Source organism: Solibacillus sp. FSL R5-0449 (assembly GCF_037975215.1).
Taxonomy (GTDB): Bacteria; Bacillota; Bacilli; order Bacillales_A; family Planococcaceae; genus Solibacillus.
Genome location: NZ_CP150239.1, coordinates 2,831,142 through 2,946,484, shown reverse-complemented (window position 1 = coordinate 2,946,484; position 115,343 = coordinate 2,831,142). Strand labels below are relative to the sequence as shown.

Genomic DNA, 115,343 nt, shown 5'->3' with positions numbered 1-115,343 from the left:
TTGATGCAATGGTAGATGCTATCAATAAAAAATTAGCGAAATAGTAGAGAGTGATGATGAGGGTGACTTTAAAAAGGAACAAGGTTGTTATCGTTGGCGGTGGCATCACTGGTTTAACGACGGCATACTATTTACAGCAAAAAACGAAGGCGCATAATTTACCGATAGATATCGTGCTGATCGAAGCGTCACTACGTTTAGGTGGTAAGATCCATACTGTAAGACAAAATGGATATATTATCGAACGTGGGCCTGAATCGTTTTTTGATACAGGTAGCAGTGTCCGAAAGTTGGCACGTGATTTAAATATCGAACATGAGATGATTCAAAATAATTATGGTCGAACATTCATCGCAGTTGGCAGCAAGTTACACCAAATTCCGAGCAATATTCTGCTCGGGGGGTCACCTAAAATCTTACCGTTCATGACATCGAATGTTCTATCTTTAATGGGGAAATTTCGCGCAGCAGGGGATTTATTATTACCGAAATTACCGCATGCGGCTGACGAACCGATCAGTGAGTTTTTCAATCGGCGTTTTGGCAGAGAAGTTGTCGAAAATTTAGTTGAGCCGGTATTGGCAGGTACTTTTGCAGGCGATGTCGACCATCTTAGTATGCAATCGATGTTCCCGCAATTTTACCAGTTGGAAAAAGACTACCGCAGTTTACTGCTCGGTATGAAAAAAACTGGTAAAGGTATTTACGCGCTCGTGGATACACCAGGTGAACTACATTATGAATCATTTGAAAATGGGCTGGAATCATTGATTGAAACATTGGAAAATGCTTTAACCGATGTTACGATTTTAAAAGGGTTGAAAGTGAATTCCATCGAAAATAATATGGATGATACTCACCTTATTGAATTGAATGATGGGACGTCTATACAGGCGGACAAAGTCGTTGTAACGACACCATTTAATGTAACGAAAAGAATCTTCCCGGACTCTGTAACTATGCAGCAAGTTCCGGATATGAATTATGCTACAATTGCCACGGTGACGATGGCATTCGAAAAAGGATCAATGCAAAAATATGAAGATGCGCTGAACTTCTTCGTTTCACGCAATAGTCATTTTGCTATTACAAGCTGTACGTGGAGTCACCGTAAATGGGATAATGTCTCCCCGGATGGCCATGAACTGTTGAGGGTTTATATTGGCCGTGTAGGCGACGAATCGATTGTGGAGCTGCCCGACAGTGAAATTGAAAAAATCGTATTGCAGGATCTGGAACGGGCGGTAGGTTTGAATGCCTCGCCATTGTTGACAACAGTTGCCCGCTGGAAGGAAGCAATGCCTCAATATACAATTGGTCATGAGTCGCGCATGTCTACTATGAAAGAGCAGTTCTATCAAGAGTTTCCGAATGTCTATTTAACAGGAAGCTCCTATGAGGGAATTAGTATTCCGGACTGTGTCTTCCAAGGAAGAACGACTGCCGAGCAATTACTCAACCAATTGTCCGAAGCTAAATTGGCAATATAACATCAATAGAATGATTGAATGAAATGCTGTATTAAAAGTGAGTCGCTTTTAATGCAGTGTTTTTATTTTGGATAATTTTTCAATGGTTCACAAATTTATCTTAAATTTAGTATGCATCGGTAAGGTTTTTTTAGTACGCTAATAACGATAGGATGCATTACATAATTGTTCGTAAGGATGGGAGATTTAACGATGAGAAAATGGCTTTACAGTTTAGTTGCAGTACCTTTTTTACTGGTAGGGTGTGGGGATGAGCCGGAAGTGGAAACGCTTGATACTGCCGAGGTACCGTCAATTATCGATGTACATATTCAAACAGCTGAACAATTGAATACAGGGGAAACGATTCAGCTTGCGGCACGTGTGACTCAGGATGAAGAAGCGGTAAATGATGCGAAAGAAGTGAAGTTTGAAGTATGGGAATCGGGTCTCCGTGATGAAGGGGAGATGCTGGACGCAGAACTGACAGAAGACGGAATCTATGTAGCTGACTATACGTTTGACCATGATGGCGTATACTATATGTTTGCCCATACGACGGCGCGCGGCATGCATGTCATGCCAAAGCAGGAGCTGATTGTCGGCAACCCGGATATGAGCAAAGTGCTGGAAGATACAAGTTCTGATTCGATGGAGCACGACGAAGAACAGGATGAAGAAAAAGAAGAAGAACATAACCATTAAATATTGCAATATAAGAAGAACGGTGTATAATAGTGACTGAATGACCGAAGTGTTCATTTGGTCACTTTTTTGAGGAGGTGGATTTATGGATCGTCGACATGAAATTTTAATAGCTGCTACAAAGTCTTTCACATTATTTGGCTATAAGGCAACAACGATTGAACAAGTTGCTAAAATTGCAAATGTAGGGAAAGGGACTATTTATACGTTTTTTAAAAATAAAGAAGAGCTGTTTCAGGAAGTTGTATTCCACTTAATCGGTGAAATGAAGCGCGAAACAGATCAGCTAATCGATACAAACGCGAGCTTTATGCAAAATGCCCATACAGCATTGATGAAAATGCTGCAGTTCCGTGAGCGTCATTTACTGTTTGCCAAACTAATAGAAGAGGAAACAGCACTGGGCACTCCTGAAGTACAGCAAATGCTGTTAAAAATCGAGTCGGAAATCATTTCATACGTCTCTTCGCGGATTCGTAACGGCATTGCAAAAGATGAGGTCATCGATTGTAATCCTGAACATGTCGCTTTTTTATTGTTTAAATCGTATTTGGCTTTTATTGTAGACTGGCAGTTGACACATAAAGAACCACTAAACGAGCAAGAAATTCTGACATTATTCAGCGAAACCATTTTCCGTGGTTTGGCAAAGAAAAAGTAGTTGTCACTTCCAGGTGAAGTGCTTTCTTTTTACCATAAAATGACCGAATGACGATATCGGTCATTTAGTTTTTGAAGGAGGAAATTAGTGTGATAAAAGCAGAATGGCTGAAGATTTTTAAAACGAAGAAAATGCTTATTTCAGTTATTGCCGTTCTATTTGTTCCTGTTATGTACAGCGGGATGTTCTTATGGGCATTTTGGGATCCATATGCCAATTTAAAGGACTTACCGGTTGCCGTTGTCAATGAAGACACCGGAGCTGTAATGGATGAGGAAACAATAGAGCTCGGCCAAACATTGGTCGATAAGCTGATAGAAAGTGAACAATTCCACTTTGAGGAAGTTGATGCAAAGGAAGCGGACCAAAAATTAAAAGATCAAAAATATTATATTTTAATTAAAATTCCGGAAAACTTCTCAGAGCATGCCACTACATTATTAGATGATGAACCACAGAAATTGGTTATTGATTATATTCCAAATGAAGGTTTCAACTTTTTAGGTGCACAAATTGGTGAAACGGCAATGGATCGCATTAAAGCGGAAGTAAATACGCAAGTTTCAGCAACATATGCGGAAAAATTATTTGATTCCATTACACAGCTTGGTGACGGTTTTAACGAAGCAGCAGATGGAGCAGGGCAACTGGATGAAGGGGCAGCAAAACTGGCTGATGGCGCTGAAGAGCTAAAAGGCTATTTAGAGCAATTGGCATCAAGCTCTGTTCAATTATCCGATGGTACTGACACATTAGTTACTGGTGCTAAAAGTGCTGCAAAAGGTGCTTCCGATCTGGCGGCAGGTGTAGCAAAAATTGCGGATGGCAGCAGCCAATTGGAAGCAGGAGCAAAATCTGCAGCAGATGGTGCAACTACATTGCAACAAGGTATTGAAAGCTATACGAATGGTGTAGCACAAGTCGCGAACGGACAAAGGGATCTTACATCCGGTCAAGCAAGCTTAGCTGAAAACCTGAAATTATTAACACAAGGTACAGCGAATATCGATGACAAAGTAAAAGCGCTGGCAGATGGTTCAGCTAATGTAGCAGGCGGTATGGATCAGTTGGCATCCCAGCTGGAAGCGATCTTACCAATGCTGCCAGAAGAGAATCAAGCAGCATTAAAAAATGCACTAGCTCAGCTTCAAGAAGGCAGTAAACAAGTAAGTGGCGGTTTAAGCCAGCTACACGCAGGAACTAACGGATTGGACGATAAAATTGCGGCAATCAGTGAAGGTGCAAATCAATTAAATGCAGGGCAACAACAAGTAACTGCAGGTGTTTCACAATTACAGCAAAATTCTGCACAGTTGATAGCAGGTGCTAAATCATTGGCACAAGGCAATACGACAATTGCCGGAAAACTAAATGAATTATCAGCAGGCGCATCAAGTGCTGCAACAGGTGCCAACACATTAGCGCAAGGTTTGAACTCATTAGTAGATGGTTCGAATAAATTATATGACGGCACTAGCTTATTGGCTGAAAAATCAGGTGAGTTGGCACAAGGTTCTACTACTTTAGCGGACGGTACGAAAGAGTTGAAGGATGGTACGACAACTTTATCTGAAAAATTAACGGAAGCCGGCGAAAAAGCCGCTGTTAATCCGACTGAAGAGACATACGATATGGTCGGTTCTCCAGTAGAGGTCGAAAAAGAATCTGTCAACCATGTGCCGAATTATGGTACAGGTTTTGCACCATACTTTATTTCATTAGGATTATTCGTTGGGGCACTATTAATTTCGATTGTATTCCCATTTGTTGAACCAGCCGTTATTCCGAAAAACAGTGCAAGCTGGTTTGTAAGTAAAGTAACAGTATTAATCGGTGTCGGATTGGTACAGTCATTTATTACGATTGCCATTGTTGTTTGGGGGCTTGGACTTGAGGTAAATAATATGCCGCAGTTCATTCTGACAACAATTATTACTAGCTTTACATTTTTAGCTATGGTTCAATTGCTTGTATCAGTGTTTGGTGATCCAGGACGATTTATTGCCATCGTCGTGTTGATTCTTCAATTAACAACTAGTGCAGGGACATTCCCGATTGAGCTAGTACCAGAGCAATTGCATTTCTTCAATAAAATTTTACCGATGACGTTCTCTGTACAAGGCTTCAAAGCAGCCATTTCAACTGGTGATACATCATTCCTAATGTTCAACTGGTCGATTTTAGGTGCAGTGATGGTTTCATGCTTAGCAATCACTTTCGGTTACTTTGCATTGCTTTATAAAAAACGTTATTCAAAACAACCTACAGAACAATAAAAAGAAAAAGCATGGATTCGGGTATTTTCCCTTGAATCCATGCTTTTTTTATACAGAAAAAACCACGAGCATTGAGCAAACTCGTGGTTCATGAAAGTTATTATAGGTTCATCTTACTAAGATGAAGTTGTCAGTAATGCGAATTAAACAGTGTAAAAGAATTAAAGAGAGTTACATTTATCACAATTGTTGCTGTAGCACTCGCTTTGTTCTTCGATTTTATCACCGCATTGAACGCAAATTTTATCAGGTAGATTCTTGAAAAATTCCACTACGTTTTCTAACATTGTGCATGCCTCCTTTAAGTTTCTGTTATATTACTTCTGTTTATATATTGTATTGTATTATAACAGTTTTAATTCGTCAACACAAAATGCCTAAATTAAGTTAAAATATAAATGGACGATTTTTGAAGGAGTGAGCCTTTTGTATTTTATCGATAATAAAGGAATTACAGATCCGCGTATTAACTTGGCAATAGAAGAGTATATACTGAAAAACATGGATATCGAAAAGGATGATTTTTTACTGTTCTATATTAATCAGCCTTCGATTATCATCGGAAAAAATCAAAACACGATCGAAGAAATCAATACAGATTACGTTGAAGAAAACGGAATCATTGTAGTACGTCGTCTTTCTGGCGGTGGGGCAGTTTATCATGATTTAAACAATCTGAACTTCAGCTTCCTGACTAAAGATGACGGCAACAGCTTCAGCAACTATAAAAAATTCACACAGCCTGTTGTTGATGCACTTGCAAAATTAGGGGTTAACTCTGAGCTTTCAGGCCGTAACGATATTTTGGCTGAAGGGAAAAAGGTTTCAGGCAATGCCCAATATTCAACGCGTGGCCGCATGTTCAGCCATGGGACACTTATGTTCGACCTGGATATTGATGCTGTCGTAAACTCACTTAAAGTAAAACAGGACAAGATCGAATCAAAAGGAATTAAATCCGTGCGCTCGCGTGTTGCGAATATCATTGATTTCCTTCCAGAAAAAATTACGGTAGAACAGTTCCGTATGGAAATTTTAAAATCGATTTTCGGTGGCGAGGAAAATATTCAATATTACGAGCTAACGGAGCAGGATTGGGAAAACATCCATGAAATTTCAAAAAACCGTTACCAGTTATGGGAATGGAATTACGGAAAATCACCGCGCTTTAACATTCAAAAAACGAAGCGTTTCCCTTCAGGCAGCCTGGATATTCGCCTGGAAGTGAACAAAGGGGTCATTGAAGAGGCAAAAATCTTCGGAGATTTCTTTGGTGTCGGTGATGTGGATGAGGTTGGAGAACTTCTGGTCGGAACGAAATATGACCGTGCCGCAATTGCAGAAAAGCTGAAAGATATTGAAATCCCTGTATACTTTGGCGGGATTACGGAAGAGGATTTTCTTCATTTAATTTACTAGCAGCTTGTCAGTCAACATGAATGTAATAGAGAGTGTAGAAAAGGAGGCTCCTGTTTTCGGGAGCCCCCTTTTTTTGATACAATGGAACAATATGAACAATTAACTTATGTAGGGATATTTTAGTTGAAAACCTATCGAAAAGGAGGTCATTCAGATGGAAAAACATCGAATTTTCATCGTTGAGGATGATCCTAAAATAGCTGCACTATTGGCAGACACATTAAGAAAATACCAGTACGAAGTCGAGACGATTAAAGACTTTGATTCATTAATACAACAATGCTTAGCATTTTCTCCGCATATCATTCTACTCGACATTAATTTACCTTCCTATGACGGGTATTATTGGTGCCGGGAGCTGAGACAGTTTACGAAATGTCCGATTTTATTTATCTCCGCTCGCTCGGGGGAAATGGATCAAATATTCGCACTGGAAAATGGCGGAGATGATTTTATTATGAAGCCGTTTAACTATGAAATTGTGCTCGCTAAAATTCGCAGTCATTTGCGCCGTACATATGGAGAATATTCTGCAAGGCAGGAAGAGCGGAAAATTGTACAAGGACAGCTTACATTGTATTTGGAACGGATGGAACTTCAATTGAAGGATCTCGTCGTTCCGCTTCAAAAGAAGGAAAGTGTTATTTTAGGATTGTTAATGGGACAAGCGCCAAAAGTCGTGTCACGCGAACAGCTGTTGGAGGAATTGTGGGATGATCAGGCATTTGTTGATGAAAACACATTAAATGTGAATATGACGCGTGTTCGGAAGAAGCTGGCTGACTACGGCATTTCATCTGTTATTGAAACAGTGCGCGGAGCAGGGTACCGCTTCTTATTAAGCTCGGAGGAAATGTAATGGCGATCAAACTATTTGTGAAGGAGCATCTTTCCTATGTGATCTTTCAAGTCGTCCTCACATTATTTTTGCTTTCATTATTTTGGCTTGATGGCTTTCGCAGTATCACTACTGCCATTTATGCGATTGCGATCAGCCTTCTTTTAATCCTCTCCTTTTTAGTTGTGCGCTATATGTTGAGACGCCGGTATTTGGCGAAGATTTCCACGTTGCCTCAAACGATGGAGGATGCGCTTCAAAAGAATGCGAAAACAACGGAATATATGGAAACAGAGCGTTACTTGCATGAGCTGTACAAATTGTATCAGCATGAAGTGCAGGCGCTTTATGCGGCCCAGTCCAGACAATATAAATTTATGAACCAGTGGGTACACCAGATGAAAACCCCTGTCTCTGTTTTGGAGCTTTTGCTGCAGCAGGAAGATGAGCTGGATAAAAAAAGTGTGCAGGAAGAGACCGAACGTTTGAAACGCGGCCTTGAAATGGTTTTAGTAAATGCCCGTCTGGAAAACTTTTCGGATGATATGCAAATCGGGAAAGTGCCTTTGAAATCAGCAATCATGGCAAATGTTAATGAACATAAACGTCTGTTTATCGCCAACCGAGTGTTTCCGGAAGTGAACATTGATGACGAGTTAATCGTCATGAGTGATATGAAATGGCTGAACTTCCTTATTGGGCAGTTCATTACAAACGCGGTGAAATATACATTTGAGCCAAATAAAAAATTGTATATTACGGCGGAGCAAAAAGAACAGCATGTCCATTTGTTCATACGTGATGAAGGGGTTGGCATTCCCAAATCCGATTTACCCCGTGTGATGAAGCCGTTCTTTACAGGTGAAAATGGACGGAAAACCGGTGAATCTACCGGCATGGGACTCTATATCGCAAAGGAGATTTGTGATAAGCTCGGACACCAGCTTTTGATTACATCGGAAGTTGGTAAAGGTACACAAATTGAAGTGATTTTTCAGTCATGAGAGATTATTTTTTGATTGAAAGAAACAGACTTGGTTAAAAGGAGTTACTATGTCTATTTTACAAATTCAAGATGCTACGAAAGTTTATGAAGGAAAAGTGACGAAGCGAGCGCTCAACCAGCTTAGTTTTGAAGTCGAAAAGGGTGAGTTTGTCGCAATCATGGGTCCATCAGGCAGCGGGAAAACGACGCTTTTAAATATGGTATCGATGATCGATACGCTGACATCCGGTGAAATTATCTTCAACGGGATGAAGCCGCAAAAGCTCAACAATGAGGAACTGGCCTATTTCAGACGCCGCCAGCTTGGTTTCGTCTTCCAGGACTTTAATCTGCTGCCGACATTGACGGTGGAGGAAAATATCATTTTACCGCTGACTATTGATGAACAGCCGATTGCTGTCATGGAGGAACGGTTGAAATATTTAAGTGAGCTGCTCGATTTAACGCCAATTTTAATGAAGCGACCGAATGAAATATCAGGTGGACAAGCCCAAAGAACAGCGATTGCACGTGCACTGATCCATCAGCCGATGCTTGTTTTAGCGGATGAGCCGACAGGGAATCTGGATTCGAATGCATCGCGGGAAGTGCTGGAGCTTTTGGCAAGAATGAATAAAGAGAACGATACGACGATTTTAATGGTGACACATGATCCGATTGCGGCGAGTTATTGTGATCGTGTAATTTTTATTAAAGACGGCGAATTTTTCAATGAAATTTATACAGATGATCGTCGCCAAACATTTTTCCAAAGGATTTTAAATGTATTAAGTTTATTAGGGGGACATGTAGGTGACTTTTCTTCAATTCGCTTACCGTAACGTTTTCCGTAACTTCCGTAACTATGCAGCTTTTTTCATGGCCAGCTTTTTCAGTGTATTTGTATTCTTTATTTATTCGATGCTTATGTTTCATCCTGAAATCGAACGTGGTTTTTTAGGGGAAGTATCGATCGCCGGAATGGTGTTTGCGGAAGTCGTTCTCGTGCTGTTTTCGTGGTTTTTTATTTTCTACTCGATGCGTGCCTTTTTGGAAGCGCGCTCTAAAGAGTTCGCGATTTTACTGCATCTTGGCATGGACCGGAACCAGCTAGGAAAACTGGTTATTATCGAAACGATGACAATCGGTATTTTCTCCTGTATTTCCGGTATTGTATTCGGGTTCGCATTTTCGAAGTTTTTCTTCATGATTGTCCGTGAAATTTTAAACTTAAATGCATTGCCGCTCTATTTGTCATGGGAGCCGTTTGTGCTCACATTATTCGTTTATTTGAGCGCCTTTATCGTAATCTCGACATTGAGCATTCTGTTTACACCGGACATTAAAATACGGAACTTCATAAGAGGACCGAAGTTTGTGGATGCGGCAGTATCCTATTCAAAGCGTAATGCTATTTTAGGAATCATTCTTATTTTATGTGGATACGGTCTAGCACTCATCACAACGAAGTCATCGATTTTTTCGTATACATTACTGATTCCTGTTTTCGTGACATTGGGAACCTACTATTTCTTTTCCGATACGACACTTTATATTATTGACCGGTTGAAGGGGCATAAGCAGTTTTACTGGAAACGGGCACGCATGCTGGCGATTGCCGAACAAGTGCAGATTTTACGTTTCAATTCACGCATGTTTTTCATTGTGACACTCGTATCGACGCTTGCCTTTTTAACGGTCGGTGTCTTATCGGCGATGTCTTCCTATACATCGCAATATGACAAAATCAATCCAATCGGCCTCATCTATAAAGGGGAAATGGATAATCCATATGAAATTGAACATATTTTATCGGTCATTGATGAGCTGGAGTTTAACGGCATCAGTTATCATATGACGCGCTTTACAGTCATGCGCCAAACTTCATCGTATACGTCGAATCCGGTAGAGGTTTTCCGGGAAACGGATATTAACCATCTGCTGTTTTCGTATAAATATCCGCTCGTGAATTTAAAAAGCGGGGAAGCGATGTTCATTCCTTATTCGGAGGATTCAATTGAAAAGCTGGAGAGAACAGAAGTAAAGACAGTGTTGAAGGAAAACAATGTGGACCTGACGATTAACAGTGTGTACCCGAAAATGTTTTTCCCGACAGCTATTATTAGCAGTAACTCCATCATTATTAGTGATGAAGACTTTGAAAAGCTGACAAATGAGTTCGAGATGGCACCATATGTCGAGCCCGGCTATCATCTATTTACGTTTGATATCCCTAACTGGACTGAAACGAAAAATGTCGGAATTGATATTCAGCAGATGGTCGCTCGCGATTATTTGATCAACAGTGAATATACATTGCCGTTTTACTTTGAAAATGCGGGATTAAATTATTCTTATATATTAGCTACGTATTCTTTATTAACACTTATCGGTATATTAGTAGTAGCTGTGTTTTTACTTGCGTCGGGAAGTTTCGTCTATTTCAAAATTTATGCGAATTTGGACCGGGAGAAAAAACAGTTTGATATGCTCATTAAAATAGGGTTAAGCGGTAAAGAACTGAAGCGTCTCATTACGAGAAATTTAATGATTCAATTTTTCCTGCCGTGGGGATTAGCCTTTGTGCATAGCGCATTTGCGTTCTATGTTGTGCAAACCGTATTGAACGATGTCATGAATTTATCGATCGTAAAAGAAGTTGTATTTTCGTTTACAATGTTTGCACTTATCCAAATCGTCTACTTTTTCCTTATCCGCTGGCGCTATATTTCACATGTGCGCGGATAAATACAAAATAGAGAAAATATGATTTTAGTACAATATTTGTGAATAAACGAGATTTTCGTATTGTTTTATTAATATACTTATTCTATAATGCTAATAGAGTGAAAATTTTTTCATTTTACGCATAGGGGGATGGGTGTATTGAATTTAGTTGAAAAGGTAAGACAACAAGCTTTCGAACAACCAGAAAAAACAGCGTACTACTTTTTAGGTAAAGGCACATCTTACGGTGAATTGGAGCAATCGGTTGCACGCTTTGCAGCTGCTTTGGAAGATTTAGGTGTAAAAAAAGGCGACCATATCGCATTTTTATTAGGGAATACACCGCACTTCATCATCAGTTTATATGCATCAATGCGTATTGGTGCTGTGGCAATTCCGATTAATCCAATCTATACAGCAGATGAAATTTCATACATTATCCAAAATGGTGATGTAAAAGTTGTCATCGCACTTGATTTATTATTACCGCTTGTGGAAGCAGGGGTGCATAGATTCCCACAAGTAGAACAGTATATCATTTGCGAAACGACAGAAGACATCGGCGAAAAGTATGCCGCGCTTTCAGATGGAGCAAAAGAAAAGACGAAGCTGTTCTCACAAGTATTGGCTACAACAGCACGTACAACGGATCCTGTAGAAATCGCGCCGGATGATACGGCGATTATTCTATATACTTCCGGTACGACAGGTCATCCGAAAGGTGCCATGCTGACACATAATAATTTATTCTCGAATGCCAGAGATATTGGCGATTACTTAAAAATGACTTCAGAAGACCGTATCGTGGCAACATTGCCGGTTTTCCACGTCTTTGCATTAACGGTTGTTGTCAATTCACCGTTAACACGCGGAGCAACAATCTTATTGGCGCCGCGCTTTAGTCCGGGAGAAATTTTTGAATTGATTTCGACGTATAAAGCAACGGTATTTGCGGGTGTTCCGACAATGTATAATTTCCTTTATCAATATGACAAAGCGGATGTTGCTGCATTCTCGACAATTCGTTTAGCGATTTCAGGTGGTGCGTCATTACCTGTATCATTGCTGCATAACTTTGAGCAAAAGTTCAATGTACGAATTTCTGAAGGATATGGCTTATCGGAAGCTTCACCGGTTACTTGTTTCAACCCGACAGACCGTGAGCGTAAACCAGGCTCAATCGGACAGTCGATCAGCAATGTTGAAAATAAAGTAGTCGATGAAAATGGCGATGAAGTGGGCGTTGGTGAAGTTGGCGAGCTGATCGTACGCGGACCGAATGTCATGAAAGGCTACTACAATATGCCGGAAGAAACAGCAGTAGCTATTCGCGACGGCTGGTTATATACAGGTGACTTGGCACGAAAAGACGAGGAAGACTACTTCTACATCGTTGACCGCAAAAAGGATATGATTATTGTAGGCGGTTACAATGTGTATCCTCGTGAAGTAGAAGAAGTATTGTTCTCACATGAAGGTATTGTGGAAGCGGCGGTTGTAGGCTTCCCGGATCCGGATTTTGGTGAGTCGGTACATGCTTACGTTGTGTTAAAAGATCCGACTTTAACAATTGAAGCGATTCGCGAGTTTTGTGCAGACCGTATTGTGAAATACAAAGTGCCGACTGTTATTGAAATTTTGGACGAGCTGCCAAAAAACACAACAGGCAAAATTCTGCGCCGTTCTTTAAAAGAAATCGCAAGAACATAACATTTCAACACCTGCCATTTTGGCGGGTGTTTTTTAAAATGGTAATAAGGTGCCGGTGTTTCTATCGTTGCTTTATTGGGAGGCGCTGTGCCTTCGCAAGGCGCCTTGCGTACTTATCGGGTTCAGTCTTCTTATTAGGGTTCTTATAAGGTTCGGGTGTTTATTGGCGGGCAAGCACAAAAGTCACCAAGCCATGTTGCACATGTCTTTGCGACTTTTCTTCGTGCTTTGTGAAAGGCCCGCCAATCATAAAGTGCCGGTGTTTACATCGTTGCTTATATAGGGAGGCGCTGTGCTTACGCAAGGCGCCTTGCGTACTTATAGGGATCAGCCTTCTTATTAGGGTTCTTATAAGGTTCGGGTGTTTATTGGCGGGCAAGCACAAAAGTCACCAAGCCATGTTGCACATGTCTTTGCGACTTTTCTTCGTGCTTTGTGAAAGGCCCGCCAATCATAAAGTGCCGTTGTTTCCATCGTTCCTTATATGGGGAGGCGCTGTGCCTTCGCAAGGCGTCTTGCTTACTTATAGGGATCAGCCTTCTTATAAGGGTTCTTATAAGGTTCCGGTGTATATTGGCGGGCTAAGCACAAAAGTCACCAAGCCATGTTGCACATGTCTTTGCGACTTTTCTTCGTGCTTTGTGTAACGCCTGCCAATCATAAAGTGCCGTTGTTTCCATCGTTGTTTATATTGGGAGGCGCTGTGCCTTCGCAAGGCGCCTACTTTCTCATAAAGTATCACCTTTTTTAGAAAGGAGAAATATTTTTTGTAACAAGGGCTATCATTTTTTATAAAGAAAGATTAACTTTGTGCGTAGAACCGGCGCCTACCACTGTAAGCGCCGACTAAAGGGCGTTACGATTTAGAGCCGGACACTTTTGATTTGGCGGGTGTTCCAAGCCGCAATGCGGGTGCTCCTGTCGCTACGCTTTCGTCGCAAAGCCCAACTCGCATAAAACGTAATGCGAGTTAGGCTTCCCTGCCAAAAAAAACCCGGAACTATATTAGAAGCTCTATGAGGAGAGGGGTTAAACTTTTATTCTACATATTTTTAAAGAATTATATTTTGAAATTTCAAATAAAAGATGGTACATTGTTATTACGGAAATCGAAATAAATGAAGAGGTGTTTTAATGACAAAGTTAATTACAAAAGAAAGCTTGTTCGAAATTCAATCTATTACTAATCCGGTACTTGCGCCAAATGAGCAAGAGGCGGTATTTATTCGAACAGAGATCAATAAAGAAGAAAATAATTACAATGCCCATTTGTTCCATATTGATTTGGAATCAGGGGAAACAACGCAATGGACTTACGGCAATGAACGTGTGACAAATCCGCAGTGGTCTCCGAACGGAAAACAAGTCGCATTTTTAGTGAAGCGCAATGAAAAACAGCAACTATACATATTAAACAGCCGTGGTGGGGAAGCACAGGAAATTACGACACTACCAAATGGCGTCAATTCATTTTTATGGAGTCCTTGTGGTCAGAAAGTTTGGATTACAAGCACAGTGAAAAAAGGGCTGGATATTACGAAAGAGGAAGAAAAGGAAGATTCGAAATTCCCGAAAGCCTATGTCGTGGATAAAATGAAATACAAAGCAGACAGTATTGGTTTATTAAAACAGAACCGCTATACACAAATTGCTTCTGTTGATTTAGCTGCGAAAGAAGTAAGTACTTTTACAGAAGGCGATTATTCACATAGCTTACAGGGCATTTCACATGATGGGAAAACATTGGTGATCGGTGTGAACCGTGAAGAAAATACGGATCAAGTTTTCCGTACACCGCTTTACCTAGTGGATGTAGACACGAAAGAAGAAACAGTTCTAATAGATGAAGATGGATACTTTGGTGGTGCTGAGTTTTCATTTGATGACCGTTATATTGCATTTGGCGGTTCGGATCATTCATTCAGAAATGCTACACATGGCCATGTTTATATTTATGATACGGAAACGAAAACAACCAGGAAGCTGACGGAAATGCTGGACTTGCCTGTTGGCGATTATGCGGTTGCTGACATTCAGCAAGGTGTATCGGCTCCATCTGTAGTGTGGACGGAAAACAATGATTTGTACTTCCAAGTATCGACTGAAGGGGATATCCGCTTATATTATGCAACGTTGGAAGGCGCACTTTATCCTGCTTCACCGGAAAATGAGCATGTATACGGCTATGCAATCTTTAAAAACGGCAACCGTGCACTAATGACGGTATCCAATGGAACTTTCCCTGGAGAGCTGTTTGACTTTGATATTACTACAGGGGATCGTAAGCAGTTAACGACGTTTAACGAAAAGTTTTTACAAGAGACGACGCTGTCTGAACCGGAAGCGATTTCGTACACATCAAAAGACGGTTTAACTGTACATGGCTGGATTATGAAACCGGCACAGTATACAGAAGGTGAAAAGTATCCGTTAATTGTGGAAGTGCACGGTGGTCCGCATACTTTATACGCAAATACGTTTTTCCATGAGATGCAGTTATTGGCGGCGAAAGGGTATGGCGTGCTTTATGTGAACCCACGAGGCAGTCATGGCTATAGCCAGGAGTTTGTTGATGGAGTGCGCGGCAATTATGGTGATGGGGACTATGAAGACATTATGGCTGGTGTTGATTATGCCCTGGAAAACTATGCATGGATCGATGAGTCACGCTTAGGAATTACGGGCGGAAGCTATGGCGGCTTTATGACGAACTGGGTTGTTGGTCATACGAACCGCTTTAAAGCAGCTGTTACCCAACGTTCGATTTCAAACTGGATCAGCTTCTACGGCGTATCGGATATCGGCTATTATTTCTCGGAATGGCAAATGCTCGCTGATATGAATGATGTAGAAAAACTTTGGCACCACTCACCGCTGAAATATGCGGCTAATGTGGAAACACCGCTCCTTATTTTGCATAGTGAACGTGATTTCCGCTGCCCGATCGAGCAGGCAGAGCAACTTTATATTACGCTTAAGAAAATGGGCAAAGAGGTCGGCTTCGTCCGCTTCCCTGAATGTGACCATAACCTGTCACGTACAGGCATCCCGAACTTGCGATTAGAACGACTTGAGCAAATTACAGGATGGTTTGAGAAATACTTGTAAAATATAAAACAGGGCTTCCTACTAGAGGGGCCCTGTTTTCCTTTATTTATATTTATCTACCTTTAAACTGAGGGGTTCTTTTTTCCGCAAAAGCATTCAGTGCCTCAATGCGGTCTTCAGTAGGGATTGTCAGTTCATAGGCTTTTCGTTCAATTTGAAGACCTGTTTGAATATCTGTTTTCATTCCTTGTTTAACAGCAAATTTAGCTTGCTGGATCGCAATCGGTGCATTACGTAAAATAAGTGCGGCAAAGTCGGCCGTCACTTCGTGTAAGCTTTCCACCGGTGCCACTTTCGTTACAACACCATAATCAAGTGCTTCATGGGCAGTCATCCGTTTTGCTGTCAAAATAAGCTCCAATGCTTTTGCTTCTCCGATTAAACGCGGCAGTCGCTGTGTTCCGCCAGCACCAGGAATGATGCCTAAGCCCGTTTCTGTTAAGCCGAGTGAAACCGTTTCAGCCGCAATACGGAAATCGCAGGCAAGTGCAAGCTCAAGCCCGCCACCAAAGGCATAGCCGTTTAATACACAAATCGTCGGTTGCGGCAATTGCTCAATGAGCGTGAATACTTCTCCGAACCGGTTTAAGTTGCGTTTCACTAGTGTATCCGGCAATGTTTTTCGTTCTTTTAAGTCTGCACCAACTGAAAAGGCCTTATCACCGGAACCTGTAATGATGACAAGACGAATATCAGGGTGGATTTGGATTGATTCCATTACATTTCTTAGTTGTTCCAGCATTTCAAAATTAAAAGCGTTTAACATATCGGGGCGATCAAGTGTTACATATGCAATGAAGTCTTTTTGCTCGTATTTTACAGTATTCACATTTACTGCCTCCTTGATTTTTGTTAATCTAATTTTATAGTACATTGGAAAATTGTAAAATAACAGCAAATTCCATAATAAATAGAGAGAAAATATACAAGTATTGGGGAAATTACTAAATGGAAGTTTTTGTTGGGCGGCAACCTATATTTAACAAACATGAAGAAATCGTAGCGTATGAGTTGTTGTATCGAAATAATTACACCAACCAGTTTCCGAATATTGATGCCGATACAGCAACTGTTGAGCTGTTAATCAATTCATTTCTTTCGATCGGCATTAGAGAAGTAGCCAATGGAAAGCCATCCTTCATTAATTTTACGGAAAACCTCCTTATGCAGGAATCCGTTGATTTTATAGAGCATGGACAAATTGTTATTGAAATATTGGAGGATATTCCGATTACAGTGGCATTGGTCGAACGGCTTAAACAATTAAAACATGCGGGAAATAAAATTGCGCTTGATGATTTTGTTATAAATGAAGAAGTATTAATTTATGATGATCTTTTTCAGTACGTTGATTATATAAAAATCGATTTTTTACATACAGATGAGAATGACAGAAAAACAATCGAAAATAAGATTAAATCAAAATTTCCTCATATTAAACTATTAGCAGAAAAGGTAGAGACGCGTGAGCAGTACGAAATCGCGAAAGAATCCGGTTATTTTTTATTCCAGGGCTATTTCTTTGAAAAACCGCAAATACTGACAGCCAGAGACATACCGGCGAACCTGTTTCAATATTTCCAGATCATCTCGTTGCTGCGGGATGATGAGGCTAATATTGATGTATTGGCGGACAATATCGAGCGGGAGATTTCGTTATCCTACCGGTTGCTCAAATTAATCAATGGGTCGTCAAGGCGTCCGAGAACGAAAGTCCGCTCGATTAAGCAGGCTATTTTATTATTAGGGTTAACGGAATTACGGCGGTGGATTTATTTACTGGCGATGCGTGAATCCGATGTAAATCGAAATAGCGATGTATTTCAGGAATTAATGTATGCATCGTTGTTCAGAGCAAAGGCATCTGAAAAAGTCGCCCGTCTGAATTACAAAAGGAACTTTTCTGAGTATTTTTTAGTCGGTCTGTTTTCGTTAATTGATTCCCTTTTAAAGCGGCCGATGAATGCCATCGTGACACAATTGCCGCTATCGGAAACGATTTTGGAAACAATCTCCGGTGAACAGACGGAGATGACGCTGTATTTACAGTTTGCTACAGCTTTAAGTAAATTGGACTGGGATAAAGTCATCCCTCTAGCACGCCAACTAAATATACCGGTTGAAGGGCTTTTGCCGATGTATGAAGAAGTGAAAGTTTGGGTTGATGAGGCATTAATAATCGAATAAAAGCTGAAGAGAAGGCGTCCTATTATGGGGCGCTTTTCCTTTAGTTAGATGAAGTTCTCATTTAATGTAGGATTTGTTATAATTCAATGGAATTTACAAAAGAAGCGAGGATTTGTATGACATATAGCGCACAGAATTCTGTGAAAAACAGTGTAATGGAATATGTATTTGTCATTGTCGGCGCAGCGGTTATTGCGCTCGGCTTTAATGTGTTTTTATTTCCAAACCAGGTCGCATCCGGCGGGGTAAGCGGGATTAGTACAATTCTCCATGGAATGTTCGGGTGGAATGCCGGGATTGTTCAGTACGCGTTTAATATTCCCTTATTTATAGCAGGCGTGCTTGTGCTGGGGAAAAAATTCGGGATAAAGTCCTTTATTGGTACGGTTGCTCTTCCTTTCTTCGTTATCTTAACGGAAAGCTGGGATCCTTGGACGCTGAACCCATTATTGGGGGCTCTCTTTGGCGGTATTGTAGTCGGTTTAGGAATAGGTCTTGTATTTAAAGGGAATGCTTCAACGGGCGGTACGGATTTGCTTGCTCAAATTATTACGAAATATACAGGCTTAACATTAGGGACAAGCGTGCTGGTCATCGATGGCCTGATCGCGGTTAGTGCAGCCATTGTGTTTGATCTTGAAAAAGGGCTGTTTGCGTTAATTGGCTTATTTGTTACGACAAAGACAATTGACATTGTGCAGTTAGGATTCAGCCAATCGAAAATGGTTTACATTATTACACAGAAGGAAACGGATGTACGCGATGCGATTTATAAAGAGATCAATCGCGGGATTACGAGGCTTCCGGCATTTGGCGGTTATACGGGTGAGGAGCGTCCTGTACTCATGGTCGTTGTATATCAAACAGAGTTCACAAGGTTGAAACAAGTGCTGAAAACCGTTGATCCTCAAGCGTTTGTCATTGTTTCCGATGCCTATGAAGTACTGGGCGAAGGTTTCAAAAAAGTATAAGTTTGTTATAATCGGTAGTGGAATAGAAGTTCATTGTTGGAGGGGTTCAGAATGAAAAAGAGTTTACTTACATTAGTTTTTGGATCAGCCATTTTCCTTGCTGCGTGCGGTGGAGATGATTCGGCATCAAACGGCGGCGAAACAGCTGAAATAGACGGGAAAAGTGTTGTTCAGCAATCATGTGCAACATGCCATGGCGGCCAATTACAAGGCGGGAATGCGCCAGCGTTGAATCAATTAGGGGCAAAATATTCGGAAGAAGAGATTTTGGATATTATTTTAAATGGTAAAGACCGTATGCCTCCTGGTATTGTAAAAGGCGAAAAAGCGGAAGCAGCTGCAGAGTATTTATCAACATTAAAGTAAGTTATACATAAAAAAGATGGAGCTTTATTCGCTTCATCTTTTTTTCCCTTTTGAGCGAATGATCCCGTGATATGATTGATAATTTAAAAAACTAAGCACGTTATATATTGGAATCGGGTTAGACATGATAAAATACAGTGGAGATGCTAGAAGATAGGAGCGTACCAAATTTATGATTCAAGTAATTGCGAAAGATGTTATGGAAAAGTTTAATTTGGAGCTAGTCAGTGGAGAAGCCGGGGTTGGACGATACATAACGACGAGTGATATATCCCGTCCAGGTTTGGAAATGGCCGGTTATTTTACACATTATCCAGCTGACCGTGTTCAGCTGTTAGGTAAAACAGAGCTCTCGTTTTTTGAAATGTTGCCTGTAGAGGAAAAAAGAAGCCGGATGAAGCAGCTTTGTTCGGATGAAACACCGGCAATTATTATTTCGCGCGGTTTGGACGTGCCTCAGGAACTGATCGATGCATCGAATGAAAATCATGTCCCGGTACTTGTTACGAAGCTTACGACAACGAGATTTTCGAGCAGACTGACAAACTTTTTGGAGAGTAAGCTTGCTCCGACAACGGCCATTCATGGGGTTCTTGTCGATGTATATGGTATTGGTGTTCTGATTATCGGAAAAAGTGGTGTCGGAAAAAGTGAGACGGCACTTGAGCTTGTAAAAAAAGGACATCGGTTAGTGGCAGATGATAGTGTGGAAATTCGTCAGGAAGGCGAAAACATGCTTGTTGGCTTCCCGCCGCCATTATTGGAGCACCTGCTGGAAATTCGCGGTATTGGCATCATCGATATTATGACACTGTTCGGTGCGAGCGCAATACGTCCCTACAAGCGTATTACATTAATAATAGAGCTTGAAACATGGGATCCGGAAAAGTTTTATGATCGTCTAGGACTGGATGAGGAAAAAATGAAAATTATTGATTCAGAAGTGACAAAGCTGACAATTCCAGTACAGCCAGGACGAAACGTATCGGTAATTATTGAAGTAGCTGCGATGAACTACCGACTGAAGAAGATGGGTGTCAATGCTGCGGAGGAATTTTCACGTCGTCTGGACGATATGCTTGTTCCGAATGATGAAATAGACGATTATTAAGAGGTAGTTGAAGGGAGAAGTTTATGGTTACAAATTTATTAGCAATTAACCCGGTGGCATTCCATTTAGGACCAATACCGGTGAACTGGTACGGAGTCATTATCGGCTTCGGAATTGTCGTTGCCTACTTTCTGGCACAGAAAGAGTCGGTTCGCCGTGGGTTAGATCCGGAATTTTTCGCCGACCTGCTCATTTGGGCAATACCGATTTCAATTTTATCAGCCCGTGTGTATTACGTTGTGATGAAGTGGGACTACTATAGCCAGCATCCGGGCAGTATCATTCAAATTTGGAATGGCGGTATTGCGATTCACGGTGCATTGATCGGGGCGTTTATTACAGCATACATATTTACGAAAAAGCGCAAAGTGAGCTTCTTAAAACTGGCCGATATTGCAGCACCGAGTATTCTCGTTGGTCAAATTATTGGACGATGGGGCAACTTCGTAAACCAGGAAGCTTATGGCGGCCCTGTAACACGTGAGTTTTTGGAAGGTCTGTTTTTACCGAACTGGCTGATCGAACAAATGTATATTCGTGAAGACGGAAACTATGTACACCCGACATTCCTGTATGAATCATTATGGAACGTAGTCGGCTTAGTCATCTTGCTGTTTGCCCGCAAGTTAAACTGGCGACGAGGGGAAATGTTTTTCTTCTATTTAATCTGGTATTCAATCGGACGTTTCTTCATCGAAGGCTTACGTACAGATAGCTTATACTTAGTAGGCGATTTACGCTCAGCCCAAGTCGTTTCAATCATCGGTATTACAGTCGGCATCATTGCCATCGTTTATCGCCGCATGAAAGTAAAACCGGTTATCCACTATTTAGATGACGAAAAACCTGTTGCGACTAAAAATAATAGTAAAAATAAGAAGAGTAAGAAGAAATAATTTTAGTAAGATGTTAAATAAGTAAACGAAATAAATAAAAAAGTTGGTTGATTGGAATGGAGGGGAGTCGAGTGTAGCTGACGGCAAACGCCTTTCGCTACAAACTGCGTTTCCTGCGGGAATAGCGTGAAGCCTGAGACTAGGAACAAAAGCTAAGAACGCCACGTCCTGTGGCAACGCTTTTGTGACCAACATCCTGTTGGCCTCACGCCCGCGGAAAGCGTACTCCTCGGAATGGAAATCAACCTCCTATTATGTAGGGAAATAAATAGTTAACACCGTTTGCATTAGTGCGAGCGGTTTTTTAAAAGGGAGCATTCTTCGGTATGAAAACAAAGGCATTGCTGTTTGATTTTGACGGCACATTATTAAATACAAATGATTTAATCATCCAGACGTTCATGTATATTTTTGACGAAAAATTTCCCGGGCAATATTCGACAGAAGACTGTCTGAGATTCATCGGTCCGTCATTAAAACAGACGTTTGACGAATTAACACCGGGCGAAACCGAAGTAATGATCGGGAAATACAAAGAGTGGAACGCACTGAACCATGACCGTTTAGTAACAAGCTATGATGCAGTAGTCGAAACATTGGAAGAGCTCCACAATTTAGGCATCAAACTGGCGATCGTTTCAACAAAAGCAAGAGAAAGCCTTGCCCGCGGTTTAAAAGTACTTTGTGCGGAACAATTTTTCGATGTCATTGTCGGTTTTGATGATGTGGAACATGTGAAGCCCCATCCGGAACCGGTTCTATTAGCACTCGAAAAGCTGGGTGTCCGTAAAGAAGAAGCGATCATGATTGGCGACAATTCGCATGATATTGAAGGCGGGAAAAATGCAGGGGTCCGAACAGCGGGTGTTGCGTGGTCTGCTAAAGGAGTCGACTATTTAATGTCGTATGAACCGACTTATATGCTTCATCATATGCGTGATTTATTGGATATTGTGAAAGGGGAGTAGGCATGCGCAGAACAGAACGCTACAAAGTTCAAGGTGCGAATTCATTATGGAAAGTTTATAATACGGTTTCTTTTTGGAAAGTGATGAAATGCTTTATCGTTATCCAAATCGGACGGGTTACCCCGGTAATGGCCTGGAAAAACTGGCTGTACCGCTCATTTTTAAAAATGAAAATCGGCAAACAGGCATCTCTGGCATTGATGGTCATGCCGGATTCCATGTTTCCGGAGCGTATTTCAGTCGGAGATAATTCAATCATCGGCTTTAATACGACAATTTTAGCGCATGAGTATTTAATTGAAGAATACCGTCTTGGTGATGTCGAAATTGGCAGCAATGTTATGGTTGGCGCAAACTCGACGATTTTACCGGGTGTGAAAATAGGTGACGGGGCAATCGTTTCTGCGGCGACACTGGTGCATAAAGACGTACCGGCCGGCGCAATGGCAGGCGGCAACCCGATGCGCATTATTTTCACGGCGGAACAAATGGCAGAACGAAAAAAGAATGATACGCCGGTTTGGCAAAATTAAATGTAGCATACCCATCTCCAATTAACGCGGTGATGGGTGTTTTTTTATGTCTTTTCCGTCACATAACTGAATTTGGCAAAAGTTGATGTATAATATGAAAATATATCAGAAAATTAAATCAACTAAATATTTGTGTGAATTCATTGACTACGGTAAAAAGTAGCAGTAAAATACTTTCATACACTAGTGATTTAACACTCTAGTATACTAAAGTGTAGTATACAGAATTTAACCAAGTATAAAAATTAGGATGTGTGAAAATGTCATCGATTAAAATGTTTGAGAAACCACTTGGAATGCGTGATACATTACCGGAAATTTATGAAAAGCTCGAATTAATCCGCTCGACAGGACGAGCAATGCTACGTGAGCGCGGCTATGATTTTATAAAAACACCATCTGTTGAATATTACGATACGGTCGGGAAAGCATCTGCAATTTCCGATGCCCGACTTTTTAAATTGGTTGATAGCCAAGGGAATACCCTTGTACTGCGACCTGATATGACAACACCGATTGCCCGTGTTGCAACATCAAAACTACTGAAAGAGAAAATTCCGCAACGCCTAGCATATTTTGCCAATGTGTTCCGTGCACAGCAGCGTGAAGGTGGGCGCCCCGCTGAATTCGATCAAATGGGAATTGAACTGATCGGTGACAATTCCGTATATGCCGATGCAGAAGTGATCATGACGGCAATCGATTTAGTGAAGGCTTATCAAATTACAGATTTCAAAGTAACGATCGGACATGCAGGCGTATTGAGCTGCATTTTGAAGGACTATACTGAAAGTGATGCACAGGCAGATGATTTAAATGATCTCCTTGTACAACGAAATTTTGTCGGATTTGAAGAAGCGGTACTGGCATTTGATTTGCCGAAAACAAAATCCGATGCACTGTTAGCCTATATTGCGGATGCAATCAGCTTGCCTTCAATTGAAGCAATCGAAAAATATGTGCGCAAAAATGATGCGCTTGAATATATGCGAAACTTGGCAAGAATATTGGATGCTGCCGGTTATGAGGAATACATCGCATTTGATTTCACCTTATCAAGCCATATGAGTTATTACACAGGGATGTTATTTGAAGTGTTTGCTTCAGGTAGCGGATTCCCATTAGGAAATGGCGGACGTTATGACGGCTTAATGCAGCATTTTGGTTCACAGGCCGGTGCAACAGGTTTTGGTTTACGTGTTGACCGTGTATTTGAAGCAATGCCGAAAATCAACGTCGACAAAGATGAAGTGCTTGTATTGTTCACAGCTGAGCGTTTTTCAGAGGCATTACAGGCAGTTCAGCAACTGCGTGAACAAGGAAAGCAAGTAACTTTCCAATCCTATGAAGGCATCGAAAATATCGAAGCATTAAAAGCTCACTTTAAAATCGTTAATGAATACAATAGCAGGGAGGCATAATCAAATGACACAGCTAACAATTGCGATGCCAAAAGGCCGTATTTTTGAAGAAGCTTATGAAATGTTGCTGGAGGCTGGCTTTAACCTTCCTGAAGAAGTGGAAATGTCGCGAAAACTTATGATCGAAATACCGGAGGAAAACATCAGCTTCATTTTAGCGAAACCGATGGACGTGCCGGTTTATGTCGAGCATGGGGTTGCGGATATCGGAATTGCGGGTAAAGATGTATTACTTGAGCAGCGCCGAACAGTCCATGAGCTGCTCGATTTAAAAATCAGCGAATGCTATATCGCTTCAGCAGGATTGCCGAATACAACGATTAATGAAATTGCGCCGCGTATTGCGACGAAGTATCCGAATATTGCGATGAAGTATTACAAAGGAATCGGCGAGCAGGTTGAGATTATTGAGCTGAACGGATCGATTGAGCTGGCACCGATGATTGGCCTGGCTGATCGCATTGTCGATATCGTTTCAACGGGTCGTACATTGAAGGAAAACGGCTTAGTGGAATATGAGCATATTGCCGAAGTTTCATCGCGTTTAATTGCGAATCCTGTAAGCTATCGCATGAAGAGTGACCGCATTCAAGATTTAGTGACACGCTTGAAAAAATGTGTGAAATAAGAGGGGCCAACGAGATGAAAATAACAATTTTGGATAACGATATTTCTTTAAAACGCCAACTCGAGCAAGGCAATGAACAACAGCTGCAAACAGTACGTGAAGTCATTCAGGATGTACGTACTAAAGGTGATGAGGCGATTAAATATTACAGTGAAAAGTGGGACGGTTTTGCACCGGAAAACTTACGCGTAGCCGAAAGTGAAATCGTTGAAGCGGTTAAAAATTTTGATTCGCAATTATACGGTGATTTACAGGAAGCAGCAGATAATATTTATCGCTATCATAAGGAACAAAAACGTACGGGATTCAAGTTGCCATTAGAAGACGGGTCGTATTTAGGGCAACGAATTACACCGCTTGATGCAGTTGGATTGTATGTACCTGGTGGATCGGCAGCCTATCCTTCTTCTGTATTGATGAATGTCATCCCGGCGCAAGTTGCGGGAGTAAAACGCATCGTCATTACATCACCAGCAGGAAATGACGGGAAATTGCCGGAAGCGGTACTCGTTGCAGCACATATTTTAGGTGTGACGGAAATTTACAAAGTAGGCGGTGCACAGGCGATTGCTGCATTAGCATACGGTACGGAAACGATTGCCCCGGTTGATAAAATTACAGGTCCGGGCAATATATTCGTCGCATTGGCGAAGCGTGAAGTATTTGGTGAAGTAGCAATTGATATGATTGCCGGTCCATCTGAAATTTGCATTTTAGCAGATGAAAGTGCTTATGCCGATGAAATTGCTGCTGACCTGCTATCACAGGCAGAGCATGACACTTTAGCATGTGCGGTTCTGATCACAACTAGCGATGACTTGGCGGATGCGGTTGCAGATCAGGTCGAGATTCAATTATCAAAACTGCCGAGACAGTCGATTGCACGAAAATCGATTGAAAATTTCGGTCATATATATGTAGCGGAATCTATGAAGGAAGCGGTACGTGCTGTGAATTCATTGGCACCTGAACATCTGGAAGTGATTACGGAAGATGCCGAAAAGGTTTCGGAAATGATTACACATGCCGGTGCAATTTTTATCGGCCGCTATAGCTCGGAGCCGGTAGGAGATTACTTTGCTGGTACGAACCACGTATTACCGACGAACTCAACAGCGCGTTTTGCTAGTGGCTTAAATGTCGATGATTTTATTAAGCGCACGAGCGTTGTTTATTACAGCGAGAAAACTTGGCAACAAAATGCGCCGAAGATTGCACGCCTTGCTCGACTTGAAGGGTTGGAAGGACATGCAAGAGCGGTAGAATCGCGCGGCTGGGATAAAGGAGAAGAATAATGACACGTTTTGCAAAAATCGATCGCGATACAAATGAAACAAAAATTAAAGTAGAGCTCAATTTAGACGGTACAGGTCAAGCCGACATTAAAACAGGTGTTGGCTTTATGGACCATATGCTCGATCTCTTTATTAAGCACGGACTGTTTGACGGTAAAATACTGGCGGATGGGGATACTTGGATTGATGATCACCATACGACAGAAGATATCGGAATTGTGTTAGGACAAGCTTTCCGTGAAGCATTGGGCGATAAAAAAGGAATCAAACGTTACGGCACGGCATTTGTACCGATGGACGATGCGTTAGCACAAGTTGTCGTTGACTGCTCAAACCGTCCGCATTTGGAATACCGCGTTACACCGGAGCTCAATGCGAAGGTAGGCAACTTTGATACAGAGCTTGTTCATGAGTTTTTATGGAAGTTTGCACTGGAAGCACGCATTAACCTGCATGTCATCGTTCCTTACGGCCATAATACACACCATATTATTGAAGCGATTTTTAAAGCAACGGCACGTGCATTGGATGCAGCGGTAGAAATCGATCCACGTGTAAAAGGTGTGCCATCAACAAAGGGGCTGTTAACGTGAAGATAGGTGTAATTGATTATGGAATGGGCAATCTGTTTAGTGTCGAACAGGCACTAAAACGATTGGATGTACAAGTCATTGTTTCAAGCGAGATTGGACAGTTGGAAGCAGCAGATGCTTATGTGCTGCCGGGTGTAGGCGCATTTCCGGATGCGATGAAGCGCCTGGAGGAAACGGGGCTCATCAATTTCATTCAAACAACGAAAAAGCCGCTGCTTGGCATTTGCCTTGGCATGCAGCTGATGTTTGAAGAAAGCGATGAAGTAGCGCAAACGAAAGGTCTTGGCATTTTCAAAGGACGTATTCAGCGCTTTACGAATGTTACACGTATTCCGCATATGGGCTGGAACGAGCTGAAGTTAAACCAAACACCAGCATGGTTAAGTAATGAAGACTTGCCGCAGGAACGTCATGTCTACTTTGTTCATTCGTACTATGCGAGCGGCATCGATGACATGGAACTGATCGCCTCAGCTGACTATGAACAAGTTCAAGTGCCGGGCATCGTGGCAAAAGATAATTTTACAGGTATGCAGTTCCATCCAGAAAAGTCGGGGCCGTTTGGTGTGTATTTATTGACGGCTTGGACACAGGGAGTGAAAGAGGGCGTATGTTAACAAAACGAATTATTCCATGTCTTGATGTAAAAGAAGGACGTGTTGTAAAAGGGGTACAGTTTGTAGAATTGCGTGATGCAGGCGATCCTGTAGAGTTAGCTAAGTTTTATGATGAGCAAGGCGCCGATGAGCTTGTATTTCTTGATATTTCCGCTTCGCATGAAGGCCGGGAAACGATGGTCGATGTTGTCCGTCAAACTGCTGCAGCATTGGCGATACCGTTTACAGTAGGCGGCGGTATTCGAACAATCGAGGATATGAAGCGCATTTTACGTGCAGGTGCCGATAAAGTATCGGTCAACACTTCAGCTCTGGAACGCCCGCAGCTTATTAAAGAAGGCGCGGATTATTTTGGGGCACAATGTATTGTGTGTGCAATTGATGCGAGGTACAGTGAAGAAGACGGAACATGGATGGTCTACACACATGGCGGCCGCAATAAAACAGCATGGACGGCAGTTGAATGGGCGAAAGAAGCGGTACGGTTAGGTGCCGGAGAAATCCTCCTTACATCGATGAATCAAGACGGAGAGAAATCAGGTTTTGATCTTGCATTAACGAAAGCGGTACGTGATGCGGTAACGGTTCCTGTCATCGCGAGCGGCGGGGCAGGCAATGCCGAACATTTCCGTGAAGTACTGCAGGATGTTGATACAGATGCGGCACTGGCAGCGAGTATTTTCCACTATAAAGAAACGAGCGTAGCAGAAGTGAAAAGCTACTTAAAAGAAAAAGGGGTTCGTGTACGATGAACGTAAAATTTGATGAACAAGGCTTAATTACAGCCGTAGTACAAGATGCACAGTCAAAAGAAGTATTAACAGTAGCTTATATGAACGAAGAATCACTGCAAAAAACGATTGAGACGAATGAAACTTGGTTTTATTCACGTTCTCGCCAGGAGCTTTGGCATAAAGGCGCAACGAGCGGCAACACGCAAAAAGTAGTTTCAATCAAAACAGACTGTGACAAGGATGCACTTGTCATTGAAGTCATCCCAGCTGGTCCGGCCTGTCATAACGGAACAACTTCATGCTTTACTGAAAGCTTGGTAGAAAATGAACGTCCAGGCTCTGTTGCCATTCTTCCGCAGCTTGTCGAAGTGATTAAACAACGTGAAATCGATATGCCTGAAGGGGCGTACACAACGTATTTATTCGATAAAGGGATCGATAAAATCTGTAAAAAAGTCGGCGAAGAGGCGACAGAAGTTGTTATCGGTGCGAAAAACCGTGACGCAGAAGAAGTGAAATGGGAATCAGCCGATTTACTTTATCACTTATTAGTTCTTCTTCAAGAGCAAAAGGTCAATGTTTATGAAGTACTCGATGTACTGCAAAAACGTCATGAAGGAAAGAAACAATAATCAAGAACAAATGCGCTAAAGCGCCCGTTCAACTCCGACAGACATTGGAAGGCCCGACGCAAAAGTAAAAGCACCACCACTTTTGCAGGAGGGACTGAAATGGCCGAGGAGTTGGCGCTTTAGCCTAGACGGGACAGCATTTTATTTCTAGATTATTCAAAATGTCAAGATCTAAAATTTCCTTAACAAAAGAAAAATAACACCGCTTTGTCAGACATGTTTTTAGTACATATGTGCCGGATATGCTATAATAGTAAGAATTGATTAAGGGACCACACCTGTGCGTTCCTTATTTCTTTGTTTACAAACAAATGACCTGCGTATTTGATGATATAGAATGTATTGAACGGAATGACTCGGAGGAATTTTATTGGAAAATAAACGTTTAAAATCAAAAGCTACTAATGTCGTGTCGTTTGTTCCGAATGGTGATTATTATTATAAGAAAGCTTTGAAGGCAATTGAACGAGACGAAATGGATAAAGCATATAAATATATTAAACGCGCGGCGGATTTAAGTCCGGATGACGCGCACGTGTTACTGCAGTACGGAATTCTGGAAATGGAACTGCAAAATTTTGAGCATGCATATGAGTTGATTCACACAGCCTATAGTTTAGAGCCGAATGAATCTGAAATCATTTTCATGCTGGCGGAAGTGTCGGGCTGTATCGGTCATATTGCGGATGCCCAAAAATACGCAGCACAATATTTAGAAATGGAACCGAATGGCGCCTATACGGAAGATGCCTCCGAAATATTGGAGTTTGTCGACTATGTGGGCGAAGAAATGGATGACATGGATGAATTTGATGGGGCGAAGCATGTGGCACAGGAAAAGGCCCGCCGCTATATGGAGCAGGGAGATTTTAAAACGGCAATCGAAATGCTGGAGCAACTTATTGAAGAGTATCCAGACCTTTGGAATGCGTATAATAATCTGGCGTTGGCTTATTTTTATGTCGGAGAAGCGGAACAGGCACGTGCACTTTTATATCGAGTGCTGCGTGAAAACAAAGGCAATCTTCATGCACTTTGCAACTTGGCCGTGTTTGCTTATTATGAAAAGAGCAGTGAAGAGCTGAACGAAATGGTCGGATTACTAAAGAAAATCCAACCGTTCGATTGGGAAAACCGTTACAAGCTCGGCGCGACATTTGCGTTAATCGGGCAATATGAAGAGGCTTACAAATGGCTGCGTTCAATGAGTAAAAAGGGATATGATGGAGAGCCTGGCTTTTATTTCTGGCTTGCCCAGTCTGCCTACTTCTCAGGACACGAAGCCACTGCAAATGAAGCATGGAAAACGCTTATTCAGCTAGATCCGTCAAAAGAAGGAATGGAGCCGTGGGCAAATGGTGAAGGTTCGATTTTACGCAATTCCGCGGAAAATCACCGGGATTTCATCATTCGTCAGCTAACAGATGAGCATCAGTCCAGCCGGTTATTCGGCATGTTTTTATTGAAGCGGTCTGCCCATAAACAAGAAATTGTGGCACATCCTTCACTTTTAAATGTCTCGAATTTCACAGCGATTGAAAAGCTTTGCCTGGCATATGCACTGGACTATGATTTCAGCAAAGGCAGCAAGGAAGAACAGCAATTCCTGCGCTTTATGGAAGTTGCCGAACTGATTACAGAAACGAATGATTCGATTTCATTGGAAGTGGCGCAAGTGTTAAGTACATGGTTTGCGCTTGGGGAAATTGCATTCGAACAAGGCTATGCATTCAAAAATCGCGCGGCGCTTGCTGCTGCTGTTGAATATTCTTTCCATACGGCATTGGAAAACAAAGTGACGAAAAAAGCAGTTGCGGGCAAATATAATATTTCGACTGCCACATTATCGAAGTACAATGATGAGTTATATGAATTTGTACCATCGGACTTTGAATAGGCAGTAAATTTGTATTTACCCAAGCAATCTTATACGATAAAACTATATAAAAGGTATACGCAAGAGGAGGATCTTCATGTCAGAAGAAAAAATTTATGATGTAGTCATTATCGGAGCAGGTCCAGCAGGTATGACTGCTGCGGTATATGCATCACGCGCTAACTTATCAACATTAATGATTGAACGTGGGATTCCCGGCGGACAAATGGCAAATACAGAAGCAGTGGAAAACTACCCTGGTTTCGATACTATTTTAGGGCCTGAGCTATCGACGAAAATGTTTGAGCACGCAAAAAAATTCGGTGCTGAATATGCTTACGGTGATGTAAATGAAATCATCGATGGTGATGAATACAAAATTATCGTTTCAGGTAAAAAACAATATAAAACACGCACAATTATCATTACTACTGGTGCAGAGTACAAAAAACTGGGCATTCCTGGCGAAACAGAGCTTGGCGGCCGCGGTGTAAGTTACTGTGCTGTATGTGATGGCGCATTCTTCAAACAAAAAAACCTGATCGTTATCGGTGGGGGCGACTCTGCTGTTGAAGAAGGTGTTTACTTAACACGCTTTGCGGATAAAGTAACAATCGTACACCGTCGCGATAAGCTTCGTGCACAAAAGATTTTACAAGATCGTGCGTTTGCCAACGAAAAAGTAGACTTCATCTGGAATTCAACTGTGAAAGAAATTCATGAAGTTGACGGTAAAGTAGGCAAAGTGACGTTAGCTTCAACAGTTGACGGTACAGAGTCAGAAATGGAAACAGATGGCGTATTCGTATATGTCGGCATGCTTCCATTAACAGCACCATTTGCTTCACTGAATATTTTAAATGATGCAGGCTATATTGTAACAAATGAAAAAATGGAAACAGCAATTCCTGGTATTTATGCTGCGGGCGATGTTCGCGAAAAAATGCTGCGTCAAATTGTAACAGCTACAGGTGACGGCAGTATTGCAGCTCAATCTGCTCAACATTACGTAGAAGAAATCAAAGAAAAAATAAATCAATAATTCTTTAACATAAATGTAATCATATCGTTACAAAATAAGGGTATACTAAAAGTGGAATTTGTTTTAACCCCCTTATATTTTTATCCTAAGGTTGTTTCAAGCGGTTTACGCTGAAGCAACCTCTTTTTTATGGCTTTCCTGCATAAATGCTGGCATTATAAATGAAACGCTTGCTTTTACTGAATGCATAGGACAAGGTATAATAGAAATAAGCTTTAGAAAAACACAATTCGCTTCACGTATAGCGAAATTGTGTCTTTACTTATGTGGAATTCGTGAAATATTATATATTCACTTATCCATTAAATGAAAAAGTTGAGGTGTTGTGTATGCAACGTATTACAAATTTACTCGCTATTAAAGATGGTCAAGTATTATTGCTGCAAAAGCCGAGAAGAGGCTGGTTTGTGGCACCAGGTGGAAAAATGGAGCCAGGAGAGTCCATCTATGACTCCGCTATACGCGAATTTCAGGAAGAGACGAATTTAACACCAAAAGACGTTCATTTAAAAGGCGTATACACAATGGTTATCAAAAATGGAGATACTGTCGTCGATGAGTGGATGCTGTACACATTTATTGCAACAGATGTTGAAGGAACACCATTTGTCGAAACACGGGAAGGCATTTTAAACTGGTATGAAATTGATCGTTTAAAGGATCTTCCGATGGCAGCAGGTGACCGTACGAATTTATTATTTGCAGCGTTAAATAAAGGTACGCAATATGGTACATTTGAATATACAGAGGATTTTGAGCTGATCAGCGAAAAAATTCAAAACTCGATGGAACAAAACTAGAGGAGATGAAATAAGTGGCAAGTTCGAGCTATACACATGAGTTAGTAATTATTACAGGAATGTCAGGGGCGGGCAAAACGGTAGCCGTTCAAAGTTTTGAGGATTTAGGTTATTACTGTGTAGATAATTTACCTCCGGAGCTTTTAACTACTTTTTTAACGCTAATGAAGGGTTCCGAAAAAAAGATTTCACGTATGGCAGTTGTGATGGATTTACGTGGGAGAGAATTTTTTGGCTCATTGATCGAATCGCTCGACGCACTACTGGATGAAGAAGATATTTTACTCCGTATTTTATTTTTGGAATCCGATGATGCCACATTAGTTCGCCGCTATAAAGAATCACGCCGATCACATCCGCTTGCACCTCAGGGATTACCGCTGGAAGGGATTCAGCTGGAGCGCGAATTGCTCTCTGAAGTAAAAGGGCGCGCCAAATCAATCGTCAATACTTCCAAGTTAAAGCCACGTGAATTACGTGAACGTATCGCCCAGGAGTTCAGCAATATGAGCAGTCCTACGTTTTCATTAAACATTATGTCATTTGGATTTAAGCATGGGCTGCCGATTGATGCTGATTTAGTATTCGATGTTCGTTTTTTAAAAAATCCTTACTATGTTGAAGAGCTGAGACATAAAACAGGGCTACAAACAGAAGTTTCCTCTTACGTATTGGCAACGGAAGAAACACAACAGTTAATTGCCAAACTGACTGACCTGTTCACTTTCATGATTCCCCATTACCGTAATGAAGGCAAATCACAGCTTGTCATCGCTTTCGGCTGTACGGGCGGTCAACATCGCTCTGTTACACTGGCTGAATACTTCGGGAAGCTATTGGCGAAAAATGATCAAGTCATCGTTACACATAGAGATATCAATCATAGGAAGGATTAATGAAATGAAAAAAAAGAGAACAAGAATCGTCGTAATTGGCGGGGGGACAGGCCTTTCTACAATTTTACGCGGTTTGAAGCAGCATCCTTTTGATATAACGGCTATCGTTACGGTTGCTGATGACGGTGGCTCTTCTGGCCGTTTGCGGGATGACTATGATATCCCGCCGCCAGGAGATGTGCGAAATGTAATTGCCGCACTTTCTGACGTAGAGCCGTTAGTCGAGCAAATGTTTCAATACCGCTTTTCCCAATCAAACGATTTAGGCGGTCATTCGCTCGGGAACTTAATGTTGACGGCTTTGACGGAAATTACCGGTGATTTTAACCATGCGATTGCTGAAATGAGCAAAGTACTGAACGTGCACGGAAAGGTCATTCCAGCAGCGAATAAAAAGGTTACGTTACATGCCGAATTGGCGGATGGGTCAGACGTGATAGGCGAGTCGAAAATTCCTTCAGGCCAGGCACCGATTAAACGGGTATACTTGGAGCCAAGTAATCTCAAACCTTTACCTGCTGCAGTTCATGCGATTGAACGGGCAGATTTTATTTTGATTGGACCAGGCAGCCTTTATACGAGCATCATTCCGAATCTATTAGTTAAAGGAATCGGGCAGGCAGTTGTTCGTGCGAAGGGTGAAAAGATTTACATTGCGAATTTAATGACACAGCAAGGTGAAACGAGAAACTTTACTGCGTCGAAACATATTGAGGCGATCCATGAACATGTTGGCGAAGCGTTTATCCAATCGGTACTGATCAATGAAAAGGAGCTGCCTCCTTCGATTTACGAAAATTACCGTGAAGAAAATGCCGAACCTGTAAAGTTTGATATTGAAAGATTGCAAGAAATGGGCATCACTATTATTCCAAAAGAGATTGCCCTTATTGAAAATGGAACAGTACGTCATGATGCGGTAAATCTCGCGGAATGGCTTTGTGAATATACATTACAGAAAAAACAAACAACGCAAGAATAGTAGTATGAAAGAAACACTACATAGTTGCTGGGAAAGGGGGAGCGAATCCATGTCATTTGCATCTGAAACAAAGAAAGAACTGACGCAGGTAGAAGCGGGTGATAGCAGTTTAAAGGCAGAAGTATCTGCCCTGATACGGATGAACGGTTCGTTAAGTTTTGCGAATCGCCAAATAAGCTTGGACGTACAAACAGAAAATGCGGCAATCGCACGTCGGCTTTATACAATTGTGAAGAAGCTTTATCCATATAATGTCGAGTTGCTTGTGCGGAAAAAGATGCGTCTTAAAAAGAACAATGTGTATATATGCCGTGTTCGGGAAGGCGCACGTGAAATTCTTGCGGATTTAGAAATTGTCTCAAATTCATTTGAGTTTAATCATACGATCGCGAAATCTATCATACCGAAAGAGAATGAACGCCGTGCTTATTTACGTGGTGCCTTTTTGGCAGGAGGCTCGGTGAACAATCCGGAAACCTCTTCCTACCATTTGGAGATTTATTCTTTATATAAGGAGCACGGGGAAGCGTTGGCTGAGCTGATGAACCGGTACGACTTAAATGCGAAAACAATCGAACGTAAAAAAGGTTTTGTCACGTATTTAAAAGAAGCCGAAAAAATTTCGGATTTTATGAATTTAGTCGGTGCTGTACAGGCAATGCTAAAGTTTGAGGATGTGCGGATCATTAGAGATATGCGTAACAGTGTAAACCGTATCGTAAACTGTGAAACAGCCAACTTAAACAAAACAATAGGCGCGGCGTTGAGGCAAGTGGAAAATATCCGCTATATTGATAATGCGGTAGGCCTTGATCAGCTGCCGGAAAAACTGCGTGAAATTGCACGCCTTCGTGTGGAATATCAGGACGTGACATTAAAAGAGCTCGGTGAAATGGTTTCAACTGGCGTTGTCAGTAAATCAGGCGTCAATCATCGTCTGCGCAAAATCGATGAAATCGCGGATGCGCTCCGTCGTGGAGAAAGTATTTAACTTCACATAAAGGTGCGGAGCAAGTACATCAAGGTATAAAAGAAAAAATTGGGAACGATTTCATAAAAGATGTTTCCAATTGTTGTTCTTTTCGGACAATTTCGTTAAGATAAACTTAAAGCGATGAACGGTTGTGAAAGGGAGAATTTCAACATGATTGAAAAACAAGTAGAAGTAAAGTTAAAATCGGGCTTACAAGCAAGACAGGCCGCTTTGTTCGTTCAAGAGGCAAATCGTTATAAAGCAGACGTCTTTTTACAAAAGGATACGAAAAAAGTAAATGCAAAGTCGATCATGGGCATTATGAGCCTGGCTGTTGCTAAAGGCACAGTTGTTACATTATGGGCAGACGGCCATGACGAAGAAAAAGCAATCGACGCACTACAACTTCTAATTGAAAAAGCGGATTAAAACAAAAGAGCTAGCATAAAAGTAAAAATTTCATTGGTAAGGAAAAAATCCTTGTTAAGAAACGGATATTTTGGAAAATTGATTGGAATGCAGGGCGACTCCTGCGGGAATAGCGTGACGCCTGAGACTACAGGCTCAGGCCACGCCCGCGGAAAGCGTCCCGGAATGGAAATCAATTTTTACGCACAGCGAAAAAATGCCATTTTTCTCCCAGAGAGAAAAATGGCATTTTTGGATTATGTCTTATATTATTTTTTGAATACAAAAAAGCATACAAGACGAATCTTGTATGCTTGAATGGATCGATTATTTTAATTCGTTACGCTCATAAATTTTGTCGATAAGACCGTACTCTAATGCTTGCTGTGCAGACATGAAGTTGTCACGATCTGTGTCGCGCGCTAACGTTTCGTAATCTTGGCCACTGTTTTCAGCCATGATGCGGTTTAATTTTTCACGTAAGTGTAAAATACGTTTCGCAGCGATTTCGATTTCTGTTGCTTGACCTTGTGCTCCGCCAAGTGGTTGGTGAATCATTACTTCAGCGTTTGGTAATGCAACACGCTTGCCTTTTGCACCAGCAGAAAGCAGGAATGCACCCATTGAAGCAGCCATACCGATACAGATTGTTGAAACATCAGGTTTGATGAAGTTCATCGTATCGTAGATCGCCATACCAGAAGTGATCGAGCCACCTGGTGAGTTGATGTACAGGTAGATGTCTTTATCTGGATCTTCAGCTTCTAAAAATAATAGCTGTGCTACGATAGAGTTTGCAACATTATCGTCAATCCCACTACCTAATAAAATGATGCGGTCTTTAAGTAAACGTGAATAGATGTCATATGCACGTTCGCCGCGGTTTGTTTGTTCAATAACTGTAGGAATTAAGTTCATTGAAAAATCCTCCCTTTGTTAAAGCTTATATTCGATTACTTTTGCTGAAATTGACAAATATTTCAGCTGTAAACCTATCATACACGTATTAGTCAGTTATGGTCAAATATAAACTCTGATTTTTACAGTTGAAAATAAGGGGTTCCATCTGTATAATGAAAAAAGTTGCTCATATACTTATTTATATGTCCTCGTGGTGTAATGGATAACACTTCAGATTCCGGTTCTGAGGCTGGGGGTTCGATTCCCTCCGAGGGCGCTTTCTTTTTTAAAGATTATTGATCAGCATGAAGTAAAAATAATCTTTCTCTTCCATTTTTCTACAGTTTATTTTTGACGCTACACTATAAGTTTCCGAAACCGAACTAATTTAAACGCTCTTCACTTAAAAAAACAAAATTTCTTTATAAAAAAGTACATTTCCTACTTGAATTATATGTAGAAAATTAGTACATTATTAAATGTTGTGTTTTTACAAAACTAGTTAGATAGACCATACTATCATGTCCTTTAGGGGGCACCATTTTACTGTTTTAATATACGTTTCAATATCAATTGTAAAAAAACATCTGAGGTTTTTTTGCAATAGAGAATGAAGTTTTAGTAGGATAGAAGGAATCACTGTACCGGTTCTTTTTATCCTTCATTCGTTCTCTAACTAAATAATAATTTCAAGACTGTATGAGAGGAGCTCCTCTTGTGCGGTCTTTTTTGTTTTAGTAAAAATTCTTTATAGAATTAACATATATTATAAAAAACAGGGAATATATGTAATGGAAAGTGAGGCTTTTTAGAAGGGGGATACAATAATGAAATAGTAAATGATTGAATAAATATTAAATTATATGCAAATAAACCGTCGATTTTGTTATATTAATTCATCATACTGCAATAATAATCAATTTTTTAAAAATTAAATGTTGTATATTAATTGTGGAATTAATATAATTGAACATGTTATTAACAAAAAAACTATTACATCCAGGAGGATATTCATAATGAGTACTAGAAAACTATTTAAATGGGCAGCACCTTTAGCAGCAGCTTCGATGATTTTAACAGCATGTGGAGCAGACGAATCTTCATCAACAGGTGATAAAGAATATAAGAAAATTGTTGCAGGTACGGAAGCTACATATGCACCATTCGAATACTTAGATGATAAAGGCAATGTTGTTGGATTAGATTCAGAGATTTTAGCAGCGATCGGCGAAGAGATGGGCATCGAGACAGAAGTGAAAAATGTAGGCTGGGACTCAATGATGAGCCAAGTAACAAATGGTGAAGTGGATATGGGTGCAGCAGCGATTACAATTACAGATGAGCGTAAACAAACTTATGACTTTACAGATCCTTATTATGAAGCGACGTTATTGATCGTGACAAAAGAAGGTTCGACAGTGGCATCGTTAGAAGATATTAAAGACAAAAAAATCGCGGTGCAAATCAATACGACAGGTCATATCGCAGCTCAGGAACTTCAAGGTGTTGCAAGCTCGAAGATTTTAGCTTATGAAAACTTCTCTGTTGCTCTAACAGAAGTACTGACAGGTGCAGCAGATGCCGCAATCGGTGATAATGCAGTAATTTTAGATTACCTTGAAAACAATCCTGATTCAGGCTTAAAAGCAGTGGAAGATGACTCATTCGAAAAAGATTACTTCGGCTTTATGGTGAAAAAGGGCAACAAAGAGCTATTGGACATTTTAAATGAAGGTCTTCAAAAAATTAAAGACAATGGCAAGCTAGCTGAAATTACAGGTACAGAAATCGAATAAGCTACATTTTAATTTATTGGAGGGTTTCAGATGGATTTTTTTGATTTTTTCCGTTGGGATATAATCTGGAACTACCGTGAACTATATGCAAAAGGACTTTGGGCGACTATTGTTTTAACAGCATGTGGTTATATTGGTGGGATCATATTCGGTCTAGTTTTAGGATTAGGCCAAGTTTCAACAAAAAAGTGGATTTACTGGCCGGCGAAAATCTATGTCGACGTATTCCGTGGTACGCCAATGCTCGTACAATTATTATTAATTCACTTAGCGGTTATTCCGACTATTTTCGGAACATCACAAGGTTGGTGGGTATCGGGTATTGTCGGACTGATTTTAAACAGTGCTGCATATAATGCAGAAATTTTCCGTGCAGGGATCCAGTCGATCGACAAAGGGCAAATGGAAGCTGCAAGGTCTTTAGGATTAACGCAAAGCCAGGCGATGCGCAAAGTTATTTTACCGCAGGCGTTCCGTCGAATGATTCCGCCTTTAGGAAATGAATTTATCGCACTGTTAAAAGATTCTTCACTTGTAACGGTAATCGCCGGAGCCGAAATTTTATACGTAAGTAAAGTAGTAGCCGGAACGTATCAGCGTTTCTGGGAGCCGTATTTATTCGCGGCGTTCCTATACCTTGTATTGACGTATGCTGTAACGAAGCTCATTGCATTTATCGAAAGACGAGTGGATATCAATTACAACCCACGTAAGAAAAAGGAGCGCGCGTAAATGATTAAAGTAGAAAACTTACACAAGCATTTTGGCAAGCTCGAAGTGTTAAAAGGGATCGATTATGAAGTACATGAAAAAGAGGTAGTTTGTGTCATCGGGCCATCTGGTTCTGGGAAATCAACGTTTCTTCGCTGCATGAATTTGCTGGAAGAAGTAACGGATGGGGCAATCTATATAGAAGGTACTAAAATAAATGATCCGAAAACAAATATTAACGAGATCCGTACAGAAGTAGGAATGGTGTTCCAGCAGTTCAACCTATTCCCGCATATGTCGGTCATCGATAATATTACGATGGCGCCAATGCAAATTCGCCAGCTGAACAAGGCGGATGCCGAAAAACTGGCACTGGAGCTATTGGACAAGGTCGGTTTGCGTGAAAAGGCATATAACTATCCGCAGCAGTTATCAGGCGGTCAGCAGCAGCGTGTAGCGATTGCCCGTGCGTTGGCGATGAAGCCGAAAGTGATGCTGTTTGACGAACCGACGTCAGCCCTTGACCCGGAAATGGTGAAAGAGGTTCTGGAAGTAATGAAGAACCTTGCAAAAGAAGGGATGACAATGGTTGTCGTCACACATGAAATGGGCTTCGCACGTGAAGTCGGCGACCGTGTACTGTTTATGGATGGCGGCTATATCGTAGAGCAAGGCCACCCGGATGAAGTATTCGGCAACCCGCAAAACGAACGTACAAAAGCCTTTTTAGGAAAAGTTCTATAAAAGCAGTGGGAACTATCTTCTATTATGATGAATAGTAGAAGGTAGTTTTTTATATTTAGTAGAGAGCACAGATGGTTGGAATGCAGGGGAGGCGACTCCTTGGTGAATCTTTATAACGTAAACTATCAGAAGATTTAGAATTTCGTATTGTGTGGCTTTACTAAAAAATGTATAATCTTAACAAAAATAGAGGGGGTTTTATAATGTTCAAGACGAAGAAATTTTTAATAACAATGCTGCTCATGACATTAACGATCATTTTAGCCGCATGCGGAACATCAGATGATGAAACATCAGGAAGTGCAACAGCCGGAGAAGGTGGCGGTAAAAAGCTGCTAGTCGGAACAGAAGCAACATTTGCACCATTTGAATCAATGAATGACAAAGGTGAGATTGTCGGAATCGATGTGGATATTATGAACGCAATCGGTGAAGAAATCGGTTCGGAAGTCGAATTCCGAAATGTCGGTTGGGAGCCGGTATTCCAACAAATTACGAACGGTGAACTGGACTTAGGTGCATCAGGCATCACAATTACAGAAGAGCGTAAAGAAACGTATGACTTCACAGATCCATATTATGAAGCGTCATTGATGATCGTTGTAAAAGAAGATTCACCAATCGAAACATTGGATGAGTTAAAAGATCAAAAAATCTCGGTTCAAATTAATACAACCGGCCATATTGCCGCACAAAATCTGCAAGGAAAATCAAGCTCAAAAATTTTAGCTTATGAAAACCAGCCAGTTGCATTCCAGGAAGTAATCAATGGTGCAACAGCAGCAGCGATCGGCGATAATGCCGTTGTAATCGAATACTTAAAGAACAATCCGAATTCAGGACTAAAAGCGATCGAATCGGATCAGTTCGAAAAAGAATATTACGGCTTCATGGTGAAAAAAGGGAACAAAGAATTATTAGACCGCTTAAATGAAGGCTTAGCAAAAATTAAAGAAAACGGTAAGTTAGAGGAAATTACAGGTCAGAAGATTGATTAATTAATTGAAAACACAGGCATGAAACCTTTTGAAAAGGAATTCATGCCTGTGTTTTAGTTTATATTAGAAAGTCCTTTAACCGAATTGCTCTAGAAAATAAATTTGCGTCCCTCCCCATTTTCGTTGAGGGGTTTTTGTATTGATTTAAACATTGCTGGAAAATTGCGTCACAATATCGTTTATCATATCCACTTGCATAGCAAGCATCATGGTTCAGACAGCAATTATCTACTTCATTCGTTGGTGCACCAGGTCCAGTGCATCCCGGACCGCAGTAACGGTAACCAGGAAAGCAGAACCCCATTGCAGGACGTCTCATCATCCCACCTCCTTCTAGTAGGTTCCATATATAGTATGTTCACCTAATAAGAAGAGGAGGGCAATTCTATTAATTTCATCATAAAACCATTAGTTTACACTAGCAGACTTTACGGGTGACACCGAAGATTCAGCTACTTTCAATACCGCATTCAGAAGGACATCCGCACCATTTGAACATTCTTCGTAGGAAGTATATTCATCTTCGCGGTGACTATAGCCTTTCGCACTTGGAACGAAAATCATCGTAGAAGGAATGTACTGTGCAATAAATTGTGCATCGTGGCCGGCACCGCTGAACATATGATGGCGTGAGTAGCCTAGTTCATCTGTGCTTGCTGCAACAGCATGAACAACTTCCGGTGCGAAATACACCGTATCACGGCTCCATAGTTTTTCATAGCTCAACTCGCAGTTTTCGATTTCTTTTGGCAGGTCAAAAATAATTTGCTCCACTTGCTGAATGACTGCCGGGTCCTGGTGGCGGGATTCCAGCGAGAAGGTAACACTACTTGGGATGACTGTATGAATATTCGGGTAGGCATTGATGCGCCCGATTGTATAGACAAGATCTTCAGGAAGCTGTTTTAGTTTATTTTGCAGAATTGAAATGATTTGCATCGCAGCAAACATGCTGTCTTTACGCATGGAAATAGGGGTAGTGCCCGCATGGTTCGATTCGCCGGTTAACGTAATATCATAGCATACCATGCCAAGAACGCCTTCCACGACACCGATCTCTTTTTTATAATATTCCAGCACGGGACCTTGTTCAATATGAAGCTCCAAGTAGGCATGTGCCTCTGTCAGACGGTTTGAAACGTCGCCTTCATAGCCGCTTTCTTTCAGGGCTTGTTCAAATGTTACGCCTTTAGGGTCAGTTGAAGCGAGCATCTTTTCCTTTTCGAATTTTCCAGAAAGAACACCTGAAGCCATTAGTGAAGGTTCGAAACGTGCACCTTCTTCATTTGTGAAGTTTACAATCGTGATAGGATGATTCAGTTCGAGTTTTTTATCGATAATCGTTTGGACGGCTTCCAGTGCAGTTAAAACACCTAGCACGCCATCGAAGCGTCCGCCTTTAATCACTGAATCCAAATGTGAGCCGATGACAATCGGTAAATTATCGGAGTTGGAAGGAAGTGTTGCATACATTGTGCCCATATCATCAACCGTTACGGTCATACCGAGCTGTTCGCAAATTTCCTTGAATTTGTTGCGCGCGAGAATATCTTCGGGAGATAGGCTTAAACGTGTGACACCGTTATTTTCTGTTGCCCCAAATTGGCTGAATAAATCAATCATATTTTGAAGTCGTTCGCGATTTGTTTTTAACATAAAAGTCCCCCTTAAATTCAATAATATATAAACATTAGCACTAGCATATAACAAATTAATATATACTTAATGTAAAATGTTACAATAATTGTATGGACGAATTGTTAATGATAGGGGGGCTGCTTATGTTAACCGTAAAAGAAGTTCTAAATCGAAAGTACTTTGAATCAGCGAAGGTCGTTGCAGGTCAAACCGGCTTAAATCATGCGATTAAATGGATTCATATATTGGAAGTAACCGATGTGAAGCAGCTTATTAGAGGAAATGAGCTCATTCTGACGACAGGCGTCACTTTAAAAGATAATGAACAAGGCTTTTTGAATTTTGTGAAGCAACTTAGCGATTTGCATGTAGCCGGGCTTTGTATCGAGCTGGGGATGTATATTCAAACCGTTCCGGAAAGGGTTATGAATCTGGCAGATGAACTGGATTTCCCGCTCATCGTTTTTCAGGAGATTGTCCCGTTTGTCGGCATTACGCAAGATTTGCATACAGCAATCATTCATCAGCAATACGATATTTTAAGGCAGCTCGAAGATTATTCCCAGAAAATTAACAACTATGTTTTGAAAGTAAATGATAAAGTAAAGATTTTGCAGTATATGCAAAAGTATTTGAATGTGGATATTTATTTTGATGTGAAAAGAGGAGCAAGTCTCGCAATCCCGGATAAAAAGATTGAAAATTGCAAAAAGTACATCGACCGTTTAAGTAGTAAACATAAAGCAAGTATTGAAGTGAATTTATTTGATCAGTTGTACGGCACGGTTTATATCTACTCGGAAAAAAGAGAAATGACGGAGTTGGATTTGCTTATTTTGGACCGTACTGTTGTTACGCTTTCGCAATTTATTTTAAGAGATTTATATATTGAAGAAAAATTGGAGAGCGAGAACCGAAAATTTTTCGAGAAGTGGCTTGAAGGTGAAAACAGCGATGACGAGCTGCTTTATTTTATCGAAGAGATCGACCAGAAGTTGAAGCATAATGGCTGGATGGTTATGATTCATCAGCTGAGAAGGAAAAATGCGAAAAAAGATTTAACGAACTATAAAATCAATCTTCGTCAGGCGCTGCAGAAGGAAGGGTTTTACACATTTATTGTCGAGCAGTCCCAATATTTGATTTTCATCGTCAATGACCTGGCGCAGGGAGCTACGTATAAAGAGCGGATGAACCGTGTGATGAATGAGGTGATCCAGCAAAATAAACAGGACATGCTGATCGCTGTTGGGAAATATGTTTCGCATTACAATGAATTGAAGGAAAGCTATCAAACTGCACAGGAAACATTGCAGATTCGGATGAAACATATGGAGCTTTCGTATTTTTACGATGAACTGGTGCTGTACCATATGGTGAAAGTGCTGCAAAACAACAACAGTCTCATGCAGGCGGCGAAGGAAAAAATCGAAAAGCTCAGCCAGTATGACTGCAAGCACAATGCAAATCTGATCCAAACACTCGATGTGTATTTTCAGTGTAACGGACTGAAAAAGGAAACCGCCGAAAAACTGTTCATCGTCCGCCAAACCCTTTATCACCGCCTGGAAAAGGTGGAGCAGATCATCGGCAATGATTTTATGAAGTACGAAAACCGCCTCTGCCTGGAGATTATGCTGCTTATGACGAAGCATAATTATTATGAGGGTGTGAAGGTTTAGGAGGCGTGGTCTAGTAAGCTCTTTGGCCTTAATGTGAAATCGAGTTCAACATCCATTTGACACTATGTATAATGCCCTTATTCTTCCAATAAGCGAAAATAGAAACAGAGTTTAGGAATGTAGGAGGGAAATGCATGAGCCAATATGTAGAGTATAACTGGAAAGCAGATGACGAAAAACATGTATGGCACTCGATGAAGCCTTATAACCCGGAAGCAACATTTATCGTTGAGCGAGCGGAAGGGGCTTGGCTGACAGACATCGATGGCAATAAATATTTAGATGCAATGGCAGGGCTTTGGTGTACAAATATTGGTTATGGTCGTAAGGAGATTGCCGACACAGCTTACGAGCAAATGCTTAAAAATTCTTATACACCGCTAACGAACGGACACACACCGGCGATTTTACTGAGCCAGAAAATCAGTGAGCTGCTTGGTGATGAATATGTTGTCTTCTATTCGAACAGCGGATCGGAAGCAAATGAAGTGGCGTTTAAAGTGGCAAGACAATATCATCAGCAAAAAGGTGATACGAACCGCTATAAAATCATTTCCCGCTACCGTGCTTATCATGGAAGTTCAATGGGCGCATTGGCAGCAACAGGCCAAGCGCAGCGTAAATATAAATACGAGCCGCTTGCACCCGGCTTTTTACATGTAGCACCACCTGATCAGTACCGCAATCCGGAAGAAGCGGTAAATGGTGATGCTATGACATTGCCTAGTGTGAAAAATATCGACCAAGTAATGACTTGGGAAATGTCTGAAACGATCGCCGCGGTCATTATGGAGCCGATCATTACAGGTGGCGGTGTCATCATGCCGAATGAAGATTACTTGAAAGGCGTAAAGGAAGTGTGCGAAAAACACGGAGCGCTGCTGATTGTTGACGAAGTAATCAATGGTTTCGGACGTACAGGTAAAGCGTTCGGATTCCAGAACTACGGCATTAAGCCGGATGTTGTGACGATGGCTAAAGGGTTAACAAGTGCTTACATGCCGTTATCAGCAACTGCGATCCGCCGTGAAATTTACGAGCAGTTTGTCGCAAATGGGGAATATGAATTTTTCCGTCATATTAATACATTTGGCGGTTCACCCGTCGCTTGTGCGGTCGCACTGAAAAACATTGAAATTATGGAGCGCGAAAATTTATTCGAGCAATCCGTTGTACTCGGAGAATCGCTGAAGCGCACATTGAAAGAAAATCTCGAGGATCATCCTTATGTAGGCGATATCCGCGGTAAAGGGTTACTGATCGGGATTGAGCTTGTTGAAAATAAGGAAACGAAAGCACCGCTCGATGTTGAGCGCGTCAATGCAGTGATTGCCTACTGCAAGAAAAAAGGCGTCATTATCGGGAAAAACGGTGTAACGGTTGCAAACTTCAATAACGTATTAACACTGTCACCGCCGCTTTCAATTTCTTTGGAGGAAAAGGACCTGATTGCCAATACAGTGATTGAAGCAGTGAACAGTATTAAATAAGGGGGATCTTCATAATGACAGAAGCAGTTTCGGTAAAAAAATTAACACATTTTATCAATGGGGAATTGGTCGAAGGGAAGAGCAACAACTATTCGAAAGTTTATAACCCGACGACAGGCGAAGTAATTGCCGAAGTTCCGATTGCGACAGCTGAAGAAACACGTGAAGCCATTGCAGCAGCAAAAGCGGCTTTCCCTGCATGGCGTGATTTATCTGTTGCGAAGCGTGCGGAAGTATTGATGCGTTTCCGATTTTTACTGACAGAAAATATGGATCAGCTGTTGGATATTATTTGTACGGAGAGCGGGAAAACGTTGGAGGATGCGCGCGGTGAGGTGACTCGCGCACTGGAATCGGTTGACTTGGCAATCGGTGCGCCTCATTTAGTAAAAGGGGAATATTCGGTAAATGTAGGTGGTCAAATTAATGCCTACTCTGCGAAATATCCTTTAGGTGTCGTGGCGGCAATCTCGCCATTCAACTTCCCGATCATGGTGCCGTTAGCGCAAACTTCGATGGCGGTTGCTGTTGGGAATGCGGTTATTTTAAAGGCATCTGAAAAGGTACCGATGACTTCACTGTTTGTCAGTGAGCTATGGAAAAAAGCAGGACTGCCGGATGGGATTTGGACAGTAGTGAACGGCAGTAAAGAGGCGGTAAATGAGCTATTGGAAAACCCGACTGTTCAGGCGATTTCATTTGTCGGTTCAACACCTGTTGCAAAATATATTTATGAAACAGGCTCAAAATACGGCAAGCGCGTAACGGCTTTAGGCGGCGGGAAAAACAATATGATCGTTATGCCCGATGCGGATTTAGAGCAAGTAGCAAACGCGTTTATCGGTGCGGCATACGGCGCGGCTTCTCAACGCTGCATGGCAATTTCGACAATTATGCCGGTTGGTGAAGAGACGGCTGACCGACTTGTTGCGATTTTGAAAGAGAAAATCAGCAACTTAAAAGTGGGCAGCTATAAAGAAGAAGGCACGGATTTTGGTCCGGTCATTTCAAAAGAGTCGAAAGAGAATATTTTGAAAGCAATTGATCTAGCTGAACGTCAAGGGGCGACGGTTGTAGTGGATGGCCGTGAACTGGATATCGTGAAAAACTCGGAAGGCTTCTTCGTTGGTCCGACATTGCTGGACAATATTACGAAGGAGATGGAAATTTTCGATGAGGAAGTTTTCGGTCCGGCTCGTAATGTCGTGCGCGTAAACTCGCTGGCGGAAGCGATTGATTTCATTAATGGTCAGGATCTGGCGAATGGGGTTACGATTTTCACGAACGATGGTGCGGCAGCGCGCAAGTTTACAATGGAGATCGATGTCGGCATGGTCGGCGTCAATGTACCGATTCCAATCCCTGTCGGCTATCATAACTTTGCCGGCTTCAAAGGTTCGCGCTTTGGTGAAGGGCATATGTTTGGTCCGGATCAGGCCCGATTCTTTACGAAAACGAAAACAGTATCGGAACGCTGGCCAGACACAACAGAAACAACAGCATCGACATTCGCTTTCCCTAGCAATAACTAAAATACGTGCAGAAACAGCTTAATTCCAGGATGTGGGGTTAGGCTGTTTTTTTGTTTAGGGGTGGTGTGCTTGCAGCGGGAGGGAGGTTTTAGTAGAAGATTGGGGTTGGTGGACATAAATTTAAGTTCAGGTATGGGCAGGTTTATATTTTATTAGAACATTTGCGGCGGATATTAGAAGAAGTTGGCCGGTTATTAGAACAGTTCTCGAATTTAGTAGAAGATTGAGTAGTAATAAGGTTAGCGGACCCTGTTTTTGGGGTGGGCGGATGCGGGTTCGCGGTTTTATTAGAACATTGCGGGCGGATATTAGAAGAAACGCCGTGGATATTTGAAGATCGGGAGGGGATATTAGCACATTGCACACACATATTAGAACAATAGACGATTATATTAGAACATCCAAAGTTTATTAGAACAAATAAAAATATATTAGAACATCCTCCTAATATATTAGAAAACTTCACCCACGAACCTCACTTCTAGTAGAAGCCCAAACCAAAACCAATACATTATGTTAGAAAAGTTTACGCAAAAACAGTATATTTCCTAACAACTTTTAACCTTTTGTCTAAAATATTTACGGAAAAAATTACCTTTTGTATATTAAATTTAGTCAAAATATTCAGTAAAGTTATGTATATGAAGGATTCGCAAGGATTTTCGCCAACAGAAAATATTTTTGAAATTTTTTCTGTTAATTAGATATTATGTTACTAATTGTTACATATAATACTATATATTAAATTATATGCTAAAAAACTAGTAAATATTCTCAAATACTAGGATGCACTTTGGTTTTTCATTTTTTCAATAGAAGTTACTAGAAAACTAGGAGGGTTCATATGAAAAAGATTATTACTGGGGGAACAATTGTTACTGCTGCGGATACATTTAAAGGGGATGTGCTGATCGAGGATGGGATCATCACTCAAATTGCAGCGAAAATAGATGATGCAGATGCGGAAATTATTGATGCAACAGGAAAGCTTTTATTCCCGGGTGGTATTGACCCTCATACCCATCTCGATATGCCGTTCAACAACACGGTAACAGATGATGACTGGCAATCTGGAACAATTGCTGCGGCATACGGGGGAACAACGACAATTATCGATTTCTGTATTAGTGCGGGCTCGCCTACATTGATGGATGCGATCGATACATGGCATGGCAAAGCGAAAGATAAAGCCGTAATCGACTATGGCTTCCACTTAATGATCGGTGATTTAAACGAACAGCGCTTGCAGGAATTACCGGAAGCGTTGGAAAGAGGCGGAATCAGCTCGATCAAAGTGTTCCTTGCCTATGCAAAAGAATTCCAGGCGACGGACCGGACATTATTCCAGGCGTTTAAAGTCGGGAAGAAGCTTGGCGCAACGGTAATGGTCCACTGCGAGAACGGATCGGTTATCGATGAGCTAGTAGAAGAAGCGAAAGCGAATGGTCAGACGGAGCCGATTTATCATGCGCTTACTCGTCCGCCTGAAGTAGAAGGGGAAGCGACGAAGCGTGCGATTGAGCTGGCGAACTTGGCTGGAGCGCAATTATATATCGTGCATGTCACGTGTAAAGAAGCGGTCGATGAAATCATTTCGGCACGTAATAAAGGCTACAACGTGTTAGGTGAAACATGCCCACCGTATTTAGTGCTTGACCAGACAGCATTGGAAAAGCCGAACTTTGAAGGTGCGAAATATGTATGGTCTCCGCCGTTACGTCCTGTAGAGCATCAGGAAGTATTGTGGAATGCATTGAAGGCGAAGCAGCTGCAGACGATTGGTTCGGACCAATGTTCATTCAGCTTCAACGGCAAGAAAACATTAGGGAAAAACGACTTCTCGAAAATCCCGAACGGTGGACCGTTTATCGAAGACCGTTTCTCTGTCCTGTATTCAGAAGGGGTTGCAAAAGGACGCATTACGGAAAACGAGTTTGTCGATATGATTTCAACACAGTCTGCGAAGATTTTCGGGCTGTTCCCTAAAAAAGGGACAATCGCGGTTGGTTCGGATGCCGATATCGTATTATTCGATCCGACAGTGAAACGTACGATTTCTGCGGAAACACATCATATGAATGTGGACTACAACGCATTTGAAGGGCTGGAAGTGACGGGTGAGCCACAAAGTGTGCTAGTGCGCGGTGAATTTGTCATTCAAGATAAAAAATTCGTCGGACAGCTTGGAAGCGGCAAGTATATCCGTCGTGAAGTAAAAGGATCCACTAAAGTAACTTCATAACAAGGTCAATTACGTTCTCGTAATTGCGTCCAGATTCGTGGATCAGCCAGCCTTTGTTGCACGACGCAACATTTAAAGGCTGGCATCCATTTCACTAAAAAATCTGTGACATCTGCCGGGGCTTATTTTTATCCAGCAGGTAGTTGGGTATCGGCTGGATAAAGATACAACAGCTAAAAGTAATAACAAATCAAACTGGAGAGGGTTGTTATGAAATGAGCAATAGTTTAGCGAAGAACTTTGAAGAGATATTTGATGGGTTAACAACATACGCGGCAACTGTTGAAGCGAATCGTTGTTTGTATTGCTATGATCCGCCATGTGTAAAGGCGTGTCCAACGAGCATTAATATTCCGAGCTTTATCAAGAAAATTGCTTCGAATAATATGAAAGGTTCTGCTCGTGTCATTATGGAATCAAATCCGGTAGGCGCTAGCTGTGCGCGCGTTTGTCCAACAATCGAGCTTTGTGAGGGGGCTTGTGTGTTGAACAGTGAGGAAAAACCGATTCAGATTGGTCATCTTCAGCGCTATGCAACGGATTGGCTGCGTGAATCGAACGTCAATCTGTTTACACCACAACCGACAAACGGCAAGAAAATCGCGATTATCGGAAGCGGTCCTGCAGGGTTGTCAGCTGCACGTGAACTGGCATTGCTAGGATACGGTGTGACGATTTTCGAAGCGGATGAAAAAGCGGGTGGCCTGAATTACTACGGCATCGTGTCATTCCGTCTGCCGCAAGATGTGGTGGAGTGGGAAGTGCAGCAAGTACAAAACCTTGGCGTTGAAATTAGAACAAGCACGAAGATCGGCGAGGATGTATTGGTTGATGAACTGCTTGAAAACTATGACCGTATCATTGTAGCGGTAGGTATGGGCAAAGTGCCGATGCTTGGCATTGAAGGCGAAGAGTTGGACGGTGTGTATGATGCGATAGATTTCGTAAAGGAATCGAAATCTTCATTTACTGATCGCGTACTGGGCAAAAAAGTGCTCGTTATCGGTGCAGGTAATACGGCGATTGATGCAGCGACATGTTCTGTAAGACTTGGTGCTGAGCAGGTGCAAATCGTTTACCGTCGTACATCGAAAGAAATGACGGCATATGATTTTGAATTTGATTTTGCGAAGCAGGACGGTGTTGAATTCAGATGGCTGACATTACCGAAGCGCATTATCGGCGACGAAAACGGTAAAGTGATCGGAATGGAATGCATCAAAATGAAGCTGACAGATATCGAAGGTGGAAAAGGGACATTAACGGAAATTCCTGGTTCTGAATTTGTGATTGAGGCGGATGCGGTAATTCGGGCGATCGGCCAAACGAAGCAGTATGAACTGATCGAGCATTTAGGCTTGGCGAATACTCGCGGTGTGATTGATGTGGATCACAACAGCCTGAAGACATCCAATCCGAAAATTTATGCTTGCGGTGATGTGATTTACGGCAACGGATACGGTGAGGCGACAGTTGTATCGGCGGCGCAGCAAGGCAAAGATTCGGCTTACGCGATTCATTATGAACTAAACGCAAATTCAGAAATTGCATAGGGGGAATTGAAATGGCAGATTTACGAATAGATTTTGCTGGTATTAAGTCACCTAATCCTTTTTGGTTGGCATCGGCACCACCGACAAACTCTGGCTATCAAGTGCAGCGTGCATTTGAAGCGGGGTGGGGCGGCGCTGTATGGAAAACGTTGGGCGACCCTATTTTAAATGTTTCCTCTCGCTTTGCTGCGGTTAGTTTCAATGGTCAGAAGGTAGCGGGTTTCAATAATATTGAGCTCATTACAGACCGACCGCTTGAAGTGAACTTAAAGGAAATTTATGAAACGAAAAAACGCTTCCCGGATCATACGATCATCGCTTCATTGATGGTCGAGCCGAAAGCCGAAAAGTGGCATGAAATCGTGAAAAGAGTCCAGGATGTTGGGGTAGATGGCTTCGAATTAAACTTCGGCTGCCCACATGGTATGGCGGAACGTGGCATGGGAGCCGCTTCGGGTCAAGTACCTGATCTGGTAGAAAAACAGACATATTGGGCGAAAGAATATGCGGAAGTACCGGTTATCGTCAAACTGACTCCGAACATTACGGATATTACTGTAACGGCGGAAGCAGCAGTGCGCGGCGGTGCGGATGCGATAAGTATGATCAACACGATCAATAGTTTGGCGGGCGTTGATCTGAATTCTTGGAACACGATTCCGCATGTTGGCAATAAAGGGGCACACGGAGGTTATTGTGGACCGGCCGTGAAGCCAATTGCACTGAACATGGTGGGCGAGTGTGCGAGAAGTCCGTATATCAATTTACCGATCTCCGGAATTGGCGGGATTTCGAACTGGCAGGACGCTGCTGAGTTCATCCTGATGGGTTCGACGAGTGTGCAAGTTTGTACAGCGGCAATGCACCATGGCTTCAGCATTGTTGAAGATATGATCGATGGTTTAAGCAATTATTTAGATGATAAAGGCTTAACATCGGTGATGGATTTAGTCGGCAAAACAGTACCGAAATATTCGGACTGGGGAGATTTAGACTTAAATTATAAAGTTGTTGCGGAGATCAATAATGATGTTTGCATCAACTGTAATAAATGCCATATTGCCTGTGAAGATACGTCTCATCAATGTATCGATCTGTATACAGAAGATGGCCGTCCAATGCTGAAAGTGCGTGAGGAAGACTGCGTAGGCTGTAACTTATGTTCGATCGTGTGTCCGGCAGAAGGTGCGATTACGATGAAGGAACTTGTTCCGACACAACCGCCGATGACGTGGAACGAAAGACAAAAGCTAATTGCAGGATTTGCTCCAAGCAGTTCAAGTGTTGCAAGGTAGTTGGCGCAAATTTTTAAAAGGATGCTGTCAGTCTACCCGCGTCGCATGTGCGGCAACGGGTGACTGGCAGAATCCTCTGTAGACCAAAAAATTGAATAAAGAGAGGTGTAGCGATGTCAGACAGAAAAGACGCAAATAGCAACTATTTAAAATCACCAGATTTACTTCCTGTCACACACGAAAACCGAAGTATTAGTATGATGGGCTTTGGGGTTATCTGGGTAGGGATGGCCATCGTACTCGCCGCATTCGCAATCGGTGCGGGAGGAATTATCAATCTTAGTATGCCGATGCTCATCCTGGCGACACTGGTCGGCTCGATTCTAATCGGGATCTTCATGGTCGTCATCGGGGATATCGGTGTTGAACACGGTTTATCGTTTCCTGTTTATATGCGTGCGCCATTCGGAACAATCGGCACGCACTTCCCGTCATTTGCCCGTGCATTTACAGCATCATGCTGGTTCGGGATCAACACATATTTCGGGGCACTGGCGATCAATGGTATTCTGAACATTTTGGTCGGCTTTGACAACTGGTTTATCTGTTTCCTGGTATTCGCGACGTTGCAGTTGTTCAACGTATCGCTGGGAATTAAATCAATTGAACGTTTCGCGGATTTCGCTGCACCGGTCATTATCTTTATTTCGATTTGGATGTATTTGCAATTATCTGCTGAAGCGAAAGAGCAAGGCAAAGCGGTATGGTCATGGGTGGAAGCACCGCAAACAGGTTTCGAACAGTTTACGGCATTCATGGTAGTCGCTACGGCGATCATGGGCTTCTGGGCGACATTGGCTGCAGATATGCCGACACTTTCTCGTCACTTCAAAGCACCGAAAAATGAGCGTAACTGGTTCAAACGAAATAAAACACAGTTACTTGGCTCTTTAGTAGTTCAGCCGATTTTCAATACACTGATGATCGTCATCGGTGCGGTATGTTATATGGCGACTGGTTCAGGTGACCCAATCAACGCACTTCAGCAAGCGGCGGGCGGTTTTGTCCTTGTGATGCTGTTATCGATGATCGTACTGGCACAATGGTCGACAAATACTTCCGCGAACGTTATTCCGGCCGCGACGATTTTCTCGAATATCGGCGGACCGAAAATACCGTTCTGGGTAGGTGTAGTCGTTGCCGGTATTGTCGGGACGGTTGTACAGCCTTGGAGCTTGTTTGATGTTTTAAATAGCGTCCTTCTTGTTGTAGGAGGTATCCTTTCTTCGATTGTCGGTATATTATTTGCTGACTATTACTTGCTTCGTAAGCGACGAGTAAATGTAAAAGACCTTTATGAAGCGGAAGGGCAATTCCGCTATTTAAAAGGTGTCAATGTAGCGGGTATTATCGCTTGGGTAATCGGCGGGCTGATCGCGAATATTTGGCCATCATTCTCTTCGCTAATCGGTTTCTTTGTAGGGGCAGCGCTTTATTATGTGCTGGCGAAATTCTGGTGGTTCAAGAAGTATCCGCAAGCGGAAATTGTCAATCCGAGCGATGACGAATATTTAGGTATTACAGCAGGACGCAGCTGGGAAATTGATGCTGTTCCAGAACCGATTGGTGTAGAGCAAACAGCTTCAACAGATTAAATGTAAACGAGGTGCGGTCATGTCAGAATTTCAGTTTGTAGAAAAAGAAATTCAGCAAATTGATGAACTGCTTGCTGAAAACTATATTATAAAAACGATCGATGAGAATCTGGAAGGAGCTTTCGTTACGTTTATCAATCCGGCAACTCATGATGAGCGTTTACTGCATATTAAAATGGCAGACACAAGAAAATACTTCTCCAGTAAATTAATGGAACAATTAAGCAGTTGAAAATTAGAGGGCCAGGCGCATTTCCTTACGGGATGCGCCTTTTTATTTAAATGGCGCTGAAAAATTTTTAACGAGGGCATATTTCGACATGGAAATACATATTGTGAAGAAGAACAAGTGGATGCACCAGTTGAATCCAGAAAAATTTCTGATCGAAGTGGAGGGTTATTATGGGTGGAGGTAAAGGCACATTTCAGAAATGGAGGAAGAAAGTCAACAAGAAGGTGACAACGCTTAGCAGCAAAACGTCTTTTGCGGTCGACCGGTCCAAACTGCGAAAACAAATCAATGGAATCGAAGAAGAGATCAGAGTGCTGAAACAGCAAATCGGGGAAATCGTCAACTTGAACCGCAACAGCCTGTTTTCAGTCAGCATGGTGAATTATCAGCTCGCGCAAATTGAGGCGAAAGAAAACACGATTGCGCAGCTGGAAAGAGATATTGAAGAATTGAATGAGCTCAGCAAATTAGCGGGTGTCGAAGAGGAGGAAATCAAACCCGACCTGAAAGCAAAGCAAACGATCGACGATATTACGGCGTCCTATATATACAATTGCGCCAACTGTAATGAAGTGTACGATGAACCGAAAAAGTTTTGCGAGGAGTGTGGATATAACATGGATTAGCGCTTATCGTTGAAATTTGCGATAAGCTGAGTAAAACAAAGTTAAAAGGAGGAAGACCAAAATATAGAACGCCCAACTTTCTTTACACTTTAGAAAGTTGGGCGTTTCTTTGTGGAGAAAGCAGATTTCTTTACATCCGCTTTTTCCTGATTACTTACGATGTTCTACAAGGTCAATTGCCCCTAATACAATATGGGCAAGGCCGAAACCGAAAATGGTATTGGCAATCATTTTGTTCGTACCGATTTTTTGTTTCATCGCATACCCCGTTGCAGTGACAGCTGATCCAAGTACAGTCGGAATTAAACCTTCACGAATATTTTTCATAAAAGCCCCTCCTTCATCGTAGTAGGTGAAACGAGCACCGTTCCTATTGTTTGTACTTCTGTGTGAAGTATTTATTGTAAATATTGGATAAATTATTTAGCAATTTTGAAACTATACAATGATTTGTTCGTATAGTTTATTGGGCATACTAGTTAGGCATATTTTTTGCTTGTTCTGCTTGGCCGTACATATTGAGCATTGTGCTCATATCCTGTGGTGACAGTTGTGGTACTTGGTAATAGCCTTTTTTGTTTTGATACAGTGAAAGTTCATAGGCCATTTCGATACAGTTTGGTACTGAATCTTGCAGTACACGACGAACAACAGGGTTTGTGCTTTCTAAAGCAGCAACTGTTTTCCCTGAAGCACCCATTTTATGGACACTTAGCAAGAAGCCTGAAATAATCGCATCATTAATTTCGTTTGCTGAAGTGATCGGTTTTTTCGCTTCACCAGGTTTGATGCCGTAAATTGTATCGTTCCCCATGTTCATATTATAGCTGCGTGTAGGATGTTTTGGATCATGACCTGTTTTAAAGGCTTCCATTGTAATGTTGTACTCATCAAGCATAAATGCGTACTGACGATCCAAAATAGATAAAAGCTCGCTGTCTTGAACTTGATCACGGAGCAGGACGAATTGGTTTAATCCGCCGATCATCGCGCTTAGTACTTCATGAACATCCAGTATTTCATGGGCACCATGATTTGTTGAAAAAGGCATTTGATTGTCTTGAGATTGGGATGATTGGGTAAACATGAATTAGTAACCTCCATAGTAAGATATTTCGAATACTCTTATTGTGGAAACGAACAGTAATTTTATACGCATTTTTAAAAAAGAGAGGATGGGGCAAATGTTTAAAAAAAATGAACGAGGCAGTGCTGTATTAGTCGCCCTTATTGCAATTGTTGCATTAATCGTCATTGCGGCGATGCTTGTCGTGCCAAAATACAACAAACTTGTTACAGGCGAAGAGACAGTGGACGCAGCTTGGGCACAAGTCGAAAACCAGCTGCAGCGCCGATTTGATCTAGTGCCGAACTTGGTAAATACGGTGAAAGGCTATGCCGAACATGAGGAAGAAATTTTCACACAGATTGCAGAAGCCCGTACACAATACGGGAATGCCAATACAGTAGAAGAAACGGCGGACGCAAACAATGAGCTGTCTTCTGCATTATCCCGTTTACTTGTTGTAGTGGAAAACTATCCGAATTTAAAAGCGGATGTACAATTTACTCGTTTAATGGATGAACTGGCAGGAACGGAAAATCGTTTAACGGTAGCGCGTAAAGATTACAATGACACGGTTCAGCAGTTTAATAATGATGTTCGCCGCTTCCCAGGAAACTTAATCGCAGGCATGTTCAGCTTTGAACAAAAAGACTACTTTGAAATTAAAGAAGGTGTGGAAGAAGCACCGGCTGTTGATTTTGGCGATTAATGATTGGGAATAATGAAGCTTGTCGGCAATATGACCGGAGCTTCTGAAAAGGGGGACTGTATGTGAGATTAGTGGTATCACTTCTTATATGGTTAATGCTCGTACCGCTCCAAGCGATGGCAGCCATACCGGAAAAACCGGCCTACAATTCTTACGTGTACGATTATGCGAATGTGCTGTCCGATGATGTGGAGCAGAATTTGATCCAGTCGGCAAAAGCGCTAGAAGGGTCAACGGGAAATGTCATTGTCATGATGACGATAGATACGATCGATGGAATGGACGCGTTTGAGTTCGGTACGGAGACAATGCGCAGCTGGGGTATCGGTGATGAAGCACTCGATAACGGGATGCTGATCTTTGCGACAACCGAGCAAGGTGAAGGTGAAAATGATGTCTGGATTACGGTCGGCGGCGGCCTTGAAGGAGATTATCCGGACGGGAAGCTTGGCAGCATGATCGATACGTATATGTTGCCGTATTTAGCGAATGATGATTATACAAATGCGTTCGCTAGCATCTTCTCCGTTTTTTATGAAGAAATGGGTGGTGAAGCAGGCGGCGCGGATCTAGTACAGCCTGTTGCGTCAAATGAAGATGATGGGATTTCAATCGGCTTTATAATTTTCATCATTATTATTTACTTCATCATTACGAAGTTTGGCGGTGGCGGTGGCCCAGGCGGACGCCGACGCACAGCACGCCGAGTATACCGCAGCGGTGGTTTCGGTGGATTCGGAGGCGGCGGCTTCGGCGGAGGTGGCGGTTCATCGGGCGGCTTTGGCGGCTTCGGTGGCGGCGGCTCATTCGGCGGCGGCGCGGGCAGGAAGTTTTAGATTGAGGTTGGGGAAAGGGAAGCATCTCACTCTTTGGGTGGGGTGCTTTTCTTTGTTGTGGGGATTTTCTAATAAGGTGGAGAGATGTTCTGAAGATGAGAACGAGGTGCCGATTTTCTAATAAGTTGTCGGATTGTTCTAATAAACAACCGCAAACTTCTAATACCGCAACCGAACCTTCTAATAAACCAAAAAATCTTCTAATAAAATCCCGGCGCACACCACCCACTCCACCCAAACTCCGCTATAATAATAAAAAAAGGGAGGAACTGCCAATGATCATCAAATATTATTCGAAACCGGACTGCGGACTTTGCATCGAAGGGCTCCATACATTAAAAATCGTACAGGAAGATATCGACTTTACGATTGAGCACTATAATATAGAAGAAGACGATGAAGCGCATGAAAAATATATGCTGATGATTCCGGTTGTGGAGTATAACGGGGACGTTATTCAATATGGGCAGCTTGATTATGCGACGTTGTACGAGGCGCTGGTGGACTAGTCATCGGTGCCTGTTCGCTATTTTTTGTAATAAATTCGGTCAGATAAGTTGCAAATCCCTCCGAGCCGATCTATAATAAAGACAGAAATTCTTTTTTTACCCTATGTGGGACATAAAATATTTATGTGGGACATATATTGTCCAAAGTAACTAATCAGGTAGGTGGTTTTTTGACGGATATTTCATTTTTTGCAGCTGAGCGTAAACTAATACCTGAAATTGATGCTCTTTTTCAAAAGAGATTTCGAGTTTTACAAGCAATTGCGACATTTAGCCCGATTGGCAGACGTGCTTTAGGTGAACAGCTACAGATGACAGAGCGTGATATCCGGAACGAAACAACGGTCCTGAGCGAACAGCAATTGATCTTGATTCAAAAAAAAGGCATGATTTGCACGCCAAAAGGGTATGAAGTAATAGAGCAGCTTTACGAACTGTATCGTGAGCTTTCCGGTATTGTGGCGATGGAACAGCAGCTTACAAACATCTTTGGCATCGCACGAGTCATCATTGTGCCAGGTGATGCCGAACAGGATGAAACGGTAAAGCAGCAGCTCGGTAAAGTTGCGGCACAAGTATTACAGCAAATCGCACCTGCGAAAGCCAATATTGCGGTAACAGGCGGCAGCAGTGTTGCATCGATGAAGGAATATTTATCGGACGTCCCGGTGCTGAGTGACGCGAAATTTATTGCGGCACGCGGTGGTATGGGGGATGAGATGACATTCCAGGCGAATACCATTGTTTCGAAGTTTTCAAAAAGATGCGGGGCAACATACCGCACATTGTTTTTGCCGGAGCATTTAAGTGAGCAGGCGTATGAAGCGATGAAGGATGAACCGATTATTCGCGAGATGATCACACTTTATGAACAGGTGGACATCGTGATTCACGGAATCGGGGCAGCACAGGAAATGGCGCTTCGTCGTAAAAGTTCACAGCATGAGCAGCAGTTACTTGAAGAAAAGGGCGCGGTTGCCGAAGCGTTCGGCTACTATTTCAATGCAAATGGTGACACGGTTCATCATCTGAGGACAATTGGAATCCAGCGTGATCAAGTAAACAAAGCGAAGCATGTTCTTGCCATTGCGGCAGGCAGAAATAAGGCGGCTGCGATTCAGGCGTATTTTAAAAATGCCGCATCGCAAACGATTTTGATTACAGATGAACAAACCGCAAGTACGATCCTTAAGAATTAAACATGTTTTTAAAAGTATGTTTTTACACATACTATTTTAATAATAAAGTTATTGGAGGAATTACACATGGCATTACAATTAGCAATCAATGGATTTGGACGAATCGGACGTTTAGTATTCCGTGAAGCAATGAAGCACGAGGAATTTGAAGTAGTTGCAGTAAATGATTTAACTGACGCTGGACAGCTTGCACACTTATTAAAATACGACTCAGTACATGGAGTGTATGATGCAGACGTTCAAGCAGAAGAAGATGCATTTATCGTAAACGGCAAACGCATTCAAGTGCTTTCAGAAAAAGATCCTGCGAAATTACCATGGGGTGAACTTGGCGTAGACGTAGTTTTAGAATGTACTGGTAGATGGCGTTCAATGGAAGAAGTATCAAAACATATCGAAGCCGGCGCGAAAAAAGCAATCCTTTCTGCACCAGCAAAAGGCGATATGCCAACATATGTAATGGGTGTTAACCACGAAGATTACGACCCATCACAAGATGTTATTTCAAATGCTTCTTGTACAACAAACTGTTTAGCACCACTTGCAAAAGTATTGGATGAAAAATTCGGCATCAAACGCGGTATGATGACAACTATTCACTCGTATACAAATGACCAACGTATCCTTGACTTCCCGCACTCTGACCCACGTCGTGCACGTGCAGGCGCGGTATCAATGATTCCGACAACTACTGGTGCTGCAATCGCCGTATCAAAAGTATTACCACAATTAAAAGGTAAATTGGACGGTTTCTCAATGCGTGTTCCAACACCAAACGTATCATGTGTTGACTTAGTTGTTGAATTGGATAAAGATGTAACAACAGATTCAATCAATGCTGCATTAAAAGAAGCTTCTGAAGGCGATTTAAAAGGCATTCTTGCTTACAACGAATTACCATTAGTATCAATCGACTACAATGGTAACCCGGCGTCATCTACTATTGATGGTTTATCAACAATGGTAATGGAAGGTCGTATGGCGAAAGTCGTTTCTTGGTATGATAACGAAATCGGCTACTCTACTCGTTTAATGGATTTAGCTTTATATATCGCAAAACAAGGTATTAAAGAATAATAATTCACCTAAATGTGACATACTTTTTCGGAATTAAAGGAAAAGTGTGTCATATTAAAAGGAAACGGGCATAAAAAGTATAGCCTTTAATACATGTAAACCTTATAATAAATAAGGGTAAAAGAGCGGCAGGGACTCACCCGGACCGCTCTTTTTTCGGATATAAGGATAAATATACAAAACAGAGGCGATATCAAGACAGTCTTATCGAATTTTGTTACTATTTTAACTAGCGAGTATACGATCCATAATAATTGACGAACGAGTATGAAGGAGGATTTTCAGTATGTTTTTAAAGAAATCAATGAACGATGTAGATGTAAAAGGAAAACGCGTATTTGTGCGTGTCGATTTTAATGTGCCGATGGATGAGGGCCGCATTACCGACGAAACGCGTATTCGTGCAGCTATTCCAACAATTGAACAACTAGTAAACGCTGGAGCAAAAGTTATTTTAGCTTCACATCTTGGCCGTCCAAAAGGCGAAGTAAACGAGGACATGCGCTTAACAGCAGTCGGCGAGCGTCTTGCGGAATTAATGGACAAGCCGGTTAAAAAATTGGATGAATCAATTGGTTCAGATGTAGAAGCAGCGGTTAACAATATGCAAGAAGGCGAAATTATCCTGCTTGAAAATGTTCGTTTCCATAAAGGCGAAGAGAAAAACGACGAAGCATTGGCAAAAGAGTTTGCAAAATTAGCAGACCTTTACGTAAATGATGCATTCGGCGCAGCTCACCGTGCACATGCTTCAACAGAAGGTATCGCAAAACATGTACCGGCTGTTTCAGGCTTATTAATGGAAAAAGAGCTGGACGTACTAGGAAAAGCATTATCAAATCCAGAGCGCCCGTTCACAGCAATTATTGGTGGAGCGAAAGTTAAAGATAAAATCGGTGTGATTGAAAACTTATTAGATAAAGTGGATCACCTGATTATCGGTGGCGGTTTAGTATTTACATTCGTCAAAGCGATGGGTCACGATATCGGGAAGTCACTTTTGGAAGAAGATAAGATCGAGCTGGCAAAAGGCTTTATCGAGCAAGCAAAAGCAAAAGGCGTTCAACTGCACATGCCGGTTGATGCTGTCGTAGCAAACGAGTTTTCGAAAGATGCTGAAACGCAAGTAGTGGCAATCGATGCTATTCCATCTGACTGGATGGGACTTGATATCGGACCGAAAACTGCTGAAAACTATGCAGAAGTTATTAAACAATCGAAATTGATTATTTGGAACGGACCAATGGGTGTATTCGAAATGGAAAAATTCGCAAACGGTACGAAAACAGTTGCGGATGCAATGGCAACAACAGACGGCTACACAATTATCGGCGGCGGTGACTCGGCTGCAGCGGTAGAAAAATTCGAAGTCGCTTCAAAAATGGACCATATTTCAACAGGCGGCGGTGCTTCATTAGAGTTAATGGAGGGTAAAGAATTACCGGGAATTGTAGCGTTAAACGATAAATAAATCGTTTCGAGGCTGAACTATCTGTTAAAGGTTGGTTGAAGCGGGGTTGGGTGCACGAAAAGCTTTGCCTAGTGGATATCAACCGGACAGAATCTTTTAAAAACGGAGGGTTTTGAATGAGAAAACCGATTATAGCAGGAAACTGGAAAATGTATAAGTCATTTGATGAGGCAGTTGATTTTATCGAAGAAATCCAACAACAGGTTCCTTCTCCGGATAAAGTCGATGCGGTCATCTGTGCACCTGCATTATATTTACCATCACTTGTCGTAGGGGCAGAAGATTCAAGCCTGGCAATTGGTGCACAAAACATGCACTACGAAGATGAAGGCGCATTCACAGGGGAGATCAGCCCGAAAATGCTTTCGAATGTCAATGTCGACTATGTTATTTTAGGTCATTCGGAGCGTCGTGAGCTATTCAATGAAACGGACGAAGCGATCAACTTAAAAGTCCGTGCTGCACTTAATTACGGAATTGTACCGATTATTTGCTGTGGTGAAACATTGGAAGAGCGTGAAGCGGAGCAAACTGAAGCAAAAGTGGCACGCCAAATTACAAAAGCATTAGAAGGCTTTGCTCCAATTGAAGTAGAGCATATGGTCATTGCCTATGAGCCAATCTGGGCAATCGGAACAGGGAAAACAGCTACTGCAGAAGATGCGAACACAGTGTGCTGTGCAATCCGTCTGGCGATTGAAACATTATACGGAAAAGATACAGCTGAAAAAGTGCGCATTCAATACGGCGGCAGTGTGAAGCCTGAAAACATTGAAGAGCTTTTAGCACAAGAGCATATCGATGGCGCATTGGTAGGAGGAGCAAGCCTACAGCCAGCATCATTCATGAAGTTATTGGAGGCGGCAGCAAATGCCTAAACAACCCGTTGCATTAATTATTCTAGATGGCTTTGCCTTTCGCGATGAAGTGAAAGGTAATGCCGTAGCACAAGCAAATAAACCGAACTTTGACCGTTACTGGCATGCCTATCCACATGCGACTTTAACAGCAAGTGGTGAAGCAGTAGGTCTACCAGATGGCCAAATGGGGAACTCTGAAGTTGGACACTTAAATATCGGAGCTGGACGTATTGTGTACCAGTCTTTGACACGTATTCATAAATCCATTAGTGACGGCGATTTCTTCCGTAACGAATCGTTACTGACGGCTGTTGAACATGCAAAAGCACATGGTTCAAAGCTTCATTTGATGGGCCTGCTTTCTGATGGCGGTGTTCATAGCCATTATGAGCATTTGTTTGCATTGTTGAAATTGGCGAAAGCAAATGGTCTTGAGAAAGTATATGTCCACGGTTTCCTTGATGGACGCGATGTCGGTCCAACGACAGCACTTGATTATATCCGTGAAACTGAAAAACAAATGAAAGAAATCGGGATCGGGAAGTTCGCATCGATTCACGGTCGCTATTATGCAATGGACCGTGACCGCCGCTGGGAACGTGTCGGCTTAACGTACAATGCGTTAGTTGACGGGATCGGTCAAACGGCATCTACTGCAACAGCTGGTGTCGAGTCTTCGTATGAACGTGAACTGCATGATGAATTCGTCGTGCCGTTTGTCGTAACAGAAGAAGGCCGACCAGCCGCAACAATCAGCTCAAACGATGCGGTCATCTTCTTCAATTTCCGTCCGGACCGTGCGATTCAGTTATCGTCTTTAATGACGAATGAAAAATTTGACGCGATGCCACGCTCTGAAAATCATCCATCAAATCTGAAATTTGTAACGTTTACACATTACAGTGATGATGTCATTGCGGATGTGGCGTACGAAAAGTACGATTTAGTCAATACAGTCGGTGAGGTTATTTCCAAAGCAGGCAAAACGCAGCTTCGTATCGCGGAAACGGAAAAATATCCGCATGTTACGTTCTTTATGAGTGGTGGCCGTGAAGAGACATTTGCCGGCGAGGAGCGTATTTTAATCGCATCGCCAAAAGTGGCAACTTACGACCTGAAGCCGGAGATGAGTGCGTATGAAGTGACGGATTCTTTACTGGAAGCTATTGCAGCAGATAAGTTCGATGCGATCATTTTAAACTTTGCGAACCCGGACATGGTCGGACATTCAGGAATGCTTGAACCGACGATCAAAGCGATCGAAGCAGTGGACGAATGTTTAGGGAAAGTCGTTGATGCGATTACGGCTAAAGGCGGCTATGCAATCATTACAGCGGACCACGGGAATTCAGATGAAGTCGTGACACTTGATGACAAGCCGATGACGGCACATACGACAAACCCGGTACCGGTGATTGTGACGAAGTCTGGTGTCATGCTTTATGAAGACGGCATTTTAGCCGATCTGGCACCGACAATGCTTGAATTACTTAATATTGCCCAACCTGCAGAGATGACAGGAAAATCGTTAGTTATGCCAAGCGAACAGAATTGATCGCGCGGTTAATTATATAGCTTGTCCTTGTGCAAGCACCTACTAAATTTATCAATAGAGGAGTTTTTTATTATGCCATTCATTACTCAAGTATATGCTCGTGAAGTATTAGATTCTCGCGGTAACCCAACAGTAGAAGTAGAAGTATTCACAGAATCAGGCGCATTCGGCCGTGCTATCGTGCCATCTGGTGCTTCAACTGGTGAATATGAAGCAGTGGAATTACGCGATGGGGACGTAAACCGTTACTTAGGTAAAGGTGTTGAAAAAGCAGTAGAAAACGTCAATACAATTATCGCGGATGAGCTTGAAGGCCAATATTCTGTATTGGACCAAGTGGTAATCGACCAAGCGTTAATCGAACTTGATGGAACAGAAAACAAAGGTAAATTAGGTGCAAACGCAATTTTAGGTGTGTCAATGGCAGTAGCGCATGCAGCAGCTGACTACCTGGACATTCCTTTATACCAATACTTAGGTGGCTTCAACTCGAAGCAACTACCAGTACCAATGATGAACATCTTAAACGGTGGTGCACACGCGGACAACAACGTGGACATCCAAGAATTCATGGTAATGCCAGTAGGTGCTAAGTCATTCAAAGAAGCATTACGTATGGGTACAGAAATCTTCCATAACTTAAAAACAGTATTAAAAGAAAAAGGCCACAACACAGCTGTAGGTGACGAAGGCGGATTCGCTCCAAACTTAGGTTCAAACGAAGAAGCAATCACAGTAATCATCGAAGCAGTTGAAAAAGCCGGCTACAAAATGGGCGAAGAAATCCGTTTAGCGATGGACGTTGCGTCTTCTGAGCTTTACAACAAAGAAACAGGCAAATACGTTTTAGCTGGTGAAGGCGTAGAAAAAACTTCTGAAGAAATGGTTGCTTGGTATGAAGAGTTAACTTCTAAATACCCAATCATCTCAATCGAAGACGGTTTAGATGAAAACGACTGGGCTGGCCACAAGCTATTAACAGAGCGTATTGGCGACCGCGTACAATTAGTTGGTGACGACCTGTTCGTTACAAACACGACGAAATTATCTCGCGGTATCGAAGAAGGCGTTGGCAACTCAATCTTGATCAAAGTAAACCAAATCGGTACATTAACAGAAACATTTGAAGCAATCGAAATGGCGAAACGCGCTGGCTACACAGCTGTTATCTCTCACCGTTCAGGCGAATCAGAAGACAACACAATCGCTGACATCGCTGTTGCAACAAACGCTGGCCAAATCAAAACTGGTGCACCATCACGTACGGACCGCGTTGCGAAGTACAACCAATTACTACGCATCGAAGACCAACTAGGCGCAACAAGCCGTTTTGAAGGGTTAAATTCTTTCTATAATATTAAATAATTGTTTGTGGTAGGAGGGCACTCGCTTTTGGCGGGTGTCTTTTTTTGGGGTGGGGTGGGCGGTTTATTAGAAGAAATGGAGCGTTTATTAGAAGAAGTGTGGGGGATATTAGAAGAACCGGATGAGATATTAGAAGTTCTGTGAATTTGAGGTGGGAGAAAGCTTATTTTCCTGGTGAAAAGCGTGTAGAGAGGGCGTGCCGGGGTTTTATTAGAACATTGGAGAGGTTTATTAGAAGATGGCGGCACGATATTAGAAGAAGCAGACACTTTATTTGAACATCTGAAACACTTATTAGAACAAACCGCATTTATATTAGAAGATCGGCATTTTATTAGAACAAATAAATTTATATTAGAACTTTTCAGGATATATTAGAAAATCCAGAAGAGGTTCAAACAGTGGAAGCTGTAAAAGTGTTCACAATTAGCCTTTTTTAGTGATTAAATATGTGAAAATCTATTGCAAAATAGTTCTTTTTCCTAGCAATGACAATGAAATGAATAGTTAACACTGATATGGCGCGGTTTCTCTAATCGTAGTCAATATTTTTTAAAGAAGAATGGAATCGGTTTCACAAAAATATGTAAAATAATGTCTACAAAACATAGCTCCATAAAAGGGTAATAATGGAATTCCATTGTTCACAATTATAAGAGTCGGTCTAAAAGTTATTACATAAACAATTGAATTTCCAGGAAAAAATTTGATATATTTTAAAACGTGCTTTAAGGAAAATTGGAAGTGAAGCAATTAGAGACGGGTCTTGGAAGTAATTTAGCCGAGACGAAATGGATTTTATAATATAGGAGGAAATAAAAAATGGCAGCACCTTTTTTCGATGTGAAAAGCCCAAAAGGTATGGCGGCTGTTATGATGATCAGCACATTTGTCGGTTTATTTGGTGAAACGGCATTAAACATGGCCTTAACAAATATTATGGATGACTTCGATGTAACGGCACCATCCGCCGCATGGTTAACAACCGGCTACTTATTAGTATTGGCCGTATTAGTTCCACTATCATCATATTTAGTACGCTGGTTTACTACACGCCAATTAGTCGTGACGGCAATTTTGTTGGCTGTAATCGGGTCATTATTAGCAGCATTGGCACCAAACTTTGCAATTTTACTGGTAGGTCGTTTCGTGCAGGCATTTGCAACAGGGATTATTTTACCGCTAATGTTCAGTGTCATCATGATGATTTTTCCGGTACAAAAGCGCGGTGCGGTAATGGGGATAGTAGGGGTCGTCTTAACGGCAGGTCCGGCATTAGGTCCATCAATCGCAGGATTAATCGTAACGTCATTAAGCTGGCGCTATATTTTCTGGATTATGGCGGTCGTTTATATCCTTGTCATCATTTTAGCGTTATCAAAAGTGGACAACGTATCAAATGTAACGCGTCCGAAAATTGATTTATTGTCACTAGTTTGTTCTACATTCGGGTTCGGTGGCGTTGTATTCGCCTTGGCAACACTGGCAGAACAATCGATTACTGAACCAATCGTTTGGGTACCCCTTCTCGTTGGGTTAGTTTTATTAGTCGTATTCGGCGTTCGTCAAACAAAAATGGATGAGCCGATGATTGACTTGTCGGTATTTAAATCACCGATGTTCTCATTAGGGGTCGCATTAATGGTTGCGACGATGTTTATGATTCTTTCAGTGGCAATTCTTGTGCCAATGTTCCTGAAAACAGTTTTAGGTTTCGCAGCATTAACTGCCGGTTTATGCATGTTGCCGGCAAACCTCCTGAATATCATCATGTCACCAATCGTTGGGACAAACTTTGATAAAGTCGGAGCGAAAATCTTCACACGTATCGGCTTTACAATGATTTTAGTTTCAATGATTGTATTTCTGACAACGATTTCAGCAACTACTGCAACGTGGATTATCATTGTAAACTTATGTGTATTCTTCGTCGGGGTATCGATGACAATCATGCCGGCACAGACAAATGCGATGAACTCGCTGGCGCCACAGAAATTTGCTGACGGGTCAGCCGCACTAAACACGTTAACGCAAATCGCCGGTGCTTCAGGTACAGCGATTGCGATTACAATGTACACAATCGGTCAGCAAAACTATATCGATAAATTCAGTAACGCTTTGCCAGCTGAGTTTTTAGCGCACGGTGTTCACTTAGCGTTCATCGTCGTGACAGTCGTTTCGGTATTGGGGTTGGTTGGTTCGTTCTTCGTTAAGAACAGCAAGCCGGTTGGGAATTGAATGAATAGATTTAGATTACAGCATCGGGAGGGGATTCCGGTGCTGTTTTTTTGTGGGGGGGAGGTTTTATTAGAATAGAAGAACTGCGGGGGTCATTAGAAGGTCCGAGAATTTGGGGGCGAGTAGGATGACGGGATTTTATTAGAACAATTGAGTCAGTTATTAGAAGAAATGGAGGACATATTAGAAGAACTAGAATAGATATTAGAAGTTCCGTGAATATGAGGTGGGGGAAAGCTTATTTTCCCGGTGAAAAGCGCATGGAGAGGGCGTGCTAGGATTTTATTAGAACAATCGAGTGGTTTATTAGAAGATGGCGACACGATATTAGAAGAAGTAGATGCTTTATTTGAACATCTGGAACACTTATTAGAATAAACCGCAATTATATTAGAAGATCGGCATTTTATTAGAACAAATAAATTTATATTAGAACTTTTCAGGATTTATTAGAAAATGAAAAGACCCCGCTTACTAAATGAAGGGGGTCTGCACCTTTTGCCTCTCAAACTACCGCTCAATGTCCGAAATTCCTCGAATCGCTTTTCTCAAAATCTCATTTTCTACTTCCAGTGCACGTATTTTCTTTTCGTACGCAGACTTAATTTTTTCTGCTTCGCTTGCGGGGACCAGCGAGTCGCGGTGTTCATTTACCGTTGAAGGACCGACATCATAACGCCCGGCAATATCTGCAACCTGTGTATCTTCTTCTGCAACGGATTTCATAATGCGCTTGCTTTGTTTTTCCTTCATATTCTCCACGTCCTTTTCAATATTGTACATTTACTCAAACTTCTCCGGAATCATATAATACGTTCCTTTATTTACCCCATGCTTTTCCAAACCGGCTTTCCCCAACAGTTTCGAAGCGGTGTGGATACACGAAATATTAAAAAACTCACGGAACTCTTTATTTGTTATACGAGGGCCGACTAAAATTCGGTATTGCAGAAAAGTTTCGAACAACGCGTCTTTACTTTTCACTCCGCAAACAGGACAAGTAAAGTAGCCTTGCCTGTAATGCATTTCATTCGCATAATCGCACTCCTTACAAAGAACACCATTACGTAGCCGGTGCCTTTCAATTGTCCGGCGAGGGGGGAGCTGTTCGTAAAGCTGCTCTAATTGGTTTTGCAGAAAAGTAATATTTGCACGAGGGTTCGGATGCTGCCGATACAGTTTTTCGATAAATCTCGGGATGCCGCTTATATGCATAATCGGAAAATTGGAAAGGGAATGGTCGAGTGTTGCGCGGTGATTGGCAAGCACGACGATGTGGTAAACGGGGATGGAAATTTGCCACGCTTTCAATTGATGCTCCAAAAAAAGCTGGTGGCGGTATGCCTGATCAAACGGGTTCGGGAAGTTTTCAGTGACATTTTCATGGACGCGGGAAAATTCATGGAGAGCGGGTTTGTAAAATAGGGTGCCGGACATTTGTTTCACTTCCATGACGACAACAAAGTGCGACGTAATGAGCAAAGCGTCCATTTGATGGGTAAAACCTTTTGAATTGATGCATTCGAAATTATAAAAAATATGGGAAGCGGATTTGAAATGATAGTCCGAGAGTAACCTTTTCAACTTCTGTTCGCCCGATAAGCCGGCCTCCAACCGGTAAAATTCCTGCTCGATTGCCGGTGCGTCCAAATCATCCATTTTCATGCGGTTCAACAATGTTTTGACAAATAAATAATGCCTTGATTGCTGCAAGATTTTCACCTCCTCCTTTCACTATAGCGAATATAAATCGAGAAGAAAATACAATGCCTGAAAATAACTTTTTGCGGTGAAAATTACAAAAGATGTTTTTCTTTTATAAATCGGGGAAACATAAAGCATACACCAAAGGAGGCTATTTCATTATGAAACTAAAAAAGACACCTACTCTGATGATGACATTGTTACTATCATTATCGCTTGCGGCATGTAATGATGAGGACGATACGAACATCGACAACAATGTCGACGACGGTACTAATGACGGTCTAGTAGATGACAACAATGATGATACGAATGTTGAATTAGATGTTGATGACAACATCGACAACAACGATGACAACGTAGAAGATACTTTAGATGACGATACAGAAGTTGACGGCGCTGTTGATGACAATAAAGATGACAACAGCAACGACTAATTAAAACGAATAAAAAGCATGGCACCCGTAATAAATTGCGGGTACCATGCTTTTTTCAATTAAATTTCCCCGAACGCTAACCAAGGGAAGAATCCGTCCATGAATTTCTCCGTTGCCGGCATGAAATACGAACCGAAGTGGAAGTCCGGATCAAGTGTTGTCACGATCCAAGTGCCTTTTGAACTTACTTTATCGACATACAATAATGAACCGCCGTCCTTCATATCAATCAGTGACTGCATGCCTTCCTGTAAGTGGAATACACCATGCTGATGCCATGTGCAGCCAGCTTCATCCAAGAAACCGTCACGGAATAATGGGTAACCCGGTGCGACCATACGTAAACCGCTGTCGGCATCTTTTTCAAGCCACCACCAGAAGTTCGTCGGGCGCGTTTCCCAGTTTTGGCCAGGAATCCATTGCCACGGCTGAGGTCCAAATGCTACGACAACACCGCCATTATCCGCAAAGCGTCGGATTGCAGGTGCTGCTTCCAACAATAATTTATTGTGCAATTGAGAAGGCACAATCAGTACATCCATTCCTTCCAAATCTTCTTCGACAAAGCGCGGTAAATAGATGATTTTCTCGAAGTACTGCTTGAATTTTGGTGTATTGAATGTCACGTAATGAGGCGCGTGCCCACTATATAATACGGCTATTTTTCTCATGCTTCAGATCCTTCTTTCAAACGTAGTAATTCTTGATCAAGCCAAGCTAAAAATTGTGGTGCGATCAGCTGAGTCGAGTTTTCACCAGTTGCATAAGTCAGGAAATCACGGCATGATGCTGCAACAACCGTTCCTTTTGTTGCCGTGCGATCAATGAAAACAATCGGTGTGCCGTCCGTAAACTGCAGCACGATTTCCGACTCCTTGTTGACTACCGGATGCGAGCCGCGCGCATAAAATCCGGAAACGCCTTTACGGTATGTAAGTTCCATCATGTCAACACCTTCATAAAATGTACCTTCAGCTGCAGGCTCCATTACATAATCCGCGTGTGACTTAATTTCCTTTGGCATGAACAGCCCGGCACCTGGCAGCCAAGGACGGAAAATATGTGTATTGGCAATAATAATTTTCCCTTCATTTAAGAAGTTTTCAATCACTTGTTTGTGCTCATTAAGATGTTCCTGATCGATAAAGTCCGTTACGACCATCACATTGAACCCGGAAAGGTCGGCAGTCGAAATTTCATACTGGTCGATGAATGTGACATGGTCCATTGGTTCATTAGAAACGTTCATAGCACGTCCCTCTAAGCTGAATGCATGACCGCCATCCAGTTTTACAATTTTATATTCAGACATAAAAATCTCCTTTAATCCTGTAAATTTAATTAATTGATACAAATTCTCATTTGTAAACTGAATTATCATTGACAATGAAAATCATTATCAATTATACTCAATCTCGAATGGAAATCAAATAATATTTTATTAAAATAATAAATTTCGTGAAAACGAAAGATTAAGGAGAGGAAACAATGGTAGGACGTAAAGCAATTTTGACAACGCTTGCACTCGCTTCAATGGCGCTAGCAGCATGTTCAGATAATGAGGCAACATCATCAGCTTCAGGTGGAGAGGATGAAACGACGGCAGAAGAGAAAATCGTCATTGATCAGGCGGGGACAGAAGTAACGATTCCTGCTGAAGTGAACTCGATCGTATCAGGCGGGATTTTACCGTACTTCCATACATGGTATGTCGCAACAAATTCGGCAAAAGAAATCGTCGGAATGCACCCGAATTCATACAATGCAGCTGAAAACTCGATCTTATCGAAAATGGCTCCGGAAATTTTGAATGCGGATACATCATTCGTACAAAACGGTGAAATGAACGTTGAGGAATTAATGAAAATTAACCCGGATGTGTTCTTTGAAATTGCAACAGATGAAAAATCAATCGAGCAGGCACGTACTGCAGGCATCAACACGGTAGCGATTAAAGCGATTGATGCAGCGGCAGCAGAGCCACTTGCAACATTCAACAGCTGGTTAAAACTGACGGGTGAAATTGCGAGCACAACAGAACGCGCGGACAATTTTATCGAAATCGGTACAGATGTACAAAACGAAATTTATGAAAAGATCGATAGCTTAAAAGCAGAAGAGAAACCGAATGCGCTTATGTTGTATCAATTATCCGAACAGGCGATTACAGTTGGCGGTAAAAACTTCTTCGGGAATCAATGGCTGAACGCAACAGGGGCGAATGACGTTGCGGAAAATGATGTAACAGGACGAAAAGATGTGAATATGGAGCAAATCTACAACTGGAATCCGGAAATCATCTACATAACGAACTTCACAGAAATCCAGCCGGAAGATTTATATAACAACACAATTCCAGGTCAGGACTGGAGTGAAGTGGAAGCGGTGAAAAACAAGCAGGTGTATAAAATTCCGCTGGGGATTTATCGCTGGTTCCCGCCAAGTGGTGATGCACCGTTAATGCTGAAATGGTTGGCAAACAATAACCAGCCTGAACTATTCGACTATGATATGAACGCTGAAATTAAGAGTTACTATAAAGACTTTTACGGATATGACGTAACGGACGAAGAAGTAGAGCAAATTCTGCACCCATCTTCTGACGCTGCGAAGTATTAGAACGAGGGACTGTTATGAAAAAGTGGAAAAGTATTTTACTGTGGGTATTGCCGCTTGTTCTTGCGATTGTTTCACTTGGCATCGGCCGGTTTGAAGTCGATTTTGTAACGGTGGTGAAAATCCTTAGTTCGCATATTTTTCCGGTAGAAGAAACTTGGACACAAATGGAATATAACGTAGTCATGACTGTTCGGCTCCCGCGTATTATCCTCGCACTATTAATCGGTGCGGGGCTTTCCATTTCAGGAGCCGCATTCCAGGGGATGTTCGCCAATCCATTAGTGAGCGCGGATATTTTAGGTGTCGCCGCGGGTGCCGGTTTTGGTGCTTCTATCGGGATTTTACTGTTTGGCAATGGTTATGTAACACAAGGTTTTGCGCTCGTCTTTGGTTTAGCAGCTATCGTATTTACGTATATGATTGGCGGGTCTGGGCGCAATATGCCGATTTTTATGCTCGTACTGGCAGGGGTTGTGACAAGTGCGTTGTTTAATGCATTGATTTCGTTAACGAAATTTGTGGCAGACCCGGAAGAAAAGCTGCCTGCAATTACGTATTGGCTAATGGGAAGTTTGGGAACAGCTTCGTACCGCGATTTATGGACAGCAGGACCGATTATTTTAGTCGGGATGTTCATTTTACTTGCACTGCGCTGGCGCATTAACTTACTGACATTGCCGGATGATGAGGCGAAGTCGTTAGGGATCAATGTTGTACGCATGAAGTGGCTCGTTATTGCAGGGGCGACACTTTGTACAGCGGCAGCCGTTGCTGTTGCAGGGATTGTCGGCTGGGTCGGTTTAATTATCCCGCATATTGCAAGGATGTTTGTCGGTAGTAATAATGAACGCGTACTGCCGATGTCGATTGCACTGGGCGGGGCGTATTTACTCATTATCGATACATTGGCCCGCTCGGTAACAGCGGCGGAAATTCCGTTGTCGATTTTAACGGCGATTGTCGGGGCACCGTTCTTTGCTTATCTTTTACGTCGTACAGGAGGTAGCTGGTCATGAAAATAGAAGTACGTGAAGGCAACTTCTGCTATGCGAAAAAGAAGGAAGTGAAGCCGTTCATATATGAATCGAACATTAGCTTTACGCTGGAGCCGGGCAAGATTATGGCAATACTCGGTCCGAACGGTGCTGGGAAAACAACACTGTTAAAATGTATTACCGGGTTGCACGACTGGCGGGTTGGTGAAACATTTATAGATGATGTGCCGCTTCAGAAAGTTTCGCAAAAAGAATTATGGAAGAAAATCGGATACGTTCCGCAGGCACATAAAATGGTGTTCGGCTTTACGATTGAGGACTTAGTAGTAATGGGGCGTGCTCCATATATCGGTTCATTGTCTAAGCCACGCAAGGAAGATTACGAAAAAGCACATGAGGCATTGAATGAAGTTGGCATTGTGCATTTGGCGAAAAAGTCATGCAATGAAGTGAGCGGCGGGGAACTGCAGCTGGCGTTAATCGCACGGACACTCGTATCAAATCCGGAAATTTTAATTTTGGATGAACCGGAATCGCATCTGGATGTGCAAAAGCAGGTTGTCATTTTGGAAACATTAAAACGTTTATCGAAAGAGCATAATATTTCATGCATTATAAACACGCACTATCCGAACCACGCTTTTTACTTGGCAGACCAAGTATTGATGATCGCAAAAGAGAAAAAGGCGGTGATCGGTGCTGTTCATGAAGTGATGACCGAATCGCGGATGAAGGAGTACTTCAATATTGAACTGCGCAAACTGATTTTTGAAGAAGCGGATCTGCTGTTTGAAACGATGGTGCCGCTCGCATTGGCGGCGAAGCGAAATATAAGCGAATGCCGTTTCAACAATTTTGAATAAGAATGGATATTGTTGGATAAAATATGATGTTCATTTCCAAGAAATATTGTAATGGCGGCCTCCTTTTGATATACTATTTTGTATTGTGACGTCCATGTCTGGGAGGTGGAGCAAATGCATACGTTATTTACAGTATTACTTATTATCGTAGCGATAGCCTTAATCGTAGTAGTATTATTACAATCAGGTAAAAGCGCAGGTTTATCAGGTGCCATCTCTGGTGGAGCTGAACAACTATTCGGTAAACAGAAAGCTCGTGGAATGGATCTAGTCCTACACCGCACAACAATCGTTCTTTCTGTTGCTTTCTTCGTATTAGCATTAGCGATTACGAAATTCTAATCAGATTGAAATTAAATGCCTAACCAAGCTTAGTTGCTCGGTTAGGCTTTTTTCTTTTGTTTAGTTTTTTACAAAAATGAATTGCAGAGCGTTTGAATTTTCAAACGCACTTCAAATAAGAATTACTTGATTAATCATATTAAAAAGCGACTACATCCTGTTTAAATTGAACCAATCCTGTTTCGTTCGCAAAGAGCGCAACTTGAGTACGATCACCAAGCTCCAATTTTGATAATACTTGGCTTACATGCTTTTTCACCGTGTTTTCCGTTATATAAAGACTGTGGGCTATTTGTTTATTGGAATAGCCCATCCCTAGTTTTTGCATTACTTCTTTTTCCTTAGTCGTGAGGAGCGCAAGACGGCTATCATCTATTGAAGACTCCTTTTGTGTTTGTATAAGCTTATCAATTAAGTCGGGATCATAATATTTCCGTCCCTTTTTAATAATTTGCATGGCATAAATAAGTTCTTCTGGATGTGAATTAAGTGAAATGTATCCAACTACGTCCATTGCCATTGCACGTTGAAACGATTCATAGTCCTTTGAGAAGGTTAGAATCGCGAATTTGCAAGTGCAGCCTAATTTCCGTGCTTCATTGATCAATGTTAATCCACATTCGTCTCCTATTTGAAAATCAATAATAGCCAAATCCGGTGTTTCTTTTTGAAGCAATTCAAGAGCTTCTTGTGTATCGCTGGCTTCTCCGATAATTTCCGATTTATCATCCGACGACAAAATGGAAATTAATCCTCTACGGATGATTGCTTGATCATCTACTAATAAAATTTTCATCAATAAACTGCCTCCTCACTCAAATAAAAAGAGTGCTCTTAACAAATGTTTTCAAATGTTGTGAGGCCGGTTGCACCACTGACTCCATACATCCAAGGTGCCCAATTAAAGGATGTACTTCAAAGTCTCCCATTGTAAAACGGTTTTACTGTAATTAAGTAGTATATCTATTAGAAGGAAAAAAGAAGGAATTTTCAGAATTATGGCTGCGGAATTTACAGTATATAAAATATTTGAAATTAATTTGTTCAAAGTTACTCTGAATTCAAAATAAAAAATGTAAAAAACTATTTCTTATTATACGCAGATATATTGGCATTTTTTGTCATTCTATATTAAAGCTAAACAACTTTTTTTGGAATCATACGGTTTATTTCGTCGTTTACTATCTATTCGTGTAGGAATTGACCAGCAAAAGTTGCAGGGGCGAGCAAGTCATATGAACTATGAGGAAATCCAATAAAAAAATAAAAGAACAATTCGTTAAATTAGCAGTGGATGGAAGAGGTTGAAAGCAATGATTTCTACATAGGGCCATAAAGAAACTTTGGTATATCAAAGTTTGTAAGCGATACATAACCACTTGGTAGTAGATGGACTAACACCAAAGTATACCTTTGGGTAAGTTCGAAAGTAGAATTTGCATTTGCCAAAAATCACCCGATGGAGGGGAGAGGAAATTTTTGGAACGGTCTATACTGAGTTTAGTTCCACTTTCATAGTCGAAAAAGTGAAATACAAAGGAGGATAACATTAGCATTTAATGCACTTTAATCTGAGAAGTGAAATCTCTAATAATGATGGTTACATTCTACTTCTTATATCGCTCACCAGCAGGTTGAACAGGAAATTTGCTAAGAGCGATGGGTCAAAGCTTCTATGTATGGAATGAATGCTTTTTCAGACAAAGGTTGAAAAATGGGGGAGCCTTAAAAAGCTGCAACACTATGAAATTGGCACAAATGTATCAAGTGTAAGAAAACTCACACCCGCGTCGCGGAAGAAAAATAATTTCTTAAAAGAGACAGGGAAGAGCAAAAAAAAACTAAAACTAATTGGAGGAATTTAAAATGAGTATTAAAGCAAAATTAGCAATGGGTATCGCAACTGGAGCACTAGCTGTAAGCATGATTGGTGGAGGAACTTATGCGTATTTCAATGATGTAGAAACAAATGTTAGTAATTTTGCTGCAGGTACGTTAGATATTAATGTGGCAGGTAATGATGCAGCAAACGCTATCATCGATGTAACTAATATTAAACCTGGTGATACAATGCTACGTACATTTAAACTTAATAACACTGGTAGCTTAGATGTTTCGAAAGTGTTATTAACATCAAGTTATACGGTTAATGATACAAATCTAAATAATGCAGGAGCAGACCTAGGCGAGTTTATTAAAGTAAAGTTCTTAATCAATAATGATAAAAGAACAGAAGTAATTCATGAAACGACTTTAAAAGCATTATCTTCAACAGACGTTGTTGATAGAGATATTTTAGGTTGGGTTCTTGGTGGAGAAAATGACGGCCTAAAAGCACGTACAAGTGATACGCTTACTGTCCAATTTGAATTTGTCGACAATGGCGCAGATCAAAATGTCTTCCAGGGCGATTCTTTACAGCTTAACTGGAAATTTGATGCAAAACAAACAGCTGGAACAGCAAAATAATATTATTAGTATGCAGGGAGGAGACCCTTCTCCTCCCTTATTTTATGTAACATCCGTCGGAGCTTTTCCTTATATATATTTCTCAACGTATAAAAAGTTTTTGTGTTTTGAGGAATATATTTAAGGAAATTCCAATCTTAGAAATCAGAAAGGCGGTATCGGTTTGAATCCTAGACCTAGAGGCAGATACAAGAGAAAAAAGCGTGATCTTATCCTCTATTTAAAAATTACACTCATTTGTTATTTAGCTATTTTTGGTGTCGCTTATATGTCGTCCGACACCTCCGCGAATTTCAGTAGCCAGTCTGTACTTACAGGAGCCATTACCGCCGGGATATGGGAAATTCCCGAAGTTCCGGCGATTGCATGTGGTATGGAAGATTCGACTGATAAAGCACCGGGCAATGGATCATTACCAACTCCTGAAGTTAAAGCTACCGAAGTTACAGTAGTTACTGTGATAGATCCGGTAACCGGTGAAGAAGTAGTGATTGATTGCGGAGATTTAAGTGATGCAACTGATGGCGAAGTTGAAACAGGTAAATCTAAAGAAGTGGATTGTAAGAAACCTGAGGCAACTGAATCAACTGAGAAGGTGACAATCGATTGTAAAGAGGAAGAGCAAGAAGAAGCTACAGAAGATGCGGAAGTACCAGCAATTGAAAAAGAGAAAGAAGAAGAAAAGGCAGCAGAGGATATGGAAGTACCAGCTGTTGATGAAGAAAAGGCAGAAAAAGAAGAAGCTGCAGAAGAAGTAAAAGCACCGGTCGCTGAAAAAGAAGAAAAAGCAACTACACCGGAAAATACAGAAACACCGGCTACTGAAAAAGAAAAGGAAGCCAAACCGCAAACCGAATCAATCGCTGAAGAAAAAGAAACGATTAAAGAAGACGAGGTTAAGACAGGTGCGGATGAGAGCAAAGAGAGTGAAGTATCGAAATCGAATACTGAAAGTCCAACTCCACCGAAAAGTAACGATGAGAGCAAATCCGAGGAGAGTTCCCAAATACAGAAATTGTAGAAATTTAAAATAGCGATAGCAAAACTTAAATAAAAAAATCATGAAAAGGGTGGTAGAAGTGAGAAGTAAAAAGAAAAAATCAGGAAATAGCAAAATCATGAAATGGGTAAATAATATTATTACTGCTATTTTAATGACGTTACTAGTTTGCTTGGCTTTCATCGTCGTTGTTTCAAAAGCATCTGGCGGAGAACCTCAATTTTTCGGGTACCAATTAAAAACAGTACTTTCGGGATCCATGGAACCAGGAATTCAAACAGGTTCTATTATCGCGGTTAAAATTGCGGAAGATAAAACGAACTATAAAGAAGGCGATGTCATCACTTTCCAGGAAGCAGAAGATATGTTAATTACTCACCGTATTACGGAAGTAGTTAAAAGTGGCGATTCTGTCCTTTACCGTACAAAAGGTGATAACAACAATGCGGAAGATATGAATCCCGTTATGGCTGAAAATGTGGTCGCACAGTACACTGGCTTTACATTGCCGTACGTAGGGTACTTCAATAACTTTGCTTCTTCGAAAAACGGTGCATTTTTATTGATCATTCCGGGCTTACTTTTACTTTTATACTCAGCATTTACACTTTGGAAAGCTATCTCTTTAATTGAAATCCCTCAAAGAAAACAAGCTGAAGTAATTGCAGAAGATACTGGAAAAAGTACATCTTGAATCGATTGCAAGGATATGGAGGCATTATATGAAAAAACTGTTTCAAATTTTACCACTACTTTTACTGTTTAGTTGGGTATCGTTGTCTCCCGTAACTTCTGTGTCTGCGGAGGGTGAGGGGGATACGGAAGAAAAGGAAATAGACATCAGTCTCACACCGACAGATACATTATTTGAAGTTAGTAATATGAAGCCGGGTGACTGGGCGCCAAGAACCATTACAGTAAAGAATGTCGGGACTAAAGATTTCGACTATCTAATGCAGTTAGAAAATAGTGGGGATGAAAAGCTGTTTAACGAGCTGCTGTTGGAGATCAAAGCTGGTGACGAAGAACTGTTTCAAGACAAATTAGCTAACTTTAAATCATTGCCAATAAGAAAACTGTCAACTGGCAACGAGGAAAATCTGGATCTGACAATTCGTTTTCCGGAACATCTCGGAAATGAATTTCAAGCACTTCAATCTTCATTTGCCATCACTTTTACAGCAGAAGGGGATGAAAGTGAGCCGGTTCAGGAAGAAATTATAGGGCAGATATCCAGCTTAGGAAGCCCAATGTCGGGAGGTCCTGGTTTGCCTGACGGTGCGACAAACCTAATGTATTATATTTTACTCTGTGGGGCTCTTGTAGTAGGCGGAATCTTCACGGTCATCATCATTTATTATAGAAAGATGAGACTTGTCCAATAACTTATATAATTAAATTTTGAAAAGCTGCTAAGGGGTGATATGATTTACCTTAGTGGCTTTTCCGCTTTTTAAAGACGGTAACCTTAAATGTGAAAAGAATAGCTCTTTTTTGTTGTTTTCTGCATGGTACCGCTCGCTATAACGAAATTCCATTCGATTGAAATTAAACGCCTAACCAAGCATTTAATGCTAGGTTGGGCTTTTTCTTTTAGTGTGGGCTTAAACACAGTATAATAGAAGAAAGAAATGGAAAGTTTTCCACGGTTCGAAGGTGTGTTCGAATCGTATTCTTCATATTATTCAACAAGACGGGAGCCACGTGTATGAAATCAGCTTTGTCTTCACCGTTCTTCTTTCAGGCAGGACCGAGAGCGGTTTTATTATTACATGGATTTACTGGTAGTTCGGCCGATGTGCGGATGCTTGGACGCTTTTTGGAAAAGCATGGCTACACATCGCTTGCCCCACATTATAAAGGACATGGTGTTCCGCCAGAAGAACTGATTGTCTCAAATCCCGAAGAATGGTGGCAAGATGTTAAAAACGGGTATACACAATTAAAAGAGGCAGGCTATGAAGAAATCGCCGTTGCGGGGTTATCGCTCGGTGGCGTATTTTCACTCAAGCTTGCGACTAGTCATCCGGTGAAAGGCGTTGTGACGATGTGCTCGCCGATGACGATGCGTACGACAGACATTATGTTTGAAGGCGTACTTGAATATGCAAAACAATATAAAAAACAACAAGGTAAAAGTGAACAGGAAATTGAATTAGAGATTGAAGCGATTAAGCAGCAAGGAATGGCATCACTGCCTGAACTGCAGCAATTGATTTACGATGTACGAGAGACAATCGACTTATTGTATGCGCCGATTTTGGTGATCCAGTCGCGCAACGACAAAGTTATCAACCCCGATTCAGCCAACATTATTTATGACACCGTCGAATCGATCGACAAAAAAATCAGCTGGTATGAGCATTCGGGCCATGTCATCACACTCGACAAAGAAAAAGACCAGCTTCATGAAGAAGTTCTCACGTTTTTAAATTCGTTAGATTGGATAGTCTAATGGTGTGAATAAATTTTTGTTTTTTACGAATGTTTGTGGTTTGGAATTTTTCTAGTGGATTGGAGTGTAGGCGTCGACTTTCTACTGATTGGAAGGCTGCTTCTGCGGTGACCGCAATAAATTGCCGCCGAAACGGAAATCCACGGGTGCTAAACGCAAAGTTCATTCCAAAAGCACAACATCGTAAGAAACTTTATTTTCTGTTCAAAGGAGGGAAATAATACATGACACAACAAAATGAATTACAACAGCGCGTTCTTGATATGATGAAGGACGATGGCTATAAACCGATGACTGTATCGGAAATTGAAGATGTACTTGAATTAGAAGAAGCGGATGAGTTCCGTGAGTTAGTGAAAACACTCGTGAAAATGGAAGCGCAAGGACAAATCGTTCGCTCCCGTTCAAATCGCTACGGTTTACCGGAACGCATGAATTTACTGCGCGGCCGTTTTATCGGGAACGCGAAAGGATTCGGTTTCGTCGCACCGGAAGAACAAGGCATGGACGATATTTTCATCCCCGCACATGAAGTGAATGGTGCACTGAATGAAGATACCGTGCTCGTACGTGTATTAAAGGAACAATCAGGTGACCGCCGTGAAGGAACGATCGTCAAAATCGTTGAACGCAGCAAAACATCATTTGTAGGTACATACCAGGCAAATCGCGGTTTTGGTTTTGTTGTTACAGATGATAAGAAGTTAAATATGGATATCTTTATCGCAAAAGAGGACGCAATGGGTGCGGTCGACGGACATAAAGTCGTTGTAGAAGTAACGCACTGGCCAGATGCGACGAAATCTGCGACAGGGATGATCACAAAAATTTTAGGTCATAAAAATGATCCGGGTGTGGACATTTTATCGATTCTTTATAAATATGATATTCCGCCAGAGTTCCCACAAGAAGTTGTGCAAGCAGCAGTCGATGTACCGGATGAGATTAACGAACAGGATTTAGTCGGACGCCGTGACCTACGTAATGAAGTGATCGTCACAATCGATGGTGCGGACGCGAAAGACTTGGATGATGCCGTAACGGTTGTGAAAAATGACAATGGCACATACAAGCTTGGTGTACACATTGCCGATGTTAGTTATTATGTGACACAAGGCTCTGTACTCGATCAGGAAGCATATGAACGCGCGACATCTGTTTACTTAACAGACCGTGTAATTCCGATGATTCCGCACCGTTTATCGAACGGTATCTGTTCATTGAACCCACAAGTTGACCGTTTAACATTGTCATGCGAAATGACAATCGACCAAGCCGGCCAAGTGGTGAAGCATGAAATTTTCCAAAGTGTCATTAAAACGACGGAGCGTATGACGTATTCGGACGTTTATAACATTTTAGAAAATCCGGATGAAAACCCGGAATTAATGGAGCGCTATGAAAGTTTAGTGCCGATGTTCAGAGACATGGCCGATTTAGCGCAAATTCTGCGCAATAAACGTATGTCGCGCGGTGCGATTGACTTTGATTTCAAAGAATCAAAAGTACTTGTGAATGAAGACGGCTGGCCGACTGATATCGTGTTACGCGAACGTACTGTTGCAGAGCGTCTGATCGAGGAGTTCATGCTTGCAGCGAACGAAACGATTGCCGAGCATTTCCACTGGATGGAGCTTCCGTTCTTATACCGTATTCACGAAGATCCGAAGCCGGAAAAACTGCAACGTTTCTTTGAGTTTGTGACAAATTTTGGTATTATGATAAAAGGTACGGGGAACTCGGTACACCCGAAAGCATTACAGGAAGTCATTCGTTCAATTGAAGGCTTGCCGGAAGAGCCGGTAATTTCAACGATGCTGCTGCGTTCGATGCAGCAGGCAAAATATTATGCCGAGTCATTAGGCCACTTCGGTTTATCGACAGAGTTCTATACGCATTTCACATCACCGATTCGTCGTTACCCGGATTTAATCGTCCATCGTTTAATCCGTACGTATTTGATTAATGGCGATACATCGAAGGAAACGGTTGTGCAATGGAGCGCGGTAATGGATGAAATTGCGGACCATACATCTGGTCGTGAGCGTCGTGCCGTTGAAGCAGAACGTGATACGGATGCACTGAAAAAAGCGCAGTTTATGTCCGATAAAATTGGGGAAGAGTTCGAAGGGATTGTTTCTTCGATTACGAACTTCGGTATTTTCGTAGAGCTTGAAAATACGGTGGAAGGTCTTGTGCATATTTCGAATATGACGGACGATTACTACCGTTTTGAAGACCGTCATATGATGATGATCGGTGAGCGTACAGGCCGCCAGTTCCGTATCGGGGATGAAGTGAAGATCCGTGTGGCGAATGTCGTAATCGAGGAATCTTCTGTCGACTTTGAAATCGTCGATATGGTGAGCAGCCCACGTCCGTCTCGTCGCCAAACATCGAAAGTCATCCATGCAGGTCGCAGAGAAGGCCGCAAAAAAGGTGATGAGCGTACAGGCGAAAAACGTGACCGCAAATCGCGCGGTGGCAGTAAGGCACGTCCTGAAAAAGCAAAACGTTCAGGCTCATCTGACCGTGATCCACGCGGTCGCCGTAAAGAAGGTAAATCAGGCGATAAGCCGAAGTTTTACGAAGGCATCGCAAAAGGGAAAAAGAAAAAAAGTAAAAAGAAATAGTAAGGTGTGAAGCTATGGTGCATTTTCGGCACCATAGCTATCTACCTTTAAAATAGAGGTGTAAAACGAATGGCAAAAGGCGCAGGTAAAGTTTTAGCTCAAAACAAAAAAGCGAGCCATGATTACTTCATAGAAGAAACAATTGAAGCAGGGATGGTACTGACAGGAACGGAGATCAAATCCGTACGTGGTGCCCGTGTCCAGCTGAAGGAAGCGTATATTAGTGTGACGGGTGGGGAAGCATGGGTAAAAAATATGCATATTTCGCCATTCGACCAAGGGAACCGCTACAACCATGACCCATTACGCGAACGCAAGCTGCTCTTACATAAAAAACAAATCAGTGAATTAGTCGGTGCCGTGAAGCGTGACGGCTACACAATTGTTCCGCTGAAAATGTATATTAAAGACGGCTATGCGAAGTTACTAATCGGTCTTGCAAAAGGTAAGAAAGATTACGATAAACGTCATGATATGAAGAAAAAAGAAGCGAAGCGTGATATGGAACGTGCTTTCAAGGAACGCCAGCAGTAAGCGGAAACCCACGTATTTAAACAGCATTTATAGATTGACCAAAAAGAGATGTGTGAAACAAATTGAGTTATTTTTTACACATCTCTTTTTTTCGGCCAAAAAGTTGGTTTTCAATCTGAAAAATGTGGGTACAAATCTAAGGTGGCGTAAAAGTAAGGTTGAAACTATAAAATTTGAGGTGTTTTGGTCAATGGCATTAGCATACGTAGGGGGACTTCCAGAGGTGAATGGATTACGCAACGCAGAATTGGTCGATAAGATTGTCATTTTAGTTGAAAAGTATAGTGTACATGCCGATTGTTTGGCATTGGTTGAGGATATAATTGCTGATGAGTATCCGGACTATAATAATATTTTCGAGCAACAAGTCGGGATGCCGGTCAATGAATATATTACGAAAGTTCGCTTACACAAAGCAGAAGGATTACTGGAAGATACGCAAATGGACTTCAAGGAAATATCAAAAATGATCGGGTTGAACGGTTACTTTGAATTTACGCAGCTGTTCAAGCGATTTCACGGTGTCACACCTGTAGACTACCGCAACCAATTATATAAACAAGGCTAAGAAAATATTGGCAGTGTACGAGAGAAGCAGAATTACTTGCAAGCTTAGCCGTTTTGTCATATAATTTACTGTACTAGCCAGTGTGTATCTACTCATACGGTACACGTTTTAAAGAGTTAATAAAGCTCTTTTCCGAACTTAACTCGGGTTTACTACTACTCGGGGACGTTACGGATTCGACAGGGGTGGTTCAAGCTCTGGTCGCGCGTCGGAGGTCTCGTCTTCGTCAACAACGGAAGTTATATAATAACTGGCAAACAACAAAACTTCGCTTTCGCAGCTTAATAGCGCGTAGCACTCAGCCTGTCTATCGCCCATGTAGACTACGCTGGGTTCAACTTAAGTGGGATACGATCGTTGGCACCACCTGAGTCAACGGTAAGAGATTTCCAGGTTAGCGATTCGGACGCCTGTTTGTCGGCATAAGAACTCGCGAATTGCAAGTAGACAAACTACACGCGTAGAAGCCGGCGTATTGGAGCTTCTGGACGTGGGTTCGACTCCCACCGTCTCCATACTTACGATTTCAACAGAAATCTATGAAAGTCAAAATCCTTGATACAAAAGGGTTTTGGCTTTTTTATTATGTCATTGAAATTCATCTAATAGGATTCAGACGTAGTTAAAGACGTAGGTAAAATTATTCGATATAATAAAAAAATTTATGTGTCAGTGACGATAGAGTGAATGTGGAAGTATTTTTTGTTGACTATCACCGGATTGAAGATAGTTTAAGTTATTTAATTCGAAAATAATGAAGTGGTACATTTGTCTTGTTTATTTTATTATATTTTACCTATAAAGATGGTAAAATGTAGTTTAAATATAAATCGAGGTGATTGGATGTTAAACAGTTCATTAAAAAAAGATGCTATTGAAAAATTAAAAAAAGAAGTAGCAAATTATGAGAAAGCGCAAAAAAACATACAACAATCTGCCTTGAATTTACACAATTCACGTACTTCAGCATTAGGCGTAGTTGATAATGTTGAGAAGTATATTAATTCAATTGCTAATACACCAAAAGAATTTGCAAAGGAATTTGAAACGATTCGATATAACACAGCCAGTTTTAAAGCATTAAGTGAAATTACCTATGATGAGAAATTAATGATTAAAATTGCAGGTGGAGGAACAGCGGCAGGTGTAGCGGCTGGAGTGGCTACAGCTGCATTTGCACCAACAGCAGCTATAGCAATTGCAACAACTTTTGGAACAGCTTCTACGGGAGCAGCAATTTCAGGCTTATCGGGTGTAGCAGCAACAAACGCAGCATTAGCTTGGCTTGGTGGGGGAGCATTAGCAGCAGGTGGCGGTGGAATGGCAGCAGGTAATGCACTTTTAGCATTAGCTGGGCCGATAGGATGGGGCATTGGTGCAGCTAGTTTAGTTGCAGGTGGCGTATTTGCAAGTAAAAAAAATAAAGATGCCGCAATTAAGGCAGATAAAGAGCGTCTAGACATTTTAAAAGAGCGTAAAAAAATTGATGCAGTTCAATACGAAATTGTTGAATTAACTTCTACAACAAAAAAATTAACGAACGGATTATTTACTGCGATTAATGAATTTATTTATTCTGCTCGAGGTATTACGACATTCAGCCAATATACGCCTGATCAACGCCATGAATTAATAGCAATTATTAATAATACCTCTGCATTATCCCAATTATTTATGAAGGAAATTGGAAAATAATATGACAGTTTGGAAAGATCAATTCATTGCAGCTGGTGTTGACGGATTTAATGTATGGAAACATCAATCGATAGCTAAACGATTAGATTCGATAGTTAGTGACACTTTAAACGATAAAAATATCCAAAACCAAAATTTCGAAAAGGCATTACAGCACATGGCAAAAATGCGTGAATTTTTAAATTCACCAGAAAATATTTTAGGTTCTCAAAAAACAAAGCATGGTGAGATAGCAGAAAACTTTGAAGTGCATATTCGGAATGCGAAAGCGGCTTTAAGTGGTCAAGTCGATGTTGCAACATTTGATGGTGTAGGAAGAACAGCGCCAGAAGATTTTATATTAAACGGCATGAAAGCTCAGTCGAAATTTATAAATGGAACTAACAACTCATTATCAAGTGTATTAGACCACTTTAATAAGTATCATGATGTCACAATGGATTACGTAATACCTAAAGACCAATTCGATATTATACAAGCTTTACGTAATGGTCAGAATCCAACAGGTTTAAGTGAAAAATCGATTAGATCAATTTTAGAAAAGGTAGATGAAATTGAACGACAAACAGGACGTACTTTTAATAGCGTAGTAAAGCAATCTATTTCAAATTATGATGAAGTACAAATAGGGAAAGCTCATGAAACAATTCAGAATAATCAAGAACAGATAGTGGATGAAAACCAGAGGAAAATGGACGAAATCGATAATGAATCAGATCGAAAAAAAGAAGCTGTCCAAGCGAATGCGGGTCCGTCATTAAAAGAGGGTGTTAAAGTTGCAGGAACAGCTGCGGCTATTGCTACAACAGTTAGTGCATGTACTTCCATTTATTCAAAGATAAAATCAGGTACAAAACTTGCTGATTTTACAGCCAGTGATTGGAAAGACATAGGACTTGAATCAGGTAAATCTGGAGCAAAGGCGGGTATTACAGCAGGCTCTATTTATGCTTTGACTAATTTAACGTCATTATCAGCACCATTAGCAGGAGCTGTAACTAGCGCTGCGATGGGTGTGACCTCACTTTTAGTAGATCACCAAAAAGGACAAATCGATTTAGATGAAGTAGTAACACAAGGACAAATACTTTGTTTGGAAGCTGGTATAGCTGCTGTTGGCGGTGCTATTGGACAAACTCTTATCCCTGTACCAGTACTCGGTGCAATTATAGGTACAGTCACTACAAATTTTGTGTGGGGTATTGCAAAAGGAAAATTAGGCCAAAAAGAAGCAGAATTAAAAAAATATATGGATAAGTATATGTCAGAACTATTAGATAAAGTTGAAGGTGCATATCATGAAATTATTAGTAAAATTGATATGACTTATGCTGGGTTCAACACACTAATAGATGCTGCTTTTGATGTAAATGCTAATAAAGCTACTTTGGCTGCGGCTTCAATAAAATTAGCAAGAGAAGTAGGAGTCGATGGAAGTAAGATTTTGGAAAATGAATCTGATTTGGAAGCATTTTTCTTAAATTAGTTAAAAAATTCTAATTCAAAAAAGTTAAAGTTAACTGCTTAGTCGTTATTTCTAACAAGGCTAAGCAGTTTACGTTTTAGCTATTGTTGGTGTAATTCATATTTTATTCCACAGCCTTACTGAAGCTAGTATCCCTTTGTAATTGTTTCAAGAGAATAAACCGTGCACGATCCTCCAATTATAGAATCGGAAATTGTAATGTTTCGGTTAGCAATGTCCAAGTTTTAGCTAATTTTTGCTTTGGAGGGACATAAATAATCGTTGCATCCCGGCCGCGCGTTAATAAAACACGGTATGCATTCAATTTCATTTGTTCTGGATTTTTTGCATCTTTTTTTGTGTAGAAGCAATCCCAGTTTGAACCATTCCAGCAAAGGTCTTCATCCCAATGTACGATAGCACAATCTAGCTCTAACCCCTGTGTTTGGAACTCAGTAGCTGCGTAACGTAAGTTTTTGCAGTAGTACGGACTCGTTGAATAGTTAAAATAAGCTGTTGCTGGTTTAGGTAAAATATTTCGTTCACCAAAAGGAACAACCGGTATAGCTTTCAATTTATCAGCACCGGATGAACAAATGACCCCGAAAGTTTTCTGATCACCATTATAAAGACCTTGTATATTAGTTTTCGCTTTTTCTAAATTATCCGTAATTAAAACAGGATAACGCTGCTGTACCAAAGGTTGTTTATAGTTAATGGCAGACTGAATATCGCCATCAAGCATAGTGTTTACGAATGAATAATATTGGAGCGCGGCATGTGAACGTAATGAACAGTTTAAATGAAGATGTTCATGTTGTTCATAACGTTCAGCATTACTGAATAAACGGTTTTCATGTTTAGCATGAACGGTAATTCCTTGATTTTGAATCGCCGTATTCCACAAACTTAATCCACTTTCTTCTCCTAAATGGATTTCTTGACCATCACCAATTAACCCAATCACAACACTCCAAGGTTTGTTCGCTTTCGCAATTTGAATAATGACATCTGGCTCGCTTAAATGGCTATTCATTTTTTGTGCATCCCAGGCACGTTGAGCTTCATCGAAAATAATAATTTGTTCTTGAGGTGTTTTACCATGCTGTAAATAATCACGCTTATACCCGTATAGCGATTGAACAAACGTTTTATTGTTGAGGGTGTCTTGTAAGACCTCGACTAATGGGCCATTTCCTGATAAATAAACTGAATTTTGAGTAGCGTGTGCGATTTTTAGTCCTAAAAAGGTTTTACCTGCGCCAGGCTCACCTGAAACTAATATGAGATGGTGTGAATTTGTTTGCCGCGCTTCTTCAATAACAGATTGAATGGTGTTATAGACATCATCAAAATTACTGCTATCAACAGCTTTGATGCGCGGCAAATCTTCATTGTTTAAAATAGCACGCGCAGCTTCTAACATAGACGGAGACGGTTCGTACGTTCCAGCTAAAAATTCTTCAGCTGTTATGGTATTTCCATTGCCGTGCTTTAGTAGTCCATTAATGAGTTTCGGGAAGCTATGTATGGAAGCTTCATAGATTTGATATTCTTGTCGGGCGAAAAGTGCCGGATTATCTCCATTTGTTAGCCATAAAACGCCGGTCACTTTCAATGCATGTTGTAAAACAGTTGAATGATAGTGCTCGATATCACGTACATAAAGAGAAGTTTGTAAAAATTCCGCAGCATTAACTGTGTTATAGCTTTTACACTCAATAACAAGAACGTGGCCAGGAAGTAATAAAAGTACATCTGGACGACGACCGCTACCACGCAATATTGAGTACTCAAAAATAAACCAGCCATCAAGATCGTTGTAGTTTTTGAAAATTCCTTGCAGCTTTTCGAAGCAGTCTTTCCATGCTCTTTGCTGTGATTGAATTTTTTCTTGTTCATCGTGCCATTGTTGTGAAGTGAGCGAACTATATACATAAGACGTTAATGTTTGAATGAAGTCGTTCAATGGAAGTTGTAGAAAATCTCGGATTGATCCTTTCCAGCCATAGTTCAATGTAATCACCATCCTTTTAATAGAATAATTATTATAGAAATTAATGAAATTTTGATAACAATAAATGATTTACTTACACACATAATGAACGTAAGTTAATGGAATTTAATTTCCTGTTTGACTAATTATACTTGAAATAGACTTGTTTTTTAATATAGGGTGCAATCAAAGTTTCATGTGCGAGATTATTAACTACACAATTAGCAAGCCCCTTCATCTAAAATGGAAAGTCAATGTTTGCCATCATATAGTACAATGAATTTAATAATAAGGATGAATAATATTTAGGGAGGTAATTCTATGACAATGACACGTCAGTTAGTAATCAATGAAGTTGTAAATAATCAGCAACTTTGTGAAGTGTTTTTATGTGCGCCACAGGGGGGAATGCGTAAATCAAATCGTACGAATACGTTAACGCTTATTTCGGATAAGACAAAGCTTTATGATGATAAGGTTGTGGGGGATATTTATCACTACACGGGTATGGGGCAGACTGGTGATCAGAAAATGAGCGGGCAAAATTTAACATTAGCTGAGTCAGACATTAATGGGGTGGAAGTTCATTTTTTTGAGGTGATGAAGCCAAGAGAATATACATATCGAGGACAGGTAGAGCTAGCGGGCGAGCCTTATCAGGGGCAGCAAAAGGATCAAGATGGAAGGAAGCGTCTTGTATGGATTTTCCCACTGCGCTTAAAGGATAGTAAAGCAAAGTTTACAAAATTACCATCTGCAAGGAATGATAAGCAAGAACTAGAAGAAGAATTTAATGAAATTCAGCAATTTGAAAATCTACCAATCCTGCAAACTGAAAAAGAACGCCTAATTAAAGGCCGTATTGGTCAAGGGAAATTTAAAAAATTACTTATAGATCGTGAATGTAAATGTGCACTGTGTGGTGTAACCGATCCACGAGTTTTGATAGGTAGCCATATTAAACCATGGAGCACTTCTACAAATGAGGAACGTCTTGATGTGAATAATGGATTATTACTTTGTCCAAACCATGATGCATTGTTTGATAAACATTTAATTTCATTTGATTTACAAGGAAAGATTGTGATATCTAAAACATTAGATGAAACAGCTCGGATGTTTTTGAATATTCATGATGGGTTGCGAGTAAAGCTAAATGAAAATCAATTAGGTTATATGAAGGAGCATTACCAAAAATTAAAATAATAGTTTTTCCATTTAAGCTATAGCTTTAATCTGAAGTGAATGTAATAATATACCCATTTAAATTCCTTATATTTGCATTTACCTGAGGTTTTAATTACAATTAACTTGTCTCCAAAATTGGTTGTGAGAGCAATTAGTTTCGATGTTTAGCAAGTTTCTGATCGTTCATAAACTGGCTAAACCACCAGATGTCGAGGATCAATGCTACTAATGCTTGACCTTCCACATTGAATAAACTAATCACGGTTAGAATTGCCTCCTTATGGTAATTATACCAAATGTTTAAGAAGTCCTATAAAGGGACTAGTGGTCAAAGGGCACTTTATCCATCTGGATGAACCCCGAAAAAATTATGCTAGGAGGTTGATCTGTTATGAATGGAAGTAATGGACCACGAGGATTACATGACCTCTCTAGCTCTTCTGAAATTAATTGGTCAAAATATAAGAAAAAGAAATACCTACATTTTGATAAACGTGTAGATATTACAAATAATGAGCATATGCAAGCTAAAATCCAAGATCCGACTTGGATTGCTTCATATGCTTTTTTGCCGTCTATTCATTTTCTAATCGAATTTAAAAAATACGTAACGGTTAAAACACCAGATGGGAAAAAAGTTAAAGAAAAAGCGAATAAAGTACGTGAAATTTATTATGCTGCTCACAAAGATAGTCACATTTACAAATATTACGGAGACTTATTGAACAATGCGTATAACGATTTTGCATCTGAAAATGGCATTGATGAAATAGCCGTTGCTTATCGAAATAATAAGCATGGTAAAAATAATATTGATTTCGCTTATGAGGTATTTGATTTTCTTTTGCAGCAAGAACAAGCAATAGTTATAGCTTTAGACTTTACCAGCTTTTTTGATAATATCGACCATAAATCACTCAAGCAAAAAATTAAGCGAGTATTAAATATAGAAGAATTGCCGAAAGATTGGTACAAAATTTATAAAAATATCACTCGTTATTCATATGTAGAGAAAGAGGATATTGAAGAATTTTTACTTGATAAGTACGGTAAAAAGAAATTGAAAAAAATCCAATCTCGATTACCTCAAATTATGGAACCGGCTGAATTTAGGCAATTTAAACAAGGAAAAATTAAAGTGAATGAGAAATCGTATGGTATACCTCAAGGATCTGGAATGAGTGCAGTTTGTTCAAATGTACATTTAATTGATTTTGATAAAGAGGTACTAGAATGGACAAAAAATAAACATCGAGATGCTTTATATAGAAGATATTGTGATGATCTTATTATTGTCATTCCAACAGCTAACGCTACTGTAGAGTTATTAGAGGAATTAAAGAATGAATTAATGAACCGGATTGATCGTTATAAAGCAGATGGCCTAATTATTCAGAATAAGAAGACGGAATTACGCTTGTATAAAGATCAAATAATTTTTAATGAAAACATGGAGATTAGCGCACTAGATTATTTAGGGTTTGTTGTATATAAAAATGTAATTAAATTACGAGAAAAAAGTTTATTTAAATACTATTCTCGTGCATATAAAAAGGTGAAGACAAGTAATCGAGTAGCTTATGCTACAAAACGTCCTGGACCTAAAAGAAAACTTTATGATTTATATACGCACTTAGGTCATAAATATATGGGCTATGGAAATTTTTACACATATGCAAAAAACGCACATAACATGATGGGTAAGTTGCCTTGTAAATCTAATATAAAAAAGCAGACTAAGCGGCATTGGCGGAAGATACATAAGAGACTAGATGAGTAATGTAAAAGGAGAAAGAAAATGACTTTCGGAAAAACAATTAAGATGTTTCTAATCGATGGAGATCCAAGCGGTAGACTAACATGTGAATTGTCTAACTGGACAGGATTAGCATATAGAATTCCTAGAACTGAAGTGAAAAAATGCGGTGATCGTCCTAATTTAAATTCTACGGGTGTCTATATGTTATTCGGCAGAAATGAAGATGATAAAGAAGCTGTATATATTGGGGAAGCAGAGGAAGTATATACTCGGTTACAAAGTCATTTGCGTGAAAAGGATTTTTGGAATGAAGTTATTGTGTTTATTAGTAAGGATGAGAACTTAAATAAAGCTCATATAAAGTATATTGAAAACAAATTATATGAAAAAGCTAAAGCTGCAAACCGTTATGACCTATTGAACTGCAACATCCCACCGATGCCTTCTATATCAGAAGCAGATCGTGCAGAAATGGATGAATTTATTAGTAACCTTGTAATGATGGTAAATACCTTAGGTCATAAGTTATTTGAAGAGATTAAAGATAACTTGGATTCAATTAATAGTGAGGTTTGGTATATAAATGCAGCTCGGGGTGCAAAAGCGAAAGGAATTCAAACACAAGAAGGGTTTGTAGTTCTAAAAGGTTCAAAAATTGCCAATAGCACTGTAGACTCTTTTTCTGATCGATTAACTGCAAAACGGGAAGATTTAATAAATTCATTGAAAGTTCAAGTAATAGATGGAGAGTATGAGGTAATGGCAGATTTGTTATTTTCTAGTCCATCATTAGCAGCTGCAATTGTAATGGGGAGAAGTGCGAATGGGATGACGGAGTGGAAGGATAGAAAAGGTAGAACACTAAAAGATTTATCATAAGAAATAAATTAACAGCCCAGTTCATAGGGCTGTTTTTTACTTTTTAAGCTTTACCTTCCAAAGATAATCACCTTGTACAAGTAAAAATCCATTTTTATATGATGCGTTGTATTCTTTATCATTAGCATCGGAAAAGGTAAGTTTATATATAAGTTTCTTTTCTGTTATACCATCTTCATCGACACCTAAAGGAAAGCACTGAGAAGATGTGAATCCGAATTCGAAGTAAGTTATTATTTCATCATTAGCTGGAATCTTTAATTGATAATCGGCACCTACAATATTTCCTTCTGTTCCAAATAGACGATGCGAAGTAAGTAGTTGTTCATCTTCAAAAATGTCTAAACATCCCCATGTAATTGTAAGTGGTTTATTTGAATAATTACTTAGTTTACACCTAATTTGAGCACATCCAGTGGAAGGGTTAGTAGCATAAAGTTCTCCATCCAAAATTTTTAGTTCTACTAATCCAGCGTTATACATTTTATCTAAATCGGCTCGAGTAATAAAATCATTTGTAGCGCCTCTACGAATTTTCATAAAACCCTTTTCAAAATCATTTTTATATTTCTTTCTTAAAATATATGGCCTATTGCTTGGGATAATCTCTAGTACATGAAATTTCTTCTCCTGATAGTAAACTGAGTGCAATTTAATATTTAATAATGGTTCAATATTTTCGAAAACCAATTGTTCAATATTGGATTGATCTACGTATGATTCGAGGCCGATTAAGTTTTTAGTACCATTTTCTTCTTTAACACCACAAATTATATATTTTGAGCCTTTGGAATGACTATTAGCAAATGAGATAACATCTTTTAGCAAGTTTTTGAAATCATTTGAAGGATAAAAATTAGATTTGAAATCTAATGTATCTCCTTCATCTAACAGTAATAATCTTTCAAATTGATTAATATTCATATTTAACCCTCACATTTCAAATAATATTTGATATACGCTACTTTTTATCTATAATACTAAGTATAATATAAATACATATTGTGTAAATATATCTGATTTTTGTAAGTGATATGTTATTAAAGGAAAATGCAGGATATAAACAAGAATTAAGGTTATCCACGTGATGTACAAAAAACTGCTGTAGATATTTAAATTAAACGGCTGAATGAAATAAGGTGTATTAGAAAGTACGTTAGATAATATTTCGAAATTGCTATTAAATAATAGCGGTTAAATGGCTTAGCAAATAATTGGAGGTATAATTATGAAATGTGTCGTAACTGAATTAGAAATAGAAACAATTCACGGGAGAATACGTAAACAAGATTTAAACTTGAGTCCAAATTTTCAACGTGGTGAGGTATGGAGTGTAGCAAAAAAGAAGAAATTAATTGATTCAATTTTAAGAGGATGGAGAATACCACCCATTCATCTTATTGAAACAGAAGATTACATAGATGAAGTATTAGATGGACAGCAGAGATTGGCAGCGATTAGAGATTTCGTTTCAGACAATTTTACAATTGATGGAACTATTAAACCGGAAGATGAAAAGATTGTTAACTTAGATGGATTGAAATTTAGTGATTTAGAACCACAAATGCAAAGAAAATTTATGAAATATAGTTTAACTGTAATTAGACTAACTGATTTTTCTCCTGAAGAACCGGCAGAATTGTTTTTTAGGTTAAATCAGCCGGCTACGCTAACTTCTGCAGAACAAAGAAATTCATATATAGGAGATACAAGAAATCAAATAAAAAATTTAGTTGAATACTTTGAAAGTATTGGCGCTGATAAAAGTACTATTGGTTTTTCAAACTCTAGAATGGCATACGATGATATAATATCTAAATTTTGCTACATGTTAGAAAAAGGGAGTATTAAAAAGAAAATTACTTCTAATAATATCTCAGAAAAATATAGAAATAATGAACCTTTTAGTGAAGAAATAATCATTTCTGCTAAGGAAACTTTAGATTTCTTTATAAAAAGTTCTCAAATGGGGCATCAAAAATTTATTATTACGAAATTAAATATTAATAAAGCTACTCTCTTTAGTTGGCTGATTTTTTCTTATAAAAATAAAGATCATTTAAATAAATATCAAATGGCAGAATTGATATATTCATTTGAGTATGCAAGAGAAGTGATAAAAGGAAAAATAAAAGATATTCCTTTTGGATATGAGAAAGTAGCAGGGTTATTAAATGAAAATAATTATTTAAATCAGTTACTTTTAATTTTTAATCAAAGGGCTAGTATGGGAAGTACAGATGCAACATCAATAATATACAGGGATTTAATTTTAGAAATATATTTATGCAAATATTTTGAAGAGTCGAGTATGAGAACCCCATTAAAAGAATATATAAATGACCTAGATAAATATAATGTTGGACAATTTTTAGAATCAATTACGTATGAACTAAATTGGGGGGAACTATAAAATGTTTAGATTAGCTAGAGTCCCTGATATTTGGCGTAAAGTTGAAAAAAATAGTTATAGGTATCATTTAGATAGTATTGAATTAAATGGTGTTTTAGGTATACAAGACCCCTTAAGATTTCAAAAAGGAATTTTTGCAATTTGTGGTTTAAACGGCGTAGGTAAATCAACTGTATTTACCGCTATAAAAGACGTTTTAGGTATTGAGGTTAGTAGCAGTGAAAAAAATAAACTCCATGATATTGAAATTAAAGGAACTTTAAAAGATGGAAATAAACTAATCGAAATCAAAAATTCTGATGGACAAAGATTAGTTAACGTCGTTCAAGGGGATATTCTATTAGAATACATTGATTTTCATAAGTTAGTAAAAATTAATGATTTAATAAATCAACCTAATTTTAATGATTTTATAGATCAGTCTGATGACAATGTATTTGATGATAATGATATTACTGCTTTAAATTATTTAATTGGAAAAACTTATGATTCAGTAGTTCTAAGGGAAATTGAAATAGAAGATGATTATGTAATCCCGTATTTTCAGGTTGAATGTAATGGATTGAATTATGATAGTTTAGCAATGGGGATGGGGGAACATTTTTTATTTTATGTATATTGGACTTTTAAAAGAATAAATACATATGGAATACTTTTGATTGAAGAACCAGAAGTGTTTATTAGTGTAACCTCTCAAGTGAACTTAATGAACTTTATAGTTGAGAAGATGAATGAACATAAATTCTCTGTTATGTTGGTAACACATTCGCCATTTATACTTCAAAATATAAGTACAGAAAATATGTTAATTATGAATAATTATTTAAATTCTTTTGATGTGTATAAACCACAAACAAAAGAAGATACTTTATCTAAGTTAGGGTTGATTCTAGGGAAGAAAGGTATAATTGTATTCGAAGATATACTTGCAAAGGAATTTTTTGTGAGTTTTTGTAGACGATATGCGAAAAAAATTCTAATAGAATTTGAGTTAGAATTAGTAAATGGGTTTTCGGATATAACAAAAATTTTGAGTATACCGAAATTACAGAGAATGAATTATATGATTCTAGGAATTTATGACGGTGATATGAGAGGTAGCGATAAAATTCCAATAGAATCATTAAATTGGAATTATGAATTTCTACCTGGTGAAAAAAGTCTAGAGGAAGAGTTTCAAGCACTAACTAGATCCAATTTAAATTATCTATCAAATGCGATAGGTATTGAAGAAAGTGAATTAAGAATTATTCTAGGCAGAATCCAGGGGAAAGAATCTCATGATTGGTTGATAGAACTTAGTAAAGAAACGCATAATAGTTTTACTATTATTGTAGATGTTTTAACAATTTTATGGGAGACACAAAATATGGATAAATTAAATGCTTTTTTAGAAGTGCTTGAGAGAAAAATAAATTCTTGAACAAATTTGATAGGTTAAATTCGATATTATGATATCCTTTGATATAGAGAAATTTAGAGGTAGTGGCTGATTGATTCCACTACCTTTTTACTTACTTAAGTTGTCATTTTCAATGAATGGTATTATATGTAAATTCAAAGTTATAATAGACCTACAATGGTATAAATAGAATATATCAGAAAAACGAGTAGGCACACCTATTAAAAGAGTAAATAATAATATTGGAGGATACAATGATTCAGCGAAATTTATTTAACGAAGCAACTCGTGTACAAATTCCAGCCATGGTACATCTCACAAGATTAGGTTATGAATACTTTGGTAAAATATCAGAAGAAACCGCTGGCCAAATCTATGATCCGGATACTAATATCCTCTTGGAAGTATTTAAAAGACAATTTGAAAAATTAAACCCAGAAAGTAGCGGAGATGTAGAACAAGCCTTACGTGAAATCCGGCAAGAATTGGATAATGATGATTTAGGACGCAGCTTTTATAATCGTCTAACTACTATTTCGCCTATAAGGTTAATCGATTTTGATAATCCAAAAAATAATGTTTTTCATTTTACAGCAGAATTCACATGTAAACGTGATCAAGATGAGTTTCGTCCTGATATCACACTTTTTGTAAATGGGCTTCCACTTGTGTTAATTGAAGTGAAAAAACCAAATAATCAAGGTGGAATGGTAGCTGAAAGTAATCGTATGAATCTTCGGCGTTTCCCAAATAAAAAATTTCGTAGATTCATCAATATTACACAGTTAATGATATTTTCCAATAATATGGAGTATGACTCTGTTGGAGGTATTGTGCCTATTCAAGGCGCTTTTTATTGCACAGCAGCTCGTGATTTTGCTCCTTTCAATTGTTTTAGAGAAGAAAATCCGGCAAATCAAGAGATAGCACCTTTTATACAAAATTATGGTTATAATGCTTTCAATTCTGATATGGAGAAAAGGATATTATTTGATTATAATTGTCAGGTCATTCGTACTTCACCAGAATATCAAACTAATTTAAATTTCAATACGCCCACAAATCGTATCATTACTTCGATGTGTAGTCCTGAACGCTTACTATATATCCTTAAATACGGAATTGTATATGTGAAGATGGAACGTGAAGTCGATGGTGTAATTGAGAGTATAGATCAGAAGCATATTATGCGTTATCAACAAATGTTCGCATCAATGGCAATATGTAATAAATTGGATGAAGGCATTAAGTCTGGTGTCATTTGGCATACTCAAGGGAGTGGTAAAACAGCACTTTCTTATTATTTAAATAAAGTATTGGCAAATTATTTTGCTGCACAAAATAAAGTTGCGAAATTCTATTTCATCGTTGATAGGTTAGATTTACTAGAACAAGCATCTCAAGAATTTGAAGCTCGTGGTCTAGAAGTAAAAACTGCTAATTCTCGTGCTGAATTAATGAATCAATTTAAAACCCATCAGGCACTTGAGGGCAATAGTGGTAAAAGTGAAATTACAGTTGTAAATATCCAACGCTTTGCAGAGGATAAGGAAAAAATTGACATTCCACCTTATGCTACTAACCTTCAACGAATATTTATTATTGATGAAGCTCATCGTGGATATAATCCAACAGGCAGTTTTTTAGCTAATCTATTTGAATCAGATAAATACTCCATTAAAATCGCTTTAACTGGTACTCCTCTTCTTAAACAAGAACGCGCTTCTTGGAAAGTATTTGGGGATTACATTCATACGTATTACTATGACAAGTCTATTCAGGATGGCTATACACTTAAAATCATTCGCGAAGATATTGAAACGTCCTACCGCGAAAATCTTTCAGCAATTCATGAAAAATTAGAAAAGCTTGTTGAGAAGAAAAGTATCACGAAAAACCAGATTATCGAACATGAGAGTTATGTTAAAGAGCTGCTTCGCTTTATAATTAAAGACCTAAAGAGATTTAGATTAATACATGGAGATGAAACTCTTGGAGGTATGGTAATATGTGAATCGAGTGAACAAGCCCGAAATCTTTATGCCTTTTTTAACGATGTTCAATATGAAATTAATTCCCAGTCATCAGAAAAGATTAATTTAAAAGTTGGGTTAATTCTTCACGATAGCGAAGATAAAGAAACGCGAAAACAAATTGTTAAGGACTTCAAAAAGAATATGACAGTTGATATTTTGATAGTTTTTAATATGCTATTAACTGGATTTGATGCACCTCGTTTAAAACGTCTTTACTTTGGTAGAAAACTAAAAGATCATAATTTACTTCAAGCTCTAACACGTATTAATCGTCCTTATAAAGACAATCGCTATGGATACGTTATTGACTTTGCAGATATAAAAAAAAATTTCGAGGAAACGAATGAAGCATATTTTAAAGAACTGAATCGCTTTAATGATATTGACGAAACAGGCGAAGGAAATGCTACAGATACCTTCCAGCAAGTCATCGAAGATAAAGCAGCATTAATCGCTCAGATGCAAGAGGCACGTCAAACATTGTTTAATTACACGACAGATAATCTTGAAGAATTCAGCTCTGAGATATCAACCATTGAGGATAAAAAAGAACTCCTGCAATTGAAGAAGGTATTAGTTTCTGCCCGTGATTGTTGTAATATTGTCCGTACTTTTGGAGATGATGATTTAAAAAAAGCATTTTCTCATCTTGAAATATTTAAGCTACCAACAATGATTTCTGAAGTTCAAAATCATATTAACAATATCAATCAAAAAGAAGCATTTAATCAAGATGATTCAACAAAGATGCTTATTAACGAAACTATGAAAGATATTACATTTAATTTCAGTAAAATTGATGAAGAAGAAATGCAAATTATTTCAGGTGGCATGGAGTTACAAGAAAAATGGAACCGCGCCATTCATGAATTTACAGAAAATATAGATCCTGACGACCCAGAATTTATTACGTTACGTGAAGCCTTTATTTTAAGATTTAAAGAATATGGTTTTGTGATAGATAGTATTAGTGAATTCAAAGAACACTCAAAAGCAATAGATGAAATTCTAAAAAAAATGGAAGACTTGAAAAAACGAAACAATGTACTTTTAAAGAAATACAAAGGTGATGTAAAATTTGTTCGTGTTCATAAAAGAATTCGTGAAGAAAACGCAAAACGTAATATTGAACATAAAAAGCCAATTGTTTCAGAGTATGATGAATCAGTCATGAATGCATTACTTTATATTAAAAGTGATATTGACCAGCAAGTTTATGACAGAAATGATATTCTGAAAAAAGACGCATATTTTGAACAAACAGTTATGAAGGAAATTATAAAAGGTATGAATAAGCTCAACTTTGATAATTCAAGAGAAGACCGCTTATTCATCCAAGTTCGCGTCACAAAACAATATTTAGATCAATACAGTGGAATTTATCCGACTGCATAGATTAACTTAGGAGAGTCATATGAATATTAAAGACCACACAATATCACTTATTGATGAACTAAAATCTACTTGCCAAACTTATGGGATGGGGAACGATGGTAATGAATATAAAATCATTACGCAAGTTTTCTTATATAAATACATCAATGACAAGTTTGGCTATGAAGTGAAAAAAATTAGTCCTATTCTTGCTAAAGCTGAGAAATGGGAAATAGAATATGCAAATATGCCCGAGGATAATCGTCTGGATATTTTGGATGCACTTTCTCCAGATGTTCCTCGTCTTAATCCTGAACACTTGATCTCCTTTTTGTGGAATCAACAGCAAAAAGGCGATTTTGACTTGATTTTTGATAGTACGATGATTGATATTGCAGATAAAAATATTGCTATTTTTGCTACACAAACAGCACAAAAGACTAAGATTCCTTTATTTGAGTCAATTACTACTTTTGTTACTGATACAGCAGAACGAGCATCTTTCGCTCGTGCTTTAGTTGATAAATTGGTTAATTTCTCATTTGAAGATGCATTTGCACAAAATTACGATTTCTTTGCAGCTATTTTTGAATATCTAATTAAAGATTACAATACTGCAGGTGGTGGAAAGTATGCAGAATACTATACTCCACACGCTATTGCCACAATTATGGCAAGATTACTTGTTGGAGACAATGCTGATTTACACAATATTGAGTGTTACGATCCATCAGCTGGAACTGGGACGTTATTAATGGCTCTTGCTCACCAAGTCAAAGAAGATCGTTGTACTATTTTTGCACAAGATATTTCTCAACGAAGCAACAAAATGTTGAAACTGAATTTAATTTTAAATGGTCTTGTTTCTTCTCTAGATCATGCAATTCAAGGAGATACGTTAGTTTCGCCTTATCACAAATCAGATGATGGAAAATCACTGCGTCAATTTGATTTTGTAGTATCAAATCCTCCATTTAAAATGGATTTTTCTGACATTCACGAGAAATTGACTGCAATGCCAGCACGCTTCTGGGCTGGTATTCCTAATATACCAACTAAAAAGAAAGAAAGTATGGCTATTTACACTTCTTTCATACAGCATGTTATAAATTCTTTGAAAGAAGGTACTGGACGTGGTGCAATAGTTGTTCCTACTGGATTTGTAACTTCGAAAAGTGGTGTTGAAAGAAAAATTCTAAAATATATAGTTGATGAAAAAATAGTTTATGGATGTATTAATATGCCTGCAAATGTTTTTGCAACGACTGGAACAAATGTTTCTGTACTTTTCTTTGACAAATCAAATCAAACTGAAAAGGTTACCTTAATAGATGCTTCTAAAATGGGGGAAGAATATCAAGATGGTAATAATAAAAAACGTCGCTTACGTACCACTGAAATTGAACAAATTGTATCAAGTTTTAGAAATACAGAAGTAATCGATAATTTTTCAGTCCAAGTTTCTTATGATGAAATCAAAGAAAAAAATTATTCTTTATCAGCCGGTCAGTATTTTAATGTAAAAATAGAGTACACCGAATTAAATCAAGAAGAATTTAATACTCAAATGGAAAATTACTCGAATAATATACAATCTTTATTTAGTGAAGGAAATGAACTACAGAATGAAATAATTGAGCAGCTCAAACTGTTGAAATATAATTAATTTGTATGGTGGGATCTTTAAAGAAATATATCCGATGAAAGGAAATAATTATGATTTATATAACAGATTTAGGTAAAATATTAACCTTTCAAAGGGGTTTTGATTTGCCCTCTTCTAAAAGAGTAGATGGAGAATATCCTATTATTAGTTCTTCTGGTTTTACGGGAAATCATAATGAATATAAATGTGATGGGGAGAATATCATTACAGGTCGTTATGGTACTATAGGAGAAATATATTATTATAATGGTAAGTGTTGGCCTTTGAATACAGCTTTATTTGTTAAGGATTTTAAAGGGAATTATGTACGATATATATACTACTTATTAAAACATGTACTAAAAATTGATGGTAAAGATAAAAGTACTGTTCCAGGTGTTGATAGAAATGTACTTCACTCTATGAAGGTTCCATTTATAAAAGAAGTGGAGGAACAGAAAAAGGTTGTTAATATTTTAGAGAAAATAGATAACAAAATTACCATTAATAATAAAATAAATGATAATCTAGAGAAACAAATAAAGATGATATATGATTATTGGTTTACACAATTTGATTTTCCAAATGAAACTGGGAAACCGTATCGTTCATCAGGTGGGAAAATGATTTGGAATAATGAACTAAAACGTGAAATCCCTGAAGGTTGGCAAGTTGCCCCTTTAAAAGATTTGTTAATCAAAAATACAATAGCTTTTGACTATTTAAAAGAGTTACCAGCTGTTGATTTGAGTGTTATGCCTTCGGATTCAATTTCGCTTAATCAATTAAATAAAAGTTCAAATTTTACTACAAATCTATATAAAATGAACTGTGGGGACATTTTATTTGGTAGTATTCGACCGTATCTTCATAAGGCTGGTATTGCTCCTTGTGATGGTGTAGTTGCTGGCACGATACATTCTTATAAAGTAAAAGATGAGAAATTTTATAATTTTATTTTAGCTACTATTACACGGAAAATGTTTTTTGATTTTGCATTAAATGTTTCAACGGGTAGTAAAATGCCTGTTGTAAGCAATGATGTATTACTTTCATATAAAGTTGCTTATTCTAGTGAACTCGTAAAAAAATTCAGTGTAATACCACTAAAAGATACTATAGTAAAAAATGTTCAGCAAAATCAAATGCTTGTTCAATTAAGAGATTGGTTACTTCCTATGATTATAAATGGACAAATAGTCCAAGATTAAACAAACGATGAAATTTATTATTCATCAACTAAATATTTATTGAAGGAGTTCTAATTTTAAAAAGGTTTTTCTGCTTTTAAGTGAATTTTTGATGAAGGAATAAATTAAAAATAGTCAAAAACGTAGTCAAAAAAATCAATTGCCCCCGCAAGTATTGATTTTACAACATTCCGAGATGGTGGGTTCGACTCCCACCGTCTCCATAATAAGATTTTATTGAGACTCAATGAATGTGGTGAAATGAAGTATAAATTTTCCGTTTGGGATCTGGCAGAGTGAAATTACTCCACACGTTTTGGGTTTCCCTTATAACAGTAAGTGCTAATAACAAGCAGTAAGAATGTATCTTAATGAGGTAGGATAAGGAGATGCTACCAAAGTTAAGGCAGTTATGGCACCAGGTGGCAAATTGATGTTAATAGACGTTGCCAAATTACTTCTGTGAAAGACGTAGTGACAAACCTAAAAGCAAAAGACATTAAATTATTAGACTATTTAATTGCAACACAACTTGCCTTAGATCATATTGATTTTTAATCAACGTTTTAAGATAGATCAATTCCTGTAAAAAACTTTATTAGTTCAGGTAAATCGCATACAACAGATAGAAAATTATAAACTGTTAACTTTAATCGATAAGAAGAATATTAAGTATCTTATTACTCATAGTAAATTCCTACTTTAAAAAATACTCTCACTATTATTAAGAAATTGGTGAGAGTATTTTTAATTTTTTATTTATGCAAAGTCTCCAATATAAATTTCTCTGCAGTAAATAAAGCTTGTTCTTTAGTAGAGAAGATTCCGGTTGCTCCATTAATTATTCGATCTTCAATCTCAATAGTATATTCTGCAGAATATTGCTGATCCATAAATTTTTTTAGAGTAATGGAAATCATTAATTCCTCATAATTAAAAACTTCAACACTATAGACTTCGGCTTCAAATGTACCTAATTCATAAATAATTGATTTTTCTAACCCAATCAAGTTAATGCCTCCATTCATTTGTATTATATTTAATTATACGAAGAAACTTTAAGCAATCCTATCATCCGATTTTGATAATTTATGCGTCAAAAATACATTTTCAGGCTATTTGCAGAGGAATCTTATTATATTTTTCTAATTCATACTGTAACGCTGCTCGCACTGTTTTCTACTACAACCTCCCCAATATAATAAGGGAATTTTTTTACCCGCTCCTTCAACATAAACAGATAGATTTCCTCATTTGTTTCGTTATGGAGGATACTCGTGTATTTATGCTGATTATAAATGCTGTGCCATTTTGTCGGTTTGGTGCCATAAATATTAGAATGCAGCATTTGAGCATCGTAGGGTGTTCTTGCAAAATATAGGGCGTACTTACTATCTGAAATATTTGTTGCATAGAGTTTAATCCGATTGATGCCGAGCACATCTCGCTCATTCATTGCGTTAATTTCAGCAATTTCTTCATCAGTAAAAGGTACATCGTAAATACGCTTTGGGTCATCTTCCTTTTGCAAATAGCCTTTCATTAAAGCAAGGTAAATCCAGTAGGCACCGAAGTTTTCTTCGTGTTTTATCATCTCTAATAATAGATTATAGACGCTTACTTTAGGCATTCACTTCGCTCCTTGTCCAAATATGTCCTGTTTTTTTGTTATAGATTGCTTTTGCTGTATCAGTTGGACCATTACGGTTTTTCGCAACGATGAATTCCAGTAAATCAGGGGAATCGGTCTTTTCTGTTTCGTAATACGAGTTGCGATACAGTAAAATAATGACGTCTGCATCTTGTTCAATAGAACCGGAATCACGTAAGTCACTCATTACAGGTCGCTTATTACTCCGCGTTTCAACATTGCGGTTGAGCTGTGAAAGGCAGATGACCGGACAGTTGAACTCTTTAGCCATTTGCTTTAGGGCACGGCTGATTTTACTCATTGCCATCGCCGGATAATCATGGTCGCCATCCGTCTGAATAATTTGTAAGTAATCGATTAATATTACAGGTGTCTTGTTTGGGTTTTGGCGGATGATGCGACGAGCCTGGCTTCTGATTTGTGGCATTGTTAAACTACTGCGGTCATCTAAATGGATATAAGACTTATTGACCTTATCAAGTACATGTAACCAATTATTTTTCTGGTCTTCTGAAAAATACTGTTTCGGGTTGCGCATCTTAAGTCTGGAATAGTAACCTGTCGTTGCAATAAGTCGATTCAGTAAAATGGTTTTACTCATCTCCAACGAAAAGATAATCGGTAAATGTCCTTGCCAGCCAGCTTGTAGGGCGATATTGTTCATGACATCGGTTTTCCCCATTGAAGGTCTCGCTGCTATAATCGTCAATTCGCCTGGTCGAAATCCATCGATTATGGAAGCAAGACTCTGAATGTGGGGGACGATGAGTCCGGGAGTCTCGACATCTTCCCAAGGGCGATTATGCAGCGCGACCAAATCTTGTGTGATGGATGTATCAACTTGATTGCCTTCTAGTTGTGTGTGATCAAGCCGCTCGATAATTTGAGGAATCGCCCAATCTCCTTCAGCAGCCTGAAATAATATTTGGGCTTTTTGTCGTTCACGCCAGATTTCTCGTAATAGTCGGGCATAATCATCAAATTTTTCCGCATCAGCAAACATCATGAGCTCCGTGACATAGGACAGGCCGATTGTTTCCATCTGTTCAAATCGTGCGCTCAGTGTCAGGTAATCGACCGGGTGTCCTTCTACTACGAGCTGCTGCATCAGCATAAAAAGCTGTCGGTGGTGTTGTCCGTAGAACATTTCCGGCTTCAACTGGCTATCCATAATTAAGTAGTTTTCCTCAAGCATTGTAGCTAAAATGCTCTGCTCCAAAAATTCCTTTTTAATCAATAGCATTCACCTTCATCAAAATCGAGTATGACAGGTTCAAAATCAAGATTATTTTCCTGCTGTCTTGTTAGGGCATCGTTTAAATAGCTTTCAAAATTCCCTGGTCTGAATAACGTGATCGGTCTTAAATATTTATTCATCTGCGGATCATTTTTCCAGTTTCTCACTTGTTCATCAATGACTAAGTAGCAATCTTCTACTGTGTAGCCTTCTTTTAAAATAGCCTGGATAAGTCGGATATTTGTTTTAGAACTACCATTAAAATTCTTTTTGGCCTTTTCATTTAAGTAGTAAATGATGTTTGCAATCTCCATGTTGTGTTCGTTATTTGGTTTCTTTATTTTCTTCCCGGGTAATTTTGGCTCTTCAGGAAACAGCTCACCTTGGTTATAAATTTCTGTTTGAAGCAGTTCGTTGAGTTTTTCGTAATTAATCCGGTACCATTTCGTGCGGTCTGTATAGAAACGATTAAATCTGTTGGATGAAACAATAATATGATAGTTTTCCAACTTTCTTAACAGTCTTCTGACTTTCGGAACGTTCCAAAAGAAGCATTGCTTCGACCAATCCTCGTAAGTTTGGCAATACCAAATGTATCCCTCTTTACTAACCCCTTCGGTTTCTAATCGATAACTAAGGTGCTGAAGCAATAACGCTTCCTGAATACCGATTCGAGCTGACAAGCTCGGTGATACAAGTAAGTGCTGTTCGTTCACTAATAATTTCATGTTCTAACCTCCAATTTTTGTTTTACTGTCTTGCCCTATATATGTCCTTCGAAATCAAAAAAGGGGACTAGTTATGTAAAATAATATTTTTGGTTGGAATAATGCTAAGGAACATAAAGAAAAAAATCATACGGTTGCGTTTTAACGCAACAATATATATCTTTTTAAATTCTTTTAAAAGATTTTAAGATCTTAAAGATCTTTTATTGAGGATATTTTTTTGGACAGGGGGATGAGATGGAAGTGACTTACGAGAAGAGATATGAGCAGCAGATGAGAGAAGAATTATGTGGCAGAGAAATACACAAGAAATAGCACTGGATTTTATTGATGGGAGATGACAATAATTCTATTTTGAAATAATAAGTTGTAAAAGAAAACTAGGAAGTATGTGCTTCATTTTAACCAAAGAAACCTGGGGCGATTTCTTAACTCAAATAAATGGATAAGTATGTTGGAATCACTAGTACTGTAATAAAGCTTGTTAAAATGGTAATATTTAATTGTAAATATTTACCTATTAAAGACTTTTCAAATTAGAAAGGGAGATGTATTTTGACTAAGTGGTGGATGGTAAGAGCAGGGGACAACAATGAATTAATCCCTCTTTGGTTACGGCAACAGATTGTATCAATCGGGTGGCCCGATTTAGGTAATCCAAAAATTTATTCAACTAAAGAACAACTTCTGTCTAATGCAGATTTAGTTTATTCAGAAGAAAAGCCTCAAACGAGATAAAGTTGGGTGAGCCAAGTTTGGCGATTTAGTAGTGAAATTAAAAGAGGTGATAGAATTATATCCTATTCGAAGGAAAAACGTGAATATATTATCGGAAGTGTTATTGAAGCACATTATTATGATGGGGCTAATGACAATCCATACCCGAATACATTGAATGTTAATTGGGAAAGTAATGCGATTGATCGAGATAAATTGTCACAAGCTGCTAAGAATAGTTTAGGATCTGTATTGACTGTTTTTAGAGTAGACCAATGGGGGGCTGAAATTGAAGGATTGTTACATAACCCGTCATCGAATGATGTACCTGATGAGATTCCAGATGATGAAGCTGTAGTCATTGAAGATTTAAAGAGTAAAGCTCGACTTATGATTGAAGATAAAGTAGATAAACTTGACCCATGGCAAATGCAAGATTAGATCGGTGGATTACTACAAGCGTTGAAATATAATGTCAGGATAAGTCCTAAAGGTCCAGATGGAGGCGTGGACATTCTAGCGTATAAAGATGCTTTTGGTTTTGAGCAACCTATTATTAAAGTACAAGTAAAGCTTCGTAAATCCACAGCTGGGTCACCTGAAATTCAACAATTATTAGGTGCAAATCCATTAAAAGCAAATTGTCTATTTGTCTCTACCGGTGGATTTACTTCACAAGCCATGATTGTAGCAAGGCAAAATTCTGTTAAGCTAATCGATTTAGAGGAATTAGTACAGTTAATCATTGAGTGGTATGAATTGATGCCAAATGATACTAGAGCATTGTTACCATTACAGAAGATGTATATGCCAGAATAATATTTATCAAGCATCTTTAGAAGGTAGTGAAGCCATAAGGGTTTCTTTACCTTCTTTAACTTTATATCCTAAAATTTTAATAATTGACTTGATAATAAAATATCAACTTGTCCGCCATGTGTCCTGTTCAAGAAATAATGAAATAAATATAGTTGAAGTAGGGGGTGTTCCGATATGGAGAAATTCATAAGTGATATGTTAAAACAAAGAAGACTTGAAGCAAATTTATCCCAAGAACAATTAGCCGAGCGAGCACATGTTGATGTACGAACAGTTAGGAGAATTGAAAACAACGAGGTGAGACATAGCCCGTACTTAAAACACATATGCCAAGTACTTAATATAAGTTTCACGGAAGCCAATCCAGATGAAATTTTAAGTGAGCATCGTAGTATTAATAAACCTAATGTGAATACAGGGAGAGACTTGGCTCATCTTTTAATTCATTGTAATCATCTCGAGTATAATCCTGACCCAGCTGGTCAATTGTCTGAACGTGAAGTCTGGATAATTGAAGAGTTTATGCAAACGATTATGGAAATGATGGAAGTATTCGATTTTGTAGAACAAGATGATCGTCAGTTTTTAATCGATAAGTTTGATGAGGAAATTAAATCCTTGAATAAAGTAGGTTTTTATATTTACGGGAGCTGTAATGATACATTAGTTAACCCATTTAAATATACAGAGTTAGTATTCGCGAAAATTTAGAAGAGGTGCTTAAATGAAATCAAATGAACAGTTTAGTTTATTTGCAATAGAAGAAGTAAAAACGAATCGTTTCTTGTATGTTGTAAAGGATAATGAAGCGAAAGACATGGCGTTAGATGAATTATTTGATGTATCAAAATTTACGAGAATTCGTGCTGTTTCATTTGTGGCATCTCCAAAATTTTTCTTTAAGATGACGAAGGATTTTGAAGAAATTCAACTAATACTTGGGATTGAGGATGGTCATGTAGCTGGGTCATTCATTACAGGGCTTCAAGCTTTACTCGCGATTGATGAACGGATTAATTTGTTTCAAAGCTTACCGGAAGAAGTGCAGGAGCGTATCCGGGCTGAACGATATCAAGTGCGCTATTCAAAGAAAAATGATCCGATTCACTCCAAAATTTATTTGTTAGATGGCAAGGAAGATAAACGTGTCATGCTAGGTTCAGCGAATTTTACAGAACAAGCATTTAGCCAACGAAAGCAATATGAAGAGTTATTAGTATTCGATAACTCGCCACTGTTTGAGCTATATGATCGACGTTTCAATGAAATTTATGAGGAAACGGTTGACTTTGTACCTGAGAAATACAAGCATAACTTTATTGGTGAGCCGATAAATGTAGCAGATTCAGATCAATTGTTTGAAGCGCTATTAGAAGAGGTAACGAGCGGCAAAGTATATACGGAATTTACAGAAGTACAAATTGAAGAATTGGCGGAAGCATCACTGCATGCCAATTTAAATACAGAACAAATAGAAAGTGTAAAGCAACTCATTGAGGTTATTACGAAAAAAGACCGCAAAACAGGGAATCATATTATTTTACCGCCAGCTCAATTAGATAAGAAAAGTATAACAATTAAAAGCAAACTTTCTAGATTAAATAAACGTACGGAAGAAGTGGATACACGCGGTTTTATTGAATATAAAGACAGCAATCACCTTCTATACAAAAAGGCTGAAGGGGAAAATATGTTTTTATTTTCAAAGCGTACGACTAAAGAGGCACTAAGTGAACAGTTAAAACTCATTCATGCGTTTATAGAGGCTTATAAAACTTACACGGTGCAAAGTTCGACTGATACGCAAACCCGTATTTTTGAGGCGATTTTGTATGCTTTTATGTCCGCACACATTTGGAAAATACGCGATCATTATGTATTAGAAGAAGGGAGAGAAAGTGTACGTCGCAATATCCCATTATTTTTAGTATTAGCGGGTAGAACAAGCTCAGGAAAAACTTCTGCATTAGAGTTTATTAATTTATTACTTGGGAACACCCAATCCTATTTATCCTATGAACAAATTAATAAGAAAAATATGATTGTTGATTTGTTTTATACTTCCAACGTAAATCCGATTCTTGTAGACGAAGTAGATTCAAAATTTTTTACAAGTACAGCAGCGGATAAAGGCGAACGTTTAATTAAAGATATGACGAACAACTTAGACAGCAAACATCCTGTATTCATTTGTACGACGAATACGACAAACTTTGATGCGACTGCCCAAGTAATTTCGCGTATATACTATCTTCAAATTGATAATACATTTGATAAACAGAAACAAGCCGAATCAAGCAAGTTTTTAGGTGATATTATGAGTGAAGTAAATTCTACGCTATATCAGGATTTTACAGACCGATTAGCGGACCGGATTAAGCATCATGACGTGTTTTATACGTCTGAAGACTACTTATTTATCGCACGTGAAATATTTAAGGAATATCATGAAGAATGCGAGTTGGAATTACCGAAATGGTTCTCTACTCAAAAGTTTGATGATTATAATGAACGTGGAAAGAAGATTTGGCGTGAACTATTTATAAGCAACAAAGAGGCTTTTGATGTCCGAAATGATAATACAGTGTATGTCCGTAGCGAAGTGCTGGGAAAACGTACGAAGCGAGAGCGTGAGGAAATTATCAACTACTTGCCGCCAGAGAGTATATTGGAGGATAACACTGTATTAATCTTAAATAAGGAAATTTTTATGGCGTTTATTAATGAAAGTAGTAATAATTCGTTTTGGCGGAAGTGGTTTAGTTATTCCTAATATTGAACTAAAGAGGTGCATGCTACGTCATGCACTTCAACTTTATTTCCGTCCATTTTTAATTATAAATGCAGCAGCTGAAATAACTGCAAGAGCAGGATCGCTTCCTTTTTTTAGTCCATTCCCTAGTATAAATTAGGGCTTTCTCGATATTTTGAGAAAGATTTTTATGGAAAGATATCCTCCTATAGTGGAAATCTAATTACTATAATAATTTAATAAGAAATGCTTCAAAAGTAGTGTTATTCTAAATGATTATTTGTGTAAAATTATATGTTATTTAACTTTTTATTGATAAATAAAGACTAGTGTAAAAATAAATATGATATTATAAATTAGTATCTGTCTTCTTCCATCGGTTATTACAAAGATGTATGAGATTAAATTTTAAAGGACATTCTAAAAACTTTATTTTTACTGGGAGGGGCATATTTCCCTATAATGAGTGGATGGGAGTAAAGAAATGAATTATGAACATTTAATCGTGCCAGAATATTTTAAATTAGAAGATATTAAAGGGAGCACATTGACTAAAGTTTTACATACAGAAGATTGGTTAAATGAATTACGTAAAGTATATAAGGAAGATCTAAATCTTTTTTTTGATATTCGTGATGAACTAATTCTACGAGGATTTTCATTTGAAAAGTCGATTCAGAACAACTTTTTTCCAGCAAAAGTATTTGAGCCTATGCATTATGTAAGAGTATATAATGACAATCAAAATTTTATTCAACTAAATACTGATGTGATTGGCATCAACCATCTAATACGGCGCTATAATGTTCAATCAGATTTGTTTTTTAATTATATAACAATTGAAGGTATTGCACATTTAGTAAAGAAAAATTCAGAGTTAATTACACAATATTTAAAGGATTCTCAATTCGAAATTGTTCATATGCAAGGGAAGTTGAATAAAATAACAAGTGGAGTAACAGATGCATTGGCTCAAAAAAGTGTAGAAGATCAAAAACCTATTGATCAATTTAATATTGTTGAAAAACAAATACCTGAAGAACAATATGATTATGGATCTTTAAATGATGTTCCGATTCAGGAACTATTTTTCGGTGGTAAATTTAAGTTGTTTGTTAAGTATTGTGCACAAAATAATATTACAAAAATTTCTGATATAAATCTTGACATTATTCAAACGTATAGTATGCAATTAGGTGTAGGGAGAATGAAAGCTTCATATGTAACTTCACGCTATTACGATCTTCAACAACGTGCAGTAAAAGTAGGAATTACGAAAACTTTAAATAATACAGTTCATTTAAATACACTTGAAAGTAGAATTGAATATTTCTGTGAAAATGATTTAAAGATGATTTTAGAAGCAAATAATATTTCTTATTTATCATTTATAAATGATATTTATGCTAAACAAAACTATTATTACATTAATGAAAAAATAGAAGATTTTCATTTAAAGCTACCTGAGCTTAAAGAAAATGCGCAATATAAGATTGCTAAAATAAAAGCTGCGAAATTACGTGAGCAAATTTTGGCACTCCCTGTTTACGAAGAACTAATGTATTTTAAATGGAATGTATTAGTTGAAATTTTAGGAATTAAATTAAATCATCAGGAAGAAATGGATGGAGAAAGTCATTTATATGAAATAGTCCAAGATGAAGAATGGGATTTTTTATTGAGTGAATTATTTGCTCGAATGGAAGTACATAAACCCGTTAAGCAAGCTATTGCAGCGATTGCAGAAAGTTTAATAGATAGAGAAATTTCAATACTAAAATTACGTAGTCTAAACAATACATTAGAGCAAGTTGGTACAGAATTTAATGTAACACGAGAACGAGTGCGTCAAATTGAGAAAAGAGCAGTAAACAAAATTTTTAATCGATTACAACTTTTAAAGATTGACGAATATATACGAGTATATTTACTTCAAGAGGAATTAGTATTGCTTGATAGAATTATTTCTAATTTAACTGAGAATGAAAATTCTGAAATAATCATTCGTTATTATATTAATAATTCTAAATCGTTTGAAGTTCGCAACAATATTATGGTTGATGTTGAGTTAAATAATTACATTATACAAATAGTAAATACGTATGAAGGTGACGATAAAGTAATTGTTTTTGCTGATAAACTTTTAAAAAAAATAAATGAAAATAAGCTATTTGAAGTAACGTTAGGAAAACTAGACTTTACTCTAAAAAATATCTCATATAGACGACAAAATGATATTTATATTTATAAAAATGTAAAACTGCCTCATCTTATTAAATATCTTTTTAAATACAAATTAAACGAGCAACCATATGAGCTGACAGATGAAAATTTTACAAGGCTAAATATTTTGATGGAAAAAACGTTCGGCATTATTTTTGAAAATGGTAAACGTGCAGCGATTGCACGTATAAGAGATACAGAAAATATTGTATTAGTTGATCCGAATACTTTTGTCTATAAAGATTTAGACTTATTACAACAACATATTATTGTAGACATAGAATCAAAATTAAATGATTTATTAAGTACAATGAATACTACGACAGCAAGTACACTATATAAAAAGCACTGTGAAACATGGAATAGTTATGCTATCACTTCACCGTTATTTTTGTATAGTATCATTCAACATCATTTTAGTGGTCAATATCAGATAGGACGAGGGAACACGCTAAGTATTACAAAGTTAGATGTAAAGGTGGAAAATGCATCTGAAGTGTTAACCAATCTTTTAAGGAAAAATAATAATGTGTTGCTTAAAAGTGATATTTTAAAACTATTACATTGGCCTTCATATAAGCTTGAACAGTTAGTTGGCCGTGACCCAGAATTTATATTAGTTGAATTAGAAAATAATAATTATGGTGTAAGGTTATTTAGTTCATACAACTTTACTCATACAGAGCTTGATCAAATGCGTACATTTACTCGAAACTTTATCACTGAGGAATATATATATACACAAGATTTAATGTATGAAATGGAATTTGATAGTGATATGAGTGCGATATTAGCGGAAAAAAATATTATTAAACTGTATGATTTTGCTTCAATTTTAAAGGTCTTAATGCCAGAATTCCGCGGATTCCATCAATTTATATATACATTAGAATCTGAAATTACTGTAATTGAGGAAGCGATTTTCAAAGAGTTTCCTGAGATACTAACACGTCGTGACTTAGTGAGCTTTTTAAAAGAAAAAGGTTATTCAGAAAGTAGTTATACATCCGTAATTAGTGATTTACAGGAAAAAAAATATTTTTACCCATATACTTCGGTGAAATACATTAATAGTAATATGTTAAATATTACTGAAGATATTTTACAGGAAGTAAAAGAGTATTTTAAAAAGGTGTTAACTGAACAGGATTATATTTCAGTTTACGATCTAATCGGTTTTAGTAGCTTAACGGAAATCTCAGAATATCAGTGGCAACCGAATTTATTAGCAGCTTTAGCGAAAAAAATTGGTTATATAGTTATTGATACTACAAGGGATTATCGCTATAACAAGCTTTTAATTATCAATCCAAACTTATCAATTACGTCAATTGATGAATTAGCTTATAAACTAATCCGAGAAGAATATGATGGGAATTATCATGAAGCAGATGTTTCAAGGTTTTTAAAGTTAAAAAAGCTTACGCATGCTCCAAGTATGCCGTATGCGATTAAAACGAGTCCACTGTTTGAATTTAATGAATATGGCTTTATAAAACTACTGGAGGTGTAGCTTTTGAGCTTGTTGGATCTATCATTGAAATATAAATACCGTTCAGATAATGAAAAGCTATATAAAGATTTTTATGAAAAATGCTTAAGGGAAAGTGTAAAATACGATCGTGCAGCGGGTTATTTTACGAGCGAAAGCTTAAAGCTCATTGCTCAAGGTCTCGAGTTTTTCTTGTATAACGGAGGTAGGGTGCGTATTATTGCTAACCCTCATTTAACAAAGCAAGATATAGATGCGATTGCAAACGGTTATCAAGCGAAGAAAGATATTATTGAAAGAAAGCTTTTAAAGGAGTT

102 protein-coding genes, 1 tRNA gene, 1 other RNA gene, 1 pseudogene and 1 riboswitch (2 of these 106 cut by a window edge) are annotated in these 115,343 nt (G+C 39.4%); of the genes and pseudogenes, 87 read left to right on the top strand and 18 right to left on the bottom strand.

What is annotated here, in order from left to right; genetic code table 11:
- The 5 genes from hemH to MKY27_RS14725 all read left to right on the top strand — a co-directional run.
- Window positions 1-44, top strand: partial view of a ferrochelatase gene (gene hemH / locus MKY27_RS14745; RefSeq protein WP_251690373.1) — the 3' portion only. The gene continues 889 nt to the left of window position 1, outside the view; 44 of the gene's 933 nt are visible here — the last part of the coding sequence; its start codon lies off the left edge, out of view; its stop codon occupies window positions 42-44.
- A 12-nt stretch (window positions 45-56) separates the two neighbouring features.
- Entirely contained in the window at window positions 57-1,490 is a 1,434-nt protein-coding gene (gene hemY, locus MKY27_RS14740) for a protoporphyrinogen oxidase (RefSeq protein ID WP_339199746.1), read from the top strand.
- A gap of 192 nt (window positions 1,491-1,682) precedes the next feature.
- On the top strand, window positions 1,683-2,174 hold the full coding sequence (locus MKY27_RS14735; RefSeq protein ID WP_339196029.1) for a FixH family protein: 492 nt from the start codon (window positions 1,683-1,685) through the stop codon (window positions 2,172-2,174).
- 85 nt (window positions 2,175-2,259) lie between these two features.
- A complete protein-coding gene (locus MKY27_RS14730) occupies window positions 2,260-2,835 on the top strand; it encodes a TetR/AcrR family transcriptional regulator (RefSeq protein ID WP_339173462.1) in 576 nt (191 codons plus the stop codon).
- A gap of 89 nt (window positions 2,836-2,924) precedes the next feature.
- Window positions 2,925-5,111 carry a YhgE/Pip domain-containing protein gene (locus MKY27_RS14725; RefSeq protein WP_339196028.1) on the top strand — a complete coding sequence of 729 codons (2,187 nt, stop codon included), beginning with the start codon at window positions 2,925-2,927 and terminating at the stop codon, window positions 5,109-5,111.
- A 161-nt stretch (window positions 5,112-5,272) separates the two neighbouring features.
- Here the strand turns inward: MKY27_RS14725 and yhfH are convergent, their stop codons facing one another.
- The gene (gene yhfH, locus MKY27_RS14720) at window positions 5,273-5,398 is read right to left on the bottom strand and encodes a protein YhfH (protein WP_008406441.1); all 126 of its coding nucleotides are present in this window, start codon (window positions 5,396-5,398) and stop codon (window positions 5,273-5,275) included.
- 139 nt (window positions 5,399-5,537) lie between these two features.
- On the opposite strand from yhfH, the gene MKY27_RS14715 reads away from it, so the two are divergent.
- The 7 genes from MKY27_RS14715 to MKY27_RS14685 all read left to right on the top strand — a co-directional run bounded on the left by MKY27_RS14715 (window position 5,538) and on the right by MKY27_RS14685 (window position 15,898).
- The gene (locus MKY27_RS14715) at window positions 5,538-6,530 is read left to right on the top strand and encodes a lipoate--protein ligase (protein ID WP_339173458.1); all 993 of its coding nucleotides are present in this window, start codon (window positions 5,538-5,540) and stop codon (window positions 6,528-6,530) included.
- A gap of 154 nt (window positions 6,531-6,684) precedes the next feature.
- Window positions 6,685-7,389 (top strand): response regulator transcription factor, encoded by a 705-nt coding sequence (locus MKY27_RS14710; protein WP_339173456.1) that lies wholly within the window; start codon window positions 6,685-6,687, stop codon window positions 7,387-7,389.
- Window positions 7,389-8,372 carry a sensor histidine kinase gene (locus MKY27_RS14705; protein WP_339196027.1) on the top strand — a complete coding sequence of 328 codons (984 nt, stop codon included), beginning with the start codon at window positions 7,389-7,391 and terminating at the stop codon, window positions 8,370-8,372. The genes MKY27_RS14710 and MKY27_RS14705 overlap by 1 nt, the downstream gene beginning before the upstream one ends.
- A gap of 49 nt (window positions 8,373-8,421) precedes the next feature.
- Window positions 8,422-9,195 carry an ABC transporter ATP-binding protein gene (locus MKY27_RS14700; protein ID WP_339196026.1) on the top strand — a complete coding sequence of 258 codons (774 nt, stop codon included), beginning with the start codon at window positions 8,422-8,424 and terminating at the stop codon, window positions 9,193-9,195.
- On the top strand, window positions 9,167-11,101 hold the full coding sequence (locus MKY27_RS14695) for an ABC transporter permease (protein ID WP_339173452.1): 1,935 nt from the start codon (window positions 9,167-9,169) through the stop codon (window positions 11,099-11,101). The genes MKY27_RS14700 and MKY27_RS14695 overlap by 29 nt, the downstream gene beginning before the upstream one ends.
- 138 nt (window positions 11,102-11,239) lie before the next feature.
- Complete coding sequence (locus MKY27_RS14690) at window positions 11,240-12,790, top strand: fatty acid--CoA ligase family protein (protein WP_339173451.1); 1,551 nt, start codon at window positions 11,240-11,242, stop codon at window positions 12,788-12,790.
- Between the two features lie 1,134 nt (window positions 12,791-13,924).
- Window positions 13,925-15,898 (top strand): S9 family peptidase, encoded by a 1,974-nt coding sequence (locus MKY27_RS14685; RefSeq protein ID WP_339196025.1) that lies wholly within the window; start codon window positions 13,925-13,927, stop codon window positions 15,896-15,898.
- A gap of 52 nt (window positions 15,899-15,950) precedes the next feature.
- On the opposite strand, the gene MKY27_RS14680 is transcribed toward MKY27_RS14685, so the two are convergent.
- Window positions 15,951-16,727 carry an enoyl-CoA hydratase-related protein gene (locus tag MKY27_RS14680; protein ID WP_339173447.1) on the bottom strand — a complete coding sequence of 259 codons (777 nt, stop codon included), beginning with the start codon at window positions 16,725-16,727 and terminating at the stop codon, window positions 15,951-15,953.
- Between the two features lie 119 nt (window positions 16,728-16,846).
- Between MKY27_RS14680 and MKY27_RS14675 the strand changes: the two genes are divergently transcribed.
- From MKY27_RS14675 to MKY27_RS14575, 21 genes are all read left to right on the top strand, one after another.
- Window positions 16,847-18,085 carry an HDOD domain-containing protein gene (locus MKY27_RS14675; protein ID WP_339196024.1) on the top strand — a complete coding sequence of 413 codons (1,239 nt, stop codon included), beginning with the start codon at window positions 16,847-16,849 and terminating at the stop codon, window positions 18,083-18,085.
- A gap of 116 nt (window positions 18,086-18,201) precedes the next feature.
- A complete protein-coding gene (locus MKY27_RS14670) occupies window positions 18,202-19,056 on the top strand; it encodes a YitT family protein (protein ID WP_339196023.1) in 855 nt (284 codons plus the stop codon).
- A gap of 51 nt (window positions 19,057-19,107) precedes the next feature.
- Entirely contained in the window at window positions 19,108-19,422 is a 315-nt protein-coding gene (cccB, locus tag MKY27_RS14665; protein WP_339173443.1) for a cytochrome c551, read from the top strand.
- Between the two features lie 172 nt (window positions 19,423-19,594).
- Window positions 19,595-20,533, top strand: a complete 939-nt coding sequence (hprK, locus tag MKY27_RS14660; RefSeq protein ID WP_339173441.1) for an HPr(Ser) kinase/phosphatase — start codon at window positions 19,595-19,597, stop codon at window positions 20,531-20,533.
- A 23-nt stretch (window positions 20,534-20,556) separates the two neighbouring features.
- Complete coding sequence (gene lgt / locus MKY27_RS14655; RefSeq protein ID WP_339173439.1) at window positions 20,557-21,429, top strand: prolipoprotein diacylglyceryl transferase; 873 nt, start codon at window positions 20,557-20,559, stop codon at window positions 21,427-21,429.
- A 326-nt stretch (window positions 21,430-21,755) separates the two neighbouring features.
- Window positions 21,756-22,397, top strand: a complete 642-nt coding sequence (gene ppaX / locus MKY27_RS14650) for a pyrophosphatase PpaX (RefSeq protein WP_339173436.1) — start codon at window positions 21,756-21,758, stop codon at window positions 22,395-22,397.
- Between the two features lie 2 nt (window positions 22,398-22,399).
- Window positions 22,400-22,930 (top strand): acyltransferase, encoded by a 531-nt coding sequence (locus tag MKY27_RS14645; RefSeq protein WP_339173435.1) that lies wholly within the window; start codon window positions 22,400-22,402, stop codon window positions 22,928-22,930.
- Between the two features lie 260 nt (window positions 22,931-23,190).
- On the top strand, window positions 23,191-24,351 hold the full coding sequence (locus MKY27_RS14640; protein WP_339196022.1) for an ATP phosphoribosyltransferase regulatory subunit: 1,161 nt from the start codon (window positions 23,191-23,193) through the stop codon (window positions 24,349-24,351).
- 4 nt (window positions 24,352-24,355) lie between these two features.
- The gene (hisG, locus tag MKY27_RS14635) at window positions 24,356-24,979 is read left to right on the top strand and encodes an ATP phosphoribosyltransferase (protein ID WP_008406420.1); all 624 of its coding nucleotides are present in this window, start codon (window positions 24,356-24,358) and stop codon (window positions 24,977-24,979) included.
- 14 nt (window positions 24,980-24,993) lie between these two features.
- Complete coding sequence (gene hisD, locus MKY27_RS14630) at window positions 24,994-26,274, top strand: histidinol dehydrogenase (protein ID WP_339196021.1); 1,281 nt, start codon at window positions 24,994-24,996, stop codon at window positions 26,272-26,274.
- A complete protein-coding gene (gene hisB, locus MKY27_RS14625; RefSeq protein WP_339173426.1) occupies window positions 26,274-26,867 on the top strand; it encodes an imidazoleglycerol-phosphate dehydratase HisB in 594 nt (197 codons plus the stop codon). Before hisD ends, hisB begins: the two co-directional genes overlap by 1 nt.
- Window positions 26,864-27,484 (top strand): imidazole glycerol phosphate synthase subunit HisH, encoded by a 621-nt coding sequence (gene hisH, locus MKY27_RS14620; RefSeq protein WP_339196020.1) that lies wholly within the window; start codon window positions 26,864-26,866, stop codon window positions 27,482-27,484. Before hisB ends, hisH begins: the two co-directional genes overlap by 4 nt.
- Window positions 27,478-28,236 carry an imidazole glycerol phosphate synthase subunit HisF gene (gene hisF / locus MKY27_RS14615; RefSeq protein WP_339196019.1) on the top strand — a complete coding sequence of 253 codons (759 nt, stop codon included), beginning with the start codon at window positions 27,478-27,480 and terminating at the stop codon, window positions 28,234-28,236. Before hisH ends, hisF begins: the two co-directional genes overlap by 7 nt.
- Entirely contained in the window at window positions 28,233-28,850 is a 618-nt protein-coding gene (gene hisIE / locus MKY27_RS14610; protein WP_339173420.1) for a bifunctional phosphoribosyl-AMP cyclohydrolase/phosphoribosyl-ATP diphosphatase HisIE, read from the top strand. Before hisF ends, hisIE begins: the two co-directional genes overlap by 4 nt.
- Window positions 28,851-29,220: 370 nt before the next feature.
- Window positions 29,221-30,747 (top strand): tetratricopeptide repeat protein, encoded by a 1,527-nt coding sequence (locus MKY27_RS14605; RefSeq protein ID WP_339196018.1) that lies wholly within the window; start codon window positions 29,221-29,223, stop codon window positions 30,745-30,747.
- A gap of 76 nt (window positions 30,748-30,823) precedes the next feature.
- Complete coding sequence (trxB, locus tag MKY27_RS14600) at window positions 30,824-31,768, top strand: thioredoxin-disulfide reductase (RefSeq protein WP_339196017.1); 945 nt, start codon at window positions 30,824-30,826, stop codon at window positions 31,766-31,768.
- Window positions 31,769-32,097: 329 nt separating this feature from the next.
- Window positions 32,098-32,568, top strand: coding sequence for an 8-oxo-dGTP diphosphatase (locus MKY27_RS14595; RefSeq protein WP_339196016.1), 471 nt, complete (start codon window positions 32,098-32,100; stop codon window positions 32,566-32,568).
- Between the two features lie 14 nt (window positions 32,569-32,582).
- A complete protein-coding gene (gene rapZ / locus MKY27_RS14590) occupies window positions 32,583-33,464 on the top strand; it encodes an RNase adapter RapZ (protein ID WP_339173413.1) in 882 nt (293 codons plus the stop codon).
- A 4-nt stretch (window positions 33,465-33,468) separates the two neighbouring features.
- Window positions 33,469-34,446, top strand: coding sequence for a YvcK family protein (locus MKY27_RS14585; protein ID WP_339173411.1), 978 nt, complete (start codon window positions 33,469-33,471; stop codon window positions 34,444-34,446).
- Window positions 34,447-34,495: 49 nt separating this feature from the next.
- Complete coding sequence (gene whiA, locus MKY27_RS14580) at window positions 34,496-35,437, top strand: DNA-binding protein WhiA (protein ID WP_339173409.1); 942 nt, start codon at window positions 34,496-34,498, stop codon at window positions 35,435-35,437.
- A 153-nt stretch (window positions 35,438-35,590) separates the two neighbouring features.
- A complete protein-coding gene (locus MKY27_RS14575; protein ID WP_339173406.1) occupies window positions 35,591-35,848 on the top strand; it encodes an HPr family phosphocarrier protein in 258 nt (85 codons plus the stop codon).
- 306 nt (window positions 35,849-36,154) lie between these two features.
- Here the strand turns inward: MKY27_RS14575 and clpP are convergent, their stop codons facing one another.
- Window positions 36,155-36,745: an ATP-dependent Clp endopeptidase proteolytic subunit ClpP gene (gene clpP / locus MKY27_RS14570; RefSeq protein WP_339196014.1), complete on the bottom strand. Its 591-nt coding sequence runs from the start codon at window positions 36,743-36,745 to the stop codon at window positions 36,155-36,157.
- 187 nt (window positions 36,746-36,932) lie between these two features.
- Between clpP and MKY27_RS14565 the strand changes: the two genes are divergently transcribed.
- The 5 genes from MKY27_RS14565 (at window position 36,933) to MKY27_RS14545 (ending at window position 40,976) form a co-directional block, all read left to right on the top strand.
- Window positions 36,933-37,004: transfer RNA gene (locus tag MKY27_RS14565), tRNA-Arg, on the top strand.
- Between the two features lie 739 nt (window positions 37,005-37,743).
- Window positions 37,744-38,523, top strand: a complete 780-nt coding sequence (locus MKY27_RS14560) for a basic amino acid ABC transporter substrate-binding protein (RefSeq protein WP_339196012.1) — start codon at window positions 37,744-37,746, stop codon at window positions 38,521-38,523.
- Window positions 38,524-38,553: 30 nt separating this feature from the next.
- Entirely contained in the window at window positions 38,554-39,255 is a 702-nt protein-coding gene (locus MKY27_RS14555; RefSeq protein ID WP_014822776.1) for an ABC transporter permease subunit, read from the top strand.
- The gene (locus MKY27_RS14550; RefSeq protein WP_079524429.1) at window positions 39,256-39,978 is read left to right on the top strand and encodes an amino acid ABC transporter ATP-binding protein; all 723 of its coding nucleotides are present in this window, start codon (window positions 39,256-39,258) and stop codon (window positions 39,976-39,978) included. It begins immediately after the preceding gene.
- Between the two features lie 203 nt (window positions 39,979-40,181).
- The gene (locus tag MKY27_RS14545) at window positions 40,182-40,976 is read left to right on the top strand and encodes a basic amino acid ABC transporter substrate-binding protein (protein WP_339173399.1); all 795 of its coding nucleotides are present in this window, start codon (window positions 40,182-40,184) and stop codon (window positions 40,974-40,976) included.
- Window positions 40,977-41,034: 58 nt separating this feature from the next.
- Here the strand turns inward: MKY27_RS14545 and MKY27_RS14540 are convergent, their stop codons facing one another.
- Window positions 41,035-41,280, bottom strand: a complete 246-nt coding sequence (locus MKY27_RS14540; RefSeq protein ID WP_339199743.1) for a Parvovirus coat protein VP1-like protein — start codon at window positions 41,278-41,280, stop codon at window positions 41,035-41,037.
- A 104-nt stretch (window positions 41,281-41,384) separates the two neighbouring features.
- Window positions 41,385-42,632 carry a Zn-dependent hydrolase gene (locus MKY27_RS14535; RefSeq protein ID WP_339196010.1) on the bottom strand — a complete coding sequence of 416 codons (1,248 nt, stop codon included), beginning with the start codon at window positions 42,630-42,632 and terminating at the stop codon, window positions 41,385-41,387.
- 125 nt (window positions 42,633-42,757) lie between these two features.
- Between MKY27_RS14535 and MKY27_RS14530 the strand changes: the two genes are divergently transcribed.
- From MKY27_RS14530 to MKY27_RS14490, 9 genes are all read left to right on the top strand, one after another.
- Window positions 42,758-44,296 carry a PucR family transcriptional regulator ligand-binding domain-containing protein gene (locus MKY27_RS14530; protein ID WP_339196008.1) on the top strand — a complete coding sequence of 513 codons (1,539 nt, stop codon included), beginning with the start codon at window positions 42,758-42,760 and terminating at the stop codon, window positions 44,294-44,296.
- 134 nt (window positions 44,297-44,430) lie between these two features.
- Window positions 44,431-45,786 (top strand): aspartate aminotransferase family protein, encoded by a 1,356-nt coding sequence (locus tag MKY27_RS14525; protein ID WP_339196006.1) that lies wholly within the window; start codon window positions 44,431-44,433, stop codon window positions 45,784-45,786.
- Between the two features lie 14 nt (window positions 45,787-45,800).
- Window positions 45,801-47,318: a CoA-acylating methylmalonate-semialdehyde dehydrogenase gene (locus MKY27_RS14520; protein ID WP_339196005.1), complete on the top strand. Its 1,518-nt coding sequence runs from the start codon at window positions 45,801-45,803 to the stop codon at window positions 47,316-47,318.
- 844 nt (window positions 47,319-48,162) lie between these two features.
- Entirely contained in the window at window positions 48,163-49,560 is a 1,398-nt protein-coding gene (gene hydA, locus MKY27_RS14515; RefSeq protein WP_339196004.1) for a dihydropyrimidinase, read from the top strand.
- Between the two features lie 215 nt (window positions 49,561-49,775).
- On the top strand, window positions 49,776-51,113 hold the full coding sequence (locus MKY27_RS14510; protein WP_339173387.1) for an NAD(P)-dependent oxidoreductase: 1,338 nt from the start codon (window positions 49,776-49,778) through the stop codon (window positions 51,111-51,113).
- 11 nt (window positions 51,114-51,124) lie between these two features.
- Window positions 51,125-52,408, top strand: a complete 1,284-nt coding sequence (gene preA, locus MKY27_RS14505; protein WP_339196003.1) for an NAD-dependent dihydropyrimidine dehydrogenase subunit PreA — start codon at window positions 51,125-51,127, stop codon at window positions 52,406-52,408.
- Window positions 52,409-52,521: 113 nt separating this feature from the next.
- Entirely contained in the window at window positions 52,522-54,003 is a 1,482-nt protein-coding gene (locus tag MKY27_RS14500) for an NCS1 family transporter (protein WP_339196002.1), read from the top strand.
- Window positions 54,004-54,022: 19 nt separating this feature from the next.
- Complete coding sequence (locus MKY27_RS14495) at window positions 54,023-54,235, top strand: hypothetical protein (RefSeq protein WP_339196001.1); 213 nt, start codon at window positions 54,023-54,025, stop codon at window positions 54,233-54,235.
- A gap of 170 nt (window positions 54,236-54,405) precedes the next feature.
- Window positions 54,406-54,861, top strand: coding sequence for a nucleotide-binding protein (locus MKY27_RS14490; protein ID WP_339196000.1), 456 nt, complete (start codon window positions 54,406-54,408; stop codon window positions 54,859-54,861).
- Window positions 54,862-55,011: 150 nt separating this feature from the next.
- Here MKY27_RS14490 and MKY27_RS14485 read toward each other — a convergent pair whose 3' ends face one another.
- A complete protein-coding gene (locus MKY27_RS14485) occupies window positions 55,012-55,188 on the bottom strand; it encodes an asparagine synthase (protein WP_079524417.1) in 177 nt (58 codons plus the stop codon).
- 148 nt (window positions 55,189-55,336) lie between these two features.
- Window positions 55,337-55,948, bottom strand: coding sequence for a spore coat protein (locus tag MKY27_RS14480; protein ID WP_339173375.1), 612 nt, complete (start codon window positions 55,946-55,948; stop codon window positions 55,337-55,339).
- A 97-nt stretch (window positions 55,949-56,045) separates the two neighbouring features.
- Here MKY27_RS14480 and MKY27_RS14475 point away from each other — a divergent pair, with 97 nt between their 5' ends.
- From MKY27_RS14475 to MKY27_RS14430, 10 genes are all read left to right on the top strand, one after another.
- Window positions 56,046-56,636 (top strand): LemA family protein, encoded by a 591-nt coding sequence (locus MKY27_RS14475; RefSeq protein WP_339173372.1) that lies wholly within the window; start codon window positions 56,046-56,048, stop codon window positions 56,634-56,636.
- A 62-nt stretch (window positions 56,637-56,698) separates the two neighbouring features.
- Window positions 56,699-57,472 carry a TPM domain-containing protein gene (locus tag MKY27_RS14470; RefSeq protein ID WP_339195998.1) on the top strand — a complete coding sequence of 258 codons (774 nt, stop codon included), beginning with the start codon at window positions 56,699-56,701 and terminating at the stop codon, window positions 57,470-57,472.
- 275 nt (window positions 57,473-57,747) lie between these two features.
- A complete protein-coding gene (locus MKY27_RS14465) occupies window positions 57,748-57,981 on the top strand; it encodes a glutaredoxin family protein (RefSeq protein ID WP_339195997.1) in 234 nt (77 codons plus the stop codon).
- A gap of 137 nt (window positions 57,982-58,118) precedes the next feature.
- Window positions 58,119-59,180: a sugar-binding domain-containing protein gene (locus MKY27_RS14460; protein WP_339195996.1), complete on the top strand. Its 1,062-nt coding sequence runs from the start codon at window positions 58,119-58,121 to the stop codon at window positions 59,178-59,180.
- A gap of 66 nt (window positions 59,181-59,246) precedes the next feature.
- Window positions 59,247-60,257 (top strand): type I glyceraldehyde-3-phosphate dehydrogenase, encoded by a 1,011-nt coding sequence (gap, locus tag MKY27_RS14455; protein ID WP_339173361.1) that lies wholly within the window; start codon window positions 59,247-59,249, stop codon window positions 60,255-60,257.
- 286 nt (window positions 60,258-60,543) lie between these two features.
- Window positions 60,544-61,728 carry a phosphoglycerate kinase gene (locus tag MKY27_RS14450; protein WP_339173360.1) on the top strand — a complete coding sequence of 395 codons (1,185 nt, stop codon included), beginning with the start codon at window positions 60,544-60,546 and terminating at the stop codon, window positions 61,726-61,728.
- A gap of 116 nt (window positions 61,729-61,844) precedes the next feature.
- The gene (gene tpiA, locus MKY27_RS14445; RefSeq protein WP_339195994.1) at window positions 61,845-62,606 is read left to right on the top strand and encodes a triose-phosphate isomerase; all 762 of its coding nucleotides are present in this window, start codon (window positions 61,845-61,847) and stop codon (window positions 62,604-62,606) included.
- Entirely contained in the window at window positions 62,599-64,143 is a 1,545-nt protein-coding gene (gpmI, locus tag MKY27_RS14440) for a 2,3-bisphosphoglycerate-independent phosphoglycerate mutase (RefSeq protein WP_339195993.1), read from the top strand. Before tpiA ends, gpmI begins: the two co-directional genes overlap by 8 nt.
- Window positions 64,144-64,215: 72 nt before the next feature.
- The gene (eno, locus tag MKY27_RS14435) at window positions 64,216-65,508 is read left to right on the top strand and encodes a phosphopyruvate hydratase (RefSeq protein WP_339195992.1); all 1,293 of its coding nucleotides are present in this window, start codon (window positions 64,216-64,218) and stop codon (window positions 65,506-65,508) included.
- A gap of 822 nt (window positions 65,509-66,330) precedes the next feature.
- On the top strand, window positions 66,331-67,746 hold the full coding sequence (locus MKY27_RS14430; RefSeq protein ID WP_339195991.1) for a DHA2 family efflux MFS transporter permease subunit: 1,416 nt from the start codon (window positions 66,331-66,333) through the stop codon (window positions 67,744-67,746).
- 510 nt (window positions 67,747-68,256) lie between these two features.
- Here the strand turns inward: MKY27_RS14430 and MKY27_RS14425 are convergent.
- Together MKY27_RS14425 and MKY27_RS14420 are read right to left on the bottom strand one after the other, a co-directional pair.
- Window positions 68,257-68,499 (bottom strand): hypothetical protein, encoded by a 243-nt coding sequence (locus MKY27_RS14425; protein WP_339173352.1) that lies wholly within the window; start codon window positions 68,497-68,499, stop codon window positions 68,257-68,259.
- A gap of 30 nt (window positions 68,500-68,529) precedes the next feature.
- On the bottom strand, window positions 68,530-69,468 hold the full coding sequence (locus MKY27_RS14420) for a nuclease-related domain-containing protein (RefSeq protein WP_339195990.1): 939 nt from the start codon (window positions 69,466-69,468) through the stop codon (window positions 68,530-68,532).
- 170 nt (window positions 69,469-69,638) lie between these two features.
- On the opposite strand from MKY27_RS14420, the gene MKY27_RS14415 reads away from it, so the two are divergent.
- On the top strand, window positions 69,639-69,887 hold the full coding sequence (locus MKY27_RS14415) for a hypothetical protein (RefSeq protein ID WP_339195989.1): 249 nt from the start codon (window positions 69,639-69,641) through the stop codon (window positions 69,885-69,887).
- Between the two features lie 59 nt (window positions 69,888-69,946).
- On the opposite strand, the gene MKY27_RS14410 is transcribed toward MKY27_RS14415, so the two are convergent.
- Both MKY27_RS14410 and MKY27_RS14405 read right to left on the bottom strand, forming a co-directional pair.
- Window positions 69,947-70,558 (bottom strand): hypothetical protein, encoded by a 612-nt coding sequence (locus tag MKY27_RS14410; RefSeq protein ID WP_339195987.1) that lies wholly within the window; start codon window positions 70,556-70,558, stop codon window positions 69,947-69,949.
- Window positions 70,555-71,199 carry a phosphate starvation-inducible protein PhoH gene (locus MKY27_RS14405; protein WP_339195986.1) on the bottom strand — a complete coding sequence of 215 codons (645 nt, stop codon included), beginning with the start codon at window positions 71,197-71,199 and terminating at the stop codon, window positions 70,555-70,557. Before MKY27_RS14405 ends, MKY27_RS14410 begins: the two co-directional genes overlap by 4 nt.
- A gap of 176 nt (window positions 71,200-71,375) precedes the next feature.
- On the opposite strand from MKY27_RS14405, the gene MKY27_RS14400 reads away from it, so the two are divergent.
- The 4 genes from MKY27_RS14400 to secG all read left to right on the top strand — a co-directional run bounded on the left by MKY27_RS14400 (window position 71,376) and on the right by secG (window position 74,706).
- Window positions 71,376-72,506, top strand: a complete 1,131-nt coding sequence (locus tag MKY27_RS14400; protein ID WP_339195985.1) for an ABC transporter substrate-binding protein — start codon at window positions 71,376-71,378, stop codon at window positions 72,504-72,506.
- Between the two features lie 14 nt (window positions 72,507-72,520).
- Complete coding sequence (locus tag MKY27_RS14395; RefSeq protein WP_339195983.1) at window positions 72,521-73,522, top strand: iron ABC transporter permease; 1,002 nt, start codon at window positions 72,521-72,523, stop codon at window positions 73,520-73,522.
- The gene (locus MKY27_RS14390) at window positions 73,519-74,364 is read left to right on the top strand and encodes an ABC transporter ATP-binding protein (RefSeq protein WP_339195981.1); all 846 of its coding nucleotides are present in this window, start codon (window positions 73,519-73,521) and stop codon (window positions 74,362-74,364) included. The genes MKY27_RS14395 and MKY27_RS14390 overlap by 4 nt, the downstream gene beginning before the upstream one ends.
- A gap of 114 nt (window positions 74,365-74,478) precedes the next feature.
- Window positions 74,479-74,706, top strand: a complete 228-nt coding sequence (secG, locus tag MKY27_RS14385; protein ID WP_008408959.1) for a preprotein translocase subunit SecG — start codon at window positions 74,479-74,481, stop codon at window positions 74,704-74,706.
- Window positions 74,707-74,845: 139 nt separating this feature from the next.
- Here secG and MKY27_RS14380 read toward each other — a convergent pair whose 3' ends face one another.
- A complete protein-coding gene (locus tag MKY27_RS14380) occupies window positions 74,846-75,502 on the bottom strand; it encodes a response regulator transcription factor (RefSeq protein WP_339199740.1) in 657 nt (218 codons plus the stop codon).
- A 55-nt stretch (window positions 75,503-75,557) separates the two neighbouring features.
- Window positions 75,558-75,641: riboswitch (cyclic di-GMP riboswitch) on the bottom strand.
- Window positions 75,642-76,572: 931 nt separating this feature from the next.
- Between MKY27_RS14380 and MKY27_RS14375 the strand changes: the two genes are divergently transcribed.
- The 11 genes from MKY27_RS14375 (at window position 76,573) to MKY27_RS14325 (ending at window position 87,546) form a co-directional block, all read left to right on the top strand.
- Entirely contained in the window at window positions 76,573-77,175 is a 603-nt protein-coding gene (locus MKY27_RS14375; protein WP_339195979.1) for a TasA family protein, read from the top strand.
- 268 nt (window positions 77,176-77,443) lie between these two features.
- Window positions 77,444-78,196 carry a hypothetical protein gene (locus tag MKY27_RS14370; protein WP_339195977.1) on the top strand — a complete coding sequence of 251 codons (753 nt, stop codon included), beginning with the start codon at window positions 77,444-77,446 and terminating at the stop codon, window positions 78,194-78,196.
- A gap of 97 nt (window positions 78,197-78,293) precedes the next feature.
- Window positions 78,294-78,869, top strand: a complete 576-nt coding sequence (locus MKY27_RS14365) for a signal peptidase I (protein WP_339195975.1) — start codon at window positions 78,294-78,296, stop codon at window positions 78,867-78,869.
- 28 nt (window positions 78,870-78,897) lie between these two features.
- The gene (locus MKY27_RS14360) at window positions 78,898-79,560 is read left to right on the top strand and encodes a hypothetical protein (protein WP_339195973.1); all 663 of its coding nucleotides are present in this window, start codon (window positions 78,898-78,900) and stop codon (window positions 79,558-79,560) included.
- Between the two features lie 323 nt (window positions 79,561-79,883).
- Window positions 79,884-80,630 carry a carboxylesterase gene (locus MKY27_RS14355; RefSeq protein WP_339195971.1) on the top strand — a complete coding sequence of 249 codons (747 nt, stop codon included), beginning with the start codon at window positions 79,884-79,886 and terminating at the stop codon, window positions 80,628-80,630.
- Between the two features lie 224 nt (window positions 80,631-80,854).
- Window positions 80,855-83,263, top strand: coding sequence for a ribonuclease R (rnr, locus tag MKY27_RS14350; RefSeq protein ID WP_339195969.1), 2,409 nt, complete (start codon window positions 80,855-80,857; stop codon window positions 83,261-83,263).
- A 69-nt stretch (window positions 83,264-83,332) separates the two neighbouring features.
- Window positions 83,333-83,797 carry an SsrA-binding protein SmpB gene (gene smpB, locus MKY27_RS14345; RefSeq protein WP_339195968.1) on the top strand — a complete coding sequence of 155 codons (465 nt, stop codon included), beginning with the start codon at window positions 83,333-83,335 and terminating at the stop codon, window positions 83,795-83,797.
- A 190-nt stretch (window positions 83,798-83,987) separates the two neighbouring features.
- Entirely contained in the window at window positions 83,988-84,365 is a 378-nt protein-coding gene (locus MKY27_RS14340) for an AraC family transcriptional regulator (protein ID WP_339195966.1), read from the top strand.
- Window positions 84,366-84,526: 161 nt separating this feature from the next.
- Window positions 84,527-84,883, top strand: a transfer-messenger RNA (tmRNA) gene (ssrA, locus tag MKY27_RS14335).
- A gap of 250 nt (window positions 84,884-85,133) precedes the next feature.
- Window positions 85,134-86,060: a hypothetical protein gene (locus MKY27_RS14330; RefSeq protein ID WP_339195965.1), complete on the top strand. Its 927-nt coding sequence runs from the start codon at window positions 85,134-85,136 to the stop codon at window positions 86,058-86,060.
- Window positions 86,050-87,546 (top strand): hypothetical protein, encoded by a 1,497-nt coding sequence (locus MKY27_RS14325; protein WP_339195963.1) that lies wholly within the window; start codon window positions 86,050-86,052, stop codon window positions 87,544-87,546. The genes MKY27_RS14330 and MKY27_RS14325 overlap by 11 nt, the downstream gene beginning before the upstream one ends.
- 178 nt (window positions 87,547-87,724) lie before the next feature.
- On the opposite strand, the gene MKY27_RS14320 is transcribed toward MKY27_RS14325, so the two are convergent.
- On the bottom strand, window positions 87,725-89,542 hold the full coding sequence (locus tag MKY27_RS14320; protein ID WP_339195962.1) for a DNA/RNA helicase domain-containing protein: 1,818 nt from the start codon (window positions 89,540-89,542) through the stop codon (window positions 87,725-87,727).
- 300 nt (window positions 89,543-89,842) lie between these two features.
- Between MKY27_RS14320 and MKY27_RS14315 the strand changes: the two genes are divergently transcribed.
- The 3 genes from MKY27_RS14315 to MKY27_RS14305 all read left to right on the top strand — a co-directional run bounded on the left by MKY27_RS14315 (window position 89,843) and on the right by MKY27_RS14305 (window position 93,347).
- Window positions 89,843-90,727 (top strand): HNH endonuclease, encoded by an 885-nt coding sequence (locus MKY27_RS14315; RefSeq protein ID WP_339195960.1) that lies wholly within the window; start codon window positions 89,843-89,845, stop codon window positions 90,725-90,727.
- Window positions 90,728-91,100: 373 nt separating this feature from the next.
- A complete protein-coding gene (locus MKY27_RS14310) occupies window positions 91,101-92,489 on the top strand; it encodes a reverse transcriptase domain-containing protein (RefSeq protein ID WP_339195959.1) in 1,389 nt (462 codons plus the stop codon).
- Window positions 92,490-92,507: 18 nt separating this feature from the next.
- The gene (locus MKY27_RS14305; RefSeq protein ID WP_339195957.1) at window positions 92,508-93,347 is read left to right on the top strand and encodes a GIY-YIG nuclease family protein; all 840 of its coding nucleotides are present in this window, start codon (window positions 92,508-92,510) and stop codon (window positions 93,345-93,347) included.
- A gap of 36 nt (window positions 93,348-93,383) precedes the next feature.
- On the opposite strand, the gene MKY27_RS14300 is transcribed toward MKY27_RS14305, so the two are convergent.
- Entirely contained in the window at window positions 93,384-94,271 is an 888-nt protein-coding gene (locus tag MKY27_RS14300; protein ID WP_339195955.1) for an ATP-binding protein, read from the bottom strand.
- A gap of 304 nt (window positions 94,272-94,575) precedes the next feature.
- On the opposite strand from MKY27_RS14300, the gene MKY27_RS14295 reads away from it, so the two are divergent.
- From MKY27_RS14295 to MKY27_RS14275, 5 genes are all read left to right on the top strand, one after another.
- The gene (locus MKY27_RS14295) at window positions 94,576-95,760 is read left to right on the top strand and encodes a DUF262 domain-containing protein (RefSeq protein WP_339195953.1); all 1,185 of its coding nucleotides are present in this window, start codon (window positions 94,576-94,578) and stop codon (window positions 95,758-95,760) included.
- A gap of 1 nt (window position 95,761) precedes the next feature.
- Complete coding sequence (locus MKY27_RS14290; RefSeq protein ID WP_339195951.1) at window positions 95,762-97,183, top strand: AAA family ATPase; 1,422 nt, start codon at window positions 95,762-95,764, stop codon at window positions 97,181-97,183.
- Between the two features lie 233 nt (window positions 97,184-97,416).
- Window positions 97,417-100,593: an HsdR family type I site-specific deoxyribonuclease gene (locus MKY27_RS14285; protein WP_339195949.1), complete on the top strand. Its 3,177-nt coding sequence runs from the start codon at window positions 97,417-97,419 to the stop codon at window positions 100,591-100,593.
- 19 nt (window positions 100,594-100,612) lie between these two features.
- Window positions 100,613-102,238 (top strand): class I SAM-dependent DNA methyltransferase, encoded by a 1,626-nt coding sequence (locus MKY27_RS14280; RefSeq protein WP_339195948.1) that lies wholly within the window; start codon window positions 100,613-100,615, stop codon window positions 102,236-102,238.
- Window positions 102,239-102,288: 50 nt separating this feature from the next.
- The gene (locus tag MKY27_RS14275; protein ID WP_339195947.1) at window positions 102,289-103,428 is read left to right on the top strand and encodes a restriction endonuclease subunit S; all 1,140 of its coding nucleotides are present in this window, start codon (window positions 102,289-102,291) and stop codon (window positions 103,426-103,428) included.
- A gap of 734 nt (window positions 103,429-104,162) precedes the next feature.
- Here MKY27_RS14275 and MKY27_RS14270 read toward each other — a convergent pair.
- The 4 genes from MKY27_RS14270 to MKY27_RS14255 form a co-directional block, all read right to left on the bottom strand.
- Window positions 104,163-104,417 carry a hypothetical protein gene (locus MKY27_RS14270; protein WP_339195945.1) on the bottom strand — a complete coding sequence of 85 codons (255 nt, stop codon included), beginning with the start codon at window positions 104,415-104,417 and terminating at the stop codon, window positions 104,163-104,165.
- Between the two features lie 140 nt (window positions 104,418-104,557).
- Window positions 104,558-105,037 carry a hypothetical protein gene (locus tag MKY27_RS14265; protein ID WP_339195943.1) on the bottom strand — a complete coding sequence of 160 codons (480 nt, stop codon included), beginning with the start codon at window positions 105,035-105,037 and terminating at the stop codon, window positions 104,558-104,560.
- On the bottom strand, window positions 105,030-106,295 hold the full coding sequence (locus MKY27_RS14260) for a replicative DNA helicase (RefSeq protein WP_339195942.1): 1,266 nt from the start codon (window positions 106,293-106,295) through the stop codon (window positions 105,030-105,032). Before MKY27_RS14260 ends, MKY27_RS14265 begins: the two co-directional genes overlap by 8 nt.
- On the bottom strand, window positions 106,292-107,023 hold the full coding sequence (locus tag MKY27_RS14255) for a conserved phage C-terminal domain-containing protein (RefSeq protein WP_339195940.1): 732 nt from the start codon (window positions 107,021-107,023) through the stop codon (window positions 106,292-106,294). Before MKY27_RS14255 ends, MKY27_RS14260 begins: the two co-directional genes overlap by 4 nt.
- 555 nt (window positions 107,024-107,578) lie before the next feature.
- Between MKY27_RS14255 and MKY27_RS14250 the strand changes: the two genes are divergently transcribed.
- The 6 genes and pseudogenes from MKY27_RS14250 to MKY27_RS14225 all read left to right on the top strand — a co-directional run.
- Window positions 107,579-107,761, top strand: coding sequence for a hypothetical protein (locus MKY27_RS14250; RefSeq protein WP_339195938.1), 183 nt, complete (start codon window positions 107,579-107,581; stop codon window positions 107,759-107,761).
- Between the two features lie 6 nt (window positions 107,762-107,767).
- Window positions 107,768-108,559, top strand: a pseudogene (locus tag MKY27_RS14245) (restriction endonuclease).
- Window positions 108,560-108,733: 174 nt separating this feature from the next.
- Entirely contained in the window at window positions 108,734-109,270 is a 537-nt protein-coding gene (locus MKY27_RS14240; RefSeq protein WP_339195936.1) for a helix-turn-helix transcriptional regulator, read from the top strand.
- A gap of 13 nt (window positions 109,271-109,283) precedes the next feature.
- The gene (locus tag MKY27_RS14235) at window positions 109,284-111,332 is read left to right on the top strand and encodes a phospholipase D-like domain-containing protein (protein ID WP_339195935.1); all 2,049 of its coding nucleotides are present in this window, start codon (window positions 109,284-109,286) and stop codon (window positions 111,330-111,332) included.
- Window positions 111,333-111,795: 463 nt separating this feature from the next.
- The gene (locus MKY27_RS14230; protein WP_339195933.1) at window positions 111,796-115,047 is read left to right on the top strand and encodes a sigma factor-like helix-turn-helix DNA-binding protein; all 3,252 of its coding nucleotides are present in this window, start codon (window positions 111,796-111,798) and stop codon (window positions 115,045-115,047) included.
- Between the two features lie 3 nt (window positions 115,048-115,050).
- Window positions 115,051-115,343, top strand: partial view of a DEAD/DEAH box helicase family protein gene (locus tag MKY27_RS14225; protein WP_339195931.1) — the beginning only. 1,747 nt of this gene lie beyond the right edge of the window; 293 of the gene's 2,040 nt are visible here — the first part of the coding sequence; the start codon lies at window positions 115,051-115,053; its stop codon lies off the right edge, out of view.

Coding starts and splice junctions, on each gene's coding strand:
- hemY (WP_339199746.1), top strand. CDS start 57: ATGAGGGTGACTTTAAAAAGGAACAAGGTTGTTATCGTTGGCGGTGGC.
- MKY27_RS14735 (WP_339196029.1), top strand. CDS start 1,683: ATGAGAAAATGGCTTTACAGTTTAGTTGCAGTACCTTTTTTACTGGTA.
- MKY27_RS14730 (WP_339173462.1), top strand. CDS start 2,260: ATGGATCGTCGACATGAAATTTTAATAGCTGCTACAAAGTCTTTCACA.
- yhfH (WP_008406441.1), bottom strand. CDS start 5,398: ATGTTAGAAAACGTAGTGGAATTTTTCAAGAATCTACCTGATAAAATT.
- MKY27_RS14710 (WP_339173456.1), top strand. CDS start 6,685: ATGGAAAAACATCGAATTTTCATCGTTGAGGATGATCCTAAAATAGCT.
- MKY27_RS14705 (WP_339196027.1), top strand. CDS start 7,389: ATGGCGATCAAACTATTTGTGAAGGAGCATCTTTCCTATGTGATCTTT.
- MKY27_RS14700 (WP_339196026.1), top strand. CDS start 8,422: ATGTCTATTTTACAAATTCAAGATGCTACGAAAGTTTATGAAGGAAAA.
- MKY27_RS14685 (WP_339196025.1), top strand. CDS start 13,925: ATGACAAAGTTAATTACAAAAGAAAGCTTGTTCGAAATTCAATCTATT.
- MKY27_RS14675 (WP_339196024.1), top strand. CDS start 16,847: ATGGAAGTTTTTGTTGGGCGGCAACCTATATTTAACAAACATGAAGAA.
- MKY27_RS14670 (WP_339196023.1), top strand. CDS start 18,202: ATGACATATAGCGCACAGAATTCTGTGAAAAACAGTGTAATGGAATAT.
- cccB (WP_339173443.1), top strand. CDS start 19,108: ATGAAAAAGAGTTTACTTACATTAGTTTTTGGATCAGCCATTTTCCTT.
- hprK (WP_339173441.1), top strand. CDS start 19,595: ATGATTCAAGTAATTGCGAAAGATGTTATGGAAAAGTTTAATTTGGAG.
- lgt (WP_339173439.1), top strand. CDS start 20,557: ATGGTTACAAATTTATTAGCAATTAACCCGGTGGCATTCCATTTAGGA.
- ppaX (WP_339173436.1), top strand. CDS start 21,756: ATGAAAACAAAGGCATTGCTGTTTGATTTTGACGGCACATTATTAAAT.
- MKY27_RS14645 (WP_339173435.1), top strand. CDS start 22,400: ATGCGCAGAACAGAACGCTACAAAGTTCAAGGTGCGAATTCATTATGG.
- MKY27_RS14640 (WP_339196022.1), top strand. CDS start 23,191: ATGTCATCGATTAAAATGTTTGAGAAACCACTTGGAATGCGTGATACA.
- hisG (WP_008406420.1), top strand. CDS start 24,356: ATGACACAGCTAACAATTGCGATGCCAAAAGGCCGTATTTTTGAAGAA.
- hisD (WP_339196021.1), top strand. CDS start 24,994: ATGAAAATAACAATTTTGGATAACGATATTTCTTTAAAACGCCAACTC.
- hisB (WP_339173426.1), top strand. CDS start 26,274: ATGACACGTTTTGCAAAAATCGATCGCGATACAAATGAAACAAAAATT.
- hisF (WP_339196019.1), top strand. CDS start 27,478: ATGTTAACAAAACGAATTATTCCATGTCTTGATGTAAAAGAAGGACGT.
- hisIE (WP_339173420.1), top strand. CDS start 28,233: ATGAACGTAAAATTTGATGAACAAGGCTTAATTACAGCCGTAGTACAA.
- trxB (WP_339196017.1), top strand. CDS start 30,824: ATGTCAGAAGAAAAAATTTATGATGTAGTCATTATCGGAGCAGGTCCA.
- MKY27_RS14595 (WP_339196016.1), top strand. CDS start 32,098: ATGCAACGTATTACAAATTTACTCGCTATTAAAGATGGTCAAGTATTA.
- MKY27_RS14585 (WP_339173411.1), top strand. CDS start 33,469: ATGAAAAAAAAGAGAACAAGAATCGTCGTAATTGGCGGGGGGACAGGC.
- whiA (WP_339173409.1), top strand. CDS start 34,496: ATGTCATTTGCATCTGAAACAAAGAAAGAACTGACGCAGGTAGAAGCG.
- MKY27_RS14575 (WP_339173406.1), top strand. CDS start 35,591: ATGATTGAAAAACAAGTAGAAGTAAAGTTAAAATCGGGCTTACAAGCA.
- clpP (WP_339196014.1), bottom strand. CDS start 36,745: ATGAACTTAATTCCTACAGTTATTGAACAAACAAACCGCGGCGAACGT.
- MKY27_RS14560 (WP_339196012.1), top strand. CDS start 37,744: ATGAGTACTAGAAAACTATTTAAATGGGCAGCACCTTTAGCAGCAGCT.
- MKY27_RS14555 (WP_014822776.1), top strand. CDS start 38,554: ATGGATTTTTTTGATTTTTTCCGTTGGGATATAATCTGGAACTACCGT.
- MKY27_RS14550 (WP_079524429.1), top strand. CDS start 39,256: ATGATTAAAGTAGAAAACTTACACAAGCATTTTGGCAAGCTCGAAGTG.
- MKY27_RS14545 (WP_339173399.1), top strand. CDS start 40,182: ATGTTCAAGACGAAGAAATTTTTAATAACAATGCTGCTCATGACATTA.
- MKY27_RS14540 (WP_339199743.1), bottom strand. CDS start 41,280: ATGGGGTTCTGCTTTCCTGGTTACCGTTACTGCGGTCCGGGATGCACT.
- MKY27_RS14535 (WP_339196010.1), bottom strand. CDS start 42,632: ATGTTAAAAACAAATCGCGAACGACTTCAAAATATGATTGATTTATTC.
- MKY27_RS14530 (WP_339196008.1), top strand. CDS start 42,758: ATGTTAACCGTAAAAGAAGTTCTAAATCGAAAGTACTTTGAATCAGCG.
- MKY27_RS14525 (WP_339196006.1), top strand. CDS start 44,431: ATGAGCCAATATGTAGAGTATAACTGGAAAGCAGATGACGAAAAACAT.
- MKY27_RS14520 (WP_339196005.1), top strand. CDS start 45,801: ATGACAGAAGCAGTTTCGGTAAAAAAATTAACACATTTTATCAATGGG.
- hydA (WP_339196004.1), top strand. CDS start 48,163: ATGAAAAAGATTATTACTGGGGGAACAATTGTTACTGCTGCGGATACA.
- MKY27_RS14510 (WP_339173387.1), top strand. CDS start 49,776: ATGAGCAATAGTTTAGCGAAGAACTTTGAAGAGATATTTGATGGGTTA.
- preA (WP_339196003.1), top strand. CDS start 51,125: ATGGCAGATTTACGAATAGATTTTGCTGGTATTAAGTCACCTAATCCT.
- MKY27_RS14500 (WP_339196002.1), top strand. CDS start 52,522: ATGTCAGACAGAAAAGACGCAAATAGCAACTATTTAAAATCACCAGAT.
- MKY27_RS14495 (WP_339196001.1), top strand. CDS start 54,023: ATGTCAGAATTTCAGTTTGTAGAAAAAGAAATTCAGCAAATTGATGAA.
- MKY27_RS14490 (WP_339196000.1), top strand. CDS start 54,406: ATGGGTGGAGGTAAAGGCACATTTCAGAAATGGAGGAAGAAAGTCAAC.
- MKY27_RS14485 (WP_079524417.1), bottom strand. CDS start 55,188: ATGAAAAATATTCGTGAAGGTTTAATTCCGACTGTACTTGGATCAGCT.
- MKY27_RS14480 (WP_339173375.1), bottom strand. CDS start 55,948: ATGTTTACCCAATCATCCCAATCTCAAGACAATCAAATGCCTTTTTCA.
- MKY27_RS14475 (WP_339173372.1), top strand. CDS start 56,046: ATGTTTAAAAAAAATGAACGAGGCAGTGCTGTATTAGTCGCCCTTATT.
- MKY27_RS14465 (WP_339195997.1), top strand. CDS start 57,748: ATGATCATCAAATATTATTCGAAACCGGACTGCGGACTTTGCATCGAA.
- gap (WP_339173361.1), top strand. CDS start 59,247: ATGGCATTACAATTAGCAATCAATGGATTTGGACGAATCGGACGTTTA.
- MKY27_RS14450 (WP_339173360.1), top strand. CDS start 60,544: ATGTTTTTAAAGAAATCAATGAACGATGTAGATGTAAAAGGAAAACGC.
- tpiA (WP_339195994.1), top strand. CDS start 61,845: ATGAGAAAACCGATTATAGCAGGAAACTGGAAAATGTATAAGTCATTT.
- gpmI (WP_339195993.1), top strand. CDS start 62,599: ATGCCTAAACAACCCGTTGCATTAATTATTCTAGATGGCTTTGCCTTT.
- eno (WP_339195992.1), top strand. CDS start 64,216: ATGCCATTCATTACTCAAGTATATGCTCGTGAAGTATTAGATTCTCGC.
- MKY27_RS14430 (WP_339195991.1), top strand. CDS start 66,331: ATGGCAGCACCTTTTTTCGATGTGAAAAGCCCAAAAGGTATGGCGGCT.
- MKY27_RS14425 (WP_339173352.1), bottom strand. CDS start 68,499: ATGAAGGAAAAACAAAGCAAGCGCATTATGAAATCCGTTGCAGAAGAA.
- MKY27_RS14415 (WP_339195989.1), top strand. CDS start 69,639: ATGATGACATTGTTACTATCATTATCGCTTGCGGCATGTAATGATGAG.
- MKY27_RS14410 (WP_339195987.1), bottom strand. CDS start 70,558: ATGAGAAAAATAGCCGTATTATATAGTGGGCACGCGCCTCATTACGTG.
- MKY27_RS14405 (WP_339195986.1), bottom strand. CDS start 71,199: ATGTCTGAATATAAAATTGTAAAACTGGATGGCGGTCATGCATTCAGC.
- MKY27_RS14400 (WP_339195985.1), top strand. CDS start 71,376: ATGGTAGGACGTAAAGCAATTTTGACAACGCTTGCACTCGCTTCAATG.
- MKY27_RS14395 (WP_339195983.1), top strand. CDS start 72,521: ATGAAAAAGTGGAAAAGTATTTTACTGTGGGTATTGCCGCTTGTTCTT.
- MKY27_RS14390 (WP_339195981.1), top strand. CDS start 73,519: ATGAAAATAGAAGTACGTGAAGGCAACTTCTGCTATGCGAAAAAGAAG.
- secG (WP_008408959.1), top strand. CDS start 74,479: ATGCATACGTTATTTACAGTATTACTTATTATCGTAGCGATAGCCTTA.
- MKY27_RS14380 (WP_339199740.1), bottom strand. CDS start 75,502: ATGAAAATTTTATTAGTAGATGATCAAGCAATCATCCGTAGAGGATTA.
- MKY27_RS14375 (WP_339195979.1), top strand. CDS start 76,573: ATGAGTATTAAAGCAAAATTAGCAATGGGTATCGCAACTGGAGCACTA.
- MKY27_RS14370 (WP_339195977.1), top strand. CDS start 77,444: ATGTCGTCCGACACCTCCGCGAATTTCAGTAGCCAGTCTGTACTTACA.
- MKY27_RS14365 (WP_339195975.1), top strand. CDS start 78,294: ATGAAATGGGTAAATAATATTATTACTGCTATTTTAATGACGTTACTA.
- MKY27_RS14360 (WP_339195973.1), top strand. CDS start 78,898: ATGAAAAAACTGTTTCAAATTTTACCACTACTTTTACTGTTTAGTTGG.
- MKY27_RS14355 (WP_339195971.1), top strand. CDS start 79,884: ATGAAATCAGCTTTGTCTTCACCGTTCTTCTTTCAGGCAGGACCGAGA.
- rnr (WP_339195969.1), top strand. CDS start 80,855: ATGACACAACAAAATGAATTACAACAGCGCGTTCTTGATATGATGAAG.
- smpB (WP_339195968.1), top strand. CDS start 83,333: ATGGCAAAAGGCGCAGGTAAAGTTTTAGCTCAAAACAAAAAAGCGAGC.
- MKY27_RS14340 (WP_339195966.1), top strand. CDS start 83,988: ATGGCATTAGCATACGTAGGGGGACTTCCAGAGGTGAATGGATTACGC.
- MKY27_RS14315 (WP_339195960.1), top strand. CDS start 89,843: ATGACAATGACACGTCAGTTAGTAATCAATGAAGTTGTAAATAATCAG.
- MKY27_RS14310 (WP_339195959.1), top strand. CDS start 91,101: ATGAATGGAAGTAATGGACCACGAGGATTACATGACCTCTCTAGCTCT.
- MKY27_RS14305 (WP_339195957.1), top strand. CDS start 92,508: ATGACTTTCGGAAAAACAATTAAGATGTTTCTAATCGATGGAGATCCA.
- MKY27_RS14300 (WP_339195955.1), bottom strand. CDS start 94,271: ATGAATATTAATCAATTTGAAAGATTATTACTGTTAGATGAAGGAGAT.
- MKY27_RS14295 (WP_339195953.1), top strand. CDS start 94,576: ATGAAATGTGTCGTAACTGAATTAGAAATAGAAACAATTCACGGGAGA.
- MKY27_RS14290 (WP_339195951.1), top strand. CDS start 95,762: ATGTTTAGATTAGCTAGAGTCCCTGATATTTGGCGTAAAGTTGAAAAA.
- MKY27_RS14285 (WP_339195949.1), top strand. CDS start 97,417: ATGATTCAGCGAAATTTATTTAACGAAGCAACTCGTGTACAAATTCCA.
- MKY27_RS14280 (WP_339195948.1), top strand. CDS start 100,613: ATGAATATTAAAGACCACACAATATCACTTATTGATGAACTAAAATCT.
- MKY27_RS14275 (WP_339195947.1), top strand. CDS start 102,289: ATGATTTATATAACAGATTTAGGTAAAATATTAACCTTTCAAAGGGGT.
- MKY27_RS14265 (WP_339195943.1), bottom strand. CDS start 105,037: ATGCCTAAAGTAAGCGTCTATAATCTATTATTAGAGATGATAAAACAC.
- MKY27_RS14255 (WP_339195940.1), bottom strand. CDS start 107,023: ATGAAATTATTAGTGAACGAACAGCACTTACTTGTATCACCGAGCTTG.
- MKY27_RS14240 (WP_339195936.1), top strand. CDS start 108,734: ATGGAGAAATTCATAAGTGATATGTTAAAACAAAGAAGACTTGAAGCA.
- MKY27_RS14235 (WP_339195935.1), top strand. CDS start 109,284: ATGAAATCAAATGAACAGTTTAGTTTATTTGCAATAGAAGAAGTAAAA.
- MKY27_RS14230 (WP_339195933.1), top strand. CDS start 111,796: ATGAATTATGAACATTTAATCGTGCCAGAATATTTTAAATTAGAAGAT.